Here is a 115,343-nt window from a genome sequence, read left to right as displayed (position 1 = left end):
TTGAAGTGCTGATTGATGTATTGGAGCACATTGGTATGCTTCATCATAGCTGTTTCCTCTTCCCGCAATAACAGACATTGGCTTTCCCCCATTATAATGACTCCTCGTCACTCTTGCAGCCAGCAAAATTATTAAAATGGATAAAATTTTTAGATGTTTAGATAGTGGGGGATTTAGAGGGTTGTGGGGATGTTAAAAAATCTTCACCGGTTTGGTGAAGATTTTTTAATGTTTTGTTAACCACTTTATAAGAAGATTAATATAAGCCTGGATAATTTCAATTCCAAAGTTGCGATAGGACACTAGGTAAGTATTCTTGTGGATGCAAAATCATCGCCAATAACACGCTTAATGATATGACTACAAGCCAAATTAAACTTTTGAATACAATCGATTTAAATTTTTGCGTGATACGTAGAGAAATTAACAAAATAGTAATATTAATAAATAATGTTGCTGGAATACTTACCACTCTTCCAAGACCTGTATATGGAAAGAATTCAATTAATAGAAACATGGTCGCTATACTGGGAATCATTGTTAAAAAGGAAACTAGTATTAACTTTTTCAAATGGTTCTCTCCCTGCCTACGCCCCCATCCGATAGTTGTATGCGTCTTCGGCAACCGTCCGCAGTAGCTTGTAGAACGGATTATCCATGGCAATTTTCCACTGATGCATATAGATCAGCATCTGATTGATGACGGTATCGAATTCAATGACGGTATTGTCCATTCCTTTATTAACCAAAGATTCGGCCTTCTGCTTCTCCTGAGCCGTAATTTTTTTGCTCTGAAAAAAGTTTGTAATATACCGCTGTACGCCGCCAGGGCCTCCTTTGCGAGGATATTCCAGCTTCATGTTGAGCAGAGATAGCTGTTCTTGCGAGAATCCTCCTGAAGCGAGAGTACTAATCAGCTTGTCCAGATGCTGGTGGCGCTTATTTACAAGCTGCATCACCTCGTCCTCGCTCGTGCTCGGATCAAAGGCGAAGAACAACGGCGTGTTGTCGAACTTCTCTGAGATAGATACATGCGTAAATTCGTGAGTAAGCGACCCTAATCGCTCTGCCGAGCCGCCCGGCGCATTGAGACCGTGATTGACCACATACTTCTCCTGCACCCCTTGCTGCTTCTCCTTATCATTCGTAAACCGCGCTCCCGGGTTCAGTGCATTCATCTTGATTTCACCCATATTGCCCAAGACCTCGGCCAACACCTGTTTCGTAATATCAGGCGTATCTGGATCGTCGGCTATAGCCTTCAATTGGTCGGCCTCGTGCTGCAGTACCTCTTCGATGGCTCCTGGAGTCGCTCTTAACTCCACGATAATTTTATCAAACATCGGACCGAATACGATGCCACCTAGACCAGGCACATCGCCTTTCACAAGCAGCCATTTATCTTGAGCTTCAACCATAGTGTAAAACTTTTGCGTCCCCGATTTACCTTCAGCTTGCGCGATCAACTCGATGACGCTCTTTTCTACAATCGCCTGTCGCTTCAGTTCATTCACCCCAGGAACCAAATCCTTTTTTGGTTTATTATCGACATATGTATTGCATTCCGTTATGATTTTCTCCAGCTGCGTGCTTCGTTTGGCGTAATCATTCTCAGCCAGCTTATGATAATCGACTAGTGCGCTATCCACATTTTTAATTTTGTTCATCGGTCTTAACATGACCGGTGTACTCTTCTTGAAGCTGTCGCTGTCCTCCAAACGCTGAACTACGGGACCTATTGCAGCCCCCTGTCCGGGATGTTCCTTTATCTTGGGATGGCTCTGCTCCACCATTCGCTGTACTGCCCGATTGCCTATCGTTCGATGCGCAGTTTGAAGCATCTGAATAGGTGCGCTTATCCCGTTGGCAATCGATTTCAAACGGTCAGAGCCGAATGCCTCCTGAGTCGCTGGTACTTTACGCCCCCGCGTCATATCTGTTTTCATCTATCCGCCCCTCCTGTTACTCCATCGTGTCCCGTTCATTATACCAAGTTTATAGGTAAATTTCCGATTCTTCATACACGTCAATCTGTCGCTAGGTTGCGAAAGCAATCACTATTCGGCGGATTGCTTGTACATGAGGATAAACACCTGTTTAATAAATTCCCTCTCTTCCATGGATAGTGTGTAAATCTGCGGCTTCTTATCGCTGAGAAGCGCGTTAAAGCTATGCCAGGCCTGTTCCATTCCTTTAAGGATATCTGGGTCTCCCTGCGATCGACGAGCATTTAGTTCCGTTAAGGACCGTGCCAGATTCTGGGCTTCCAAGCTTCCCGGATCGGCATCTGCTGCCACAAGCCTTTTGAGCTCTGCTCGGAACAGGGTATATTGGAGGTGCGATTCTTCGATGAATTCTTGGTCTGCAAGTTGATCTGGCTTTAAGTGAAACCGAGATACTTCAGAGCCAGAATGTGTTTGCATCTTGAGCAGATCCTCGTTAGAGTACAAACGATATCCAGCTTGCGTATGCTTCGAAGGGGAAAGAACGCCTCTCTTATCGTAATATTGAAGAGTACGAATAGTGACAGATGTTTTTTTGGGTTGCGTCTTACTCAAGCTTTTCTTATAAATTCTGCCCTATTTAAAATGAAAAAGCCGCATTACCTGCGACTTTTCATGTAACCATGTTCCTCTTTTGCCCCACTCACACTACTGTTGCAAAGAAAAGATTTTGCGTACTTGCTCATTCCTTAACCAAAGGCCTCCCCAAACCAATACTGCCAGATAGACAGGAAACAGAATCGTGGAGAAAAGCGGGGCATCTAGACGAACCTGAGTCGCCATTACGCCTCCAAAATAGCCGGTCAACAGTATAGCACCCAGAATCGTTGTACGTGGCACCATATAAAGAACGGTTGAAAGAAGTCCGAGTATGCCCATCACATAGATATGATGCTCCTGGAAACCAAGCGAATTGACAGAATCAACAACAAATGAAGGTTTAAATAATTTCATGATACTGTCAAGCAACATAAATAAAATGGCTATTCCACTCATCACTCTCGCCGTCCATAGTCGTCCTTTAGAAATTGTTCTTGTCATTGTCCAACTCTCCTTTAAATGATTCACTAAAATTTGTCCTTCTAAGAGTACGACGAATAAACCACGGTGAAATCGACATAGGGGAAATTTTTTTTATAATATCCCCATGCACATGCAGCCATGCTCTTACACTCTATCTCACCGATACCGCGGCGGAGTAGATGTTTCTCATGGTTTTAGCGGTATAACGTCATATCCAAACTTACTGAGTATTTCTAGCCCATCATTAAAAACTGTTCTGTTTGCCACATTCCAACCATTCTCCAGACCATACTGAATAAAGTGCTTAACTATTCTTGGGTAATGTAAATTGAAATTTTCAGTATCGCTTGTCCCAATCTTCCTTAAAGTGATACCAACTAAAAGAGGGCTCCCCGTAATTGGGTCGTCCCAAGTACAAAAGTGGAATGAACAGGTCATGTTCTTCAGTTTCTTTAATGATATTGAAAGAGAAATTTCACTTACACCTTGATTGTATTGCTTGTTAATCACAAATACATATTCTTTTTCACCAACAATAATTTGTCTTATTTTTTTCTTCATGCTCTTAGCTCCTATTTGGAAATTGGAGTGTCATTAATATCTTAACACATATTGGAAGTATCCTACTCCATCTGTTTTTGGTGAGGATAAAACCGTATCCATGGAAATAAGAGGTCCGGTTCCCCACAGCTTGACCTCAGCTTCGGCCAAGCCCCCCGCCGACTTGCCAGGCTGCACCCAATGGCAAATAGCGGAACCTGAGGGCACTATTTGTTCCCTCAGGGCTGTCCCCAGCTTTTCGGGGAACTACAGGGCCTTATTTCTATGTATTTGGTGGATTATCCGCCCAATTCGTAGAAATAAGGGACCTCAGTTCCCCTTCACCACACAATAGGGCCTATTTCGCAGAAATAGCACCCTGCTGTTCCTCTCAGCCTGGCCTCAGCCTTCGGCCAAAGCTCCCCCGCCAAGTTGCCAGACTGCACGCGGCGGCAAATAGCGGAACCTGAGGGCACTATTTGTGCCCTCAGGGCTGTTCCCGACTTTTCGGGGAACTATAGGGCCTTATTTCTATATATTTGGTGGATTATCCGCCCAATTCATAGAAATAAGGGACCTCAGTTCCCCTTCCCCTCAGCCGAGCCGCAGCTTCGGCCAAGCCCCCCCGCCAACTTGCCAGTCCACATCTAATGGCAAATAAAAAAAGCCGCATCAAATGCGACTTTTCATGTCTCCTTCGCTCCGCTAAGCGATAGGCGGCATCCTATGATTTAATTTGAACAATCATCTCAATTTCAACTGGTGTGTTAAAAGGTAAATCAGACGTACCTATGGCCGATCTGGCATGTTTACCATTTTCACCAAAAACAGACTCCAGCAGTTCCGAAGCCCCATTAATGACATACGGCTGGTCCGCAAAGCCACTCGCACTGTTGACAAAGGCCAATAACTTTACAACTTTTTCCACTCGATCCAAGTCACCTAGATGCGCTTGCAATACACCTAACAGGTTAATCATCGTTTGTCTTGCTGCTAGTTGCCCCTGTTCAATCGTCAAATCCGTTCCTAGCTTCCCTTCAAAAATAAGCTTACCATTCATACGGCAATCATTGCCTGATGTATAGACCAGATTGTTAACTGTTACAGCTGGCACATACTTTGCTACAGGTACACCTGGAACTGGCAACTCAATACCTAATTCTTTTAATCTGCTCGAAATTACACTCATCGTTGTCCTCCGTTAATTTCCATATATTTGATAAACACTAACTTCTTACCGACAGAAAAGCCAAGTTGTGGAAAATGGAGCGAACCCTTTTGATTGCCGTGCTGGTACGTGTAGGGTGAACGCGATTTGTCAAAAGTACAGCAAACACATCATCTTCCGGATCCATCCATATGCTGGTTCCCGTGAAACCGGTATGTCCATAGGAAGACATGGAGAACAAGTCACCCGCAGGAGAATCATGCCTGTCCTTTGCCTGCCATCCAAGCCCTCTGGCCAGTTTTAAAGATGATGTCTGATTGTTAGTCATCACGCGAACTGTCTCTGGCTGTAAGAAACGGCCTTCTGCAGTTTCTCCTAACCGGAGCATCGCTTGGCAAAGCTTGCTCATATCCCCGGCGGTGCTGAACAAACCCGCATGACCTGCAATGCCTCCCATCACGACTGCATTCTCGTCATGTACTTCTCCGATCACGGTCGTGCTACGCCATTCACAATATTCGGTTGCGGCAATACGCGGGTGCAAATGTGCGCCGGGATTAAACAGGGTCTGACTCATCCCAATCGGCTCCAATACAAGCTGTTTAAGCACGGCATCCAGACTGTCACCAGCAATCGCTTCTATGATTTCCCCCAAGATCATGAAACCTTGTGAGGAGTATTCAACATCGGTGTCAGGCGCATAGCGCAGCGGAAGATTTCTCACAGCAGCCAATAGTTCCTTTTTCGTAGGCGATGTCTGATATAAAGGCTGCTGTCCGGGTATCCCGCTTGTATGCAAGAGCAGTTGACGGAGCGTCAGGTTGGCCTTATCCGTATCTTTGTAGTCGGGCAAAAAATGAGCGATCCCATTATCCAAATAACATTCACCGCGCTCTAGCATCACCATTAATGGTAATATTGCGATGGGTTTGGTCACAGATGCCAGATCCCATATACTATCCAGTTGCACCGATGGCCCGTCCCAAATGAGCGTTCCAACCGTCCCCTGCTCCTTAATTCCGTCTGAATTTCCAATGGCATAAGCCGCACCGGAAAATGTTTTCTCATCACGGGCCTTCTGCAAAAACTCAGTTATTCTGCTCATTCAATCACCTGCCTATAAATTGTCGGGCAATTCGTTCATAAATGTGCACTGCCTGTTCAACCTGAGAAATCTCAACAAATTCATTAGGGGCATGCGCCTGATCCAAACTGCCTGGTCCCAGTATGATCGTTGGAATCCCGGCCATTGTCACCAGCTTACTCATATCACAGCCCGCCCTGAAACCATACGGAGTTTGCGATTTCCTCATGACATATTCAACCGCTTCAAGGGCCGTACTAACGATTCTCTCTGTTGCCAATGTTTCGGAAGGAATGGTAGCTACCACTACTTCAATTGGGTCTAGCGTTAGCTCAGGTATCGATATTTTCAATGCATTCAAAATATCTTGAAGCTCGGAATCCGCATCCGCGTGCGTCTCACCAGGAATCAACCTGCGGTCAATGATGATTTCCGATTGATTAGGAATCGTATTTTGCCGAGTTCCTCCCTGAATCATCGTTACTACCGCACTGGCCGGACCAAGCAGCGCATGAGGAGTAAGAGACAATTTAGCATTCAGTTTCTCATACTCCACAATAAATTTTGATGAATGGATGATCGCATTAATGCCAAGCTCCGGCCGCCCTGAATGTGCAGCACGTCCAAGGAAACGCAGCCGTCGCATATAGGTGCCTTTATGTGCAATTGCAACGTCCAACCCAGTAGGCTCACCTACAACCGCACCATCCGCCTGAATTCCCTGCTGGACCAAATGCAGCGTACCGAGCCCCCCGGCTTCTTCCCCCATCACGGCAGTAAGAACCAGCTTACCGCTTAGGCTTCTCGGATCGTTTGCGATGTTTTCCAAAGCTGCCATCATACTAACCAAGCTGCCTTTGGCATCACATGCACCCACGCCATAGAGCTTTCCCTCATCCAGACTTAACCTTGGCTCAAAAGGCGGAGTTGACCACACTTGTCCCTTGGGAGAATTAACATCCATATGAGTATTGAAAACGAGACATGGACCGGGACCGTAATCCAGCGTAATAATGACATTGTCCTTCCCTGGTTCAACCGTTTGACGTACGACTTGTGCACCGAAGCTCCTCGCCCATTCCTCCAACCAATCCGCTACCTCAGCAACTTCACCGGGCGGATTTGGAGTTGGATGCGAGATACATGTCATTAAGGCTTTAATTACAGGGCTTGGTTGCTGCACCATATCATCTCCAACCTTGTAGTCTACTTCCATAATTCGGTCAAAAGTTTGTTTAAATCATCAAAGCTTGCATTCAATTTTAACTGGGATTCCGCTATTGCCTGTTGAATGACGGATGGCTGCTTCAAGCCGCTTCCGGTAATCACACATACGACACAATCATCTGGTTGAACAAGGCCATTGGAAACAGCTCGCTTCAGCACCGCAAGTGAGGCGGCAGAAGCAGGTTCAGCACAAATCCCTTCGTTGCCCAGCCATTGCACCGCTTCGATAATCTCCTCATTCGTCACAACGTCTGCGAATCCACCCGAATCGTAAATGGCATTCAACACTCGGCGCCCTCCTTGAATTGGAGCATCAGCCGCAATGCTTTGCGCAATTGTTTGAGTAGGATCACCATGTTTCTCCGCATGTCTTGCTCCCTGCTTGAACGCCTGGACAATCGGCCCCGTAGCGCTCGGCTGCACAGCAACCATCTTGGGGAGCGAGTCGATCCACTCCAGTTGTTTCAACTCACAGAAACCTTTCCAAGCTCCCCAGATACCTCCACCAGTACCTACGGGGTGAATCATCACATCCGGGGCCTTCCAACCCAATGCCTGACTGATTTCATAAGCATAGCTCTTCATCGCTTCATGCCTGGTTGGGTTGATGAAATTCACAAACTGATATAGACCCAGATCCCTCACGGCTTGCTCAAGCATCGCAGAAATATCCGTCATACTTTCAAAATGCAAAGTAGCCGTATGAGCTCCGTACAAGCCGATGATCGCTTTCTTGATTGGATTAGCCAAATATTCGACCAACACCGTTGCATCTAGTCCCGCCCGGCTAGCATAAGCCGCAAATGAAGCTCCCGCATTCCCTGAGCTGTAAGTCAGCCCCCGTGATAACCCCAACTCTTTGGCAAAACTAACAGCCAAGCTAAAGCCACGATCCTTAAAACTACCAGTAGGCATCAACGCATCATTTTTAAAATAGAGCTTGGAAAGCCCTAACTTCTTTCCGGCGTAAACAGATGGCAACAGCGGCGTGCCGCCCTCTCCCATTGATACAACGTTAGTACTGTCCTGCAGGGGATAAAATTCATGCCAACGCCACATCGAGGGTTCGCGAGAATCAAATAACTCCGGCTGCAGTTCAACCTTCATACGGTCCAAATCATACTGAATTTCCAGCAGGCCCCCGCAGCTTGGGCATGTATTTAAAGGCTGCATTAATTCGAATCTCTCTGTGCAATTATCACAGGAGTAATGAGTTGCATAAGACCAAGTCATTTGCTTTCTTCCTCCTAAAAACTTTCTATAAGGAAAGTGCTGCTTAACTTCTTTAGCGCCCTTTGGCTTTCGGATTCAGTTTATCTCTCCAAATATCACCCAAAATATTGATGGCTAACACAATCAGCATAATGGACAAGCCAGGAAATACGGAAATCCACCAAGCTGATTCCATATACAATTGTCCTTGGTTCAACATGTTGCCCCAGCTGGGTACACTGACAGGCACGCCAAGTCCAAGAAAACTCAGTGAAGATTCCGCAATAATAGCAGACGCCACTTGGAAAGTAGCAATGGTAATTACCGGTGAAAAAATATTCGGAAGGATATGCCTGAACAGCAAGCGAAAGTCACTAACCCCAATGGTTTGGGCTGCAACGACGAAATCACTGGAGCGTATGCTCAAAACCTCAGAGCGAATCACTCTCGCATAAGGCACCCAGCCTGTAATACCAAGCACAATAATCAAATTATTCAAACCGCCTCCAATGACAGCCACGATCGCTAGTGCTAATAAAATCGTCGGAAAAGCCAATTGGATATCTGCGATCCTCATCATGAGATGATCCAAAGCGCTGTAAAATCCAGATAATAAGCCTATGATCGTTCCGAGCACACCTGATATCACTACGGCTGCCACACCTACAAGGATGGAAACCTGACTGCCATATATAATTCGGCTTAACAAATCCCGCCCCATATTATCGGTGCCCAGCCAATAGCCTTCTTCGGAGCCATTAAGCCAAAAAGGCGGTTTAAAACGCATTAATAAATCCTGTACGTTCGGATCATGCGGTGATATTTTCGTTGCGGTCACGGCCATAATGAGAAAGCCGCCAAGTACGCATAGCGATAACCAGTTAAATAGACTGCCATATTTCCCACTCACTATTCGTTTTAACGTAGGTATCCCTCCTATTTATATTGGATACGAGGATCAACAAGCGAATAACAGATATCAACAATTAAATTAACCAGTACAAAAATAGCGGCCAAAATGATGATTGCTCCCTGAACCAACGGATAATCACGATTATAAATGGATTGCACCAGCAGTTGCCCGACACCCGGCCAAGCAAATACGGTCTCTGTTACTACAGATCCTCCCAATAAAGCTCCAATCTCCAAGCCAACGATCGTAATGATCGGCAGCAGACAATTTCGTAAAGCATGTTTTGAAATGACAACCACCGCAACCAAACCTTTGGCTCTGGCTGTACGAATATAATCGGAATCGAGAGCTTCAATTAACGATGCCCTTAACAATCTCGCAACCAGTGCCAAGAGATGAATGCCCAGCGCAAAGGCAGGTAATACGATGTGGCTGAATCCGCCAATTCCACCCGTCGGGAATATTCTCCAATGAACAGAGAACAGTAAGACGAGCACAATCCCCACCCAGAAAACTGGCATAGATTGACCAAATACAATTAATGACATGATACCCTTCTCAATCACTGTCCCCCGTTTAATGGCCGAAATAATTCCGGCAGGGATAGCAACGACAAGAGAGAATAGCAAAGCTGCTCCGGCGAGCTGAATCGTCGCCGGCATCCTTTCTATAATAAGTTGTAACGTTTGCTCACCGTAGCGCAGTGAAACTCCAAAATTTAAATGAAGTAAGTTCAACAGATAAATGCCATATTGCTCAATGACGGGTTTATCCATGCCCAGAGAATGCCGAAGCGCTTGCGCCTGTTCAGCCGTAGCATCCGGTGTCAGCATGATGGCTACCGGATCGCCAGTCAGCCTTGTAATTAGAAATACGACCGTCGCTACCCCAAATAAGACAAATATGGCATAAAAGCAGCGACGCAGTATATAAGAAAGCAATAGATATCACCTCCGCAGCAGACAAATCATTTAATGGACGCTTTGTACATGGACAAGATGCCGACCGGATTCGGTTTCCACTCAATATTGTTGCGGATTCCGTATAGGCCATTGATTTGATATAAATAGATGAAAGGTGCATCTTCTTTTAAAATCGTTTGCAGCTTTGTGAATGCAGCTTGTCGTTTTTGTGGATCTATGCTTTGTTCTTCTTCATCGACGAGTTTATCAATGTCAGGGTTAGGATATCTGTTATAACGTCTGTCACTTTTTAGATAGGACTGAAAATTACTCATTGCGTCCATGGTCCATCCTGTATTTCCGATAAAATACATAGGTGAAGTCTTTTTCGCTACCAAATTAGCCGTCAAGGTTTTGCTGTCCATCAAGTTGAGCTGAACTTTAACCCCAATCTTCTCCAGCTGTGCCGCAATGACTTGAACATTGTTTACTTCCAAATTATCCGCATCCAGTGTAATTGCGAAACCATCAGGATAACCTGCAGTCGCCAGCAGTTGCTTGGCTTTCTCGATGTTGTATTCGTATGGAGTAATGGCCGGATCATATCCGAAGTTCTCCTTAGGAACCAATGTAGACGCGCGTGCTGCATTACCGTCCAGCACGGTTTTGATCATGGTATTCACATCAATGGCATAATTAAGTGCTTGGCGAACTTCCTTCTTAGCCAAAGGTCCTGCTTTCGTATCCAATGAAATATAGAATGTTCGGATCCCTGGACTTGATACGACTTTTAGATCGGTTTGGTTCTTCAGCTGTGTAGCCACATCGGGTTTGATACCAGATGCAATATCCACTTCTCCCGCTCTAATTGCTGCAGCCATATTGGAAGGGTTCGGAATGATTTTGAAGACCAGCTTTTTGAATTTGGCGGCTCCTTGCCAGTAATCAGCATTGGCTTCCATTGTAACTTGACTATCTTTTTGCCAGGAAACAAATTTGAATGGACCCGTACCGACAGGATTTTTCGCGAAATTCTCATCGCCTTTTTCCTTAATATACTGTGGGGGAACCATGGCTCCGCCGAATAACGTCATTTTATTAGGCAAAATTGGATCAGGACCATCAGTAATAATTTTTACAGTTTTGGCATCCACTACAACTACTTCTTTAACCGTTTTCAGCTCAACAATCGGTGATTTCGTTTCAGGATTATTAAGCCGATCAATACTGAATTTCACAGCATCGGCGTTGAACGGCTCACCATCATGAAATTTCACCCCTTCTCTAAGCTTGAATTCCCAAGTCGTATCGTTCAACGCTTTCCATTCGGTAGCAAGTGATGGAGCCAATTTGTTGTTCTCATCGCGTGTAACCAAAGTATCGAACATGTTGATCAGAATTCCCATATCCGGTATTTTGCCCTGCTTTTGCGGGTCCAGTGTTCCTGCGTCGATATCCTGCGCCACCGTTAACGTGTCCTTAGCCGGTTTGGATGAGACAGTACCAGTTCCTTTGTCAGATGGAGTCGAGGAGCTGCCATTCGAGTTCGAACAAGCTGATAAAACGGATATCAAGCACATAGCTGCCAGTATAAGCTTTAATTTCACAATAATTCCTCCTAAAATGGTCTCACTGAATTGATAGCTTACATACTCACATGACTGGACTTGTTTGATGTATAAAAATTGCTGATCCTACAACGTCTTGCACGCTGTAAATTGACCTGCTTGTATAACTGCGGTTGGCTTTATGAACTGTTCAGGTGCTAATAGGTTGCCTTGTGAATCGCGATAATCACGCCCTTCTGGACGCTGCCCATCAACTTCAAATAACGTTGCTCGATCCAGAACTCCATTAAGGGAACACCAATTGTTCATCTGTAAAATCTGTGCTGGTGCAATCGTTACTGCGTCAATCACCTTCTCAAGTGGCATGCCGCATGCCAGCAGCTTGGTCATTGTTGTAGACAGGTCATAAACCGGACCTCGAATATTGCGGATATGTACATCTGTACTAATGGTATGTGGCGCATATCCGGCTGCTATTGCATTCCGGCATACCTCATTATTGAAGCTTGCCGCCCCATGTCCCACATCCAGCTTAACGCCTCGATCGATGGCTTTCTGGAGTGCCAATACCGGTCCTCCATTCTTGGACCATGGATGTCCGATTTTCCCATGAAAGCAATGGGTTATAACATCTCCTTCGTCCAAAAGATCCAAAACGCCATCAATAAGCGGAGGCGCTTCCCCGATATGTACCATAACCGGCACGCCAGCCTCGTGTGCTGCCAGCTTAGCCAGTTGAAGCGGTTGTAGTCCCATTGATCCAACAATAGCACCGCTCGAACGAACCTTGACACCACAGACGAAGTCGCGATTCTCTGCGATGGCTTGCACCGTTTTATCTACATGAATGTAATCCAAGGTCGCCACTTCACGAAGATGAACCAGCCCAATTGAGCTAATGTTTAACCACGCCTTCACTTCCGTCTGAAAAGCAGGAGCAACATACTTCCGAAGCCCTGGCAAAGTCGCTTCCCCAGCACTGCCTGCATCAACAACCAAATGGACGCCATTATAAATCCCTGCTGCATCTGCGGGTACACTGAGGTTGGCAACCCCATCGTAAACGTGTGTATGGAGATCAATCCATCCTGGGCTCAAATAAAACTCAGGCTCCTGTGAAGCATGATGCGGAAACGAACGATCTAATTGGTACCCATCGGCCGTCTTCTTCAGCAAAGCTTTGTATGTCTGTTGATTCAACGGGTCAATAACTTTTACAAGCGTCTGATCTTTCATAACGATGCACCTGCCGTTTCGTATAAATGACAAGCTGCGGAATGTCCTGGAACAATTTGCTGCAGCTGTGGTCTTACTGATTTACAAACCTCCATCACCTGTGGGCAGCGAGTATGGAACGGACAACCTTGCGGGGGATTAGCTGGACTTGGCACTTCTCCTTGCAAGATAATTTTTTCCCGTTTAACCCCTCTTTTCGCATGAGGTGAAGAAGATAACAGCGCCTTCGTATAGGGATGGAGCGGTTCTTGGTACAAGCTATCCTTATCTCCAATCTCCACCAAATGCCCTAGATACATGACACCAACACGATTGCTAATGTGCTTGACGACGGATAAATTATGCGAAATAAACATATAAGAAAGATTAAATTCTTTCTTTAATTCCGTCATTAGATTAAGAATCTGCGCCTGAATGGATACATCCAGAGCCGAAACCGCCTCATCTGCCACAATTAACTTAGGGCTTAATGACAATGCTCTTGCAATGCCTATGCGCTGCCGCTGCCCACCGGAGAACTCATGCGGATATTTCCGCAAATCTTTCTGACGCAAACCAACCAAATCTATTAATTGATTAACCTTCTCGGATGCTTCTTTTCTGTTCATGATGTCGTTGATCAGCAGTGGCTCCGCTATAATATCTGAAACCATCATCTTAGGATTCAAGGATGCGTAAGGATCCTGAAAGACCATTTGAAAGTTTCGACGTGTACGGCGAAGTGTCGTTCCATGCATCTTGGTGATGTCTTGCTGATCGAATAAAATGGTTCCTTCCGTCGGTTCAAGAACACGCATAATCATTCGGCCCAAGGTCGATTTCCCACAGCCCGACTCTCCAACAATACCAAGCGTTTCTCCATATCCGATTTGAAAGGAAACATTATCTATGGCCTTGACATGTCCGATTGTTCGACGGATAAGTCCAGCTTGGATCGGATAATATTTTTTGAGATTGGAAACTTCTAATAACTGATCACTCATGATATCTATCCTTTCTGTTAGATTAGATCACACCTAGCGAACTGGCCGGGCTTCACTTCGCGCAGCTCAGGCATTTTTTGAGTACAGGAGATCTGCGCCCACTCGCATCGTTCGGCAAATCGGCAACCGATTGGATACTTTGATGAATCCGGTACCGTACCTGGAATGGAATACAGCATTTCTTTTTCTTCATCAAGCGATGGGATGGATTTCAACAGTGCCTGGGAATAAGGATGAAGCGGATCCTCAAATAAAGAATCGGCTGATGCACTCTCAACCACTTGGCCCGCATACATAACGACTACGTGATCAGCGATTTCTGCTACTACACCCAAATCATGGGTTATCATCATCACCGAAGTATCAAATTCATCACGCATGCGCTTCATCAGCTCTAGCACTTGTGCTTGAATTGTCACATCCAGAGCTGTTGTAGGCTCATCAGCAATCAAAAGCTTAGGCTCGCATATCATCGCCATGCCGATCATCACACGCTGCCGCATACCGCCGGAGAACTGATGCGGATATTCTTTCACAATCTCCTTTGCCCTTGCTACACCAACGAATTCAAGCATTTTAACGACCTGTTCCAGCGCTTGCTGCTTCGTTATTTTACGGTGTCTGAGCAAAACTTCCGACATCTGATCGCCAATCGTCAACACCGGATTCAGCGATGTCATTGGCTCCTGGAAAATCATCGAAATATCGTTTCCTCTAATCGCTGATAGTTGATTCTCCGTTAACTCAAGTAAATCTTGACCCCCAAACCAAATCTGCCCATTCACCACGCGACCATGTGGCTTTGGAACCAACCCCATGATGGATAAAGACGTCATGCTCTTCCCGCAACCCGATTCCCCAACAATACAAACAATTTGCTTAGGATAAATAGTGAGATCAATACCATCAACAGCATGTACTTCGACATCGCCTTTGACAAAATAGGTTTTTAAATTCTCAACCGATAGTAGTGGCTGAACCATCAAGTGCCTCCTTTATCTCTGATTTTCATCACCATGAGTAATATTAAAAATTTTTATATTATATTAATTTTTTTCTTTTTATTACTATAGTCAAAAAAAAACGACCCGTCAATGCTTTTTTCTGAAGTAAGCCCTTCCAAAAAGAAATTATATGACATGGACTTGACATATGATTGACTTGGTATCCATTTTTTTGGAACAACTCTTTTTTCAGCCAAAAATATGTTAGGTTTCATACCATAATATTTTCAATTAATGCAAAAAAACCAACCAACGTAGGGAAGTTGATTGGTTTTTTTATTCATATGCTTTCGCATAATTTATTTCACGCGGACTTCATCCAGTAGGTTATAGAGAGTAAATTTAGAGATATCCAGAAACTGGCACACCTTATCTCCAGCTTTCTTAATTAGAAATGCTCCTCGTCTATCGAGAAATTGGACTGCTTTCTTCTTGTCCTCTTTCCCCATATGGGAAACGGGTATTCCTATCTCGTTATGGCATTGCTGAAGCAAATAATCCAGTAAATCACTCACATCATTAACGAATACTTCTTCCGTTTCTTGTTCCATGCTGTGCATCGTGATCGATTTAAGCGCTTTTTCAGCCATAATCAAATCAGATATATCCATATTTATGCAAATGGCTCCGATGATCTCCTCTTTATTATTTTTGAGGTAAATAGACGTAGAACGAAGGATTTTTCCATCTTTCGTTTGCGTGATATAGTTATAACGATCACCGTCTTTGTCAGAACCTCTCAAAACTTCCAGGCCCAAATTGCTCCCACAATCACCAATTCTTCTTCCAGTAATGTGGGAGTTCTCAATCCCTACAATTGTATGCTCATAATCACCAGTCAAATCATGAAGCACAACCTCGCATTTATCCCCGAATTGCGTTGCAATTCCTTTAATAATTTGCTTTAAAGCTCCAAGTTCATCGTTTATATGTTCCAATCACATCACACACCTTAAAAAAAATAATATTGCATTAAAATTTTTATTAATGCATATTCTAACCTTATTTTTGCCATTTAGCAACATCCTTACTTCAATACCTTTTGAAGACTATAAATCGTCAATAAGATTTCGCTATTTTGACATCAAAGTCTGATTACGGTACGACAAAACCGCTTATAATGAAGCCATTACCATCAGTAATGAAAGGAGCTTTTCTGATTATATGAGCATAAACAAGCATTCACCAAGGCAAGCTAGCAACAAAAATTATACGGCTGCCATTGTCACCATCTCACTTGTCGCAAATTTCGTTATATTACTCTTGTTCTTCTCACCAATTGGCTACAAGGGAGAGATAAATTTTGATCTGAACATCTTCCCAAGAATTAATGGGGTGTTGAACAGCTTCACCTTCATCTTTCTGGTTGCCGCATTGATCGCGATCCTACGGAAGAACGTAAAGCTTCACAAAGGGTTCATTCTAGCTGCCTTCTCTTCTACACTGCTGTTCCTTGTCTCCTACTTAACGTTTCATTACATGTCCTCGGAGACAGCGTTGTTCGGCGGTAAAGGAATTATCCGGCCGATCTATTTTTTCATTCTGATCTCTCACAGCATACTTGCTGCCATCATCGTGCCACTCGCCTTGTTCACTCTTGTATGGGGTTGGACTAACCAATTGCATAAACATCGTAGAATTGCCCGTTGGACAATGCCGATCTGGTTATATGTGAGCTTAACCGGGGTTGTCGTGTTCTTAATGATGAATCCGTATTATTAAGGGGAATTTGAAAGGAGCAGTTGCCGCGGCATTCTGCTCCCTGTTAGTAATATTAGCATCAACTTTACAGCCCTGTTCAGCAAAATAAAGCATATTCAAGACATCGTCATAATTAAAATTTGATTCCTTCATCGGATAACCTCCAGCCGATTTAGCAATGGAGCAGTAGAAGGATGCTTAATTTTACATCCCCTTGCCATCGGCTTTTATGAATTCATAAGTTTCACTTCATCCAAAGCTCTCTGCGCCAATCCGTTAACCACAATGTCGTCCATCGGCGGATTATGCAGTCCTGCCCGCACGTCGCGGTACATCCGCTCCAACGGTAAACTGCGTGACAAACTCGCAGCACCTACGATACGCATCGCTGTATCTACAATTGAGATAGCATGATTCGTGGCCACATGTTTTGCCAAGCCCAGCTCCGGCTTTAGCGCTTTGCGTCGTTCAGGTTCCCGGTCCCATCGATCGGCAACCGAGTAAAGCACCGTGCGCGCCGTTACAAGCGCGATTTCCATTTCTCCGATTTGACGTCGAATATTCGGTAATTCAGCTATCGGTGTGTTCAAGCTGTTCGGTCGATAGTGCTGCGCGTAGTTAATCGCAAAGCTTCTAGCCGCATGCGCTATCCCAATATAACAAGCGGGAATATGCAATAGCCACCCACCTTCGTCGGGTCTGCGCTCCTTGCGTGGTGCTCCCGAACGGTGAATAAGTTGATCATCTGGCACGAATACGTCTTCAAGCACCACATCGTGGCTACCCGTAGCGCGCATGCCAAGTGTGTTCCATGTTTCTTCTATACTTACACCAGATCCGGCACGCACGAAAAAATCCCCTGTTTCCTCCGTGCCCTCAATCGCTGCCGAAACAGTAAAACATGTGAGTATAGGACTCAAAGTACTGTAGGTTTTGCGCCCACTGATCAGCCATCCGCCCTCTGTGGCAACGGCCTTCGTTTCCGGCCTTCCCCCCCGACTTGGACTCCCTGTTGCCCGTTCCGTCGCCAAATTATTAATCAACGCACCTGTTTCCACCGATTCTCGGCAAAAACGTGCGTACAACGTTTCCGGCCAAGCATTCGTAAAGCGTAGCTGATGCATCAAACCAACGTGCCAGCCCACCGCAAGCGTTGTTGAACCATCGCCTCTCGCGAGTCGTTCCTGGGCAAGCACCAATTCGTACAGCGACGCTTCCTCTCCGCCGTAAGCTCGCGGCACTGTCAGGTGCAAATAACCTGATTCACGAAGATCCGCGAAATTGTCGAACGGAAAGCTCCCCTCTGTATCATGATGTGCCGCTCGACTCGCGAAGAGTGCTGCTAATCGATCAGAACGTTGCGCAATCTCTGCCTCTCGTTCATTACGAATATATATATCTGTTTCTATGCTCTCAGTCATTTTTCTCTCTCCTCTGTATGTAAATATATTAGAATACTCGGAATTATATCGAGTATATGCTTGCTTATAAACTGAATGTATTCAAGATCTAAACTTAAGGAAATCAGGTAAAGTAAAGGGCGGCTACATGTTATATATATTCAACTATCGTTTACCGTTAGCGTAGTTCGTTAGGTAGCGAGTATTTGGTCTATTCTTGCTCTATCGTAATTTAATATCCAATCTTGATAATCTCGGTAGATGTTTATCAACGCTTCTTTTGATGAAGCGACTACATCACATCCCCTGTCATCATATACATGGAATATGGTTTCAGCGGAAATATTGACAAAAAAACATCATGATAAATCGAAGGTCTGATTGCAACATCATTATTACATATTGCCTTTATCAAACTTCCATACTTAATGTTTTTTCCGTAACACTTTAGAATGAACCTGTGCGTTTCAAAATCTTTTACCTCATAAGCATCAGCAAAAACATCCGGAATTACTTTGTGCTGTAAGCATTTCAATACATTCTTATTGTTAATATATCTTCTATAAACCTTTGATTTGCGTTTTAATGGATTGGGCTCATCAGCAAAATGTGCATTAGATATGCCCTGCCATAAACTTGTTCCATTTATAATGCTTTATCAACCTTGAACATCGGTGGGTTTCCAAGTTCAAAACGTATGCCATAATCCCTATGACCATCTATATTCACTTTCCACATCGCTTTATAATTATCAAATAACCAACCGCCACCTGATTCTTTTCACTATATTCTTTATCTAAATTATACTACATATTGGGACTATTCTGCCCTTTAGCTTAACAAAAACAAGGAGCATCTGCCGCATGGCGTGCTGCTCCCTGCTTATTCCGCTATCGTTCTGCGTTAGCGGAATCCTTGAGTTCAAGACTAGCCTTAATTGCTATTACTATTGATCTAGCGAAACTCCGCATTAGCCCAATATTCCTCAGCTTTTTTAAGACTTTTCAATACCTTACTAGCAAATTTTTTGTATACATTTCCGAAAAAAGTTTTTTTGTCACATCTAAACCAATTGCCGTTATCTAAAAGGGGTTTCCTGTTTTGAAGATTCAAGTGATAGGCAGTAACTTTGTTTGGACTCACTTTTTCTCCCCAATCGTGAATGAAACCTTCTGGTGGACAAACAGCTATTTCTAATCTGAAGCCTCCTCCATATTTATTAAATTGAATGTTAATATATCTATTTTCTTATCTGTAATTCTTCGGAAATAATGACTGCACGACCACTTTTCCCGTTGGCTCCACTATCAATGGTTGAAAAGGACAAGAAGGTGTATTCATAAAATAAAAAAACCGCGAAATTCGCGGCTGATATTTTTATATGGTTATATCCTCATATGTTCATACAATCGAAAAACTCTCATCTTTTCCTTATTTGCTGTTCAGTTCCTCAATTGAATTGATATTCATATATGTGGGAACTACTAATCCTAGTTTAGTACCATTCAGATTCGGCCCCAGATCTTCAAATTTCCCCTTATACTTATCGTAATAATCTTGATGCGTCGTTGGAAGCCATGCAGCTACTATTGCATCCGCACTTCCATCTGAGATTCCTGCCCACATCGGTCCGGCTTCTACCTGCAGCATTTCCACTTTGTATCCTAGCTTTTCTTCCAAAACAGCTTTCACGACATTCGTACTCGCAATTTCGGAATCCCATGCGACATAGGCGAGTTTTAGCTTTTTGCTTTTTTCTTGAGCTAGATCTTTTACCCAACCATCAACCTTATCGGCATTATCCTTTACCCAAGCGGCAGCTGCTTCTTCCGGCTTTTTCCCATCGATGATTGCAGACATCACGACGGCCATCTCTTCCGGGGTCCATTCGAACCTATCCAGCATGGTATAAGCCGAAGGAGCATCCTTTTTCAAGTTATTCCTCACAATGGTATGAATCTGCTCATCCTTTCCGAACACACCTTTAGGATCATTCAAATATTTAAGCTCATATTTGGCAAACATCCAGTGAGGCGTCCAACCTGTTATAATGATTGGCTTCTTAGCTTTATAGGCTTTGTCGAGAGCGGCTGTCATTGCAGCGCTTGAGCCTTCCACCAACTTCCAATCTTTCAGATCGTAATCATTGATTGCCTGGGCAGCTTGTTTCATTAATCCCGCTCCAGGGTCGATCCCAATGATTTCATGATGCACCTGGCTTCCAATGTTTCCTTCGGACGATACTTGTTTGGAGCAACCTGTTATCACGGTTACTGCAGCTAAACTTACCAACACTAATGCTTTGATTTTATTCCTCAATTTATTCACACGCTCCTCTTTCTTTTCAGTATATACTGACTCATTCGATCAAGAAGTATGGCTAATACGACAATGGATAAGCCTGCCTCGAACCCTTGTCCTGTCTTAATCTGTGTCACTGCGCGGTAGACATCCGCCCCTATACCTTGAGCCCCGATCATAGAGGCAATAACAACCATTGATAATGAAAGCATAATCGTTTGATTAATTCCCGCCATAATCGAAGGCATTGCTAATGGGAATTGCAATTTGAACAATTTTTGTGTTCTTGTTGAGCCAAATGCATCGGCAGCTTCTACTAGATCTTCTGCAACCTGCCGAATTCCTAAATTCGTAAGCCTTATTGTTGGAGGTACTGCAAAGATCACAGAAGCAATAACACCAGGAACAACACCTAATCCAAAGAAGGTTACAGCTGGTATTAAATACACAAAAGCAGGCATCGTTTGCATAAAATCCAATAATGGCGTAATCACGTCACGAAATTTATTGCTTTGAGCGCACCAGACTCCTATTGGAATACCAATGATGATAGAAATTAACGCAGAAGTCAGAACAAGCGCTAAGGTGTCCATCGTATGGCTCCAAAACCCTAAATTATCTATTAATAAAAGACCTAGTGCTGAAAATAGCGCAAATGACCAGCGGCCCAAATAAAAGGCTAATGCACAAATAATTGCGATGAATAATAAAACCGGAACACCTTGGAAAACAAAAGATAAGGCATTCACGCATCCCTCAATGCAAACCGAGAAAAATTGAAATAGTACGGCCAAATTAATTTCCAGTTTATCCACGATAAATTCTACCCACTCATCTAGAGGAATCTTGGGAATCATCCTTATGCACCTCCTCTTTAGCAATGGGTTGTCCAGCTAGTGCTCCAAGAACGGCACCGCGAACAATGACACCGATAATACGATTGTTCTCATCAACAACGCCTACCGGATATTTTGAATTTCCACATATTTCGAATAGCTCATATAGCATTTGCTCCGGCGTCACAGTAGGCGCACTCCGAATAACGATGTCCTCGAGTGTTCTTCCTACTCTTACAGCCTCAGAGGCATCTTCAGCTGTGATTACACCAAGCAGTTTTTTCCCACGATCAACAACAAATAAGTTCGATATGCCGCTTTCTCGCATAAGTTGAAGAGCTACCCGCGGCCCCCTGTCAAGGCCAATCGTTTCTGGCCTACGCATCACCGATGAGGCTGTCAGTACTTTAGACAGGTCTACGTCCTCGACAAATCGTTCAACATATTTATTAGCCGGGTTCATCATAATCTCTTCCGGCTTCCCAATCTGAACGACACTACCATCTTTCATCAATGCGATCCGGTCACCGATACGAAGCGCCTCATCCAAATCATGCGTAATAAAAATAATTGTTTTCTTCATTTTATCTTGCAACTCTAACAGCTCATCCTGCATATCCTTACGGATTAATGGATCTAGTGCACTAAAGGCCTCATCCATCAATAAAATATCAGGATCGTTAGCCAGTGCTCTGGCAAGTCCTACCCTTTGCTGCATACCGCCGCTTAATTGCGATGGCATACTGTCCGCCCACTCTTGCAATCCTACAAGACTCAAGGCCTCCAAGGCCTTTACTCGTTTCTCCGCCTTACTTTTCCCTTGAATCTCAAGCCCGTATTCCACATTTTGAGCAACCGTTCTATGCGGAAATAAGGCAAATTTCTGAAATACCATACTGATCGTTTCTCTCCGAACATGGCGGAGCTCTTCATCACTCATCTCGACAATATTTCTGCCGTGAATGTTGATGATCCCATTCGTAGGTTCAATTAACCTGTTTAGCAGCCGGACAAGTGTTGACTTCCCGCTGCCTGACAGTCCCATAATGACAAAAATTTCACCAGGTTCTACGGAAAAGCTGACTTCGTTGACCCCCACTGTATGTTTCGTTTCCCTGTAAATCTGTTCTTTGGAGACCTTACTATTCAATAGCGGAAGAACAGACTCGGGATCAGGCCCAAATACCTTGGTTACCTGATGCACATCAATAATTGCCACACGCTCACTCCTTTCTGTATGCGTTAATGCCCTCTTGCCTTTTAAGTGTAAAGAACCAAAGCGGGTTATGTCAACCATAAATTCCGTTCAATCTGTTTATACAGTAAAAACTGTACAAAACATTTTGAATTCTACTACATACTTCAGTATCCTATTCAATGACTTTCTTTACTTTATCGAAATTGTTTCTTACAATAACGTTGTACACATAAAGGCAGGGTGAACTTGGAATGGAACAACTAAACAATATAAGCTCCGAACAAGAGCTGATTATTCAAAAAGCACGTAAACGCATCATTGAATCTATGGGCAAAAATATGGAACTTTATGGCATAACTCAATCGATCGGCCATCTATATGGATTGCTTTTTTTCCAAAACAAGCCCATGACCCTAGATGAGATGAGAGAAGCCATGGAAATGAGTAAAACCAGCATGAGCACTGGCGTGCGAACGCTGGTTGATTTGAAAATGGTCAATAAAGTTTGGGAGAAAGGGTCGCGGAAAGACCTTTATGAAGTAGAAATGGATTGGTTCCAAACTTTCTCCGATTATTTTTCATTGAAGTGGCGTAAAGCATTAGAAATCAATCTCAGCTCTTTGCGCAAGTCAAAAGTTGAGCTTAATCAACTTAGTCAGCAATATCCTGACGATACTGCGCTGCAAGGCATTCTGCAAACAGATATTAATAAAATCGACGAAGCTATTCGATATTACAAATGGCTGGATCGGCTTATTGACAGTTTTGAAACAGAAGAAATTTTTAACCTGGTACCTAAAGATCTGCCCTAGGATGATCATAATTTAGGTTCATTATGCGTCGTTTTTCCGTCAACCAGTAAAAAGAGGCATCAGTTAATCCGAACGCCTCTTTTGCGATTTTACACTCTTAACAGCAATCTATATCTATCTTAAAATAAAAAAATACCGCAACCGCGCGGTATTTCATGTTTTCCTTATTATAAGTTTCGCCTACAAGCTCTGAGGCATAGATTCCCCTTGCAACCCCATCCCTTAAGCTCCTCCGCGGCATCCAGCCCAAAAACTTCCTTATATGCGTTCATTAATTCTGATCAGTAATTTCTTTAAGATGATCTTCTCTTCGTCACTAAGGGCTTGAACGATTTCATCCTCCACTTTTTGGAAGGAGTCATTAAAGCCTTCAATCAATTCAACCGCTTTTGGTAATACATATATATTTTTTTGCCGTTCATTATTGGCCGGGATTTTGCGCTCGATGAACCCTTTTTGCTCTAGCCCTTGAAGCATGCTTGTAATGCTTGCCCCGCGTAGATGAAACCGATCTGCAAGGTCCTTTTGAATAATCTGATTTTTTTGGTTCTCATAAATGTAATCGATTACTTTTCCTTGTTGAGAACTTAATCCTAGTTCTTTTATACTCTCATCCGCTCTTTTCTTTAATTTAAGACCGATAATCTGAAACAAATCCATATAAGGCGTATCTTTTCGGGAATCCATGCTCGTCCATCGTCCCCTTCTGTAATTGTTAGGAATCTAATTGTAAGTAGCTAAAATATACAGTGATCCTATAGGATTGTCAACTAAACATTAGTACATTGACAGTTAGAATTCTAACAGTTATACTCCGAAGTGTCGAGTCACAAAAAAACACATGGGGAGGAATTAAAATGGAGAAAGTAAACCAAAATGCTGTATTAGAACAAATTACGGCGATTACAAATGTACAAATCTTTGATGGATATCAAATTATTGCTCCCAGACACATTATCATTAAAGGGGAGTCCATTATTTCCGTGGGCGGAGACATTCCAGTCGATGCAACGATTATCGATGGCGAAAATATGACACTAATACCTGGTCTGATTGATGCACATGTTCATACCTCCATCGGCGGATTACAAGATGCCTTAAAATTCGGCGTTACAACAGAACTAGAAATGAACGGCGATTTTACTAAAAGAGGACGCGATATTCAGTTAAAAAATGTGGATGGCGTCGCGGACGTCCGTTCTGCTGGTACAGCGATTACCGCTCCTGGTGGACACCCAGACGAATTACTGCCGGATGGAGATGAAATACCTGAATTCATATTGAAGGAACTAGAGAAGTTATCCGAGGAAGACAGGGAAGCAATGTTGGCCGCATACGCTCACGATCACGATGAAATCCCTCAAGTGACGACGGTTGAAGAAGCGGTCAAACATGTGCATACCCAAGTGGAGAATGGGGCCGACTATATTAAGATCATGATTGAAGAAGGAACCGTCATGGGTGCACCTGGCCTGCCTGTTCTAAGCGATGAGATTCTAAAAACAGCTGTGACTGAAGCACACAAGTTCGATAAGTTGGTCATCGCCCATGTCTTGACGGCTCTTTCATCGAAAGCAGCCATCGATTTTGGTGTCGACGGTTTGGGCCACGTGTTTATCGACAGACCCGAGAGCACGGCCGAATTAGTTAAATCCATAGCGAATTCAGGAGCTTTTGTTATACCGTGTTTGGTGTTGAATTCATCGATTATCGGAAATCCAGCTTCGGAATTGGCGAATGACCCGCGGGTTCATGCCAAATTAAATCCGGATTGGATCGATATTTTGAACTCAAGCTTCAATACGTTCCCGCAAGGCAATATGGAAAACAGCTTTAAGAATGTGATGGATCTTCACCGTGCTGGAGTTGATATTCTTGTAGGAACGGATGTCGCGCCGGTTCCGGTTCCGAACCTTGGTGGCCTTGCTCATGGGGCCAGTGTCCACCACGAAATGCAGCTTCTGGTAATGGCCGGTTTCACTCCGATCGAAGCTCTTCAGTCGGCTACAACCAAACCCGCCCGTTGCTTTGGTCTTCATGATCGCGGCCGGATTATCGAAGGTGCGCGCGCCGATCTTATTCTCATACACGGTGATCCGACCACTAATATTTCGGATACCTTATCAATCAAATCCGTGTGGTTCAAAGGTTTGCGGCAACTAGGTTAGAACCAGAGACTATGCCCTTTGCTGTCACAACCTTCAACCACTATAAAAATGCATGAATCAAAAATAACACAGCAAACGCTAGTCCACATCTTAAATGCCATTTCTTATCGAGCCTTCTGTAGCGGAATAAACCCGAAATCGGTACCGGTAACAGGACAATTAATGCAAGCAGCCCGCTAATGTTGTTGAAATCCCATTTAAAACCAAACATAAACACAGCAACCGTATGGAGTAAGATAAGTGCGATAGCGAGAATAGCAATTGTAACATGATATTTCTTGACAATACGAAGCAGCATAACCAAACCTTTTTTCAGATGAGCGAATTTCCCCAAAGTGCGTTGTTTAATGATAAAAGCTAAAATATAATTCGATACGACCACGAATAGGGCTATACGGGCATTGGAGCCATAATCTTTGAATGTACGCTCAAAAAGGCGACTGTGTATTGTTGTTGATGGTAAATGAAAAAGACTCCAAAGCTGCCATATTAGATAGATTGTGGACACTGCCATCGCACCAAAAACCCATATGCGTTCTTTCTTGGGAATCCACGTTTGTTTCACTTCTAGATGTTGCTGAGAATTCATCTTAACTCCTCCAATATCTTCGAGTCTTCATATCGTCTTTCCTTGTATCGCTGAAAGATAAGTTTTAAAGTTTCGTTTAAAATTACCGATCCGATGAAAAAGCCCAGGTAAGTTGTATCTTCAAATTCACTAATGAATTAATCCCCCTTATCAATTAAAGAAATTTAATTTTTGAACTAAACTCTACTCCAAGTCCCTCAACTTCATTTGAATATGATAACTCGAATGATATCGAAAACAAGAGGTGCTGAAATGGTGAATAGAGCTCGAACAATTGGCAGCAAATGGGTCAAAACAAAGGTGCTCTTATTAAACAAGGAACTTCGCAGATTTGTACCGGAAACAAGAGTCTACAGTCAATCGAACCTTTTTCAAATGCTAAATAAGCATAAAATGGTTTATGTCAAACCAATCAATGGTTCTTGCGGACAAGGTGTTATTCGTGTAGAGAAATATGATAAATATCGTTATCAGGCTGGCAAAACAGTTAAATCATTTGGGACGTTTCAAAGCTTATTCGCCGCTCTAAGCAAAGCCAAGTTAAACAGATCCTATCTTGTACAGCAAGGTATTCATCTCTTAACGCACCAGAAGCGAATCTTCGACACACGTATCATGGTTCAAAAGAACACTCATAAGAAGTGGGAAACAACGGGTTATATTGGCCGAGTTGCTCATCCTCGCAAGATCGTAACGAACTTTCATAATAGCGGCAAACCGCTGCCTTTAGAATTATTACTTGGTTCCCATTTAAAGAATCAGCAGAAAAGTGATTATATCCAAAGCTTAAGACATTTAGGGTATCGAATTGCAAGGCACTATCAAAAGAGTTATCCCGGATTTAAAGAAATTGGTGTTGATATTGGAATCGACAAACATTTAAAACCGTGGGTGCTGGAAGTCAACACAGCGCCTGACCCTTTTATTTTCAACCAATTAAAAGATAAAAAAATGTTCTTCAAAGTCCTGCGCTATGCGAGAGTAAACGGCCGGTTCTTACGTGTAAAACGCAAATAATCTATGGTTACATTAGCAGCCGTATAACAGCTCCAATCCTCTTAAACAGGGGGATTGGAGCTGCTTACGTTTTAAGAGGGCAATTTTTGTTGACGGACCATCATTTTAATTCCTAACAAACCCAGAGCGACTACACCAGCCGCGACAATCAGCCATATAGGATGGTGGAAATGCATAAACATGTGATCCCACGCTTTACCAAGCTTTTGACCCAGAAATACAATAACTAAAATCCAGGCCATTGCACCCAAATACGAGATACTTATAAATTTAGTGAACCGCAATTTTATTGCCCCTGCAATGAACGGAGCCGCATGTCGAAGACCGGCCACATAAAAGCCTACTAATAGTAAGATAGCTCCATGCTTCTTGAAATGCTCTGCCCAATTTTCTAATCTGCTTTCAGAAAGCTTAATCCACTTGGTTACTTTGCTAATCCGCTCGAGCCCTATACTTTTCCCCAGGAGGTAATTAACTGTCATTCCAGCACACGCTCCTAGCCAAGCGAAGCCGATAATGCCACCTACATGTAAATTCGTCTTAACGGCTATATAGCCTGCACCTAACAGGATAATCTCGATCGGTAACGGGATGCCAACAATGCCAAGGAAAAGTGCTATAGAAATACCGGCATAACCGTAATGGGTGATTAACAAGATCATTGAATGATGATTCATCTTTCTTCACCTGCCTCGAATTGATCCTATCATAGGAATGTGAAAATCACATGAGAGAATTCTTTAAACATGAAGGAATCTTATGTTTGGATTGTCAAGGTATTTCCGTTCATCCGATTCTCATGATCTTCTAATAATTGTCCTTCAAGCCTCACTGGACCTAGCATTCCCGCATGTTTGGTAATCTATAGGGAATACCGGATATGTTAAGGTTATCTCAGGTGAAAACCTAAAACACGATCCTGAAGGGGGATATCCAATCATGAACAACATGAAAAAGAACCGCCTAAGCAAATCGCTATTAGGTATTACACTTAGTGTATCCTTATTTGCATCTGCTAACCTAATGATGGCGCCGCAATCCGCGCATGCTGCAAGCAATGTTTCTACAACAGCAGCTTCAACATCAACATCGATATCTGGGAAAGCAAATAGTATCCTTACAACGGGTAAACAATATATCGGTGTCAGGTATAAATTCGGTACTCAAAAAGGCAGCACCAGCTCCTTTGATTGCTCTTCTTTCACACAATATGTTTATGGCAAAAATGGGATCAATCTTCCCCGTTCTTCTAAGCAGCAGTCACAAGTAGGAACTTTTGTTCCTAGAAATCAGCTACAACCGGGTGATCTAGTCTTTTTCTACTCGCCAATTCATCATGTTGGTATTTACATGGGGAATGGAAAGGTTTTGCACACTTACGGCAGCCCTGGTGTTACGATTTCAGATATGAACTCTGGCTGGTGGAGCAAAAATTACAAAACAGCCCGTCGTGTGATTCACTAAGCTAAGCTCAGAAGACCTCTTTCAGTTCTCCAACTGAAGGAGGCTTTTTTCTATGGCAGAACATCCCGCTTTCCAGGTACATAAGATGTAAGGCGATTACTTTCAAATACCTTGAAAAGAGAGCTGTTCATGTCACATAAATTACTTGTCATCGAAGATGAAGAGAAAATAGCAAGGCTGCTCCAACTAGAACTCACTCATGCCGGGTATATTGTGGAGCTAGCTTCAGATGGCTCAGAAGGACTACGAAAAGCATTAAATGAGAAGTGGGACCTCATTCTTCTAGATATTCTGCTTCCTGTATACAACGGTTTTGAACTGATTAAATCCTTTCGCAAGAAGAATTCAGAAACTCCTATTATTGTGGTAACTGCCTGCGACACCCCCGCGGATATTGTAAATGGACTTGATTTGGGGGGCCAGGATTATATAACGAAACCCTTTCACTTGGAAGAGCTGCTTGCTCGGATTCGCGCTTGTATACGCCGCCAAAATCAATTCCAACAACCCGATGATGAGCTGAATAAGCAAGACTCCTTGATTTATACGGTGAAAGGAACAAACGTGAATCTTCGCTCCAGAGAAGTGTTACAGAATAACATTAAGATCGACTTTACACCAAAAGAATTTGAACTTCTCGTCTATTTGATCGAACATCAAAATGAAATCCTTAGTCGGGAACAAATCATGAACCATGTATGGGGTTACGATTTCCTTGGGAATTCAAATCTGGTGGATGTATATATAAGGTATGTCCGCAAAAAGCTACTTGCGCCTTACCCGAACATTCGAACCATCCGTGGTATTGGGTACCTCTTGGAGGTCTAATTGATATGAAAATCAAAACTAAAGCTTCCCTGCTTTCATTCTTTTGGTTAATTAGCATCCTAATTCCGCTTACCTTCATTATTTACTATCTTTATGCACAGTACGAAAAAGAGGAAGAGCTCGAAACGCTTCAATTTACGGCTAACCAAATGCTCACGCATATAAGTCCTATGGAATTGCTTCAAGAAGATAACGACCGAATATTGAGAAGGTATCTACCCGATCACTCCATGATTCGCTCACTTGATCTTTCTTCTAAGGTGATAAACCAAGCAGCCAACAATGACGAACTAGCCGTTATTCCGCCAAAACACATCGATACACACGAGACTTATTCGCAAAAACTTAATGAACAGACCGTTATGATTGTTCGAACACCCATTCACCAAGGAACAGAAGTCATAGGAACCTTAGAAATCATTACGGAACCAATAGAGCTTGACCAAAGCTTATACCGATTGGTTGGTATTATTGGCATCGTAACGCTTGCTGCTATGCTGCTCTCTCTATCTGCTAGTTTTTTATTGTCCAAACTGTTATTCTTACCGCTATCCCGTATGATTCAGACGATGAAAGAGATCGAAACGAGTCTTGCGAATACCAAACTCCCTTTGAATCGAAAATCAAAGGATGAGCTCTATCAATTATCTGAGACATTTAATCATTTGATGGAACGGATTGAGATAAGTATGAAGAAACAGCGGCAGTTTATATCTGATGCCTCACATGAGTTCAAGACTTCACTTACGATTATTGAAGGCTATTCGTCTCTCATTCGCAGATGGGGTTTTGAAAACATAGACCTTCGTATGGAAGCTCTTAACGCTGTTCATACCGAGAGCAAGCGTATGAAACACATTACTTATCAATTGCTTGAATTGGCTGAACTCGACCATGAGCCTAAATTAACGCTGTCCTTATTTGATCTTGTCACACTATGTAAAGAGAACATTCAACTTCTTCAGCCACTCTCCGACAAAGAATTCATACTTATCCCCACCGAAAGCAGCATCATGATGGAAGCAGATCGGCCGCAAATAAAACAAGTCCTCTTCATTATTATGGATAATGCGATGAAATACATGAACCATCACACCCGGATCTTCCTCTCTCAAACAGATTCAAATCATTGTATACGCATTGTTGATGATGGCATAGGCATTCCCGCAGAAGAATTACCTTTCGTCTTCGAACGATTCTATCGTGTAGATCGATCCCGAAGCAGACAAACCGGCGGTTCAGGCTTAGGTCTAGCCATAGCTAAATGCATTGTCAATTTACATCATGGCACAATTCAAATAACCAGCGATCGGCATAACGGAACAGAAGTCATCGTTACCATCCCCAAATTGAAAACCTCCAACCCGTTTTAGGACTTGGAGGTTTTGGCTTGGATGTTCATCTGGATCATGCCTCCCCTAAATTGACGCTAACATGAATTGGCCATTCCAATGATGCATGATATCTTTTACGATATGAGCTGCTGCATGACTTCGGTGCAATTCCTCCATATGATCCCGAATTTCTTCATATTTCTGAGGATGATGAATGAAATATTGAATGCTTTTCGAAAGCTCTTCGATTTTATTTGAGATTGAAGCTACGCCGCGGCGTGATAAATATAGAGCATTTTCTTTCTCTTGCCCACCATTAGGCTTATAAATGAAAACCGGCACTCTTAAGGCTATGGCCTCTGTCAATGTTAATCCGCCTGCTTTCGTTACCATACAACTCGCTTGCGCCATCCAATCATGAAGATTATCAACAAACCCATGAATGGTTATCCCGCTATAAGCTGCAAACTCTACTTCCAATCTATGTTTTAACTTCTCGTTATGACCACAAACAACGACCAATTGACAATGATTTATAAGAAAAAGCGTGCGCATCATTTCCTCGATATAACTTGTTACACCGCTATCCGTGGCCATAATAAGAATGATTTTCTTCGGCTGATTTCTTGCACGAATCCTCGTATTGGCGAACTCTTGTCTGAGCGGAATTCCGCTAACCTCTATTCGGTCCTTGTTAATTCCTCTTTCAATGATTTGCTTTTTTAAGTCTTCCGTTGCCACATAATATCGATCGACTTTCGGGTGAAGCCAACTAGCATGCAAAGCGTAATCTGTAAGCACGGTATAATTCTTAATCCCCATTGAACTACAAACGATTGGAGATGCACCGAAGGGGAACGTATTGACGACTACATCCGGACGTTCTTCGTGAATAATCTCTCTCAGCTTCTTTTGCCCTAAATAGGTCATCGACTTCTGAAATAAGGCCGTTTCTTTGGTTTCCCGTGTCAAATAATAGCTCCAACCATAATAGTCAATTCCTAGCCGCGAAACTTTCATGCTTTTGCTAATCAACGTAGATGTAATCGAATGGATCCATGGATGGCCTTCCTTCATTAGATTCACAATCTTCACATTCTCCACACCTTGCTGATTGAATTGCTGTAACAATGCTTTAGAAGCCTGGAGATGTCCATTCCCATAATTAGCCGTAAGGATTAAAACACGAGGATTAAATGGTATCATATGCCTACCACCTTTCATCACATACTTTTATAACCGGAACCGATAACCTGCTCCCCATACCGTTTCAATGTATTGCGAATTGGATGGATCAACTTCAATTTTTTCTCTTAATTTACGGATATGGACCGTAACCGTCTGGGCATCTCCCATAGCATCAAATCCCCAAATCCGTTCAAATAGGTGATCTTTACTAAATACTCGATTTGGATTCGTAGCTAGAAAATAGAGCAAATCAAATTCTTTGGTTGTTATATTAATCTCCTGATCATGAACAAATACCCGACGGGAACTATTATCAATTAAAAGTCCCTGAATGCGAATCTCATCTTTATTTTCTTTGGTACCAATTAATCGTTCGTATCGTGCTAAATGTGCTTTAACCCTTGCTACTAATTCACCGGGTTTGAAAGGCTTCGTAATATAATCATCAGCCCCTAGACCTAGTCCGCGAATAACATCAATATCCTCTTTTTTGGCGGTTACCATCAAGATTGGAATCTGATATTCCTCGCGAATTTGCTTGCATACCTCAAATCCGTTTAATATAGGCAGCATGACATCAAGGATGATTAAGTCGAACTCTCCACTAAGACCCAACTTAAGGCCTTGTTCGCCGTCAGTTGCGATATCGACCTTATATCCATTTACCTCCAAATAATCACGTTCAAGTTCTGCAATGAGCTGTTCATCTTCAACAATAAGTACCCGTTTCATTCATTCCCACCGTCTTTACGCAACTTTTGCGGTAATTTTATGGTAATAGAAGTCCATTCGCCTTTCATACTGTGTGCGCTAATGGACCCGCCATGCCCCTCGATCATTTGTTTGGAAATCGCTAACCCTAACCCGCTTCCCCCATTGTTGCTGTTCCTAGACGGATCTGCCCTGTAGAAGCGATCAAAAATATATGGGAGCGCTTCAGCTTCTACACCAGCCCCATTATCCCTAATTTCTATAATGACGCTTGTCCCTGCAGTTTTTGCTTGCAAAGTGATGGACTTTTCCGTTTTGTTCATATATTTTAAGCAATTGTCTACAATGTTAGAAAAAACACGTCTTATTTTGTCTCGATCAATGGAAACCAGTGTTTGCTGGTCAACTGCGATCTCTGACTTATAATGGATGCCTTTTTTATGGAGTTCAAATTCAAGTTCGTCCGACCAATCCATTAGAAAATCGGAGAAGTTGACGACTTCAAAGTTAAACGGTACTCTTTTCAAATCCAGTTTAGAAAAAAGAAATAATTCATCGATTAAATGATCCATTTCTTCCGCTTTGGATGAAATGATTTCGATGTATTTTTGTCTTTTGTCCGTGGTATCTGCAATTCCATCACCTAGTCCATCGATATAACCTCTAATCGCCGTAAGCGGGGTCCGAATATCGTGCGAAATGTTAGAAATCAATTCTTTTCGGTTTTCTTCATATTGAACTTGCGTTTGAATAGATTCTTTCAGTTGTTTGCGCATTTGTTCGAAGGCTATACTGAGCTGCCCAATCTCATCGGTGCTTGTTATCTGAACTTGGAAATCCAGATCACCGGATTGGATCCTTTTCATTGCATTCTTTAACTTGCTTAGGGGTGAAATAATACTTTTAGAAACAAAATAAGTTAATGAGCTATGCGTCAGAACTAATATAATAAGGAGCATTATAAAAAGAGCCGGGAAAAATTTCTGTATAAAATTAACTAACGGATTAACAGTCGTAATAATAAAGACACTTCCAGACTGCTGGCCAGAAAAATAAAAATCAAAAGAACTAATCTCCAGTAATTCGTTCCCAATATGCTTGGCATCTTCGTGTTCCGGATGGCCAGGATGCTTAAATACCGGTAATTGCTGAAGTACATCCGAATTTTCCAAGGTTGGAGATATATACACAAATGTATTATCTTTTCGTACAATCATCCTTGAGTTATTGGTTTGCAGTTCTTGATCGATGTCTGCCAGATAAGTCAGGTCGGCAAGCATGGCCGGATTTTTCTCCGAGGTTCGTTTCATTTCCTTGAACGTATGCTCTAGATTCTGATTCTCGAATAGTCCGACTCCCGAGCTCACTTGTTCGCGAATACCCTGGAAGTCTCCGCGGAATACCACGATTAATAAGATGGCTGTAATCATCATCATTACGAGTGGAACTAGCAGCATGGCTGCATAGGAAAGTAATAATTTTAGACGAATTGACATGTGCAGACCCCGTTTATTTATACTTCTTTTCGATCGAATTTATAGTAACCTAGTGCCATAAACAACATACAACTTGAAATCAGGAAAAGTGAAGTCGTTACTAATTTACCATTGGAAACGGACGGACTTAACCATAACATATGCCAATCTGTATACGATGTTGGTGAAAAGGCAGCGAAATTGTGCAACAAGAATGGCGCTATTTTAGCTGCTGCAAAAAGAATGAGTGCAAAAACCATATATCCACTGGCTGATTTGAAAAACTGTGAAACAAATACAAACAAGGACGATAAGGCTACCATAGAAACAAAAGCAGCAACATAGGCTTTCAACATTCCCAATATTTCCGTGAAGCTAGATGTTGTTCCAGCAAAATAGCTACAAATAGAGGTTACGATGCCGAGTAGAATCAGGATTCCAGCCATACAGGTGACAAGAGCAGCCGCTTTTGTACCATAGACTTGAAACCGTGAATTGGGTCGTAGTAAAGCAAGTTTCATCGTTCTGGATCCTACTTCGCCAGGAAATAAATCAGCCGTGATGGTTAAAATCAAGAGCGGGATCCAAATGCTCGTATAAATCGATAGCATCTCAATCGGAAAAGACTGGCTAACTGCAAAAAGTCCAAGGAAAGGCTGTAATGCTTGAAGTGAAACAGCGAGTACGATCGGCAATAAAGCTGAAAAAATAGCAAACATCACGACTTTTTTTCGATAAAACATTAAGTAAAGTTCATTAAGGTAAGCAGCACGCCATCTATGCACTCGCGTTGTCCTCCTTTGGAAGCTGAAGCTCATCGATATAGAATTGCTCCAGGGATTGATTTTTTTGCAATAAGTCAGAGACATATCCTTCTCTTCTCAACTGCCCCCCTATAACGATCCCAACTCGATTACATAACTGTTCTAACTCGTGAATCATATGGCTCGAAATTAGAAATGAGGTTCCCATTTCCGTGGACAACTGCTTGATTAATTTCCGAAACATCACGGTTCCTTCAATATCCAATCCATTCGTAGGCTCATCTAATATGACGAGTTTCGGTTCAGGCAATATAGCCGCGGCAAGCGCTAATTTTTGTTTCATCCCTGTTGAATAGCCTTTAATTTTTTCTTTGCGTACTTTAAGTAAGCCTACACGCTCTAATACTTCTTCGATTTGTTTCGATACGACAGCTGGGTAGAACCGAGCTACTAATTCTAAATACTGATTTGCTGTAAGAAAATCATGAAAATCCGCCGATTCAACCATCGTGCCTACATGCTGCATCCCCGCTTCAAAATGTTCGGGAATTTTATGATTAAACAAAGTAATTGTTCCTTGATCCGGTCGAATTAAACCCGTTATCAATTTTAAAAATGTCGTTTTCCCTGCACCGTTTGGCCCGAGCAAACCATACACATCACCAGCATATAGCCGAAGCGTCATATCGCGAATTCCGCGTTTATTGCCATATTCTTTACATAGATTAGTTGTTTCTAAAATGATATTCATTTGCTTCCCCCATTCATGAACAGCAGACAAGCTTCAACAGGGAAGCCTGTCTGCATGAGCATCTAACTTGCGTAAACCATTATTGATTTTGCTTTCCTTGGTGATCGTGCTTCAACGTTTGCACCGTTTTTCCAGTAAGATCAACGGTTTCGGGTGTTGTTTGATTATAATCTGAAAGATTCGCTTGAAGGTGCAGCGTCACTTGATGTACGGTGCCGGCATCATCTTTGCCTGATACGGTTAGATCCGCTTCTTGATGAGAAAGATAATTATTTGAATTCACTGTTGCTTTAATCGATACATGTTCAATTTTGATGTCCTGGGTCAGTTGAGGAGCTGCATTTTTCAGAAAATCCTCTTGAAATGGTAGGGCATTCGCCTGAACAGCATCATCATTTTTTTCGCCGTCGTGTTCGGTCTTAGTAGCTTCTTTAATAGCAATTGGCGCTAATGCGTTTACTACAGTTGGAATTTGCGCATTATCCAGTTGTATCGAAATCTCTTTGGAACCATCGTCCTTCGTATCAACAGCTACATAGTCTTTCAGATTCCCGACTAGCGCATCAATGACCGTTTCAACTTGCTGAGGTATTTCCGTTGAATTCAGCTTATTCTCGGTTTTATGTTTCTTCACGTTCTCTTGTTTCACGAAATACACATCACTGGCAGCTGATTTAAGTACTGTTTGGTTGGCTTCCTTATAGAAGCTAAGTGCTTGCTGTGTGCCGCCGACTGCTACATCTGCGTTTCCGCTTGCAGTTTTCGAATCTAGACTGACTTTAAAATTTCCACTCGCACTAGCAAGCACTGCTCCATTATCCTGTAACGCCGCTTCTGCTTGTACAGCAACATTTTGAACCGTTTTGGTATTTTTAAGCGCTGATTTATAGGCTTCATACCCTGATGTACTCGCCATTGCGCTAAACCCAGTTGTCACCATAACGATGCTACTAATCCCAACAGCACTGCCTAACATGATCCACTTTTTTTTCATGATTTCCTCCTAATATAGGGAGGGATCTTTGAGTGAAGCTCAAAGTCTCTCCTTTTTGGTATTGGGCTTACAACTAAATCATAGGCAACAAAAATGAAACGCTTATGAACCATTTCTTAAAACTTTCTTAACTATCCATTTATTCAAAAAATAAAAACCCGTTCATCACTTGAACGGATTTATAGAGACTTATAGTTTTGCTGAATATTCGCTAACGATCTTCTTCTTCCAAACTTTGTTCTCCACAACTTCATACCAATGAATAACTCGGAATAGAATATTTTGCGCTTTTGGAACCCTGTTTAATAATTGATGTACAACAGCCGCGGCAGCTATGCCGAGCACTGCTCCTGCCAAAACGTCTGATGGGTAATGAACCCCTGTCCATACTCGCGATAATGCAATACAAGCCGCTAAGACAAGCCACACCATTCCTTCCTTTCTACGAAAAATCCAAATGGAAGCAGCAATGACAAAAGCGCCGGTTGCATGGTCACTTGGAAATGAAGCATTCGCAGGATGTTCAATCAATTGAAGTACCGTATGCGTTACGAAAGGACGGTCTCGATAGAAGAAATGTCCGATAATTCCGCTGCATGCAAATGCTACACAGGCAGAAACAAGCGATTGCGCAACCATTTGGCGTTGGATTCGATGCCTAGTAAACCAATAAATCACTATGCCAATGTAAAATACGTACTCAGCATAAGAAGCAAACATACGCATAACAGGATTTAGAACATCCATCGTGCGTCCTAACCCATTAACCATTTGAAACAACTGATAATCCAACTGAGCGAAACTCATTTTCATCAATCCTTTAATTATAGTAGATGCCGCAAAGACGACATGACAATAACTTTACATGAGGAAAATGAGAGGAAAATGAGAAAACATAACAATATAAATTTATAACTTTGGAAACTTCACACTTATTTTTGTTCCAACTTTCTCCTGACTGCTGACCGTTATTTCTCCCTGATAAGTATTGACGAGACGCTTAGCAATGCTTAACCCAAGTCCAGTTCCTGCTAATTCACGGCTCCTTGCCTTATCCACACGGTAGAAACGGTCGAAGACATGCGCCAGATCCTCCTTGGGAATGCCAACTCCATGATCTGCGATGGTTATTTCAACTTCATTTTTAAATGTTGTTCCTTCAATTAAAATTCTTTTATCTTCTTTCGTGTATTTGACGGCATTATCCAAAATAATTAAGAGAATCTGCTCCATATGCAGTGGGTTTATCGATATGAAAACATCTCTAATTTTCACCAAATTCATCTCAAATACAAAATCCGGATGAACTAACTCCAATCTTTTTATCGTCTCATGAATAGTAGGTTCAAGTTGGGTTGGCTCTCTATTTTCATATGAGAATTGAGACTCTGCTCTCGTTAATGTCAGTAATTCTTGAACAATACCTCGCAAACGCCTTACCTCTTGCAGAGATGCTGACAGTGATTCATCGAGCACAACAGGATCGGATTTGCCCCAGCGATCTAAGAGCGATAAATGCCCCTCCAAAATGGTTATCGGCGTTCGAAGCTCATGGGAAGCATCTTCAACAAACTGTTTCTGTTGACGAAAGGATACTTCCAGTTGATCCATCAATTCATTAAAAAGTTTCGCTAAACTGGATAATTCGTCCCCATTTTCGATCTGCACAACTCGTTCCTTAAGTCCATTCTCCTGGACGTTCTGCATAGTTGATGCCAACGTTCGAATCGGACGCATGAACTGCCGCGCAATGGCTAAACCACCGAGTCCGCTAATAAAAATAGCCAGTACCCCACCGACTGCCATTACCCACAAAATTGTCTCGCTAAAATGATCGAATGTTTCCAAATTACTTGCCAGCTCAATAGTCCCAACAAAGGCATTGGTAATCAGTGGACTCCTGTATATTAAAATGTGCTCTTCCTGATGGGTAATGTCGGTTAGCTCTTGAGAGCTAGTTGGTTTCCGTGAAACCAAGTTCTCATCAAAATGATTTGAAACAGTCAGTAATGCATTCCCTTCCTTATCAAGGATACGTATCATTTGATTTTTTCCAATAATCTTCTCTAAATAAGATCGGCTATCTGAAATTTGCAAAGTCTCTGTCCTATTCAATTTCTCGTTAAAATAGTCTTCAAGCTGAATCATATTGACTTGAATTTGGTCTTTCTCCTGTTTCAGCATCCATTGTTTAAGCACTATGTATTGAGCAAAATTATAGGTTACAAATATCAAAAAGATTAACGCGGTAGCCCCAAACATGAGCTTCCACTTGATCGGAAGGCGCCGAATCATCATGGTTAGACGTTCTATCATCTCATTACATATCCTATTCCTCTTATGGTATGAATTAAATTTGTTTCACCGTTATAACCTAGTTTGTTTCGCAAATACCTCACATAGACATCGACAACATTTGTCTCAACCAAAGAATCATACCCCCATACTTGATCCAAAAGCATATCACGTGTTAAGACAAGATTATGGTTCTTCATGAACATAACTAATAGATCGAACTCGCGTTTCGTAAGCGGAACAATTTGTTGATCCTTATAGACAATACGGGCATCCACATCGACAGTAATATTCTGAAAAGAAAGCTTTTCATGCGTGTCGTTTCTTTCTAACTCCGTGCGGCGAAAAATAGCTCTTATTCGAGCTAATAATTCTTCAATGGCAAATGGTTTTGGCATGTAATCATCAGCACCGCTATCTAAGCCAGATACACGATCCACAACGCTATCCCTGGCTGTCAACATCAGGATCGGTGTCTTCTTGGCTGCACGAATCCGTCGACACACCTCAATGCCATGAAGTCCCGGCAGCATGAGATCCAACAATATTAAGTCCCACTCTTCTTGAAGCGCTAATTCCAATCCGGTTTTCCCATCATAAGCGGCCTGCACTTCAAATAATTCATGCTCCAGCTCCAGTTGAATAAATCGGACTAAGTTTTTTTCATCTTCAATGAGCAATATTCGTTTCATCGTTATCTCCCTGATCCATAAGTTAAAGTTTACCAGTGCCTGTATCCCCAAGTAGTTTGAAGATCAAGACGTTTTTCTATACAGTATCATCCCATTGAACGACTTTAACAATAAAAAATGAGAATTTAATGAGAATTACACAGAAGCATTCGAATCCTTACCATGTACTTACAATTAATGCCGATACAGGCCGCTATTTAACCGTAAAGTGGCCATTGCGGAGCTGAAGCGAACTAGCGTCCGCTATTTCTCCGTTTTGGCAGGGAAAACGGAGATTGGCAAGTAAATAGAGCCCTGTAGTTCCGCGAACACGTGGAATCGACCGATTTTGCCAGGAATAACGGCCCCAGGTTCCCTTAACAAAGAGAAAAAACGGCCCGTGTTCGCGACTGTTGCGCGAATGGGCCGTTTTTTTCATTTTAAGAAATTACCATACAAATGCGGATGTGATGATTACCAAAAGAATAAAGAGAACCAAAATTGCTGCTGCGTTGTTACCATAACCTGCACAACTACCACCATAACCTACTGCTCCCATGTGTACTCATTCCCCTCTGGTGAAATGTCACTACGGAATAAAATATGTTGGTTACGCCATGATTGATTGGACGTATGTACCAAATCGAGTATAAATAACTTCGGGTCATCCCCTTTTTAAACCATCCCGGAAAAATAGTACAAATTCCAGCCATGTGCCCACGCATTATCTTTAAACGACAAAAAAACGGTCTGTATCGCTTCATTTCGCGATAAGACCGTTTTTTGTTTTTTACGATGTCAGGTTAGATTGCAAAAGTCATCAAGATAATAACCAAAAGAATAAAAAGAACCAGAACAGCTGCTGCATTGTTAACACCATAACCAGCACAACTTGCACCACTCATATCTAGTCATTCCCTTCAAGTAAATTTTCATTACGGTATAATCATACGCACAGTACGTCATCATTGCTTGGGCATAAGTCTATATTCTGCTTCATTTTTCAATTATTGTTCTGAGGTAGTGAAATAACAGGTTGAACTACACGTTTGCCCAAGCGGAAATTTAATTTTTGCATAATTTAATTCTACTCATCATCGTGAAGGAGACCGGTTGTTGAAAAGGGAGTGAAAGTTATGAAATCGCGCGATTCCCTAGGTGGTTATAAGGCCTACATTAGTCTAGGTTCTACATGTCAAACAGCCCATCAGCTTAGAAGACTGGGCTTACGAAAATATGCGGGACCCCTAGATTGGTTTATTTCCGATTCGACAGAGGAAGTGGTTCGTTTGATAAATCATCGATTCAAAGGATTTATGGAACTTAACCAGCTTGAACTCATTGGCACTACCTATGAATGCTTTGTTATAAGAGATAACGCAAGTGGCGTTACATCTTTCCATGACTTCCCTCTTTATCTCACTGCAGAGCGATGGCGTGATGCTTATCCCGCGTTTAAAGAAAAGCTCAATCGACGCGTAGATCGGTTTATGAAAACTATGCAAGGTCAACCCATTCTTTTTATTAGAACCAATGCTACAAAAAAGGAAGCACAAGAGCTGCATGCCGCATTAAAAAAGCTGAAACATGGAAAATTCCACCTTCTGATCGTAAATAACCACCAGAAAGACAGCAAAGATGTGATTTACGAGTCTTGGGGGTTAAATGGCATTAGCTCGGTGCTCCTACCACAAGGGGAAGACTGGAGAGGATCTAACCAAGCTTGGGATACGTGTATGAACGGTTTAAAATTGAAAGCTTCGTCCCTTCGTTGAGTTTGACCCTGCAATCCTCAATGACAAAAAGAGCAGTTGCCGCGGCGATCTGCTCCTGGTTTGTTTGACCTAACGATTCGCAAGCGGATAGCCCCAATGGAAATTATTTGATTCTCTTATGAATAGGATGATCCTCATTTAACTCAAGCAAATCCCATAGGTTCCCATATAGATCTTTAAATACGGCGACAATACCATAAGATTGTTCTTTGGGCTCTCTAACGAACTCAATTCCTTTTGCCACCATGTCATTGTAATCTCTCCAGAAGTCATCCGTGTTTAAAAACAGAAAAACTCTACCACCCGTCTGGTTTCCGATAAACCTATTTTGTTCCTTGCCTCATCATAATCTTTGACCACAAGAGCTATATGAACTATTGATTGAATCATATTTGACTCCTCCCTAATTTCTATCATAAATATGAAAAAAATAAGTGTACGGATTCTTACTGTCAGTTATCCCTTTCTCAACGGATACTTCCTTCCATTCACTGAAATCAATTTCTGGAAAATAGGTATCTCCTTCAAATTCATGATGAATTTTTGTTACATACATTTTTTTAACATATGGCATAAATAGTTTGTAAATCTGTTCTCCTCCAAAAATGAATATCTTCTCTTCATTCTGGCATAGATCAAAAACTTCTTGGATGGAATGCGCCATTTCACAACCTTCTATGCTTAACTCTGTATCTCTACTTAATATAATATTTCTACGATCGGGAAGTACCTTTCCAATGGATTCAAAATTCCTTCTCCCTAATACAATTGTATGCCCCTTTGTTATTTGGTTAACATACCGCCAGTCATTAGGAATTCTCCATGGAATGTCATTATCTTTTCCAATAACTCTGTTTTTGTCCATTGCGGCAATTAGATATATCTCCACTTACCCCATCCTTTAACATGTTTGCCTTAAGATATGGCTAATTCTACACAATAACCATCACTGCAATAATATATATCTTTTATAATAATCGATAAGCTTCTGTTCCATAGATAATTTTAATTGATCTAATTCAGCATTCAGTTGTTCAAAAGTTTCCTTATCCATTCTGTATAACGGCTCCTCTTGCTTTAAGTTGGAGATGAAGGAGACTCTGTTTGCAGTTGGAGGATGTGAAGCATCTAGCCGTGCCCCAGCTTTTACGGAAGCTCGCTTCAACCTTTCCATTTCCCGATGCGGTAAAATCCTGATTTGCTCCTGAAAATCTTCGAAGAAATGACCTATTCTCTTAGAATTGATTACTTTTAAAATCGTAAATTCGAACATGGCGTCAAGATGCAGTTTATTTAACAAGGATATCGTGGCTTTAGGACTTGCCGTCTGAGCCGCGAGTTGATCAGCTAAATATTCAGCACGCTGGGAATCTTGCCAAAATAAATGGCAAAGGACATAAAGAAGGAAATAAATGAATTGGGATAATGCTAACAGAACCAGATTCGCAAAAAACATAAAAAAAGCAAGAAGCCGATAACTGGGGTCCCAAAGCCGATCAGGTCGTATAACGGAATACCAGTAAGTCAACGTAAAAAAAGCGGACCCCACCCAGTAACTTCTATTTTGATCCCCATTGATACCATGAGCCAGCTCGTGAGCAATTAATGCCGTTAACTCTTTTTCATCAAGAATTTGAATTAATGGTAGTCCTAAGGTAATGATTTTTTTTCGGCCCAAGCCAATTTCTTTGTAGGAAGCATTAAACTTTTCGTTTATTACAACACCTTCCACAGGCTCTGACCCCATTGCTTTAGCGATATCATCCATCGTGCGATATAGAGCAGGGAATGCCTCTCTCGCCAATGTTTTCTCATTCAATTTATGAAAGCGAGGTCTAGTCGCCCATGAAAATAGCAATAGTAAACAACCAAGAATCAGAATAATCATATTTTGAAAATTGAACACGATCATAAGTATCCCACTTACAAAAAGGAATAAACTGAACAAATGAACGGCAGAAGCGGCAAGGTAAGTGAACAGGCGCATCCATGAAAACGTTGTCTGTAAACTACCTTTATGGATCAAAGTCTGTAATAATCCGGCCCCCATTTTCTCGCCAACCTGCAAATAGGTTCGTTCAAAAATATTTCTTGGTTTCCCCTTTTTATCATCGGCCTTCAAATTCCACTCACATTTATCGCACCAAGTCATAAAGCCTTTGAGAACAGGAGTTATCTCCATACAATTTGGGCATATTGTTGTTTCCAGCATTTCAATATTCGTACTCATTAGTGAAATTATCCCACCCAGTTTCTATTTATAGTCCATTATATTAAACATTGATAGATATGTAATTAAAGAAATTATTGACGTTATCATTTCAGTTGATTTGCCCCCCTTCCTAACATGGATTGTCCCCCTCACTAAAAAAAGGCAGATGATATAGTGTTTATATAAGTAAGCATTAACCACTCGGGGGTACGTGAAATGACAAACGGAAAAAGGGCTGCCTATTCCGCTCGAAAACGGCAGGTTCGATCACGGTTTAATCGGATGGGCAGCATCACCGCACTCCGTGACAAGCTCAGCATCCCTTGAACCTTCCGAAACCCCCGGACAAGGGCAGTGCTTGCACGTGAAGCACTTGTCAAATAACGACCACATGCAGCTGTCAATTACAAATTCGATTCCTGTGCATGCCAAGGAGCACTACAGTATTCAGACGACTCTTCGATTGGATCAACACTTCTCGGAAGATGGCGTAAACATCGAAGTCAGGTTCCTGGACGCTACCGGTCAGCCTCTGAATGAGGTATACACTTCGCCCTCTTTTAACCGCAAGACACCGACCAATTGGGCTGCCCTGCTGGAGACAGCTGGTGCGGATGCAAACGTCTATATGGTAACTGGAGATGCGGTGTACGCAGAGCGGGCCAAACGGAAGATGCTGTACATGCTGACGGATATGTGCCAAGGCATGGATATTTTCAAGTCGACTGGCTGGCATGATGATGATACTTACGGAGCTGTTCATATAGGACGAGGCATCGCGGTGTTATCGGTCATATACGACCAGATTGCAGACTCAGGCATCATACTTCCACAGGAGAGCGCAGACATCCATGCTAAATTCCACTATATAGCTGAAATGATGATGGACACCGCATATTACCGGTTCGATCTGGAGCAGTTTCCGGATGAAAAGGGAGGCAAGCGGAGCAACTGGAACGCAGACCGCGCCACTGGCCTCGGGATCTACGCGCTCATTTTCCCCGAAGAAAAGCTTGCTGATGACTATCTGGCCCATGCCTGTGCTGTCGTCGATTGGCAGCTGGAGCATGTCGTAGATCAGGATGGCGCATGGCCTGAAAATATTCGTTACCATGGCGCTGTGCTGCATAGGTATTTTCTATTTTTCACGCTGCTGCAGCGACTTAAAGGCTTGGACTACTGGTCACGAGACAAGGTAAAAAAGATGTACCGTTTCTTAATCGACACGGTGACTCCAAAGGATAACGTTCAGGGCAGGTCGGATTCGGAGCCTAAACTGCTGTCTCCTGCTGTTGGCGATTCAACGGTTGACGACCAGTGGTTCCGTATGCTCGCTTACGCAGCGCCCTTTTATGCCACATTGGATGCACAGCTTAGTCGGGAAATGATGTGGGCATGGCAGCATGGGGGTGGCGTGGTCCGAGATACGGGTGCTTATCCCTGTACTCTGCTCGCACTTCTCTACCCACAGCCAGAGCTTCCTCAAGATGCACCTGCGCTGACTTCCGTCCACTTTCCAGGGATGGGCTATATTATTTTCCGCCAACATGCCGGTGTGTGGGGTCGCGAGAACTATGCCATCTTCGAATCTTCACCGCTCACCTATCATGCCCATCACGATGAGGGACATTTCTCCATCTGGGCGAACGGTACCCCACTGACCTTGGACCCTGGGACGGGTGGGTATTACAATGGAGACCGCCACTGGTATGTAAACGGACATGCGCATAACGTGGTTCAATTCATGGACGAGGCAGGAATCTGTCAAAATGGCCCGCTGAAAAGCCTCTGTGAGGATGTTTTCTTTTCGAATCAACTCGATTATGTTCGGAGCAAAATTCCAGATGTCCATGCGAAAGGTTACCATCGCCACTTTGCCTATGTGAAAGCCGGCGTTGATGTTTATGTGGTTTGGGATCATATTCGCAGTCAGAACAATAGCGTCTGGAATCTGCATACGACGAGTACTTCTTCGGATATAGAAAAGAATCGGATCATGGCCCATTGCTTAAATGACATGAAATTGGAAGTCACTTTCCTTGAGCCAAGCGGCATTTCAGTATCTAAGGATCACGGAGCCGTATCCGGCGCCTATCCCCTAACCGCGCAAGAACACTTCCGAATTAGCAGCGATTTTGGCGGTGATTGTAATGTCGGCCGTGATAGCAGCTCTAATTGCAGCCATGATTATCTGACTTTGCTCTATCCAAAAAACCGCGAAGCATCCGCACTGGTCATACAGTCTTTGCCAACTGATACCGATTGCCCTGAACTACGGATGTACAAAATACTCCGGGATGAACAAACCATGTTCTACTTGTTGGTGAACGGGACAGAACAATCGTACACATTCCGTTGCCAAGCTGGAGCAGCACTTTTGAATCCCCACGACAAGGCAACCTACTCCCCCAACTACAACGGAGAGTGTCACGTTCAGGTGGAAGCCGGCAGGCTTACTATCCTTCTCACAAACGTTTAAAACAAACAAGGTCAATCGATATTACATCGACTGACCTTGAACTTGAATCGTATGGAAGATAGGAATATTTTGACGCATATCAAACACCTCTTTTGCTAGATATTTATTTTATATACATTTGTTTAAATTCTGAGGGTGTCATCCCCGTATGTTTCTTGAATAATTCACTGAAATGCCGCCTGTCTTCATATCCCAGAGCCTGAGCAATCTCTTGAACCTGCTTTCCTTCAAGCAGCATCGCTTTCGTCTGCTCCATCCGCTCCGTAGTTACGAATTGAGTGACCGTCATACCCGTTACCTTTTTGAATAAATTAGCAAAATAACTGCCGCTCAAATAAACCAGTTTGGCATAATCATTAACGGTCATGTTGGAAGAGACATTTTGCCGGATATGCGCAATGACTTGCTCGACAACTTGGTTCACATCTTCAACGTGGCGTTTCTGAATGAATTCGCAGCCGAGCCTGCACAATTCCTTAATGTTCTCTTGAAGTTCCTTCAGCTTATAGGCAGAGAGGTTTTTGATGGAATACAAATAACGTTCAATCCCTTCCATCTCATCGCGCGTTAGCTTTTCAGAAAAGACCCGATTGATTAGAAAAGCCAGCTCATCAGACATTCCTTTCACCACCTCGGGAGCAGGAGGAGTCGAGGCATGAACGGCTTCCTCAAACAGTTCATCTACAAGGCTGCACGCTTTTTGCAAATTTCCCGACCTCAAGCAGTAAAAAAGTTCCTTCTCCTTCTCGGGAGAATAGCGGGGCAATGTTTGATGGACCGGGCTCAAATCCCGATATGTGTAAACGGTATTGCCTCCCGTGTAGAAATTATAGGAGATGGCAGCGAACGCCTGGGAATACGAATACGAGATCTGATGGATCTCCTGCACTTCCTCTCCAAGTCCAATCGATATGGTATATCGGGAGTATTTATTGACATTTTCGCGGCATTTTTCCGCGATGGCGTCTGCATGATAAGCATCCGAAGGATTGAATATCGCGACAAATCGGTTCGTATGATCCCGAAAAACGAAACCTTTGGTGTGCTCCCTCAAACTTTCCTCCAAAATATTGTGAACGGTAAACCGGATGAGCTCGACCTCCTGGACAGGCAGCGTATCCGTTTGCTCGCTGAACTGATCGATTTCAGTCAACATCACAATGAAACGCTCGCGTTCAAGTCCAATATTCAGAAAATCCCAACGTTTTTGGGCCTGTTCAGGGGTCGTACGGAACTGCAGCAGCAGCTGAAAATATTCCTGCCGCAAAAATGGCAAGCTTTCCCGCAGCTTTCTTTCCATTTCGCGATACCGCTGTGTTTCATGAATTTCCTCTTCAATGGACTGCTTCGCCTTCAAAACAACATCGATAATCTTCTGCGGAGTATACGGTTTGACGATATAATCGAACGCACCTAGACGAAGCGCCTCCTGCGCGTACTCAAAATCGGTATAGCCGCTCAAAAAGACAATTTTCGTTCGTGGAAACCAAGCCAGGATCTGTCTGGTCATCTCCAGCCCATCTACTTTGGGCATTCGAATGTCCGTCAGCACGATGTGCGGCTCCGTTTGTTTGATCAGTTCAATTCCCTGCTCGCCGTTGCTCGCAGTACCCGAGATGCAAACACCGTAAGACGTCCAATCGATTTGATTGGCAATGCCCTGTACGACGGTTTTGATATCGTCGATCACACACATTCTAAGTTCAGTCGTCATTGCTTCATCACTCGCCTGTCAATGGGATAGTTAGTTGCACCGTGGTGGAGACATAAGGCTCGCTGCTCAGACGAATATCTGCTTTATTGCCGTAGTAAAGCCGCAGTCGCCCATACACATTGCGAAGCGCGTAGCTTTTCTTCAACGTCTGCTCGCTCCGCATATCCGCATCGACGGATGGGACATCCATGCCTGCACCGTTGTCCTCCACCAGCAGAATGAGATGTGACTCGGATTTGGAGATGGATATCCGAATGTTCCCCATCCTATCCATACTCTGAAAGCCATGCAAGATGGAGTTTTCAACCAAAGGTTGCAAAATAATTTTCAAAACGGGAACATCTCGTAGGGTCGGGTCCGTCAGCTCAATCACATACTCGAACAAGTCCTCGTAACATTTTTGCTGAAGTATTAGATATTGCCTTACGTGATCCATCTCTTTCGCTAAAGTGGTCATCTCATTCCCGCCGTTCAAGCCAAACTGGAACAAGAGAGACAATGACGTAATCATCTCCGTCACGTCCCGGTTTTGAGACGTTTCCGACTTCCAAATGATCGTATTCAATGTGTTATACAAAAAGTGCGGATCAATTTGCGCCTGCAGCGCTTTGACCTCCATCTTGCGTTTTTCATATTCGGCTTCCTTAACGTCCTCAATCAGCGAAGAAATTTCCTCCAGCATGCGGTTAAACTTCAGACCGACCTGCGTCACTTCATCTTCATATTTACTGGTGAAGCGCACATCGAGTTGATTTTGTTCCACTTTCTTCATTAAACCTTGCAGTTTGTGGAGCGGCTTCAGAAGAAAACTCGAGATGACATTCGATAACACGAAAGCCAATATAGCGCAGCATAACATGATCCAAAGGGTGATTGTTTTAATGCGATTCACTTGATGAAGCAAATCCGACTGCGTCTGAATGCTGACCATCGTCCAATTGTGCGCCAGTGTCAGCCTCGAATAGTTAACCAAATACTTGTTACCAGCGATGTCATGCTTGAAAAATCCACGATCCTGGTTCTTCAGCTGCTCTAAAAAAGAAGCATCCCCTTGAAAGGGAGGTGTATTGCCGCTTAGCGGAAGGACAGTTTCACCTTTGTTTGATATGAGATAATAGTTTTTTGTTTGATCCAATAAACCATCCGTAACAACTCTGCTTATTGCATCTTCCTTGACGTTAACGACGACATATACATCACGAACGTCCGCTTCCGTAACGGGCTTCATGATCAACGAAATCACCCTCGACTTTCCTGAAAAAAGCGGATCCTCGTGATCTTCCAGCCATACGACACGTTCGGTTGTGTTCAGATATTGGGAAAATAGCGTATCTTTGAAACGAATCTGTCCGTTACGAAGATCATTCGTGGCATACATTTCGCCAACAGGTGTGTAAATCAAAACGGACTGAATCGAAGGCTCTATGAGTTTCATTTGCCCTAGAGGCGTCTGCAAAGAAGATAACCGCGTATAATAGGAAGCCGAATGATTCGTAACAACATCTTCCATAGCGTTCTTGAAGGGGTCGCTGAGCATCATGGAAGAAGTCGTAACAATGATGTGTCTAAGCTTCTCATCAAACACGCGTGCTGTTTTATTGAGTGTATTTTGACTGGAAATAAAGGCTTCACTTTCTGTTGATCGAAAAGCAATCCAATACGACATCGTCCCTGTTATTGAAATGGAAACGACGGTCAACATCAGAACCAAGATCCATAACCTTCGGCGGAGCGAAAGCCGATAATACCATTTATTCAAGCCGTATCCCCCTTCTCCGCACAATAATAAGGAAGAGACGCGCTGCTTTAGGCCGCGCGCCCCTTTCCTATTGTAACCATTAAACTTTGCGCCTATTTGGCAAGACTACCCTGCAGTTTGCCCGGATCAAAATTCGGATCCGCCTTCATCTTGGTTTCTCCCGCGGCACGCGCTTTGTCCAATGCCGCATTATAGCGAGTATTCAAATCGCTCAAAAGTTTGTCCAAATCTCCGCCTTCAAGCATGTATTTAATGATGACGTTCCCTAATTTTGTTCCTTCAACTTTTGTTTCTGCTACGCTAGTTGGAGTCGTTGCATACAGAGCATCGAACTTCGTAGGCAAGAAACCTTCAATACCTGGCATTGACGGCTTTTGCGCAGTGGCGTTCACATCCGGCACAATCGAGATGCCAAGGCCTTTTTCGTGGTATGCTTTTTGGAAGTCCAGATTATAGATGTACTCCAGGAATTTCCATGCTTTATCTTTGTTCGGAGTGTCTTTGTTGATTCCAATATAATTTCCCGTATTAGCCACGGCTACAGTTCCTTGCTGTTTCCCGTCAATCGTTGGGGGCAGAGCCGCACTCCAATTAATTTGGGTTGGGAATTGGCTTTGATACACAGCAGGTTCACCCGAGTGGTTAAAATACATACCGATTTTTCCAGCTGCGAATTGGGCACGAAGCGGATCAATATCAAGCGATTCAACACCAGGAAGCATACTGCCGTCCTGCTTCATTTGGCGAAGCGCCTCAACAATAGGCTTATAAGCAGCAAAATCGTACTGACCTGTTTTGTAATTATAGCCGTCCAACACGGACGTTCCGCTGAAGGATCCGATAGGGTTGGCTATCCGTGAGAAGGCAGAGCTTGGATTCTTGAAGTTTTCCGCAAAACCGTACGCTCCGATATCTTTGCCGGCTTCCGTAATTTTCTTGGCGTCTTCCACCATTTCCTGAATCGTTTTCGGCGGTTCCGTAATGCCTGCTTTTTTGAAAAGATCAACGTTATAGATTAATCTCCAATATTGCCCTGTGTTCGGAAGCGAATAAATTTTTCCGTCGACCATATTGCTATCTTCAACAAGTAAATTATTATACCGTTTCTTCATATCCTCTGTCATCATATCGTTCAGGGGCAATAGATAACCTTTCTTCACAAAGCCGGGGAAATCGTTGGTCCGAAAGATATCAGGTGCTTGTTTACTTGCAAAAGCAATATCGACCGATTGGTTAAAGTTGTCCGCCATCACCGTCATCTCAACTTCAATGTTGTCCTTGTTGGTTTCATTGAACTTTTTGATAACTTCCTTCATATAGTCAGCATCATGACGGTCAATCGTCCAGTAGGCAAGCTTCGTCTTCTGCCCGCTTGCTGCAGGTGCACTGCTTGCGCTGCCACTATTATTCGTAGGTTGATTGGTTTGTCCACCGCATGCTGCAAGTGAAGCTACCAGTGTAACGCCAAGCATTGCGCTCATTACTACTTTTTTACTCATGTTGTTAACCCTCCCGTTTTTCTCTTTCAAATGTCTGAACCATGCCTCATGTAACTGTTTTCATAATAACGCTATATCCATTTTGACCGTGAAGGACAAATCAACTTTCCAGGTGGGGGAAAATAACTCTTTTGTATGTTCCTGTAACAATTATCCTTTTACACTGCCTGCCGTCACCTGAATAAATGACTTATTCGCCAATATATAGACGACTAGTATGGGCAGGAAGGATAAACATGCTCCAGCCATCATCAGATGTGCCTCGGCCGCGGCGCCAATGCCGTAGCGCAAATTAGCCAGCCCAACCGTCAATGTTTGCAATTTCGGGTTCGTCATAGTGAAGACCAGCGGCAAGATATATTCATTCCAAGCGCCGCGGAACGTGAACAGTCCAGTGACGCCTAATGCAGGGCTCAAGAGCGGAAGAATAATTCGCCAATACACCGTAAAGAAATTACAGCCGTCGATGTAAGCCGCTTCATCCAAATCCTTCGGAATAGCCTTAAAGAAACCGATTAACATAAAGTAAATGACCGCATGGGAACTAATCAGAATGAGAATGACGCCCCAAAGGGATTTGTTTAAACCAAGTTTAACCATAAGATTGAACTGCGGCATCAATACGACGGCGCCAATGGAGATAAACATCGTGCTCGCTTGCAGAGCTACATACAATTTTTTACCCGGGAACCTCGTTCTGTCCACCGCATAAGCCGACATGGTTGCAACGAGCAGCGTGCCAATCGTCACGATTACGCTGATAAAAAGGCTATTCCACGTAAACTGTGCGAAATTAGCCTGCTTCCAGGCTGTTGCATAGTTGGAAAACTTCCAGACAGTCGGCAATAGGGTAGCACCGGTTGTCAATTCAGCATTCGTTTTTACAGAGCCCAGCATCGCCATAATAATAGGGAATATCGTGAAAAAGGCGACTGCGATCAAAAAAATCCATTTGATGCTGTGCCCGATAATGCGGCCGCCGAGATGACCGCCTGATTTCTTGCTAGTAGTCATTGTATACCCTCCTCTGTTAATCCTGATTCAATCGTTTGGACATCGCGAAATAAACAATGGTAATCAACCCAACGATCAGGGCTGTTACGAAACCGGCGGCGCTGCCGTAGCCAATTTGTTGGACGGTCGGAGAAACAGCCGAGACTGGGAAGAATAGCTTGTACACATATAGATACATGACATCGGTTTTGCCGAAAGGTCCTCCCTCAGTCATGACCATAATACTTTCATACCCTTTCAGGGAGTTGATAATGGCCAGCATAACAATCATCTGCAAAACAGGTCCGAGCATCGGAATCGTAATGTACCAAAACTTTTGGACCACATTCGCTCCATCAATGGAAGCACTCTCATATAAATCATCTGGAATCCCTTGCAATCCGGCAATGAACAGGAGCATATAGTTACCGATCGCGCCCCATATAGCCATAATAATAACCGTTAACATGGCGTAATCCGGCCCCAGCCAATCAATCGCTTTGGAGATTAAGCCGTATTTTAGCAAAAATTGATTGAGCAGTCCGTTATACGAATTAAAAATGGTGAAAAATACGATCGCCATGACGGAAGTACTTATGATCGTCGGCATAAAGTACACGGCGCGCAGCAATACCTTCCCTTTGATCCCCCGGTTCAAAATAACGGCAAGGATCAGCGAAAGCGGCAGCACGATAATCAGCTTGCCACCCGCATAGATCATAGTGTTATACACCGAATGCCAATATTCCGTATCGCGCAGCAATCTTGCAAAATTGTCGATTCCGATAAATTTCTCTTCGCCATATCCCTGATAATCGTAAAACATATAGCGAAACGCCCATATAAGCGGATAGATGCCTAACGCCAAAGTTAAAAACAGACTTGGAAAAATAAAAACATAGGAATTGAAAAGGGAGTTCCTTTTGCGCATATGTGATCTACTCCTTAGACTTAATTAGTAGATTAAGCATATTACAACCGCGCTGACAGGCGGGAGTGGTAATCCAACTATGTCCGTGTGACAAATCAACTGTCTTCCTCCCAGGGGAAGGACATCGCGAAATGCTCAGCACATGCACGGCAGATTCATGGCAAAAGCAAATAGACCGCGAAAAAATCGCGGCCTCATTTGCCTACATGCTAATTAAAATGGATCATAAATGTCTTGATCTCATATGGCTTCATCTGAACGCTTATTCGAGCGTCATGCTGCTGCTTGCCTTCCAGGCGCTCGAGCAGATCACATTCCTGCCAAGACGCAATCCGGACATCGCTCGTAATGTCCACTTGTCCGCTTATACCTGCGAATTCGTGTACGCGTAGAATGACCGCGTTTTGTTCCTCAGCTTGTTTAACTGCATCAATCATGACATGATCGCAGGAAAGCTGGAACAAGCTGAACGATGCTTGATCAGGCGCGCCAGACGCAGATGTCAATGGATTGTTAAGCGACCATGCGGATTGCATCGTTTGACCATCGTACCAATCGCCGGCATGCGGTAGCAGGGAATACGTGAAGTGATGCTCACCAAGGTCAGCCGTAGGGTCAGGAACCTTCGCGGACTTGATCAGCGTGAGTCTCATCACATGATCTTTGATATCATAGCCGTATTTGCAATCATTCAAGAGGCTGACGCCATACCCCCGTTCGGACAAATCGGCCCACTGATGGCCAACCGTCTCGAAACGTGCGTAATCCCAACTCGTATTCCAATGCGTAGGCCGCTTTACATTGCCGAATTGAATATCGTAGGTCGCTTCCGTCGCCCGGATGCGCACAGGAAATGCTACCTTCAACAGTTTCCGCTGCTCATTCCAATTAACATGCGTTTTGAAATCTATTCTGCGGCTATGCGCGTAGAGCACCATATCTTGTACAACGTTTGAATCCATGTAGGACCATTCGAATCGGACGATAGCAGCCAAAGCTCCGGTGTCCGTCACTTCCATCCGAATCACACAAGTCATTTCCTGTTTTTTCTCGGTATAAAAAATGTCAATATCCCACGCCTCGTGCCGACCTTTCGGCTTGTCTTCAAACACTTCAAATCGGTTGCCTCGCTCGCCCTCAGCGATGATTTCCCGCTTCTCTATGCGATCATAGAGTCGTTCGATCTGACCATGAACATCCCATTTAATTTCGTAAAAAGGAGTGATTAACCCCTGATCCAGCTTTTGGAACGAATTCTCCTTAACCTTTTGCATATACGTGTCCGCTTGATCGGCCTGACGAATCACCGTGTAACCCATCGATGGGACGTTCTCAACCTTCACCCACATCTTCCCATCCACCCGCTGCACTTCAAGCGGACGTTGATGAGCATCCAACCAGTCTTCTGCTGATGCTCCTTGCGGCAAGCATACAATATCTGTTTGCTCCCAAGGCGAACTGTTGAACACCACCACTTCACGCCCATGCTTGCCGTCTGTTAGATAGGAAACGGATTGATCCCACACCTTCTCACCAATGGCACGCGCTTCAGCGTATTCAACCCTGCTGTCCTCGTAGACCTCTCGAATCGAAGAACCAGGGATGATGTCATGGAACTGATTGCGTAAAATAATCTTCCAACCTTCATACAAAAGGAGCGAAGCTTCTCCATTACCTGCATGTGCGTCGGCATTCAACAAGCTGCTCATAGCTTGCATCCATTCGGTTTCTCTATACAAGAGCTCCAACTTTCGATTCATCAGCTTGTTATAAGCTTGACTGGTGTAGGTGCCGCGATGCAGCTCCAGATACAATTCGCCATCCCATGTGTGTACATAGGAATTTGAGTTAGACACCTGTTGCTGCAGCTCGTTAAAATACGTATCGGCGCGTCCCGTTTTCACCGCGGGAATACCGGGTATTTGATCCAGTCTGCGCCTCATCTCCAGCATTTCCCGGTTTACGCCACCCCCGCCATCGCCGTATCCATAGGCCAGCAGCAAAGACGAGTTGAGTGACTTATCACGATAGGCGTCCCAAATCCCTTGGACCGAAGATGGCGTCACTTTTCCGTTGTACGTATAGTAGAAGGCTCCTTCGCTGGAGCCAGGATCCGGCGTAGTAATGAAATGAGTCAAAATTTCGGTACCGTCAATCCCCCTCCACATAAAAGTGTCATGAGGCATCCGGTTGTATTGATTCCAACTGATTTTCGTCGTCATGAAAGTTTCAATACCGGCCTTTCGCAAAATCTGCGGCAGCGCCCAGCTGTATCCAAATACATCAGGCAACCACAAATAATTGCAGGCAACACCAAATTCATCACGGAAAAATTGGGTGCCATACAGAAGCTGCCGTACAAGCGATTCCCCGGAAGCCAAGTTGCAATCCGCCTCCAGCCACATCGCACCGCCTGCTTCCCAGCGTCCTTCCTGAACACGTTCCTTGATGCGTTCATAAATTTCCGGATAATCCGATTTGATGTATTCATACAGTTGCGGCTGTGTTTGCAGGAAAATGTACTCCGGGTACTGCTCCATTAATCGCAGCACCGTTGAAAAAGATCTTGCGGCTTTTTCCCGCGTATGCTTCAAACGCCAGAGCCATGCGACATCGATATGCGTGTGCCCGATGCATTGAACCACAACCGAGTGCAGCTTGGGCACCGCTGACAACGCATTTTGAAGCTGCTCCTGCGCGCTGGCAACTGAATTGTAAAAGGCATCGCTGCCCGGCCTTGACCAATCGAGCAGCAGAAAAGCTTGATCCAGCATAGTCAGCAGCTGGTGCCGTTCCGGACGATTCTCATCCAGAATGCGAATGGTTTCCAACAAAGCTTTGGCTGTGTAGAACAGATCGTCGCATGCTTCATCCAGCCAGCACAAAGCTGCCATCTCCAGCCGGCTTTCCATTTCAAGGTGGCTTTGATAGCCGCCTAGCCCAGACCATAAGCGGAAGCGAAGCTGAATCGTGGAACCAATTAATTCTTCTGAGAAAAATACTTCTTCATGATTCGAGTCCACGCCCTGATACGGCTCCCCGTTCAGAAAAAGCAGCGATTCAAACCCGCTGTTCGTCCCTCCGCCCGTTTGGCCTAAGTTAAATCGGCCAATGACCTTCTTTCCTTTCCACTCGGCCGGGATAACAGGGTCCGCAGCTAACCAATAGTAGACATCGCGCCCTTTCCAGCGATCTCCAATTTGAATAGTCCCCCACTCGCCGTCTTCGGTTGGATAAGCTCCAATCGCTCCTTCGGCATCGTGTTTCATTCGAAAAGTATCGATAACCCTCGCATCACGGTAGCGAAATGGTTCCAGTTCATGGATTCGCGCATGCAATTTCTCAACAGTCCAAAACATTGACATACTCCCTTCAAACCTGTGATCGTGTTTTATATAAGTCTATATCCCTGAGGGACGGATATGTCTATTTTAACCCTTTTGAAGACGATTGGGTGATAGGTAATCTCATGATTCGTAGGGGGTAAAATCATTTTCTATCAGTAGAGTCGCAGGAATCCGACTAAGATGCTTCCTTAGGGGAACTGGCGTCCTCTATTTTGAGGAAAACGTGCTATTTTCTTGTTATACGGAACTACAGGGCCTTATTTAGCCTCCATGGTGCGTTTTTCAGATGAAATCGGCAAAATAGGAGACCGTAGTTCCCTTGCAACTGAAAATTGTTTATTTCAAGCAAAATAACGGATCGTAGTTCCTCAAAAGTGAAGGAAACCGGCACCCCATCGGAGCACCGGTCCATTTCTCTCATTATGTCGCAACCTCATGCTGCATACCTTCATTAGCTTCTAAAAAGTCCGACAGCTCCACTTGATACAAATCATAGATCTGTTCATTAGGATTGATAGATGCATAGACATGCGGGTTTAAATCATTCGCTAACTTAGCATACGGCAGTTTTTCAACGGCTTTTTTTGAGCGAATATTCTGTTTCCTGACTTTCAAAAATACCGTTTCGATCCTATGTTCAAGGAAAAGCTCCGTAAAAAAGGATTCCTTCGCCCGTTGATTATAGCCTTGGCCGAAATAAGGAGCTCCAATCCATGTCGCCAGGAAACCCGCTTTATTCTCAATGTTGTATAAATCAATCGTACCAATGGGATGTCCGATCTCGTTAAGAATCGTTCTGGAAATACACGTCATCTGCTCTTCTTCCACCATTAACTGCTTGGTAACGAATAAATATTCTTCATACGACTGACATTTATAACGGACATAAGGAAAAACCTCAGGATCATTGATTAAATTATACAGAGAATGGCATTCTTGCAGGTTACGTTTTCTGATCATTTTGTTCTACCACCTAGTCCCTATATTCAAGCAATTTAAGTATATAAAAGGAGTTCGGTGATTATATAAATTCTGCATTTACTTTATGTAAATTTCAAAAGGCCATACAGTTGCAGCACAAAAACAACATAGCGTATTATTAATCATAGACAATCTACCCAATAGGCGGTGCATCATTTGAAAAAGTATCTCATCGGCGGTATCGCCGGATTTCTGTTGGCCACGACACTTTCTGCGCATGCAGAAGAAGTTACTAGTTTAATAGGAAAAACAATTCAGGGGGCTTTCCCCTTCCAGATTGAAGGCAAAACACTGGCAACTCCGGCTATCGTTGTGGACGGTACTTCTTATTTGCCCGTGCGCGCTCTTGGTGAAGCAACCGGATACGATGTTTCTTTCGATGCCGACCTCGGCATTTCGCTAAAGAAAAAAGTGGTACAGCCTGTCCTCCCAACGCCATCGCCAACTCCGACGCCTTCCCCGTCCGCAACACCTGAACCGCAAGTGCCTGGTGACCCTAGCAGCGGCTACCAAGCAATTAAAACGGTGATTCTCAATTTAGAGGACGAAAAGGCCAAAAAAAGCACGGGAGAATTCGGCCTCATCCAAGTGGACGGAGCGCGTTATGTCTCTCTTTCAACCTTAAGCAGCTTCTATACGATTAGTTGGGGAGATCCCATGCTGCAGCTAAGTTATAATGGCCAGCTTGTCGGCTCATTCGCCACCAACAGCCAATATTCCAAAGGAACTGGATCTTTTACCTATGACGGCACGGTCTACGTTAATCTTTCGTTGTTGAAGCTGAAGGGAACCGTTAACGGGGATACGCTTGTTTTGACGGACGATATTTAATTGTCGGCGTAAAAAAACACAAAAAAGCCGGAGAGGGTCTCCGGCTTTTTTGGTGCTTTATTTTGTTGATTGGAAGGATTTGATTGTATCCAACAATTGTTTTTGTAAGAACTCTGTTTGGATTGCCTTCGGGTAATTGATCATAAATACATAATGGCTATCACCTTTTTGGAAAAGGCAAAATGTCGAGACAATGTCCTTATACTCCCATTCGCGCCATATCGCTTGAGCGCCGTCTATGTTTTCTGTTCGACTAACTGTCTCTTTTAAATTCGAAGCGCCAAGCTCAGACTGAAATTTCCCCTTGATCTGATCGAGAATTTCTTGACTGCTTAAGCCAGATAGCTCCGTATCATTGGCGACAAACAGGAAATTTCCCATCCCGAACGAATACGTCAGATTACCGTTTTTGCTTTGGGCTGCATTAAGCTTCCAATAATCAGGAATTGAAATTGTGTAGTTATAATTTTTATTCTTCACTACACTCGTTTTCGAACGATCCAAGCTCTCCGAGCTATCTTTAATCGTCCCGATCGAACTGGAAGGTTTACCGATTTTAATCGATTGCAACGTGGATTGAATAAAGCTATCGGAAAGATCATCCTTATTGCTAAAATCAATCGCAATAAAGTATTTATAATTTCCTTTGATGAGATACACGTTCTCCGTCGAATCCCAAATACGGTTGTCAAATGTGTTCGACGATCGGCTCAGAAGCGCCTGATTTCCATCAACGACGATACTCCGTGCAGCTTCCGATTTGCTATATGCTGGAGCGTATAGCTGCGTATAATTTTGACTAGCGCGATCGGACCATTTTTGCAGCGTATCGCTATCCGACTTGGAAGTCACTTTGTAACCGATACTTCTTTTTTTCTTCGGATCAATGAATTGAATCATTTCACTGTTGCTACCGGATTTCGACCAGTCAGCTGGGATCTTGATGGAAATCCCATACGTTTCATCCGTATACATGCGCAAGCCATCTTTCACTGACGAAAGGTCCTTCAAGGTTTTAGCATTTGTATCGAATGACATTTGAAAACTGTTTAATAAATCCTGATAAGCATTATGTTTGGTTAAAACTTTATCCGTTTCTTCCTTTATAATCGTGAAAATAAGGATATATACTTTGTCGCCGCTTTGATAAGCGCGATATTCAAAAAGTTCACCATCATCCTTGGATTTAATGAGCGCGTATGGATGTGCACTGCTTGAAACATACTTTTTCTCTAGCAGCGGTTCACCATCTGTTTCATCCGCCAGCAAGTCCAGCAGAGCATCCTCCGACATATTCTCGGTCATATCGGACTTCACCGAAATGGTAATGTGGTACTCACCATTTGCATCGTTGAATGAAACATAATCTTCCTTAAAGCTCTGATAACTCTTCACCAAACCCGTCGGGTATTTCATCGACCAGCCATAGTAGCTGTTGCCGATATGCGTCTTTCCTAGATCTGAATCAATGCCTCCCGCATCCGTGCCAGCAGCACGCGTGCTCGAGATCGCAATCGTTGAAGTTGCTTCATCAAACTTCACGCTGGCTCCGAACTTTTCCGAAATGAATCGGAGAGGTACCATGGTCGTCCCATTTTTCAACTCTGGCGCAACTTCGATTTGTTCTTCTTTCCCGTTGACTGTCGCTGTTGTGCTGCCGATTTGTAACGAAATGGATGTGCCATTATAGGTGAGTCCTACCGTCTGTGTTTCAGATGCCCAGCTTAACGCTGCGCCGAACGCCGATGTGATGACGCGCAGAGGTACAAGCGTCACGCCATTGTTCGCATAAGGAGTTTCAACGGAAATGGATTGATCGTTAATCGTAATATGATCTTCACCAAGCTTCAATTGAATCTGTACGGATTGATCCTTCGTTTCTGTATCAGCGGCAAAAGCGCTGAGCGGTTGAATCATGATGAGTATAAATGCTAGTAAAATCAGGTATGTAGAGCGTAATTTAATCATTTGTCACCTTCCGAGTTTATTGGGTTTGGGTCGCATCCAGCAAGATTATATCCTTTTGGATAATGTCTCCGTTAGACTGCAGGGTCAAAGTAACCTTGTCTCCGGGTAAATATTGTTTCAATAACTCATTTAAATCAACCAGTGTCTTCACATTGGAATTATTGACAGAGTACAGGACATCGCCTTCTTTGATTCCGGCATCGGCAGCGGACGTATGCGGATCTACGCGCGAAACCTTAAGCGGCTCATCTGTAGGAAGCCCAACAACAGCCGCCCAACTCTCCTCTACTTCCAGACCAAGCGCAGGACGTTTGACTTTCCCGTATTTGATAAACTGATTCAAAATATATTGGACGGTGTCTGAAGGAATAGCGAATCCAAGTCCATCGATACCTGCGGCAGATAACTTCAACGAGTTGATACCGATAACCTCACCTTGCAGATTAACTAATGCGCCGCCGCTATTTCCTGGATTAATAGCCGCATCGGTTTGAAGCAAGCGATACGTTGAATGCAGCGAGCGGTCAGTCCCACTAATCACACCGTAGGTAACGGAGTTGCGAAGCGCAAAAGTAATCGGCGTGCCGATCGCAACAACGAGTTCGCCGACCTCTACATTACTGCTTTTGGCGAAGGTGGCTGCCGGCAGATCTTTGGCGTCAATTTGAACGACCGCCAAATCGCTTTCTTCATCCAAATGAATCGTTTTCCCCGCATATTGCTTCCCGTCTGAGGTTACAACGATAATCTGCTTCATGTCTTCAACTACATGCGCATTGGTAACAATGAGCCCATCGGATTGAACAATAATTCCAGTGCCATGTGCTAAATTAAAACGGTTGTCCGACGAAGCTTGGCTCCCACTCATCGGCTTGCCAATAATTCCGACTATGGATGGAGATACCTTTTTGACTACCTCCGTTATACGAGATGCAGAAGTATAGCTAAAATCATTCGCTTCAGCCCGGTAATCTCCACTTCCCCCAAGCGTTTTGACAACGTCGGATGCCTTCACATAGACCTCACCGTCCAGCTCCTTCGTTTGCCAATGCGAAACACTGGTGGCTTGAGCTGCGAATACTTGGCCATTTCCTCCCAAAAGCATGAGTGCTAGTAAAGTGGATATTACATAGCGAGTGTGCACTTTCAAATAAATCTCTCCCTAACTAGTTTATGGAAAATAGCTCCCTTTCTATTATACATAAATATGGAAAGTAGGATAGGTGGAAAATCTTTCTATATATCTTTCTAGTGTAAAACGAAAAATACAGCCGGATCACTAGAGTATGATTTACTCTTCGTGTTCCAACTGTATCTTTTCTGATCTTCCTATTTAGCTATCTGGATAGAATTACTTGCCTTGCAGAACGTTTCCGACACGCTCGACGACGACGACCGCTTGCGCTCTTGTTGTTGCCTCATTCGGCGCCAAACTTCCATCGCTTAAACCTTGTATAATTCCTTTGCTCACAGCTTCGCTCATCACAAAGCTCGGATCAATGACGGTATTTGCTTTTTGCAAATCCGGGGTTATGACACGGAGAGCAACGGTTGCAATCTCCTGACGGGTAATCGGAAGATCCCAGCCTTGCTGCAGGTCCCCCGCTTGCAGGATGCCCGCCTTTTGTACAGCGTCAACGTAGGGTTGATACCAGGCTCCGCCTGTGCTTTCTGAAACGGTAGGCAGATGCATAGCTGTAACGGCAAGCTTCAAAAATTCGCCTCTTGTAATGGCACGATCAGGTAGAAAGCTGCCGTCGCTATAGCCATTTACAATGCCTTGTTCCGCTGCTTGAAGGATATTCTCCTTCGCCCAGTGCCCTTCCAAATCATTGAAAGAAGCATTTACCCCAGTAACAACCTCCGGCAGATTGCGATTTGCTAAGGAATTGCTCCCCAGTTGGCCTGTGTAATTGCCGCCCCACGTCCAAATGGTGCCGTCCGTTCCTTTCACTACGCTATGTGTCCCGCCTGCCGCTGCGTCCTCTGCTTTGGCAATCCCCTTGATTTGTACCGGTTTATTCTGATTGGCCTTCGTACCATCACCGATTTGTCCAAAAAGGTTTTGGCCCCAAGCCCAAACACTCCCATCATTCGCAATCGCTAGACTGTGATAAGAACCTGCATGAATGGACTTCATGGAAGGCAATGTCGTCACTTGAACCGGCTTGGTTTGATTTACGGTTGTTCCGTTGCCTAACTGTCCGAAGGCATTGTAGCCCCAAGCCCAGACGGTGCCGTCATCCTTGAGAGCAAGCGCAAAGTTCTTGCCGGCCGAAATCGCGATAACACCAGCTAGATCATAAATCTGTGCAGGCTGCTGCTTACTGGCAAGCGTACCATCTCCCAGCTGTCCATTCGTGTTATCTCCCCACGCCCATATTTTCCCCGTATTTTCCAGGGCTAAGTTAAAATTGGCGCCTGAAGCGATAGCCACTATGTTGGATAGTTGGATAATTTGGTTCGAAGCTGCCGTTGTGTCATGGCCTAATTGTCCATAGGTATTGTCGCCAAAGCTCCAAACAGAACCATTATTAAGCAGGGCCAAAGTATGATTGCTTCCAGCTGACGCGGATACCACACCATTCAAGCCTTTTACTTGAACGGGTGTCGTGCTTGGCGTCGTTGTTCCATCGCCCAATTGACCAAAGAAGTTTTGCCCCCATGTCCATAGGGTCTCATCCTTCTTAACGACAACCATATGCGTATCACCGCCATCGATGGCAGCAATCCCGTCCAAACTTATGGCTTTCGGAGAAATGGCGGACGTATGCGTTCCGTCTCCCAATTGGCCGAACGTGTTACTGCCCCAACCGTACAGCTGATTATTTTTGATCATAAATGTATTGCTTTCGCTCGCCATAAGAGGCTGATCTTTAGGCGCTTTTATGATAACTGTTCCTTCGCCGGGCTTAAGCACGGTAGGATTCAACCATTCGTTCACTTTCGTTTGAACCGGAGCAGGTTGGTTGTTCAGGGTGTTGTCGCCGAGTTGGCTGTAACTGTTGTTCCCCCATGCCCAAAGCTTACCCTCTTTATCGATCGCAAAAGTGTCGTTGGAACCTGTCCCTAAGCTGGCGATTTCGGGCAGATCATTAATGCGGTTGGGAAACGTCTGACTCCATGTTTTCCCATCAAATCCGGTCCCTACGCCTAATTGACCAGAGGTGTTGTTCCCCCATGCATACACGCTGCCATCATCTTTTAATGCCACTGCATGCGAACTTCCAGCCATGATTTGAGTCACATGATCCAATCCGGTAATAAGTACGGGGAACTTATGAGCATCCTGCGTATTCGTCGTAATAGCACTATACATCGTGCTTGGGTCTGAATCGATCAATCCCCAAGTTAACACGGTACCGTCATCTTTAAGGGCTAATGAGTAGTCGAATCCGGCAGCGATCTGCGTAATATGCCAGTTGGCGCTTGTAGCCATAATCGGCGTACTCAAACGGTTTTGATCAAAGCCATAACCAAGCTCTCCAAAGAAATTGTCCCCCCAAGCCCATACAACCCCGTCTTGATCAAGCGCCAAAGTATGGTAAGCACCGCTCGCTATCGCTTTAACAGATTTGATGTTGCCGATAACTTGAACGGGTTTATTCTGAGTCGTATTCGTACCATCTCCGAGTTGGCCGTACGTATTATCTCCCCAGCTCCAAGCTGTTCCATCGTCCTTGATGGCAACCGAGTGGAAATTACCTGCGGAAATTGCCGTCACATGTGTGAGATTAGCCACCTGGACAGGTGTCGACCGATCTATCGTGGATCCGTCGCCCAGCTGGCCAAATGTGTTCTCCCCCCAAGACCACACAGTGCCGTCCGACTTGAGTGCCAAGGAGTGAGCCGAACCAACCGCAATGGCCGTAATACCCGACAATCCGCTGATAGGTGTCGCTTGATTACGATTGCTCAGTCCTCCCCCCAGCTTACCGCGAAGGTTATTTCCCCATGTCCAAACGGTACCGTCTTTCTTCAAAACAACCGTAAAGCCTTTCCCGCCCCGAATTTCCTGAATCGAGGCAGTGTTCATGTCTGATGTCGTGGTAGTAGGGCTGTTAGTTTCCCCAAAAACTTTCCCGGGAAATACCGAGAAAGCTGTAAAGGAACTAAAAAGCAGAAAACCTAGCAGCCAGAAAGTAACGTTACGTTTCACTGTTTTCATGTTCCTTCTCCTTAAAGCTTTCCATCAAGAAAGCTATCTTCGTAGATCTCTATCACTAAACGATCGTCCCTGGCTCCTGGGAAATAGTTGGTTTGCGTTTAAATCTTTTTGTAATGCCATTTTTCCAACCTTCCAGCAATGTGTAAACAACAGGAACCAATACAAGTGTAACTAAAGTGGATAAAGTCAAACCAAAAGCTACAACCGTTGCCATGGAGGCCTGTGTCTCCGCACCTTCCCCAAAGCCGATAACAAGGGGCAGCATCGCTAGAACAGTGGTCGCCGTAGTCATCAGAATAGGACGCAGCCGCACTTTACCCGCTTCAATTAAAGCATCGAACAGCGGCATCCCTTTGGCACGCAATTGGTTTGTATAATCGATTAATACAATGGCATTATTAACGACAATCCCTATTAGCATGATCATTCCAATGATAGAGTTCATATTAATCGTTCGATGTGTGACGAGAAGTCCCAGTATGCCGCCAATAAACGTTGGCGGTAGGGAGAACATGATGATAAATGGACCATATAACGATTCAAATTGGCTAGCCATAACCATGTACACCAAAGCAACGGATAAAATAAGAACTAAGTATAAGCTTTTAAAAGAATCATTCTGACTAGTCTGTTGGCCGCCCATTTTAACTTGGTAACCGTCCGGTGGTTGAATCGCATCAATTTTCTCTTTGACGAGAGCGGATACCTCACCAACGGAAGCGCCAAATACGGAAGCTTGCACCGACGCCACACGGTTCTGATCTTGTCTGCGAATTTGTGCAGGTCCCGTACCTGGTTCAACTTTGGCAATGAGACTAACAGGGACAATCGTACCGCTTGCGGTATTGATCGTCACATTGTTGAAATTCTCCAACTTATTCGTGAATTCTTTCGGATACTTCACTAGGACGGAAATTTGCGAGCTAGCGGTTTTAAACTGTGTAGCCACACTTCCTTGATAAGCTGTACGCAAAGCGGTCATTACATCTCTTAACGAAACGCCGTAATGCGCCGCTGCATCACGATCAATCGTTAAATTAAACTGTGGAATCGAACGGTCTAACGTATTTTGCACGTTACGTGTGCCATCTACAGAAGTGATTTCCTGTGCGACGAGATCACCCAGCTTTTGCAGAACGGCTAAATCCGGTCCAGATAAATCAACTTGAATGTCACCGCCACCAAAGTTACCGCCACCGCCAAGCCCTGGCAGGCGTACCCCGGATGGAACACTTACACCGATTTGCGCACCTGCAAAGCCCGTTGTGAGCGTGCGGATTTGTTCGGCTACTTGATCGGTACTTTTCTTTCTTTCACTGAGCGGTTTTAATCGGATCTGAATGCTTCCTGTATTCGTTGACGCTGATTGAAAAGCTCCGCCACCGGCAGATCCGACAGAAGTAAAGACAGTATCAATTTCCGGCACGTCTTTTAATCTCGTCTCCAACGTAGAAGCAACTTGATTCGTTACGGCGAAATCTGTCCCTTGCGGCAGATTGATATTTAAGTTGACTTGCCCTTGATCTGTTTTTGGCGTTAACTCACTACCAACAAAACGAACCGAATACACGCTGGCAGCGAATAACAAAACTGTAATCGAGATAATCACCCAACGATGAAGCATTGACCACCGCAGCAGCCTTCCGTACACCTTCGTGAGAAACTCCATGCCTCTGCCGAACCAAACGAAAGGATTAAGGCTTCTGCCGGTTGGCAGCTCTTCATCGACTTTGCGGCGCAAAATTTTCGCAGCTAGCATTGGCACCAGCGTTACAGCGGCAAACCATGCGGCTATATGAGAGAAACAAACAACCAATGCCATCGGCCAGAAGAACTGTTTAACTAACCCGCTAATGAAAGCCGTCGGCGCAAAAACCGCAATTTGGGCCAATGCTGAAGCCATAACCGCAGTACCTACCTCGGCTGTTCCCACTTTGGCAGCTTCCTCAGGAGACAAGCCTTCATGGCGTTTACGGAAAATACTTTCCAAGACAACGACCGCGAAGTCTACGAGTGAACCAAGACCAAGCGCCAAGCCCCCGAGCGTGATGGTGTTAATCGTCTGATGACCGAAATACATCATACTAAATGTGCTGATGATTGAAATCGGGATCACGACACCGATAATGAGCGTCGCCCTTACACTTCGCAAGAAGAAGAACAAGATGATGACCGAGAATACGCCTCCAAGCAACGTATGCTCAACAACGGTACGTAAGGAATCGCGAATAAATTTAGCCGAATCATTCAATACCGCGATATGCATGCCTTCCGGAAGCTTGGATTGAATTTCTTGAAGCGAGTTCTGAATGTTGGTGGACACGGAAACCGTGTTCCCATCCGATTGCTTAAGAACAGAGAGGGAAACGCTGACTTCTCCGTCTTTGCGCGCTTCAAGCGTAACATCTTGATAAGTATCAATAATAGTACCGAGTTCGCTTAACGCGATCGTTTGTCCACGTCCCAGCTGAACCTGTACTTTTCCGATATCAGCCGTTGATTTAAATTCTCCATCAATATGCAAAGGCACCAGCTGGCTGCCTTTATTCACAAGACCGGCGTCAGTGGATGAATTATCATTACCGAGAGCTGAAACCAACGTACTGAAAGAGATATTGTATTGCTGCAATCGGCTTGGTTCGACAAGAATTTGGATTTGTCTGACACGTCCGCCGGTAACCCCAACCGATGCGACGCCATCGGATCGCTGAACATCAGGACTCACAATATTGTCAGCGATGTCGCGCAGTGTGACCAGATCTGTTTTACCATACAAGGCTAACGTCATGATTGGTGTACTGTTCGGATCAACACGTGAAACGACGGGGGCATCCGCATCCGTAGGAAGCTGCCTTCGGACACGATCCAATTTATCACGCATGGTCAGGGTGGCCTGATCAATATTCGTTCCGTAATTAAATTGCAGGGTAACGTTACTTGAACCCGTACGGGAGCTGGAGGATATACTCGTGACTCCTGTGACGGTAGCCATCGCATTCTCAATCGGTTTCGTAATTTGTTGTTCAATCTGTCCCGGCGATGCGCCGCTCCATGAAACCGATACCGTTGCCGATGGAATTTCCAGGTTCGGGTACAGATCCACGGGGAGAAGCGGAATTGCAATTGAGCCTACGATCACGAGTGAAATCATGATCATCAAGATGGTGACAGGACGATGAACGGAGAAATTAGCTAATTTCACTGTCCAGCCCCCGCTTTCGGAGCTGCTGCATCAGCGCCGTTGCCGGTTGGCTTAGCCCCTGATGGGTCAGCTCCCTTACCTGGGGTGCCTTGTCCGTTTTGCCCTTGACCGCCGCTACGGCCTTGACCTTGACCAGCCTGACCGCCACCCTGGGCGCCTTGACCACCTTGGCCGCCAGTTTTATTTTGGCCCTGCCCTTGGCCTTGACCACCTTGTCCTTGCCCTTGCCCTTGGCCTCCGCCCTTGCCTTTGCCTGCTCCATTTTCTTGTCCTGGTTGATTAATCTGAACCGGAACGTTATCGGAAAGCAGCTCTTGTCCTTTAACGACAAGCTCATCTCCAACTTTCAAGCCGCTGGTAATTTCGAAGGATGAACTGGTCATTACGCCTACTTTTACAAGCACCTTCGACGCTTTCCCGTCTTTTACAATGTATACCGCATTACCGCTTGGTTGGCTGAGCACGGCGTCTGCAGGTACAACGATGGATTGTTTACCTTCACTTTTGAGTGATGATTCCGCAAACATCCCAGGCAATACTTCATGGTTATCATCTTTAATTTTGATGTCGACCAGGAAAGATTTGGAAGTAGCGTCCATGGTTGGATGAATCGTATACACGGTTCCATCAAACGATTTATTCAATGTAGGAATCTTAACCGACATCGGTGAACCGGATTTGATTTTGCCAATGGATGCTTCAGATACGTTAACGGTTGCCAATAATGGATCTACCGTAGAAATCGACATGACGGCAGATTGCCCTGCATTCTGTCCGACTGGAACCAGAATCGCGCTTACGATCCCTGCAACGGGGCTCGTCAACACACCATCTTGAAGCTGTTCGCTTAAAATGCTCAACCTAGTTTGAGCTTGCTGCAGCTGAGCAGCACTTACCTCCAAGGAATCCGTAGACTGGGCAGATTTCAACTGCTGCTTGGATTGTTCGAGCGCAGCCTCCGCACTATTTTTGGAAATATCCTGGGAAGATTGTGACTGCGCAAGCTGAGTACGGCTGAGATCAAGCTGAGCTGCCGCGGTCGCCTGTGTATTAGCAAGTGTTAACAATGCTGAATTTAAGGATTCCTGTGCAACTTGCACCGCTTGCGAGCTTTGTGCCGTCAACAGTGCATTTTGCAAGCTCGTCAACGATTGCTGCGCCGACTGTGTATCTTTATACTGCGCCTGCTGCGCTTGCTGCAGGGCAAGCTGTGTCGTTTGCAGCTTAGCGAATGCACTGTCTACGTCTTTACCAGACTGAAGAGCGGCATTGTAAGCAGCAACGGCTTGCTGCACGCTTAATTGAGAAGTATCTATATTATTATTCTGTGTTGTTAATAAGCTGTCTAACTGTGAATTCAAGTTCGTCTGGGCGACAGTCACGGCGGTAGCGGCATCAGCTTGTGCTTTACTGAAGCCTACCTGTGCAGTGGAAACCCCTTGTTTTGCGGTTTCAATCGAATTTTGCTGAGTCGTAATCGCATTATTTAATTGCGTTTGCGCCAGAGCTACAGCATTCTTCTGATCGTTGATGGTTTTCTCGTAAGCGGCTTGCTGAACGGCCAGCGTTTTCTGAGCTAGCGCCAGACTGTTCGCCTGATCATTCACCACTTTGTTGTACTGTACTTGACTTAAAGCGTAGTCGATTTTGCTCTGCTCGACTGATTGCTGAAGCGTAGTGGTATCAATGTGCGCTAAAGCCTGTCCGACCGTCACTCTATCCCCGATATTCACATCAAGAGAAGTAATGCGGCCATTCACTTTGGAAGAAAGATTCGTAGTGAAAGCCGGTGTGATCGAGCCTGTAAAGACCTGCCCGCCACCGATGTCCGACAATTTAACAACTTGTGTTTCTACGGTCATCTGACGTGTTCCCGTTCGTCCGTTTGCCCCTGGTTTAGCGGTGCTGGCTGGCGCGCTGCAACCCGCTATGGTGACGGTTATCGCGGTAACGACTGCGATGATTGTGGTACTCTTGAGTGAACTGTACTTCCTCATGGGATGGAAACCTCCGTCTGCTTCATTTCATTTGGGCAAATACTCTCTTTCACCATATTTGACATTGATGATAGAAGTGTGATTAAAATGTGAAGAATATGTAAAAACAAGGAAAAACACGCGATTCCCGTAGGATAATAGGCCTGAATAAACGAAAAAACCACCCAATATGGGCGGTTTTCCAAAAACCATTCGACTTCTTTCGACTAATTTCGCAATACCCTTCTGCATCATTCTTGTCATTCCGTTATCCTTTTACAGCACCGTCCGTAATCCCTTGAATAATCCAACGCTGGAACAGGGCGAATATGACGACAATCGGAATGGATGACAAAATCAGAGAGGCCAGAATGAGCGACCATTCACGGCTGTATTTGCCGAAGAACATATTGATAGTCAAAACTAACGTATATTGGCGGAAATCAGTAAGCATGAGCACCGGCAAGAGGAAATCGTTCCACAACCACAATAAATTGAGAATACCAATCGTAAAGGTAATCGGCAGCAGCAGCGGTAAAATGATCATGAAAAAAGTTTTTATTTCGCTGCATCCATCCATTTTCGCCGACTCATCGAGCTCTCGTGGAATGCCTTTCACAAAGCCGTGGTACAGAAACACGGCCATACTGACGCCCAATCCGGCACAAACAATGCCCAAACCAAATGGCGAACCCTGAAGTCCGAGCGATTTTGCCATCTTCGTTAAAGTAACCATAATCGTCTGAAAAGGAATCAGCATCGAGGATACGAACAGCATGAAAATCACGTTGCTCAACTTCCCAGGCGTCCGGGAAAGCTTGTAGCCCGCCAAAGAACTGCATAACACGATGACCACAATACCTGTTACGGTTACAACAATCGTATTCCAGCCGCTCCTCAGCATGTTCGCTTTGCTAAAGGCCTGCACATAGTTCTCAATGTGGAGCTTGACCGGTAAGCCTAGAACGGAGCTGTACATCTCTCCTTGTGTTTTGAAAGAATTCAAAATAGCCATGTAAATCGGAAAAAGGAAAAAAATAGCCAAGATGCTTAGTAGCAAGAGAGACAGCCCCGAATACTGCCGTTTGTTCATGCCTCTACCTCCCGCTTCTTCATCACCGACACTTGAATTAGCGTAATGACAAGTATGATCAGGAAGAGAATAATCGCTTTCGCGCTCGCATATCCGTATCGGAAATTGCGCTGATAAGCCTCTTCCAGAATATTCATAGAGATAACTTGCGTTGCCCGGGCAGGTCCTCCGCCTGTCAAAGCATAGATAAGGTCATACACTTTAAACGAGTTGTTCAAGGTTAAAAAGATGCAGATCGTGAGCGCATGCGCAATCAACGGCAGCGTAATGTAGCGCAGCATATGATAAGGCTTGGCACCGTCAATAATAGCCGCTTCTTTGAGATGCATGGGAATGCCCTGAATGGCCGACATGTAAATAATCATTAAAGTTCCAATACCGCCCCAAACGGAAACGAGCATGATGGTGAAAAACGAAACGTTAGGGTCGCCCAACCACGAAATATCAAGAAATTTCAAAACGGCATACTTGGACAAGGCAGGCATAACCTTTGTAAACACGAATACCCACATGAACGTACTAATGATAATACTTAACATGCTTGGCATGAAAAAGATCGTTCTAAGCCACCCTTTTCCTTTGCTCTGAGATTCAATCATGAGGGCAAGCAGCAGCGCGATGGCGTTCTGAAATACGACAGCAAACAAGACATATTTGGCCGTGAATACAATCGAGGATCGAAAATTCGCATCATCGCGAATAGCTTCAATAAAGTTCTCTATCCCAATGAAACTGTAATGTTTGTTCAAGCCATCCCAATTTGTAAAGCTGTAATACGAGCCTTGGAGCATCGGAATAACCAGAAATATCACATACAGGATAAAAGCGGGCAGCACGAACAAAATCAATGATGTATGGTCTTTGGCAAGGCGTTTCAGCACGTGGGCTCACTCCTTAGGAAAATCTCGTGCTCTGCCTTGATCTTACGAGGACCAGGGCAGAGCACAACATGGCTTCCAATCTTTATTTTTTGTTGGCTATCGCATTCGCATCTTTCCAGGTTTTATCCAGATCCTTAATGACATCATCTGCGGACATTTTCTTGTTAAAATAGGCTTGAAGCGCTTTGCCCGACTCATCTTTCACGGCAGCTGGAATCTGCGGATCTTTATACGATTGCCCTTTGTTTACAAAAACGGAAGCGTCCTCGACCCAAGGGTATGGTTTGAACGTGTGGTTTTTGGACACTGGATTGAACTTCAAACCTTGGTACAGATCGTTCGACGCTTGATCATCCAAAATGAAGTTCAGCAGATCCGCCGAAACTTCTTTATTTTTCCCTTGGGAAGCCATCGCTAAGGAAGTTGAAACGGATACGTTGATTAGCGTTGCCGCAGGATCATCATTGATCGGAAGAGGAGCAACTCCGAACTCGAACTTATCATTAGCTTTCAATAGGCTGTCTGCATCCCATGGTCCCTGCACCCACATAGCGGCTTTGCCGGCAGCGAAATCAGCAGCCCCGTCATCGTTGCCTACTTCAAATACGCGATCGGTACCGTTGCTGTTCACAAGATCGATGATTCCGAACATCTCTTTCACTTCTGCGAAGCTTCCCTGGTTTTTGTTCATTTTATCAACAAAATCCTTGTGGCTGGAGTTGCCTAATCCGCCAATGGCCAGAGGCAAGAACAACTGAGGAATCCAGCTTTCTTTGTAACTGAGCATAAACGGCTTAATTTTATTGTCATTCAGCTTTTGAACTACAGCCTTCATTTCTGTCAAAGTGGACGGCGGCTTAATTCCTAAATCTTTGAAGATTTTCTTGTTGTACAGATACCCCCATGCCAAGCTTTCCATAGGTACTGCAACGACTTTATTATCAATTGTCACCAGTGACTTAATGCCATCAATCAGCTTAGGGGAAAGCGGTTGTTTCGTTAAATCGTCCAAATAACCGGCTTTGTAATAGTCAGGAATGTCGTTCACGGCATGCAAACTGAAAATATCCGGTACATCGCCAGTGGCTAGACGCGTTTTCAAAATTTGAGTGGAATTATCGGAACCCGGATACTCGGTATTGATCGTAACCTCGATATTTTTCTCTTTCTTTTCTTTTTTAGCAAATTCAGCGAAGTACTTCTCAAATTGATCGCGAAAACGGTCCAAGCCGCCAAGGAATACTTTTAATTCGACCTTTTTAGCCGCACCCTCGCTTTTGGCATTGCTGCTTCCTCCAGCGCTTGGCGTGCTTTGACCCGAAGAACAAGCTACCGTGCTTCCTAGCAGAGCCATAGCAACTATCATTACAAATGCTTTCTTCATTTTTTCGCCCCCTTTGTTATGGTAACGCTTACGAACCTAGTATACTTAAGAAAGCGCCACCATTCATTGGACAGAAAAAGCATCTCGGATTGGATAATATTGATATCACTCGACTGGCCTAAGCTCATTCATCATCCTGTCTCATCTGAGATGGCGTCATTCCTGTCATTTTTTTGAATATGCGGTGAAAATAAGTGAGATCGGAATAACCGACTGCTTCTGCGGCACTCTTGATGGATACGGAGGCGTCCTGAAGAAGCTCCAGCGCTTTCTCCATCCTCTTGGCAATCAAGTAATCCATGACGGTAACACCGACTTCTTGTTTGAACATGCGGGAGAGATGCTCTTTGCTGACAAAAAATGTGCTGGCAATAGTTCCAAGACTCACCTGCTCGGCATAGGAAAGATCAAGATACTTCCGAATTTCGTCGATATTAATGCGATTCTTATTTTTCCTTTGGTGAATGAGAGCTTCCAAGATCCCTACATAAGTGGTAGTCAGCACCTCGACCCACTCTGCTACCTTCGTATCATCCGTAACGAAAAAATGGCTGGCGCTTGCTTGAGCATCAGGCGTTAATTCACTTCCTGAAAGGGCGCATTGCTCCTCCAATAGCAGCATGAATTGCTTGTAGAGTGAATTATTCAGTCCAGGCTGCAGGCTTTCTTGATCGCTCAACACTTGCTCCAGCTGCTTAAAGCTTTTTTTGATCGCCTCTGTGTTCATCTCTTGAAAATGCCTGGCGACCGTGTGCTTCATCTCGGTAATGACCTTCAATAACTGCTTGTCCAGCGGCTTAGCTGCATGAATCCCCCGTGTTACGCCCAGCTCTCGCACCGCTTTCTCCAAAGCTCTATTCAGCTCTTCCGGATTAATCGGTTTGATCAGATATTCATCCACCTTGGATAAAATCGCCTGTTTGGTATAGGTAAAATCATCAAATCCGCTAATGACAATTTTACGTATAAACGGGTAGTCTTCACTTATTTTTTGCAGTAGCTGAGCTCCGTCCATGCCTCGCATTTTCATATCCGTTATGACGATTTCAGGATGAATCTGCGCTATAATATTTAGGCCGCTAAGCCCATCTTCGGCTTCCTCGACCTGAGAGATGCCTAGTCGCTCCCAATCAGCCAAATGCCTTATACTGTTGCGGACCCAGAATTCATCATCAATAATGACAGCTTTCATTGTAGAGGCTCCTCTCCTTTAACAATGGCGGGGATAACGACTTTGACCGTCGTTCCGGCACCTTTCGAGCTTGTAACAAACATCCCGTACTCTTGTCCGAAAATAAGCTTTATCCGTGAATTCACGTTATTCATGCCCATGCTTTCCCCAATCACTTGATCCTCCCCTGGGCGGCTCAATTGTCGCCGAATGTCCTCCAAACGCACCTCATCTATGCCTAGTCCGTTATCTTCAATACTAATTTCAATGTCATCCATCATTTTCTCGACCCTGATCGCGATGATCCATTGGCCCATCTTTCCTTCCAAACCATGGACGAAACAATTTTCTACGATAGGTTGAAGAATGAATTTGGGAAGCTCGTAATGTCCGCAGTCCTCTTCGATGTCCATTTGGATATGAATCATGTCTTGAAAACGTAATTTCTGAATTTGCAAATAGTTCGTTACATGTTCGATTTCATCAGCCACGGTGACCAGATCCGATTTCATTTTGATCGTATAACGAAATAACTCGCTGAGCGCTCTGACATACTCATAAATTTCCGGTGCATGCCGGGAGAGGGCAACCCCGCCTATGGATTGCAGCGCATTATACAGAAAATGAGGATTAATTTGAGCCTGCATCGCTTTCAGCTGTGCGGTCCTCTTCTCAATTTTGCTTTTATACTCAATTTGAACCAACTCTTTAATTTTCAGCAGCATGGAATTAAATCGTCTCTCCAGCGTACCAATCTCATCGCTTCGCACTTTGTCTACACCTACGTTGAAATTCAAGTGCTCCAAGGCTTTCATCGACCTCGTTAATCGAATAATCGGCTTCGTCGTGAAATAAGCAATTAATACGGAAAGAATAATCGCCAGTAGGGTAGAGACCATAGCTGTATAAAAACTAAAACTCAATGTCGTGGAAGCGCCTTCATTTACATAACTAATCGGGATAAATTTCACGATCCATAAGTTCGCCGACACAACAGGCTGATAAAACAAAATGCCTTGCTTGGATTCAATAAAGCCTGGTTCCATTGGACCGTGTAGCGCCTTTTCCAGCATCTCCTGATCCATCATCGTTTGTACGGGGTAAGGGTTGTACATCAGGTTTCCCTGCGCATCCAATACAAGCACTTCGCTATTGGGCTCCGAATGGATCATGTTGATGACATTATCCATCATATTCCATCTGGCTTCAATAAACACGCCGCCGAGAATTTCGTGATCTTCAAACCGATTCATACTGCGTATCAATTTGAAATTATTGTGTGTAGATTTCACAATCTTATTGACGGTCTGATGGTTGTTGGCTGATTCTCCCCCTTCCAAAGCGGGATTCACTTTCTGATCTGTTGATCGAACGGCATCTTTATCCACGATATAGAGACGCTGTTTGGCATTTAAATAAAGAGAGATTGAAGCAATATTCGTATTGTTGGCCACATAAAGAGATCTGAGCTTCTCGTCTATATACGGTTTTCCTGTTTCCGGACCGTTACTTGCGCTAATCGTTTCACCATTGGTATTCGGAAATAAATTATTATCCATAAGAAGGGAATACGCCACTGAATGCAATTGGCCGAATTTTTCATCGAAATATTTCGCTGCCCAATCCATTCTTGACTCGTTGGAACGTATGATTTCCAGACTTAGCGAGTGTTTGGTTGTTTTTGCGGCGAAAATCGTCACTAAGGTTAACGGCAGAACAGCGATAATGACCATTAGAATCATAAGCTTGTATCTCATACTCATTTGAAAAGGAAACTGAAGACGCCGAGTCATATTTCTAATTTCCATAGTCGATCCCCTTTTTATTGATAGTTAAAAGTCTTCGTCAAATCACCTTATATTTTCCTCCTGTTTTGTTATTGCATAGCAAGCAAAATTCATGCTACTGTGAGAGTGAACACTCCACTATACGATCACGAGAAGGTACATTTTATAATGAACGAACTTTTCATGGACTTCTTAACGATTTTGCTCCCTAGTTTTTTCTTTTTCTACATGGCTGTAACCTTACTACATCGAAATATAAAAAGCATGTTGAACCGAATTGCCGCTCTGCTTATGCTGGCTTTTCAGTTTTATTTCTTAGGAGAATACATTAAAACATCTTTGCTTCCTCAATATCAAATGCAAATTGTTCTTTACGGGAATAGCCCGATGCTTCTGTTGGTCATCTGCTGTTTGGTCCATCTCAGCGTACTCATCGGAAACCCTGCGACTTCGGCTTTCAAACGATTTTTGCCTTTCATTTACGCAGCCCCGTATACATTGTGGCTTGGGTTTTTAATCACCAAAGATCATCGCGTATTATATAACGCTGAAGTGACGGATGGACGGAGTCCGCTTGATCCACAATTTTTACTTATTACCGTTCTCTTTATAGCAGGATATATCCTGCTTTCGGTGATCATCCTCGCCGTTTCCTGGTTCCGTGTGAAGGAAATCAAACATCGGCAGGTTCTGCGTTCCCTGCTTCTCAGCTTATTTTTGCTGTTTGCCTGGTTTGTCCTTGTTACATTCCTTCTACAATCGAAAGTACTAACGTCACGGAATGCCATGATCCTATTTTTTATCGGCTATTTGCTATGGGCTGTTACCCTCCGCCATTTGGTTGGTAAGTATGACATTATGCCGGATTACCGCAAGCTCTTCCATATTCTTTTCAAGTCTGCGCCGACCGCCATTCTGCTTCTGGACCAAAAGGGAGACGTTAAAGAAATGAATCCCCGGGCCAAACAATGGCTGGAAGGAATTCCTGTTCATCATATCATGAGCTATTTCCAGTTTGAGAATAACATGCCCGTAGTCGACATGTTGGCTCTGGTTCAGCAAGAAAATGAAGTCCAGTGGGAGGCTCAACTGCATAATCCGAAGAAAGGCGACTTGGATTTGATTATGGGCCTTGAATTGATCGAAGAAACCGACGAGAAGCTATATGTGATGCATCTGACAGATGTTACGTCTCTTAAGGTTGCGGAACGTAAACTATTAAAATCCGAGCAAAATTACAAATATTTAGCGCACCATGATTCACTTACGGATTTATATAACCGGGCTGCCCTCCATGAGCTGCTGTTAGAAAAGATCGAACGACGTGAAAGTTTTGCTCTTATCTTAATTGACCTGGATAACTTTAAACCAATTAACGATCGATACGGGCATTTTGTTGGCGACCTTTATCTCAAACATATTGCACTTATGTTGGAAAACTGCTCCCAACCTGATGATAAGATTGGACGGATCGGTGGAGACGAATTCGTTTGGATTATTTCCTCCATGGATGACAATAGCGAATTAGACCGTATAGTCGACCATCGGTTGTCTCTCTTACAGAAGACCCCTTTTACGTATAAAGGGATTGAAATTCCGATTTCGTTTAGCGCCGGAGTCAGCCAATTTCCTCGAGATGCCACGGACATCACAACATTAATGAAGAATGCGGATGAGGCTATGTATACGATGAAACGGGCAAGGAAAACTGGCATATCCTCCTTAGCAGATTGAATGGCCTGGGACAACAAACGGCGGCAGCCTTGGACTGAACATTTAGTCCTTGGCTGCCGCTGTTTATTTTTTTCTACCCATAAATACGAACGATAAGCTGCTCCCGCCAAACAAGATAACGGTTGTCACGATAAACGATAGATGCATGCCGTCAATAAAAGATGTGCGGCTGCTCAGAATCGAACCAAGAATGGCAACCCCTAACGTGGCGCCGAGCTGACGGCTTGCGTTAAGAGCGCCGGATACCGCACCGGTCTGTTCCTTCGGGACAGATGAAATGACAGCCGCCATCAGCGAGGGAATTGTAAAAGATACTCCGAAACCGATAAACAGCAAACCAATCATCGTAATCGCATAGTTGGTGTTCACTTCCGTCCACACCTGAAGCAGTGTACCCAAAGCACTAAGGCTAAAACCGACAGTCATCGGTATCCGAGCTCCGATTCTGCCAACGATGCGTCCAGTCAGAATTGGGTTAAAAGCAAGCGGAATCATCATGGGAAGAAGCAAGAGTCCTGTGATGTGGGCCGACAATCCGCGCACTTGTTGAAAAAATACCGGCACGATAAATAAAATGCCCGACAGGCCGATGTTAATCGCCAGCCCCGCTATCATGCCCGCCGATACTGTCGCATGTTTAAATAACGACAAAGGAAGTAATGGGGATTCATCTTTCGCTTCGAATATGAGAAAAAGGATGGCGCTTAACAGGGCCACGCCAAATGTCATTAAAATAGTCGGAGAAAACCATCCATAGCTGCTCCCCTCCATCAGTCCGAATGACAAAGCAGCAATGGCGACTATGGCCGTTATTTGGCCCCCTATGTCAAAGCTTCTCTGCGCTCTACGGTCTGTTTCCTTAACTAGCAGAAACGTCAAGATTAGGCTCATGACTGCAAGCGGTACATTAAGCAAAAAAATGCTTCGCCAACCAAACGAATCTACCAAGAGCCCGCCGATCACAGGTCCCGCCGCCATCGCTGCCCCGGTAACTGCTGCCCATATACCAAGCGCCCGGGCGCGTTCGGCCTTCTCTGGGTAGGCATGGACCAATAGGCTCAGCGACGCTGGCATCAGAGCTGCACCTCCAATGCCGAGTATCGCACGTAAGCCGATCAGCATCCCCAGTGACGAAACAAATGCGGCTAGGACTGAAGCCCCGAGAAAAAGGGCCAAACCTCCAGCATAAACCCGTTTGGCACCAAGTTTATCCGCTAACGAACCCATGGATAGCAGTAAACCGGCAAACACAATTGTGTATGCGTTGACCACCCATTGAAGTCCGGATAATCCTCCGCCTAATTCGGAGCGAATCGCAGGCAGCGCAACGCTCACCACCGTCATGTCCAGGAGTACCATAAAGTATCCAAGCGAAAGTCCAAGAAGAAGCAGCATTTTGGCTAGCTTTCCTGTAAGGTTGGACTGTAATTGCAATGCTTTTTCCAAAGTAAGTCCCCTTCCATTGCGATATGAAATTCATCTCAATAGAAAGTGTATAATGGATTGTATAATAGAATAAGATGATGGTTTATCCTAGGAGATGAGCTCCTACGATAGGAACCAGATTAGAGGAGAGGAGTAGACGCCGCTATATGGAACATTCAAACCATACGCGCCTTGAAGAATTGGCGCAGTTTCTTAAAACTCGTCGCGCACGACTCTCACCCGAGCAAGTGGGTTTGCCGCATGGAGGCCGAAGGCGCACACCCGGTCTTAGACGCGGGGAAGTGGCGCAACTCTCCGGCGTAAGCGTGGATTGGTATACATGGTTGGAACAAGCGCGAAATATTCAGGTATCGGCTCAAGTGCTGGACAATATTGCACGGGCTCTCCAGCTGGATTCGAGTGAGCGCAAGCATTTATTTCTGCTGGCTTTACAGCAGCTGCCTGCTGATCTAACGCCAGTTGAAACTACGATTAGTCCGACGCTTCAGCTTTTCCTTGATCTACAAGGGACGAGTCCGGCTTATGTGACCGATCAGCGCCTGAATATTGTTGCTTGGAATAGTGCAGCAAATCTGATTTATGGGGATTATCGTGCCATGTCGATGCGCGAGCGCAATTCGCTCTGGCGAACGTTCACTTCGCCATACGTGCGAGAAATGCTTCAAGACAACTGGGAAAATCATGCCCGGCACCGTTTGGCTCATTTTCGAGCCAACTATGGCAAGTTTGCGGGTGATCCTTGGTGGATGAAGCTTATTGGGGATTTGAATCAGATCAGTGCGGAATTCAGGGCATGGTGGCCGCAACATGATGTTCTCAATGGGCCCGAAGGAAAGAAAATCAATCATCATCCGGCAGCCGGATTACTGATCTTTGATCAACTTTCCTTCCATGTAACGGATTTGCCCCACCTTACAGTGACAATCAATGTACCGACACTCGACAGTGATACGACTCGCAAGCTTAAGAAGCTTCTAGGGGAATGAGTACACTGAATTTCGTGCCAATCCCCTGTTTACTTTGAACACGAATCGTTCCACCCAAAGCTTCAATGATTCGGTAGCTGACCATAAGTCCGAGCCCCGTTCCTTTCGCCTTCGTTGAATAGAAAGGGTTACCTAATCTCTGAAGCTGTTCTTCGTTCATGCCGATGCCCGTATCCATAATTTCAATAACTGCGTACTTATTTTGGGCAAATGCATGAATCGTGATCTTCCCGTTTTTCTCTATCGCTTCAGCCGCATTTTTAATTAAATTGATCATGACTTGCGTTAATTTTTTCGATTCGCCATAAACATACAAATCCTCCAACTGGCTTTCCACGATGTGGCCCTTTGACGTAACATAGGGTTCGGTTATGCTTATAACGTTACTCAAATGGGCTTTAACATCAATCTTTTCTACCTTTTCAGCCTGAGGCTTGGCGTACATGAGGTACTCGGAAATGATAGCTTCCGCTCGATCAATCTCTTCTAATGCAAGAATAGAATATTTAAGATCCGTTTCATTCTGCGTACGGGATTTTAATAATTGAAGAAAACCTTTGGATACGGTAATTGGATTTCGAATTTCATGAGCGATGGTGGCAGCAAGCTCACCCAAAACACTAAGTTTCTCAGAACGGTAGATTTCATCCCGCATATGGATGTTGTCCCTCATCGTTTCAATGAAAAAGAAAGTAATCCATGAACAAACCGTTATAATAACGCAATAATAAACAAAAAAGATCTCATGGTGATCTATATCATTTTGCAATTGAATCGTGCTCCATACGGACACAATCAATGCTGACAATAAGGAAAACAACATCCCAAATAAAATATTTTGTTTTCCTTCTTTTCGAAGTTTCAGAAATACAAGAACAAGAATGTAGATGGGAATATACGATAAAGTGGTTACGATAAACCCGCTGCCCCCAAGATAAAGGCGATAGAGAATCAAAGTAACAGCTACGAGCCCTCCTGCGCCATACCCCCCGTAAATCAGCGCTACGAGAAATGGAATTATTCTCAAATCGTAGATGTACCCTGGAAAAACCGTAAAAGGAAACGACATACAAAATACGACGGATACACCCGAAAACACACCGATAATTATTTTGGAGTGTTTATTCTTGTATAATCCAAAAGCAAAGTATGAAAGGGCACCTACCAGAATAAATAGAAAGTTTAAGAGTATGTAATCTAACATAAGCCCTCCCATACGAAGTTATTCAATTTTGATTATGCCTGAAAAAAGCCACTTAGCAAATAGCCAAATGACATTTCTTCATGAATTCCTCGCCAGTTCTATAACCGATTGAATGAATGGTGCTTTCATAATGGTATATGTCGCTCGATCTTCTGAATATATGGATGCAAGATGCTTCTTAAGTGCGGCATATTCGCCTACTTTCTCTTGGTGGCTTCTGAGATAATCGCGGAATAAAAGGTTACTTTCCCATTCGTTACTCGTCATTTCATAAACATGAAGGTGATGCGTTCCTTTCCGCCATTCTCCTTTACGAAAAAATCGGCGAGTGGGAAACTCCACTTTGGGAACATATTCGTATCCCATTTTACACAAAGGTTCAATGAATAGGTCGGCTTCCTCAAGTTGATGAACGCCAACTGCAATGTCCACTATTGGCTTTGAGGGTAATCCGACCACTGAGGTGCTGCCGATATGTTCGATATAGACCGCCCTTTGTTGCAGAGATTGTTGTATCTTCGCCTTCTCCCTCTCAAACTCTGCTGCCCATTCAGGCGTATATTCTGCAATTACAACTTCCACGGCCATGGGAATACCTGCCTTTCACTCTGAATGATCAAATCACCAACTTGGGAATTAATAGAAAATTTTATTGTATATCGAAACTATTTCCTATTTTTCCCGTCTAACCTTATGGATATAAATGGATGAATAAAAAGAATTCCCCAACTAAAGGAGAGATGAAGACGTTGAAGTTTCATTATTGGTCAAAACGAATCACTCAAGGTGCTGCATTATTATCTGTACTATCCCTTTCAAGTATTGCTCCACTGACGGCAATAGCGGCAGATGCTTCGGCGAAGGATCAGCCAAAGATTGTTCAATTGACACAACCCAGATTTCCTATTGCGATTGACAATCAAGGTAATGGTTGGTGTCTGGCACTTCATGCCATATCCGTAAAAGATGGCTCTTTTCCTAACCTGATGGTTAAGGCACCGAGTCTTACAAATGTAAAAAGCATTAGCCAAAATGAACATGGCATGATACTTGTTTTGAAAAATGATGGTACCGTATGGACAGTAGAACGCACGGCAGAAAATGAGCAACCGGATCACAAGGAACATATCTCTGCAACTTTGGGAGAACAAATCCCTCACTTAGAAAATATCGTAAAAGTTGATACGTTTGGTTTGTTTGGTCTTGCCCTTGATAAAAATGGAAAAGTATGGATATTCGAAACAGCTCCAAGTTATGTAAAAAATGATCCTTCTATTTCATTGAAAACAGAGCCAGTTCTTGTTGAAGGTTTGGATCATATTAAGGACTTAATGATTTCTAATGACTATTATGATGTGACATTTTTAAAAGAGGACGGAACGGTTTGGAACATTGATGCATATAACCCATGGGGTTCGAAAAAACCTTTATACGACTCATTTCGCTTCAATAAGCCAGTGCAACTCGAAAATCTAAAAGACATTGTCCAACTTAAAAACAATCATTTTGCCATAAAGAAAGATGGTACCGTATGGAACTGGGGGAGAACAACAGCTTTCTCAGAAAATCAATCCTTCCAAGAAGTAGCTCTCACTCCTGCAGCACCATATCAAGTTGATGAAATTTCGGATGTCGTGGATGTTTCTAGCAACTTTGAACATGTACTTTTTGTGAAAAAAGATGGTTCGGTTTGGGGCAAGGGCTATTTTGTAGAGAAATGGGAAGCTCTTGGTATTGAACCTCAAACTGTTTGGAAGGATTTATTTAAATTAGATGGCATTGCCGATGCTGCTTCCGTTAATATTAATAATTACTATTCGCCGACAGAGTCCATTATCAAAAAAGATGGAACGGTCTGGATGTGGGGACTTGATAACTTCAGCAAATTTGTTGATAAACCACAGCAAGTAGAGTTTAGGAGTTAATTAGTATGTAGACCAATACAAGCCCATCAACGGCCTGTATTGGTCTTATTTCATTCGCGAGTATTAATAAACTATTATTCGACTTGGTTTGCCCTCAATGCCTCTTTCTCAGCACGGCGCGCAAACCATGTAGCCAGCAGAGAACCGGAAATGTTATGCCACACACTAAAGATTGCACTAGGAACGGCTGCGATCGGGCTAAAATGAGCCGAGGCTAGCGCCGCCCCAAGACCGGAGTTCTGCATGCCAGTTTCAAATAAAATGGCTTTACGCTTGCTTGAATTCATCCGGAACAGCTTAGCGAACAAGTAACCTAATACATACCCGAGGCCGTTATGCAAAATGACAACCGCAAAAATTAGCAAACCGCTTTCGATAATTTTCGTTTTGCTGCCGCCAACTACAATGGCCACAATGATGACAATTGCCAGTGTGGATACGAGCGGGAGTGCCTGTACACTCGCTTCAGCTTGTTTTCTGAACAGACTTTTTACGACAACACCTAGAATAATAGGCAAAATAACAACTGTCAAAATGTCCTTAATGAGCGCTCCACCATCAATCGGCATCCAGCGTCCCGCAAGCAAGCTGATCAAAGCTGGAGTAGCCAGCGGTGCGATGAGTGTGGAAACGGAAGCAATGGACACGCCAAGTGCAACGTCGCCTTTTGCAAGCAGTGCCATCACATTGGAGGATGTACCGCTTGGGCAGCAGCCGACGAGAATGACACCAACAGCTATCTCCGGCGGCAAGTTCAACACAATAGCCAGCACATAGGCTAGCAGCGGCATAATAATATAATGACCGACAACACCGATCAAGACTTCTAGCGGACGACGAAATACTTCACGGAAATCAGCAGACGACAGCGTAAGTCCCATCCCGAACATGACAACACCAAGAAAAATGGAAATGTAGCCCTTCAGCGGCGTAAATACCTCAGGCCAAAAAAATCCCAGACAAGCAAATAGGATAACCCATAGAGAAAAAGTTCCTCCTACGAACTGGCTTACTTTTGCAATTGTACGCATTCAACCTAACCTCACTTATGATGTAATGTAACAAGCTAGAGTTAGGTCATTGTACGTGAAAATGAATAAAAAATCCACCCTTTTTATCTATGTCCTCGTAATTAAATACGCTAATATCCTCGGCTTACGTCCACCGAATGGCGAATTCGTTCTAGCCCGTTGTCCATATCTTCCAGTACGGCGAGCAAGCCGTCCATCGCTTCATCCACCCCGGTAACGGCGGAAATATGCGGGGTAATGGTCACGTTCGGATGGGACCACAACGGCGATGCTGCGGGCAGCGGCTCCTCTTGGAACACGTCAAGAACAGCTCTGCGCACTTGGCCTAGGTCTACTGCCTCAAGCAGTGCGGTTTCATCTACGGAGGCTCCCCGGCCCACATTGATAAAGCCAGCACCTTGCATGCAGGAGAACAAATGCTTGTCGAATAATTTATCCGTCATTGGAGTCAATGGAAGTGTGTTAATAACCCAGTCGGCCTCTGCTAACAACAAGTTCGCATCCTTAAGTGAAACGACCCTATCAAAATGAGCGATCGGAGCTCCGCTGCGCGATATACCATAAACGGTTACCCCGAAAGTTTGAAGCATCTTCGCGACTTCCATTCCAATTGTTCCGGTACCGAAAATGACAATGCGAAGCTGCTGTAGGAGCAGCTGCTGTGATGGCTGCCAAAGTCTTTCTGTTTGATATTGCTGAAATTTTTGATGATGCTGCACATCGGCAAGTATGTAACTCAAGCAATATTGCCCTATCTTAGCTCCAAAGCTGCCGACCGTTCGGGTCAATAATACATCCTCTTTCCAAGCACGATTATGTAAAAAAGCATCAACGCCCGCCCCAAGCGCATGAACCCACCGCAGCTTACCGAAATGAAACGACTCCGTCGGTTTAAAAGCCACATAACCATCGGCCCAATCGAAGTGATTCGAGCTCACTTCCGTCTCTGGAAGAAACAGATACTCCCGCTTAGTGTCCAGCAAAGCTAACTTCTCCAGCTCTTTGAACATCCGTCCAGTCACCAAGATTTTTTGTATATCCACCTGCCACGCCCCCTATAGAATCCATAAAACCATACAATAGTAACTTATTATACCACGGCAGGTTCTCTTTTATATTCTGCTTCTGTGCTCGAAGGATAAACCACTTCGTCGTCCTTGAGGAACTACAGGCTGCTATTCTAGCACATTCAGCCCGATTCCGCGTTCAAGTGGAACTTGCAGGGCCTTATTTGATCGCCTACTCCCGTTTTCTTAAAGAAAACGGACAAATAGCGGCCCACAGTTCCGCTCCGCGCGGAAGAGAGCTTATTTCGATGAAATAGCGCCCTGTAGTTCTCCCATCGCTGGCCAGGAAGGAACCGCTCAAGCGATTGCAACCTTTATCTTGGGGTGGCATTCTAATAAATAAAAGCGGCAGTCCCGGGAGAAAATCAAACCCCTGACTGCCGCTGACTCTTAAATTTTGCTAACAACTTCCCTATTTTGAAGCAGAGCAACCAGGTAGGCCAAGGTCAATCCTTGCCCCCATCCTTGTACTCTTTTCTTGGAGATGACTTTGTAATCATCTACGGAGTACATCACGGCCGTACCTGCCGATACATTCCGCACGGAGCCGTCTTCATCAATGTTTGCCAAGATGCCCTCATAGGCTTTGGCCATATAATTTTGATGCAGCGGATGCGCATACGTGGTGAGTGCGGCAGCAATACCTGCGGAGGCTGAAGTTTCCTCGTAGGAGGTTTCATCCGTCAATACCGTGCGCCACAGCCCATTCTCTGACTGCAACCTGACCAGAGCGCTTAATTGATCGCCTAGAGCTCCTCCAATTTGCATCCACATTGGCATGAAAGGATTCAGCATTTTATACGCTTGCGCCATCGTATAAGCCGCCCATGCATTGGCTCTGCCCCAATATATACCGGACAAATGATCTTGCCTCACATTATCCCATGCGTGGTAGAACAAATTCGTCTTCGTATCCTGCAGGTATTCTTCATGCCAGTAAAATTGATTCAGCGCATCTTCTATGTAAGCTTTATTGTCTATTTTAAATCCAAGCCGCAGCAGGAAATACGCCGCCATAAATAACGTATCCGCCCATGCTTGCTCTGGAAAATCATTTTTGGAGGATACCGTATGCTGGAAAACACCCGATCCGAATCGGATGGCATCCTTGCGCAAATATTCGGCCTTCAAGAGCGCCAGGTCAAGGTACTTGGCATCGTCCGTAGCTTCATACAAGGTCAGCATGGTATGCCCCATCGCGCAAGCATTCACCATCATCGGCGGCAACCCGAGCTCCAGATACTCGTCCACCCATTTCACCAGAAAATCGATGTACTCCTGATTCCCGGTTACTTCCCAAGCTTTGCAAATGCCATAATAAGCTACGCCACAAGACCAGTTCCATGTGAAATCCATATTCATCGTTCTGCGGACTACCCGGTCTATGAGTTCTTTTACTTCGTTTTCGTTGCATTCAAATTTCCGCATAGAATCGATACCTCCATCTATTCTGCCTGATGAAATCTATAGCTTTAACGCACATTACCTATAAAAATAACATAATTTTCGAGGGCATTCTCCGCATTTTCAACTAAAAAATAACCAAATCTCGCATATCTTGCGTTTAGATAAAGAAACAGCAAAAAAGAGTGCACATTCAAAACTTTGTGCGCTCTTTTTTTAATGCAAACATCTATCCCCCCAGATCAAACCGATCCATGGTCCGGTCTAACCAACTTTGCAGCTCTTTTTCCAGTGAGATCAAAAGTTCCGTTTGCGGCCGCTCATACAGCACAACAGGATTGAGCTGATAAGGATCCTTCACATGATCATAGAAGAAGCGTTGCACTTCCGCTCCAGGTGCGTATCCTCTATGTACAACATAGGTGTACATGCTTGTGCGGATACCCCGCCAGCCATATCGGCGGTTATCCAAGCCAGAGGCGGCAAAAAGCTCCATCGCATCCTTTCTTCCGGGAAACCCGGAAATGAAAGCAGAGGAAATATCCGTTTCTCTCGTACCGAGGATATCACCGGACAGATCCATCCCTTCTACAGCTACTGGGACTGGAATGCCGGCAAGACCAAGCAGCGTAGGCATAATATCCACACTGTTAAAAAGCAGATTCGTGCTGCCCTGCTCAATCATGCCTTTCCAACTCATTAGACAAGGAATCGCGATGGATTCCTCATGCCAAGAATGCTTCGCCATTAAGCCATGCGAGCCCATGAGCTCACCGTGATCCGACGAGAGTACGATCAACGTGTTTTCCGCAATCCCTAGCTGCTCGACTTCCCGCCAAATCCGGCCGAATTGTTCATCCATACCGGACACCGCTGCGAAGTAATCTCGGGTGTAGCGGTCCAGCGCCTCATCCCCGCTTTCAAAGGGCTCACCCGTGTGCGCAGCAAGACACTCCGAACTTACGTTCGGTCGCAAACTCAACTCCCGTCCGCTATAGATTTCCTTGTAGCGTTCCGGTACAAGTTCAAAGGGGCTATGAGGCGGATTCCAAGAGACAAATAGAGCAAACGGCCCATTGTCCTTCTCTGTTTCTTGTCTTTTTGTCCGAATAAAGTCTAACGCAACATCCGTTTCATGCTCCAACGACCATTGGTCCACTTGAATCATTTCCGGTGTGTCTTTCCAATAATGCGGCTTCAGATGCTGGTCGTACGCACCGTAGGAATACCAGAAATCAAAGCCGTGCCGTTTGGGCCCCGGCGGTGTGTACGCATCCCATTCACGCGCTCCGGATTCCGGTTCCGGGCAACGATTTTGCTCAGGTAGATCCAGATGCCATTTGCCAATATAACCCGTTTGATACCCAGCCGCCTTCAGTGCATCTCCCACACAAACTTCGTCCGGGCTTAGCATAATATCTGCACCTATCTTACAGTTCGTATAGACACCGGTCGATTGCGGATATCTGCCTGTCATGAGCGCAGCCCGGTGCGGAGAACAAAGCGGCGTACAAGAGAGCGCATGGTTAAACACCAAGCTTTCCTCCGCAAATCGGTCGATATTGGGCGTGATGACAGGATCTTCCCCCATAAAACCTGCAGCCTGCTTCCGCCATTGATCAGCAAAAATATAAATGATGTTTGGCTTCATGATCGACTCACCCTTTAACCGCGCCTGCGGAAATCCCTTCGACGAAGTGGTCTTGTGCCATAAAGTAAATGATGATCGTCGGAATAATGGCACAAACCGCTGCGGCCATTAAAGGGCCGTATTCCGTAGCATGCTCGGATTGGAAATGCTGCATGCCGAGCTGGAGCGTAAATAAGTTATCCGAATTCAGGTAGATCAAAGGACCGAGGAAATCATTCCATGCGTGCATGAAGGTAAAGATCGTCAAGCTGGCAATCGCCGGCCGAATGAGTGGCAGGATGACCCGTGCATAGATGCCAAACTCGCTCAAGCCATCAATTCTGGCAGCTTCTGAAAGTTCCTCTGGAATAGACATAAAAAACTGTCTGAACAGGAACACGCCAAATGGACTAAAAGCCCCCAACAAAATCAATGCCCAATGCGAATCGATTAACCCAATTTTCTTGATTAGCATAAACTGCGGAATCATCATGACTTGGTAAGGCACCATCATCGTTGCCACATACATGAAAAACAGCTTATCCCGTTCCGGAAATTTCACTTTGGCGAACGCATAAGCAGCCGTAGAGCATGTAATAATTTGCAGCAGCGTAGTTAGCACAGCGATTTTGATCGTATTCAAGTAATAGGTGAAAAAAGGAAGCTGCGTCCATACCTTGCTGTAATTTGACCAGTAAAAGTGACTCGGTATCCACTGAATGGGGAAGCTGAATATTTCCGCCTCCGACTTCACCGATGCGGAAAGCATCCAAAGGAAAGGAACAACCATGGAGACGGCGACAACAGTCACGACCGCATATAAAACCGCTTTTCTAATCCATGCGCCAATTGGAGTTCGCCTCGGTAACGTCACCATCGTCCGACTTGATTCTACTTGTATATTCATGTTGGCTTCTCCCTTCTCTAACCCGATAAGCTCGTTAGGAGTAGTTCACCCAACGTTTTTGCCCTCTAAATTGAATCAACGTAATAACTAAAATAATCGCGAACAGCACGTAAGCCATGGCCGAGGCATAACCATATTCAAAGCGCTGGAACGCCGTATAATAAATGTCGTAAACCAGCATATGCGTTGAACGGCCAGGTCCTCCTTTGGTCAAGACAAAAACCAGATCGAATACTTTGAAGGAATTGATAATGCCCATAATAATCGTAAAGAAAATGACCGGCGACAGCATCGGCAGTGTTATATTGCGAAACTGGGAGACTTTGCCTGCGCCATCAATTTCCGCTGCTTCATACAGATCCTTTGGAATTCCCTGCAGGCCGGCTAAATAAAGCACCATATAGTAACCGATCGAGTGCCAGATACTGACGATAATCACCGAGAGGAGCGCCCAGTGTGTCGATGCAAGCCAAGTTGGCGGATTGTCGATCCCAAGGCTTCTGAGAAAGCCGTTAATCGGACCCATGGTCGGGTTATAAAGCAGCTGCCACACGACGGCTACGGCAATGGTTGCCGTAATATGCGGCAGAAAAATCGCCGTTCGAAATATTTTAACGCCTCTCAAGCCTTTATTGAGGGCGACTGCTGCCAAAATCGCAAGAATCAGCGTCACCGGTACGGAAACGGCTGTCATAAGTAAACTATTGAGCAGGGAGATTCGGAACGTTTCATCGCTCCATAAACGCGTGTAATTCGATAATCCCGCAAATTCAATTTCACCAAACCCGTTCCACTCCGTAAAACTCATGAGGAAGGAAGCACACACCGGTAAGCAAATAAAAATCAAAAATCCAAGTATATTGGGAAGCAGAAATGTATATCCTGTCAATCGATTACGCCGTAATGCTTTGCTCGAACCCTTCATATGCTTCACCCCTATCAAAACCGTCGAGCTTCACTACATAGAGCGAAGCTCGGCTGTTTCTGTTCTGTCCCTTACTTTTTGCCTGCTTTGTAATCCTTGGCATATTTATCGGCCCATTCGGAGGCAACGCGCTGACCGATCTTTTGAATCGCTTGGTCGACGGTCTGAGCGCCAGTTAAAGCCATTTCGCCTTCTTGTTTGTAAACGCTGTTTACCAAAATGTTTTTCACGCCAGGCAGCAGCGGATATTCCGGATATTCTTTTTGTTCCACGAAGTAATGGATGTTCTTAGGCTTCAAGCTGCCGTCGCCAATATACGTCTTGCGGATTTCATCGTTGATATAACCTGTGAGAAAGCCTTTCGCTGCAAACTGCTTCGCGCCTTTCACGCCGGTCATGAACTGAAGCACTTTGAACGCTTCTTCTTTGTGCTTGGAATTCTTGTTCACCATCAAGGACACCGGAGTCGCCAAACTCGTATTGGCTGCTACGCCTTCCGGATGCGGAACGGGAACAACATCCCAATCAAAGCTGATTTTCTTCTCGGCTTCCGCTTGTCTAAGCTGTGCCACGTGCCAGTCCCCGATCAGATTCATCGCCACATTGCCCTTCTGGAAAGCGGCGTTGTAATGCGCATTTGTCGTAATTTGTTCGGCCCAACCCATCATCGAGCCGTCTTTTTCCATATCCAAACGGAATTGAAGGCCTTTCTTGAACGCCGATAAATCTTTATCGATGATCGAAGCGCCGGTTTGAACGCCTTGCATATACCACGTTTGTGCCCATGGATGCAAGAATGCCCCGTACGTTTTATTGGCGCCTTCCCCTTTGGTCATCTTCTTCGCCAGTTCACGGAATTCATCCCATGTCATATCCGCTTTCGGATAGGCCACGCCGGCTTGATCAAACAACGTTTTGTTGTAAAACAACATCCAGTTGGATTTCCGGTAAGGAAGCCCGTAAACTTTATCGTTAACTTTTAAAGAATCATACAAAGGGCCATATCCGGAAACATCCACATTCGCCTTTTTGACATAATCGTCTAAAGGCTCCAAAATGCCCGTGTCCAGAAACACATCCATGTTGCCGCCGAACAAATCGATATTATCCCCGGAAGACAGCTGCATGCGAAGCTTTTCGTAGTACTGCGCCTGTGGAATTGTTTCAAATTGCACTTGGATCGTCGGATTCTCTTTGCTAAATTCTTCGTAAGCGGTTTTAAACGTTTCCAAATCATCCTGAAGTACCGTCGCTTTCAAGCTCACTTGAGCCGCTTTGGCATCCGGAGACGCCGTGCTTTTATCTCCTGCCGTTTGGCCGGCGGACCCGCATCCAGCCAGTAATCCCAACAGCAAAGAGCCTGTCACAGCAAGCTTTAAACTTTTTTTCATTTGACACCCACCCTTTTTTTGATATGATTTGTGTGCGCTTTCTTATTTTGAATTATACGTAGACACCAGGCAGGCCGACAGATGAATGTTTTATTCCCCCCTTTTGCCTGAAGAGAAGGAAGTGATTATATGCTGTTCGTTACTCTTGTACTGCTTATTTTTACCATATTATTCACTTACAAAAAGCTAAATCATGCGTCAACCCGCTTCATGTACGGCATCATCATCGGTTGGGTGCTTTCTTTTGTAGCCTTTACGTTGTACCTGAGTAAATTTAATTACTATTTCAATGTCATTCACACTTTCTTTGATTTCAGTCCCGGCACCTGGAATTATCTGGTCTTGACTAAATTTAATCCTGATTGGCTTATTCGCATGCTGAATATCGGCGTTGGGTTGTTCTACTGCTCGCTGCTTGGCTTCGCCATTGCCTTCACCCGCAGCTTAAGCCCATGGCACCAAAGGATCGGCTACGGAGGTATCTTACTCTTTTTTATCATCGAGACCACCTACTTTGACCCTTCTTTTCATATCGCCCTAAGCAATCAGATTGATAGCTTGACATTCTTTCGTGGGATGGAAATGGTTATAAAGAGCCTTCGCTACCTGATACTTTTTGTTGCTTTTGGCCTACTGATCAACTATTATTTGAATTATCCGAAAATTAAGTTTATCAAAAATTTAACGTTGTATCATGTCTTGCTCTTTATTCCGCTCGTCGTCATCCATCTGTTTATTTTTTCCTGGGCGCCAAAAGTATTGGTTAAAGAAACGTATTTGAAAGGTTATTTCAACTATCTGCAGCCTCCTCTTGGTTATCAGTCGATCCTTTTGCCTGTGTTTCCATTTGCCATCTATTTAATTTTGTTTTTGATGATTTACCTGGTGTATAAGTTTAATTCCATCGAGATTTACCGTAAAAACCGCGATATTCAAATTAATAAAAGCATCGACACGGCAACGCTCGGAACGCGCGCATTTACACATGCCCTCAAAAATCATTTGATCGGCATCCAGTCCGAGGCCGCATATCTGAAAGAACGCCATCAGGCGGACAGCGAATCCCAGTATAGTCTGGACCTCATCTTACGATCATCGCAGTCGGCGCTCGCCAGCATTAACGATGCCGCTGATAAATTAAAAAATATAAGCCTGAATCTCCAACCGATGTCTATCGATCTTCCGGTTCAGCAGGCGATTGCCCGCTTAAACGAACAGGCCAGCCGCTGCCAAGTCGATTATTCGCTAGATTCGCTGCCTGCTAATTGTTATATCGACTTCAATCATTTGACTGAAGCCATCTACAACCTGCTCCTCAATGCCAGTGAATCGCTCCTGTTTCGGGATGACGGCCGTATTGTGGTCGAACGGAGCCAGCAAAACGGATGGGCGCTCATCCGAATTACCGATAACGGACCCGGCGTCGCCGAGGAGCATTTGGAGGCCATTTTCGATCCTTTTTTTACCACCAAAGCATCGGTTAATAATTGGGGCATCGGCTTGTCCTATTGCCATAAAATCATCATAGGCCACGACGGGAAAATCGTCGTCGAGAGCAAGAAAGACGTGGGAACGACCTTTACGGTCTACTTGCCGATTATCTAAAAGCTGACGAAAGGAGATCCTGTATAATGACACATCAACCTATCCGTATTCTCATCGCTGATGACATGGAAGCTCACCTTCGAAGGCTGGAAAGGACATTCGCCGGACATGCTGATTTTGCCTGTGTGGCGCGTGTTTCCTCGGGGCACGACGCCGTTATTCAAGCAGCGCTGCATCAACCGGATGTGATTCTCATGGATATTGAGATGGAATCCCAATTCGCGGGTATTCAAGCAGCGAAAATCATTCACGACAAATATCCCCAGATGAAAATTATCGTGCTCACCGTCCACAAGGATGAAAACTTCATCTTTGCCGCCTTTCAGACGGGTATCACGGACTACTTATTAAAAACCACTACTGACGTCGAAATTATGGAAGCCATACGCGCCGCCTACATGAACGCATCCCCGATCCGCCCGATGATTGCCGAGAAAATCCGTGAAGAGTTTGCGCGCGTGAAGCGAGCGGAAAACAGCCTGCTGAATATTATTCAGATCATTTCAGAGCTTACGCCAAGCGAACTGCAGGTCCTCCGTTTACTTTGCGAAGGCAAGAAAAGGAAGCAAATTGCCGAAGAGCGATTTGTCGAATATGAAACCATTAAGAAACAAATCAATTCGATTCTCAAGAAATTTCAAATGCCTGATTCGGCAATGGTTATCCAAACCATCAATGATCTGCGAATTTTCGAGGTGCTGAAAAAGCTCTAAGAAGCTCTGCTTTGTAAGTCAGGTGAAAATAAAAATTGCAGTGCCATTGTTTATGAACCCCAAAGTTTGGAAGCACCCTAGGGATTCCCTGCTGCAGAACCCGCAGATGGCCAAATTGCCAGTACCGGTGGCAAATTCCCTGAGCTTGACCAACAATCGGCTACTCGAGGGGCACTTTCGTTACCTACAATGGCCACACATACAAATGTCTGCAGTCCCATAAGTCCATCTCTACTTGGACACCAACGGTCACTCCAGCTTTATGGGAATTGCAAAAATAACCAAGTAAATGAAGAAGACTACCGATAGTAATGAATCGGTAGTCCTCTTTTTGCCCTTTTCACTTTGTGATATCCCACATTCTATGTTAAAATCATGGCAGCGTTTACTTACATATCGCCTTGCAGCTTATAATTAAACATGTTGGAGGGACAACTATGGAAGAAAACGCCAAAAATGAACACGTTAATTACCATCATCCCTTGCTGCGTTACAAAATATGGGACAGTACTTTAGAGCCACTGCCTTCGTTACCTTGGAACATGTGGCATTATCATAAAGAAGTAGAAATCATTCTCTTATTTGAAGGTTCCATGCAAGTTGAAACGGTTGACACGATTTATCAATTACAAGATCAGGATCTGTTAATTATCGGATCCTCTCGGTTGCACCGTACCCGAAGACAGAAATTAGTCAAACAAATTGTGCTGCAATTGGACATCCTGGCACAATTAGATCAATATACCAAGGACTTCTCGCCTATTTTACTGGAATTATCGGAACCGCTGGATCGTATCAATGAGGTGCTTGCCAACAACCCATCTGTCAAAGAAACGATGTTTCAGCTGTTAGTCCAAGTGTACCAAGAAGCAAGCCGTATGGAGGCTGGCTACGAATTGGCGATAAGTGGCGCCTTCAAGCAGCTGCTCTCCCTGCTCATTCGTCATGCTCCCGCTTCGCCTCCCCTTTCACCTGCAGATTGGCAGCGTCTCAAGCCCGTATTGGATTATATTGAAATCAATTATCGAAATCCGATTCGAATTCAGGATGTACTCCATCTCGTACATTTGGAGTATCACTATTTCATTAAATATTTCCAGCAGTGTATCGGTATGTCCTTTGTCGATTATCTTCATTTGAGACGCATAAAAACAGCTGAGCATCTGCTGCTTACCGAAGCGTTAAGTATTGCCGATGTTGGCGTTCAATCGGGGTTCCCGAATGTCAACATGTTCATCCGTATTTTCAAGCGCTATAACGAGTATACGCCTTCCGAGTTTCGAAAAAAACGAATACAAAAACCTGTATCGCTCGTTTAATGCAAGAAAGTGAAAAAGTGCCCTTCCGCAGTCGGAAGAGCACTTTTTCACTTTTGTTATTCGCTTGCCTGCAAAAGCGCTCGTTTTTGAATGAGCTCATTCGTTGCCCTGCGAGCGATCCGGGTTGCAATCAGCCCGTCCAGTCCAGTCGGCATATCTCCCGTTTGACCGGTCTCAAGCGATAAAGCAAAGGCTTCGTACATGCCGTTGAAATTCTTTTCTGATGCATATGGAAACCGGGTCGTGCCAGATGAATTCCGCATTTCAAATAGTTTGGCTTCGCGATCATAACGAATAACTCCGTCAGTCCCAATCAGTTCATAAATAAAATGTGACACCGGTTCTTTGGCCGTAAAACAGTAAGAATAACTGATTTCGAGCATCGTATGTACCTTATTAGCATGCTTCATATGGAGGTACATATGGTCTGGAGCTTCATACTCGTCCACCCAGGCTCCTTCCGAATGCTGAAGCTGCACATCCGAATTCAACCACCATCTTGCAAGGTCAATCTGGTGCACACCGCAGTCAACCATAGGTCCGCCTTCAAGCATTCGGTTTGCACGTCTCAGGTTTAACGGTGAAGGAACTTGCTCATCATTGACATATTTTCCATGATTATTCCATATATAACTTAGCCTCAGTGAGCGAACGTCACCGATGCTTTTATTTTCAACGATCGTTTTGATCATCTGGGAAACGGGGCTAAACCGGTAGTCAAAGGCTGTAAACAACATTAATCCCGCTTTTTCCATCACAGCGATCATCTCTGCAGCCTCTTCGTCATCCATAGCCAATGGTTTTTCACATAAGACATGCTTTCCATAACGTGCCGCGTCCCGAACATTTTGATAATGAGAAGGCGCTGGTGATGTAATGACCACGGCATCAATTCCGGATTGGAAGAACAGCTCTACGTCACTAAAAACTTCAACCTGATGTTTCTTCTGCAGCTCTTCTTTTCGAGCGACATCAGGTTCATAAATAGCCGTTAATTCAAATTTAGACGAATTCATTATTGACGGAATATGCCCGTAATTTGCAACAACTCCACAACCCATTAAACCTAACTTAAACATAAATTTCCCTCCTATAGATCCTGCCAACCTGATCTTTTCTGTTTTTTCTATTCACAAAATATTTCCAAGTGCTGGCATGGGTTAACCCCTAGATTCATCATCCTTTTAAAGATAACGCTTTCACACCCCTCAACCATCGCTTCTACAAATCCAATTGTAAGTGATAGTCCGCATAGATTCTAGGAACAGAACTGGTGTAAAATCACACAAAACTGTCATTTCAATAGCAACCGTGAAAAAAGCACAAAACTGTCTTAGACACCACGCAAACGGATTGGGCATAAGCTGATATATGTCATTTTGAGAGGATGTTTGTACATGTATTACCGATTTGTTCCCCACTGGCCATACTATTCCCCCTATGCGGAAAGCGAGTGGCTCTCGTGGCGCAGCGCCGCCCTATCCGACGGAATCAGTCGCCTGCCTGAACAGCGGCTATCCTTTGTGCTTGTGCATGGATCCTGGGCCGACGCTCATTTCTGGGATGGCGTTGCTGCCGTGCTGCGCAGTCAGGGGCATACCGTTCACGCGCCGGAATACGCGGGTCACGGCACAGATCCGAACAAAAATGTCACGCATGCGATGATCACGAAGTCTGTCGTCGATTATATCATGAAGATGAACTTGCGCGATTTCGTTCTCGTAGGACACAGTTTCGGTGGCACCGTCATCCAGAAGGTTGCTGAACAAATACCAGACCGCATCAAACGCCTCGTCTTCTGGGACGCATTTGTTCTGAAAGACGGCGGATCGCTAGCCGACGAGTTGCCGCCCCCGACGAGGGAGGGTTTCGAGCAGCTCAGAGCCGGATCGAAGGACGATACCATCCTCCTTCCATTTCCGCTGTTTCGTGATTTGTTCGTCAATTTGGCAACTTTGGAGGAAGCCAAACGATTTTATACAGGAGTCAAGCCTGAACCGGCGAAACCACTTTTCGAGAAATTAGATCTCAAAGTGTTCTATACATTGCCTACACCCAAAAGTTACGTCTATTTCTACCAAGACAACGTATTGCCACAAGGAGAAGGCTTCGGCTGGAATCCGCATATGTCCTCACGGCTCGGTGTGTTCCGATTGATCGTCGGCGACGGAGACCATTTTACCTATACACGCACAAAACCTGCCGTTGTAGCACAGAAGCTGTACGAGGCGGGTCGTGACTGATTAGAAGTGCAAATGCAAGCTCAGGCGTATCCCGCTTGGGCTTTATTTGTTATTGGAGCTCTAGAAGACAACGGATATTTATACCAGCATATGGTATTATGAGAGTTGGATGAGCCAGTAACATGAGTGGAAGGGACGTGGATATTCTGAGCAAATGGAATGAAATGACGGACGATTCCCAGTCAAGATGGGACGAGATTGCGGCGTTTTGGGATGATTACATGGGTGAACACAGCAATCGGTTCCATCGTGAAATTATCAGACCAAAGACGGAAGAACTTCTTGAAGTAAAAGAAGGTCAGATCCTTCTGGATATTGCATGTGGCAATGGAAACTTCTCACGCAGGTTGGCTGATTTAGGCGCTGAGGTTGTTGCTTTGGACTATAGTCCTAACATGATCGAGCGAGCAAAATTAAGGTCAACTAACTATTTAAATCGCATAGACTATCGAGTAGTTGATGCAACTAACTATCAGTCATTACTAACCCTTGGAACAGAAAAGTATGATGGTGCTGTAGCTAATATGGCTTTAATGGATATTGCGGATATAACCTTTTTGACTAAGGCACTTTCACAGTTATTAAAAAAGAGCGGGATCTTCGTATTCTCCATCCCGCATCCTTGTTTCCAAACGCCAACTACAAGAAAAATACATGAATCCGAAGACCGTAACGGGGAGATTGTCACAAGAAACAGTGTCCAAATCTCAACCTATTTAACTCCAGAGCCTAGCCAAACAATAGGTATAAAAGGTCAGCCTGTTCCTCATCTCTTATTTCATAGACCTTTAGCCTATTATATGAACTTATTTTTCAGCTCTGGTTTTGTTCTGGATGGTTTGCATGAGCCAAGCTTTGAGAAGGATGAACAGGCAAATCATAAATTTGATTGGTATGATATTCCGCCTGCGGTTATATTTCGTTTTAGAAAGATGTAGGGATATGTAAATTCTGTAATGAGGCCATCTGAAGGTTCTATCATTTGGATAAGTTCTCTTGGATTATCACATCATTCTTAGGGTTTACCCACCGCTCACCTTGCGGGAGACTGATTTTATACCAAGTAATAACATTAGCAGGCAATGGGGCATGTTGCCATTTTGCAATAGCGTGTACAGTTCCTGCTTCCAATACTTCCCCCTCACCTTCCTGTTCGTAGGGTACGGAATATGTCGTTTCTGTTCCCATTAACTTAAGTTGATAATCTACCGGTTCGGCATGGACATCCTCCATAAGGGCCGGTTTGATAATCCATTTAGGTCCAAGCCATGTATCAATTTGATACCACGTTCCTGATTGCCCGGTGGCACTCATCGCGTTTATAACGTACTTAGGTCCATACTGTATTTTGGCAGTAGAACTAATCTTCTGAGGTGCAAGCTTCTGAGTTGTTTCCGTGTTAATGTTTGGCTCGTTAAATAAACTTGCGGTGTTCAAGAGCTTTAATGTACTCTTCCGTTCTTCATACGTGCCATATAAAACATTGTCATCATCCTGTATCCAGCGATCTCCCAGCCAAGTCTGCACCTTTAGCCATTCCTCGGGATTTCTTTTGTCGTAAAAACTAAATGGTGCACCCGGGGCAAGCTGTACATTCTGATAAGGTGCTATGGCACCTAGAGGACGGCTGCTTTGATCGTCTTTCGCATACAAGTTTGTTTCCTGGATAATAACAAAATTAATGAGGGGTGCTTCGGCGTGAACAGGATATGCTGCACCCAAGAACATCAAGCATGAAGTCAAGGCTAGACTTAGACAGGTTTTTCTCATTTTATTCTCCTCCCAGCATATTCTATGCGAGGGGGAATTATTCCATAATTTTCCACCTGTAGGAATAGACGCGGAATCATACTTAAAGTTTCGAAATAACTTGGCTAACTTGGAGGAACTACCGTCCGCTATTTCGGCGAATAGCGGGGGTTGGATTGGCTGAGGGGAACTACAGGGCCTTATTTCTCCGTATTTGGTTGAATCACAGCCAAATACGAGGAAATAGTGGCCCCTAGTTCCCCTTCGGCGAGGAAAAGGGCGCTTTCCGAAGAAATAGCGCCCTACAGTTCCCTCCGCCGAAACCGAAGGTCAAACCAATCCAATCTGCCCGTAATCCGGGCAGACGGACCTTAACTGCTTCGCGTCCAGCACAAGGCCGAAGCCCGGTGAATCGCTGCGCAGGTTGACCTCGCTGTCAGCCGTCCTTGATGTAACCTGAGCAATGACGCAGGTTTCGAAGGCGTCCGACTCGCCCGGCTTCTCCAGCGCCTCGACCCAATCGGCCGACAGGCCGATCGCGAGCTGCTGCCAGACCGTGCAAGCCGGGCCGACCAAGCTGTCGTCACCAATCATGAGTCTGGCGCCAAAACTTTGGATCTTGCGGGCCAGCTCTACCGCATGAATGAGAGAACCCGCACAGCCCGGGTGGATGTTGTAGATGCCGCCCATCCCCGCCGTAACCGTACGCGCAGCCTCAACCGCCGGGCGGAGAGGCACGTCTGGCAGCAGCTGCAGCGTAGCAACTTGACGCTGCAGCTCAATCCACTGCGGCATGGTCAAGCTCGCCGGGTCTTCGCAGGCATTCAGGCCAGCCTCTTCCAGGATGCGCAGTGAAGCAACGATGCCGTCAAGGTCATCTTCACTCTTCTTCGGCCGATAGCCATAGTTCACATCACCGACGATGAACGTCTCCGGCCCCATGATGTCACGGGCTGCTTCGACGATCTTTTTATCCAGAGCGATGTCCCCGAACAGCTTGACCTTAAGGTGGGTGCGGTACCCTTGATCCCAGGACTCTTGCGCCCTCACGCGTACCTTCTCCGGGTCGTTTTCCAGGATACAGAATAACCCCGGGACAGGCTCCTTGCCATCCAGCCCCAACAGATCAAGAGCGGACTGACCGAGCAGATGCCCCGCAAGATCAAGCAGCGCTGTCTCCACCATCTCGGCACGCTTGGAGCACAGCTCCGTAAGCCGGCTCGTCACTGTGCGAACCGCTTCCCCAATAGACATCCCGATCAATTCTTGCAACGGGCTGAGCCATTCGTTTAAATCCAGCTCCTCGCGGTTGACAGCCATAATATTTTCTCCCCAGCCACTCTGATTCCCCGCTGAAATGCGGATAAATCCGTGGATACGGTTGGTCCATGCCCCATGACTGAATGTCCGCTGCACGTTCACGTCATACCGGTAAAGCTCGATGGAGCGTATAGGCTCCGTTACCTGACTCAGTCGTTCCATTATCATGTTGACTTCTACTCCCTTCATATCTCAAGGTCTACAGTTTATTGTGTTCGCGAAAATCCTTAGGGGTCATGCCCTCCATCTTTTTAAAAATCCGGTTAAAATACGTCGGTTGATAACCGACTTTTACGGCAATCTCCTGCATTTTCAGCTCGGAGCCGACAAGTAGTTCTTTCGCCTGATCCAGTCTCGTCTTGGTCAAGTAGTCAACGAAATACATGCCGGTCACTTGCAGGAAAAGCTTGCTCAGACCCGACGAGGAGATGCCGAGGCGGTCTGCGCACAAGTCTAACGAAATATCCGTTTGATATTCCGAACGAATCATCCCCACTGTCCGCTCAACCAAGTCGCGAGCTCTGTCGTTCTGATGATGCATAAGCTCCACCATCAACGGTTCCACGATTCGAGCTGCATACCAAACCTGCATCTCGTCACTGTCCTTAAGTGCCAACAGCTCCGCATAGAGCTGGCCCCAATCGAACAGGGAACCGCCCTGCATCACGTCCGATTGCATCAAAGCCCCCTGCACAGCTCCCAAAAGCTTAAGACTGCCCTGCTGCAAAAGCAGTTCCCGCTTCGCATGCGCCTTCAACTCTTGGAAAAATAAGCCTAACAACCGATGGCTTTCCTCACCAAGGCCACTCACCATCGAATGAACCAGGTCCTGCTCCAACGCGAAAGGATATCTTGAATCTGCGTGCTCGTTCATCGGTTCGTTCAAGTCGATAATCTGGTTCGGTACATCCAGCTTTCTGTGCCGCAGTGCCTGCAGCACCTCTTCCCAAGCGATCGGAACGCGGCTGATGGCGGACACAGGCTGGCCTAGACCGATGACCGTATCCATTTTCAAAATGCGGTGCAAACTGTGGCCAATCTCCGAAGCCATCCGCTTCAGCCGTTCAGCAACCTCGGCAGGAGATACCTCCTGGGGAAACATCGTGAACAAGCCAACGGATAAGTCATGCAAGTTCATGACGGATACATTGTCGTTGCCTGTCAGCTCTTCAATCATATTTACCGCTGCGAACGTCACGAGCGGCTGTTCATCCTCGCGGAAGGAGCCCTGCAGCCGGTGGAAACCCAATAATTGTACGACCATCACGACAAATTGCTGGCCTTCCGGTTCCCAGCCGTACTGCTCCATGCGCTGCGTAATCTCCTGTTCCTGCAACAGTTGCAGATGGCCTTGCACCAATTGCAGCAAGAACCCCGTCCGCAGCGAGGAGTGCTGCCCTTCCAGCCGGGACTGCAGCAGATGACTTTCTCTGCTCAAATTCCGCCATTGTTCCTCGATGTACTGGATCTCGTCTTTTGGAACGAGCAGCGGCTCCGGCCCTGCCGGGGAAATCAGCGTACGGAGAAGCCGATGAAGCGGTTGGACCAACCGGACGGATGCGTACCACGAGCTGAGCAGGACAAACAACAAACTAATTAGCCCCACCGCCATAATGAGCCGGGAAACGAGCACGATCGGTTTCAGAAATTCAGACATCGGCACGGCCGAAACCAGCTCCCAACCGGTAATTGGTATCGTCGCCGTCGATACAACGTACAGCTCATTTCCCCAACTCCAACGGAAGGAGGAGGATTTTTCCTGCTTCCCGCTTAGCTCCTTAACGAGTGCCTCGTTCATCTCTTTAACGGCAGGCGAAAACAAATCTCGTGACAGCAGCGTTCCTTCTCGGTTAAGAATGAAAACAGTACCGCCCAATCCTGCATCGAAGCCCGCCAAATTTAAAAGCTGCTTCTCGTTAATACGCGCCATGATTACGCCAAAGGGCTCGCCGATAACCGGCAGTTTGTGAACGACGAACAGCCCATCGAGCGCTGGTGCTTGGAGCATGCGCCAAAACAAGCGCTCCTTGACGGCAAGCAGTTCGTGGTAGGGCTTGGCTCCACTTTCTTCCAACCTGTGGATACCTTGGCTATCCGAGATAAGGCGTGGTGGGTTCTCAAGGTACACTAAGGACTGATCAATTAACGCACTGCTGTTATTCAAAACAGTCAGAGATTCAAAAAATTCCTTGCTAAACGCATAATTATCTTTAAAATCAATGCCTCTTAGCTTATCGCTCATCGGATTCAACGTCCACTGGTTCATACCTACTTGCAGATGCCCAAGTGCATCGCTCACTTGCTTGACCGTGTAATCCAGCTGCAGTTTATGCGTCCGTTCAACCTCGCGCTCTATGTAGCTGACACCGATATAATAACTGCTGACTGCAATCAGCAAGGTGGGAATGGTCGTGACAATCAGAATGAGCAGCAAGCTCCGCCGGAATGCGTGTCCCCGATATAATAGCAATCCTTTTCCTAGCCGCTTCTTCATGCCCATCCATCCCATCTTTTATGCTCATACAGGAAGCGCGCTCTTGAGCAAATGCCCAAAAAGCCGCTTCCTGTTAATTTTAAAGTCTTTTATTTACCTGTTGTCCGCTTCTGATACGAATCGTTGACTTCCTTGATAATAGCCTGGAAGTTCTGGTCCTTGGACAGATTGTTAACGAAATCATCCCACGCGCTGATCGGTTCCTTGCCCATGATGACTTTGACCCGCAGATCATCTACCTTCTTATCGATCTCCGCTCCGTATTTGCTCGCCGTTTCCGAATATAATCCGTTGCCAATATCGCCGACCAGATACGGTTCCCGTGCGTCTACGATTTTCTTGTTACGCTCAAAGACATCGGCAGGCATCCCCGTCCGGTAAGCCCAGAGGTACTTTTCGTCGCGACTGAATATTTTACCCAGTGCACTTTGAGAAACAATATCCTTTTTAGCCTGTTCCGTGGCCAGCTTTATGCCATCCTTCTCTGTATAGTGAACATCCTTGAAGCCATACCAAGCCAGATCCGTGCCTTCCGTCGATGAACCATAGTCCATTAGTTGTAAAATTGTTTTCAGCTTCGCCTCGGATACCTTCTTCGGAATCAGGAAGATACCATTGAAGCCACGCCATTGATACGCCATCTTTTTGCCTTCGGGACTAACCAAATAGGTCATTGGCAAGAAATCCGCATTCGGATTCGTTTTCCGCAGTTCTTCTGTCAGACGCCAGGAGGCCTCAACCGTATCAACCCACATGCCCGCTTTATTAGACTTGGCCATATCCTCGAACTGGCTCAGTTTGAGCACCGCAAAGTCTTCGGGAATGACTTTCTCGTCGTATAGTTTCTTTTGATACAAAATGGCATCACGGGTTTGCGGCTCCAGATAAATATGCGCCAGTTTGCCATCTTTCAGCTTCCACTTTCCTTGCGTTGAGTTAAAAAGCGGCTCAAATAGGAAGGAACCTTGATTACCAGCCAGTCCAAATGTGTCCTGCTTGCCATTGCCGTCTGGATCTTTATATGTAAAAGCCTTCATCGTTTCGAATAATTCATCCATCGTCTCCGGCATTTTCATACCAAGCTTATCCAACCAGTCTTTACGAATATTGATAAAAGACCACCCGCCCATTGGGCGAACCGCAGGAATACCATAGTTTTTGCCATCCTGCATCTTGGAGCTTTGCCAAACAGCTGACGGGTAAGCTGCCAAATTCGGGTAAGCCTTCACCAGTTCAGGCGTAAGCTCCCAGAATGCGCCTTCCTTTGCCATCTGCATGACAAGCGGGTCGAATGGATCCAGAACGAACATCAGATCCGGGATATCGCCGGAAGCCAGCGTCACCTTCGTTTTTTCCGCATAGTTATTGGACGAAACCCATTGAATATTTAACTTCGTATTCGTACGCTTGCCGATTTCCTGGACGATCACATTGTCGGCGCCCGGCGGTTCCGGCGTGCTAAAGTTCGTCATGATAGAGATTTCGGTTACTTTCTGGGAAGATTTTGCAGCATCGCCACCACCGCAGCCCGTTAAGGCTAGAGCGACCGCCGTCAAAATCGTTGCACTTTTTACTATACCATGTTTACGTTGTAACAAATGAAAAACCCCCTGATCCATAGTCGGATATTTGCCTCATTACCCTTTGATTGAACCTACCATGACACCCTTGGCGAAATGTTTCTGCAAAAACGGATAAACAAATAAAATCGGGACTGTCGCAATGACGACAGCAGCCATCTTCAAAGTCTCCGGAGGAATGGACTGCTCGTTCATCAGCTCCTGTGCAGCGCCTCCTCCTGCCGCCGTAGACGAATCGATCAACATGTTCTGGAGCAGAACTTGCAGCGGCCATTTCGAAGCATCGGTCATGTATAATACAGCTGAGAAAAAAGTGTTCCAGTAGCTGACCGCATAGAAAAGCCCAAACGCCGCTAACGATGGCAGCGATAATGGTAAAATAATTCGGAACCAGATCCCGATATCATTGCAGCCATCCATCTGAGCCGCTTCCTCAAGGCTATCCGGAATGCTGTCGAAAAAACCCTTCATCAGAATGACATACCAGCCGCTCGTCAGCACCGGGATGATCAATGCCCAGATGCTGTTGATCAAGTGCAAATCGCGTATGAGCAAATACGGTGGAATCATCCCCGGGTTGAAGAGTGTCGTCAGCAGAATTAACAACAGCATTGCCCGACGTGCCGGCATTCTTCTTCGTGAAAGTGCATACGAAAGCGCCGCCGTAATGACCAAGCTGCAGAAGGTGCCGACAATCGCCAAGAAACCGCTGATCATCGAGGCGTTCAGGAAAGACTTTGTCGACAGCAAATATTTGTAGGAAGCCAGCGACCACGTAGAGGGAAACAGCCGGAGCCCTCCCTTCAAGTATTCCGATGGATCCATAAATGACACGACGACCACATAATAAAGCGGGAACAACGTCACTAGCCCAATAAGAGCCAACACCGTGTAGTTAACAATCGGAAAGAGGTCCTTCGTGCTCTTTCTCATTCTTCATTCTCCTTCCTTAATACACGCCTTCTTCGCCAAACCGTTTGGCCAGCTTGTTGGCGATAACGACCAGCACCAGCCCCACGACTGACTTAAAAAGCCCAACAGCCGTACTGAAGCTGAACTGACCTTGTTGAATACCGAGCCGGTACACGTACGTATCGAAAACCTCGCCTACGGTCGATACCGCCCCGTTCCCCATAAGGAATACTTGTTCAAAACCAACATCCATAATATTTCCTATTCGTAAAATGAGTAAGATGAGAATCACACTGCGGATTCCTGGTAGCGTAATGTGCCAAATCTGTCGCAATCGCTTAGCACCATCGATTTTGGCTGCTTCGTATAACTGTGTATCCAACCCCGCAATAGCCGCCAGGAAAATGATCGTGCCCCAGCCCGCTTCCTTCCAGATCGATTGCACCGTAAGCAAGATCCAGAACAATTTCGGGTTGGTCAAAAAATCAATTTTGGAAAAACCGAAATACACCAGCAGGTTGTTGATCGATCCATCTGTGCGCGTCAACATCAGAATCGTAATTCCTACAATGATGACCCAGGACAAAAAGTGCGGCAAATAAACGATGGATTGGATCACCTTCTTGAAGGGCTTGCTCATGACCTCATTCAACAGCAAAGCGATGATGATCGGCAGCGGAAAATAAAAAACCAAATTCATCAAATTAATCGCCATCGTGTTGCGAAACAACATCATAAAATCAGGGTTGGAAAAAAAACGGATAAAGTGCTCCAGCCCGACCCAATCACTTCCTAGCACACCTCTGTAAGGTGAATAATTTTGAAATGCAATAATGATGCCCCACATCGGTACATACTTGAACAAGATCATAAACAGAATGCCCGGCAGTGCCAACATATACAGAAATTTATCGCGCTTCATAATAGCCCAAATCCGGGATCGCTGCTTGGTTGCAGGTGACCCAAGTTCCGACGGTAAGTGTTGACTGAGTTCACTGTTCATTCTTGTATTGTACACCTCCTCTCGCGTCTCTTGGTGTTCGAATTGATACTCACAGCCTACGAGAATAGCGTTCTTGCCGCAATTAGACTTTTTTTCTCAGGGAAATTCCGCGTCATTACTGACTTTTCGCTCGCTACAATGAAAAAGAAGAACAAGTCGCTGATCTGAAAGATCGCAGCCTGTTCTTCTTTTCTTTGATTACGGTTTAAATACCATTAACAAAATGACGATGAATGCAGCAAGATTTGCAATTAAATCCAACCTGGCAGATCGCCTGCGACTTTGCCGGTACGCATCAGGAAGATCATCACCAGGCGTCTGCTGGAGCAGTGTACGCTGCTGTTTAATGCCCGCTGGAATGAGTCCGGCAAAAATGACGAGAATGACAAGGAAGATGGCAATCGAGAGCACATACCACAGCTCTTTGAACAAAGAAACTTCCAGAAAGCCAAGGGCTAGACCTGTAAGCAGCAGCAGTGTGCCACCTAACTTCGGGAGGATCGCCGCCTTCTCCAACAGTGCGAGCGCGAACTTGGCTTGACTGGTTGTTTTGGCGCTGCTCATAATCAAGGGGTAGCAGATGACAGCAGCCATGGCTATTACGGCGGCAAGGATATGGACGAACAACAGGTAAATATACATGTAAGCCCCCTCCTACTTTAGATTTGAGCTTCTAATGAGGAAATTGTTTTGGGCGTTGCGGCTTTTGTGCTTATCGTTGTTTCCGTATTCGCGATCCGGGCACCCTGCTCTTCTCGATACAACATCCAACCTACGACAAGTCCGTATACGGCGGTAACAATATGGATCCAAGAAGGCGTTTTGTCTACAGCATTTGTTATCACCAATATGGCATCGATGACAGGCATTATGATCGAAGTTAGCATCACAACGAGCATTGCTTTTCTCATCCGAAGTACCATCAAGGCTAACAGGAAAATACCAATAAACAAATCACGATCTGCTTTAATATGAACAAGATATTTATCCGTAACGTCATGCAGAGGCAGGCCAAAATCCCGAATCGCCGCTTCCGGTGTGATAAAACCTTTCACTCCTAAAAACAACATCAACAGCGTAACAACCCCCACTAACCAAAACGATACTGACTTTAATCCCCAATTCGATGTGCTCATTTTTTTGTCTCCTTTTTCCAATTTATTTGATTGACTTTATTGTATAGCGGGACTATCATTCTGTTAAGAACGCACTTTAAAGTACGCCACATACTTAAAAGTAAGGGTGTGTTTTATCAATGATTCATCAGCGCGAATGTCCCATCGAGACGGTCATTCATGTGTTAGGAGGAAAGTGGAAACCGACGATTTTATGGAATTTGGTGGAATCCACCAAGCGATATAGCGATCTGGAAAAGCTAATCCCTGATGTCTCGCAAAAAATGCTCACACAACATCTTCGTGATTTAGAACATGAAGGCGTGATCCAAAGAACGGTATACCCTACCGTCCCTCCAAAAGTAGAATATTCACTTAGTGAATATGGCCGAACATTGGTCCCTGTAGCAGAAATGATGTGTGCTTGGGGAGAAAAACATAATGAACGCAAACAAAAAGAACCAGCGTCTTAAAGCTGGTTCTTTTTGTTTGCGTTTAAGTCATCTTCCTGAACCCAAGCCCACATAGCTGCAAAAATAGGCTGCAGTTTCCACCCGCGCTCCGTTAGCTCATATTCTACATGTAGGGGAACACCGGGATATAACGTGCGCGTAATAATGCCTTTTTCCTCTAGTACCCTCAGTCGATCTGTTAATGTCTTCGGGCTTATCGGGTGCAGCCTTCGCCGCAACTCTCCGAATCGCCTGGTGCCGACGAACAACTCCAACAAAAGAGGAAGTGTCCATTTACCATCCAAGATTTCGAGCAGAGGATCAATGGCTTCGATACAAGAACGATCCAACATGCACATTTCCTCCATAGTTCATTTTGTGAAACTATTGCACCTTATTGTAACTACTTTTCAAATGTACCACAGTACTGTAGTCTTATTGAAGAGCAGGAAAATAAGATTCCACTTCGTATCGATATTAACCCCTGCGTGGTGCGCGCAACCAGGGCGATTAAGCGATAGGATCAGGGCTTCATCCCTTTTTAAAAATCTGAATATTCAGCCATTTTATCTTTACAATTTAAAATTTTCCCGAAAGGCTGATTGGAGGCACATATGCAAAGACCATTTGATGTAGATCCATCGGAGTATCCGTTCAAGGACAACTGGATGCCGTATCGCGATGGCATGATTCATTACGTTGACGAGGGGCAAGGCCCCGTCATTCTTCTTCTACACGGCAATCCCACCTGGTCGTATCTTTACCGGAATGTCATCAAAGAGTTGAGTGGTGAATGTCGGCTTATTGCACTGGATTACCCAGGACTCGGGATGTCACAGGCTCCTTCCGGCTATGGCTACACACCTCAGGAGCATTCGGAGGCGGTCACCGAATTCATCCGGCGCTTAGATCTCAGAGACTTCGTCCTAGTCGTGCAAGATTGGGGAGGTCCGATAGGTTTCAATTACGCCGTCAAGCACCATAAGAATTTGCGCGGCATTGTTGTTATGAATACATGGGCATGGCCGGCAACACTCCCCGCGATGAAGCTATTCTCGTTAGCGATGGGGGGATGGCCAATCGGCTATTGGCTGCAAACAAGGCATAACTTTTTTGCTAAGAAAATTGTTCCACATGGGATCCATCATACCGAGAAAGTTACGAATACCTTGAGAAAGGCCTATACCGATCCATTCCCAACGCCAACATCACGGAAACCTACCTGGGTATTCCCGAGGCAGATCCGAAAGGCACGATCTTGGCTTGAGGAGATCGAGAAGAAACTTCCGGTTCTAGCCAATTTGCCATCTCAAATTCTGTGGGGAATGAAGGATAGCGCCGGCTTTCCACCCGAAGAGATGTCAAAATGGCAGAGTTATTTGAAATTGAATGAAACCGAGTCGTTAGTCGATGCCTCCCACTACGTACAGGAAGATCGACCAGACCGGGTGACTGCATCTATCCGCAGAGTCCTTGAACGGACAACGCAACAACCTAAGGAGGTTATATGATGAAGACAATTTTATGGGCAACCTTAACAGGAAATGGAAACTACGCACAATCGGGTCCGAATAACCCGCCGAAGCAGGAAGCGCTCACCGATTTTGCAGCACATGCCAGAGAAGCAGGAAATTTCATTGTCGGAAGACGTACATTTGAAGGGATGCAGGCAAACGGCAGTGGCGGCTATTTTTCCGAAATGGATATCGTCGTTGTATCGGGGAGCGTAAAAGAAATTCCCGGTGTGAAGGTCGTAAGCTCGCCAAGCGACGCCTTAAGCTACCTGCGGGATAAAGGATATCCAACTGCCCTCATTTCGGGAGGTGCGGACCTTCACAATGCTTTCCTGAGTCAAGGTCTTGTCGATGAACTCATATTCAATATCGCGCCGGTACTCGAAGGAAAAGGGCTTAATCTATTAATCGATACGGAGAAATACCAATACAAAGAGGTGGAATTGTTGAACCTCAAGTCGCTCGGCAGCGGCGTCGTTCAAGTGCACTATGCGATTGATCATACAATGTAAGATGCATCGTTCGTATTGCCTTCCCAGTAGGAGGAACACGAAAACCGCGCCTTTTAGGACGCGGTTTTCGTGTGTTAATCAACTACACTTTCACAGCTTTTATAGATAGCCATTGAGGAATAGCAGCTAGAGGATTTTAACGCCAGTTGCAGTAGTCTTCAAACTCTTGTTCTGATGGTCGCCACTGGAAGGAACCAAAACCCGCTTGCCACTCATATCTGCAAGAGCTTAATCCCAATAAAAGGAAAGTAAATAGATTGTTTAAACTAATCTTAACTTAATCGACGACGATCCGGTCGCCCTTGCTTATTGGTTGCGAAATGACTAAAAATTCAACGTCCTCATTTGATTTATTAAACATTTGATGAGAGACTAATGGAGGAACTTCGACTCCTTCTTGTGGATAGAGGACAATCTCTTTTCCCTCCATTTCCATAGTTCCAATGCCCGACAGAACGAAGAAAAATTGACGGGATTGCTGATGATAATGTTTGACCTCTGATGTATTCGCTGGCATCCTCTCATGAATGACGCTTAACTCATTTTTTTTAACTAAATGCCAACCGTCACATTGATCTCCCCAGATATAATGTTCCGCATTTTGCTTGCTTATTTTCATCTCGATATGCTCCTTCTCCGTTGTTTTCATAGAGAATTATTATACATAAAAATGAATAAAAATTCAAAATAATAGTCCTTCTCCGAGATAGCTTCGGCATCGGGTTTTGTCTTAAAACTTTTGAGCTAACTCACGGGCGTATTGGATGGATTTCTCTTTAATGGCCGGTGCTTGATCAGCCTTTGCAGCAACGCCCTCTATAAAGATGCCTTCAAACGAAGGGACCGCAAAAAATTCCATAATCATTTTTAAGTGGCGATGACCGATTTCAAACTCTGCAAATGGCCCCCCTTGTGCATAAAAATTGCCGCTTGCCTGAATATGCATAGCCTTTTTATCGCTCAGCAACCCAACAGGACCATTGCTCGTATATTTAAAAGTTTTTCCAGCAACACAAATCGAATCAATGTAGGCTTTCATAACGGGTGGGAATGAAAAATTCCACATAGGATTGACGAACACATATTTATCCGCATCAACAAATTGATCCACCAATTCGCCCATCCGATTCAATTTGTTTTGTTCTTCTTGTTTCAATTGATTAAAAGGGGTGCCAGAACTTAATTTTCCCCAGCCGTTGCAGACATCCGAATCAATTTGTGGATGATCAGGATGAGCTGTAATATACAATACCTTCGCCATTTTACTTGATCTCCATATAACGTCAAAAAGCGTAATGGGCACGGTACGTCCCTTACGCTTTTTATAATATCACTTTAATTCAGCGGCAAATTCATTCTTCTTTCTTTATATCAAGTCTAGAAAGCCTAGATTCTATTGAAGCAAGAAGCTTTTTAATCTCCAACAACTCGCCATTAAACTGTTCTAACGTATTTAAATCATCTTCCTCCATACGATGCAGATGTTTTTGAATATCATCAATTTCCTGCTCTGCTTTATAATTAATGGCGAAATCGATAACCGACTCGTGTTTATCTCTGGCACTTTGTCGATTCTGGCTCATCATAATAATAGGCGCTTGAAAAGCTGCAAGAAATGATAAACACAGATTCAACAGGATAAATGGAGGCTCGTCAAAATGAAGAGGTTTGATGAAAGGAAGCGTATTCCAAATCATCCATACGACCAGCACTGCACCAAAGCAACCGATGAAAGTCCAGCTTCCACCAAACTTGGCAATGCTGTCGGCAAGCCGGTCGGAGATCGTTGTATTTTCCGAATACTCTTCATCCACCCGATTTAGAATACTTTTTTCATATTCGTCAACCAATCTGTCTATACGTAGCGCATTCGATTCACTAAGCTCAATATCGAACCCCTGAATGACAGAAGCCTCATCAAAAAAGTCATCGTTTTGCATATTCTTTTTGTTCATTTCTCGAATTCCATCCTTGTACACGATTAGCGCATGATTCCACCAAATTTATTTTTAACCTAATCGTGGGTTGTTATTCGAGGAATTTCCGTGATCATCCTATTGTTCTTGTCATACGCTGTTAATCTTAATTCATTCATTTCAACTAAACTGTAAAATACTCTCTTCCAGTTCGTTTGAATGATCGTTCCCCCTATCACTTGATTATACTTATCTATGATTTCTATCTTACTGATTTCGGGATCATCGATGTATCCGTAAATGAAATATCTTCTAACATTATCTTTAAAGTTGATTCCTTGTGCATCTACTAGAAATTTACTTCCATCAGACATGGCGTTACTACTGTTAAGATTCCAACCTTCAGCATCACTGCGATTTCGCGACTTTCTTTTTTATGATTTTTATAAAATGCTTCTTCTACTGTCTTGCTTTTACATCCAGAAACACTCATACCGATTAGAATAAGCATTAAAATGGTTTTGAATATTTGCAATTTTCCCCTCCGTGTTAATTGGGTTATGCTACTGCAAAGCTTTTTCAACAAGTTCCTTAATAGGCGTTTGACCCCCAATCAACTGTTGCAGATCATCGGTCGTTCGCTCCATTTGTCCTTCTGCAATGGTACGATAAATAAAAGCCGTTGTTTCCGCAAAAGATTTCGGTAGCCCGGCCTGAACAAGCAAGCTCTTCTCCTCTTCATAAGACACGGATTGATGAGTCACGGTTTTACCAGATATGTCCGAAAGGATGTCAGCCAAATCATCAAAACTCCACGGAGTGTTGGACACGAGGTTATATGACTTATTTTCATGGCCTTCCTCTGTCAGAACGGTTGCTGCAGCCAAAGCCAAATCACTGCGACTAACCGAATTTACTTTGCCATTACTGGTGTTAGTGAAAATGGTACCGCTCTTTATATAGGTTTTAAGTGACGCGTTAATAAAAAATTCCGTATACCCACCGTTACGCAAAAAAGTGTAAGGAATCCGAGTCGTATGAATCGCATTCTCCGTAGCGAGATGAACACGAGCAAATGGATTATCTTCAGCAAAAGCAAAGCTTGTATACGCAATATGTTGTAATTTTTGATCTCTGGCTGCTTTCACGACATTGGCATGTTGAACGACGCGCAGCGTATCATCGGAATCTGAACTTGATATGAACAGCAGTTTCGTTCCAAGTCTAAAAGCATTTTGTAGAGATTCCGGGACATTATAGTCTGCCAAGCGAACTTCAATGCCAAGAGCTGCAAGAGCAGCCGCTTTTTCGAGATTGCGAACAACCCCGATAATATGACTTGCAGGTACTTTTTTAAGCAGATGCTGTATAACGAGATTGCCCAACTGACCTGTCGCACCTGTGACAATAATCTTCATCAACCGATCTTCCTCTCTATTCGTTCGTTGCGATCTATACTTTTAAAATAGCTTTTGACGAAACGATCCACAAGTGAGTTAATCCTTATATTTAAACTTTACTGCCACACGATGCGTCCTTTTCTCAGCTTGGCTATGTACACAATTTGCCCTGTATGATAATGAATTTCTCTTTTAGTCCATCTCACTCAGCATCTTGTCCGCCGATTTACTGAGCTGGCTGAATATAAACTTCGGCGCAATTCGATTCATGAGCTTCAAAGCATTGCTTTGCCCAGGGCGGATTTCAAAGTTATCCTGCTCCATCCCGCGTATAGCGGCCCCCACCATGCTGGAGACGTTCATCGCTTTCGATCCCGCCAGATCCGCCGGGTCGAACGAGTCTACAAGCGGAGTATCCGTCAATGGAGGCGCTAGTTCGAACACTTTTACTCTTGTGTTTTTAAGCTGTACTCTCAGCGACTGTGTAAAGGAGTGTATTCCTGCTTTTGCTGCGCAATACACCGGCGAGATCGGCAGCGGGACGAAGGCGAGGCCTGACGATACGTTCAGGATCGCAGCCGACTCTTGCATTTTCAGATGCGCAAGAAATTGCTTCACCATCCGGATCGGACCGCTCAAATTCGTCTCGATCTCACGGTTTAGATCCTCCAGATCAACATCCTGATCATGTAGATTAAGCCTGCGCATGAATCCTGCGTTATTGATTAGAACATTAAGCCCAGGAAATTGTTTCACAACCGTTTCAAATAAAGCTGCAATCGCCTCAGGATCCCCAGCATCGCTTTGTATCGTATGTACCGTCGGCAGCTTTTTCTTCGCTGCATCCAACCTCGTTTGATCCCGTCCCGTTATAATGACGGTGTTCCCTAGCTTAATCAGCTGCACAGCAAATTCGAAGCCGATGCCGGACGACCCTCCTGTGATAAGTACCGTATTGCCGCTCATTTTCATGTGTTCTCGACCTTCCTTTCATTTTTTACTATCCTATTCTGAAGAAAATTTAAATAGTCTATTTCACTCGCTCCGCGTGTAAGAGGCTGCACGCCGCAGTCTCCGGTTTGATAGTTTACTAACGTTCGTCGATTATTCATTGTGACTTCTATACTTAAAAATCTCGTCAACAGCTTGCCGGTACCCGCCTGATTGCCTGAGGGATTCCCTCGTATTTGCAACAGCAATCTTGTAAGAGGGTTCGCTTAACACATGGTCTACGGCTTCCCGCAGTTGATTCGCTGTCAAGCTTTGCATTTGCAATTGCATGCCTGCCCCGATAGAGGCGACTTGCGCGGCAACCATCGGCTGATCGGCGCTTTGTGGGATGACAATTAGCGGAACCCCGTAATAGAGACCTTCATGGGCACTATTCATTCCACCATGTGTAATAAATAATTTGGTATAGGGCAGCAACTGTGTTTGTGGAACATAATTTTTCACGATGAAATTTGGAGGGATCTCCCCAAGATCAGCCATTTGCGCTCTATTCCCAATAGACATGACAATCGTATGATCCGTGTTCCCCAATGCCTCAAAACAAAGCTTATAGAAATCTATGGCTTGGTTAAAAACAGTCCCCAGTGAAATGTAAATGGGTTCCTTCCCTACGATTGCTGCAAGGTCAAAGTTCTCTTGCGGCACCCGCGAAGCGATGGACGGACCTACAAATTTAAAGGTAGGGTCAAACGCTGCGCCATTAGGCTGAAACTCCCTAGTTGTATAAACGATTGTAAGAGGCGCAGGATTACAAAAAACTTCATAGCGTGAAGGGATCTCCACAGCATATTGTTCCTGCAATTTTGCCGTTAAGTTTTGAAACTTATCATCTATGGATTTAAGTGTTTCTGGGGGGATTCTCGTAGAAATTTGTTCCACCAATTGATCAAATGAGCCTTTCGTCTGTGCAAAAGAAGTACAAGAGTTGATGGCCGGAAGCTTCAGAATTTGCGCAAGCAAATGGCCGCAACCAAACATCGAATCATGAATGATGTAATCAAAATGCTCATTTTCAAGCTGCTCAAGAACACTAGGAATCACGATATCTGCCGTAAGCAAAAGACCGTTGATTCTCTCGAGCAAATAATCTCGCCCGCCGGAGATAAAAGCTTTGATAACTTTCTGATCGTCAAATGTTCGGACGGAAGCTCCCGTCATCTCGATGCGCTCCCGATAAGCCTCGATACAAAAATACACAACCTCTTCCCCACGAGAAATCAGTTCCTGCACCACGCCAATAGTTGGATTGATATGTCCCTCTGAGCCGCCATTAATAAATAACACACGCGCCATTTCCATCACTCCTTAACCTATATTTTACCAC

Annotated in this window: 101 protein-coding genes and 4 pseudogenes (1 of these 105 running past the window's edge); 23 read left to right on the top strand and 82 right to left on the bottom strand. The window is 44.6% G+C overall.

Annotated elements, in window-relative coordinates:
• The 17 genes and pseudogenes from PCH02S_RS20305 to PCH02S_RS20230 form a co-directional block, all read right to left on the bottom strand.
• A protein-coding gene (locus PCH02S_RS20305) for a sensor histidine kinase (RefSeq protein WP_127455764.1) crosses the window boundary here: on the bottom strand, positions 1-92 show its 5' portion. 1,795 nt of this gene lie to the left of the window's left edge; only the first 92 of its 1,887 coding nucleotides appear in the window; it begins with the start codon at positions 90-92; the stop codon falls past the left edge of the window.
• Between the two features lie 495 nt (positions 93-587).
• On the bottom strand, positions 588-1,946 hold the full coding sequence (locus tag PCH02S_RS20300) for a hypothetical protein (protein WP_127455763.1): 1,359 nt from the start codon (positions 1,944-1,946) through the stop codon (positions 588-590).
• 111 nt (positions 1,947-2,057) lie between these two features.
• Positions 2,058-2,423 (bottom strand): hypothetical protein, encoded by a 366-nt coding sequence (locus PCH02S_RS20295; RefSeq protein WP_246069179.1) that lies wholly within the window; start codon positions 2,421-2,423, stop codon positions 2,058-2,060.
• Positions 2,424-2,429: 6 nt separating this feature from the next.
• Positions 2,430-2,558: pseudogene (locus PCH02S_RS37015) on the bottom strand (MerR family DNA-binding transcriptional regulator); the annotation flags it as partial.
• A 93-nt stretch (positions 2,559-2,651) separates the two neighbouring features.
• Positions 2,652-3,044: a DoxX family protein gene (locus tag PCH02S_RS20290; RefSeq protein WP_127455761.1), complete on the bottom strand. Its 393-nt coding sequence runs from the start codon at positions 3,042-3,044 to the stop codon at positions 2,652-2,654.
• Positions 3,045-3,212: 168 nt separating this feature from the next.
• On the bottom strand, positions 3,213-3,587 hold the full coding sequence (locus PCH02S_RS20285; RefSeq protein ID WP_127455760.1) for a hypothetical protein: 375 nt from the start codon (positions 3,585-3,587) through the stop codon (positions 3,213-3,215).
• A gap of 703 nt (positions 3,588-4,290) precedes the next feature.
• Positions 4,291-4,755, bottom strand: coding sequence for a RidA family protein (locus PCH02S_RS20280; RefSeq protein WP_127455759.1), 465 nt, complete (start codon positions 4,753-4,755; stop codon positions 4,291-4,293).
• Positions 4,756-4,792: 37 nt separating this feature from the next.
• Positions 4,793-5,839 (bottom strand): serine hydrolase domain-containing protein, encoded by a 1,047-nt coding sequence (locus PCH02S_RS20275; RefSeq protein WP_127455758.1) that lies wholly within the window; start codon positions 5,837-5,839, stop codon positions 4,793-4,795.
• A gap of 4 nt (positions 5,840-5,843) precedes the next feature.
• Positions 5,844-7,004, bottom strand: a complete 1,161-nt coding sequence (locus tag PCH02S_RS20270; RefSeq protein WP_164819643.1) for a M20 family metallopeptidase — start codon at positions 7,002-7,004, stop codon at positions 5,844-5,846.
• Between the two features lie 20 nt (positions 7,005-7,024).
• Positions 7,025-8,278 carry a threonine synthase gene (locus PCH02S_RS20265; RefSeq protein WP_127455756.1) on the bottom strand — a complete coding sequence of 418 codons (1,254 nt, stop codon included), beginning with the start codon at positions 8,276-8,278 and terminating at the stop codon, positions 7,025-7,027.
• A gap of 52 nt (positions 8,279-8,330) precedes the next feature.
• Entirely contained in the window at positions 8,331-9,101 is a 771-nt protein-coding gene (locus PCH02S_RS20260) for an ABC transporter permease (protein WP_127455755.1), read from the bottom strand.
• A 92-nt stretch (positions 9,102-9,193) separates the two neighbouring features.
• Positions 9,194-10,111, bottom strand: a complete 918-nt coding sequence (locus PCH02S_RS20255; protein WP_246069178.1) for an ABC transporter permease — start codon at positions 10,109-10,111, stop codon at positions 9,194-9,196.
• Between the two features lie 26 nt (positions 10,112-10,137).
• Entirely contained in the window at positions 10,138-11,679 is a 1,542-nt protein-coding gene (locus PCH02S_RS20250) for an ABC transporter substrate-binding protein (protein ID WP_127455754.1), read from the bottom strand.
• Positions 11,680-11,766: 87 nt separating this feature from the next.
• Positions 11,767-12,876: an amidohydrolase/deacetylase family metallohydrolase gene (locus tag PCH02S_RS20245; protein ID WP_127455753.1), complete on the bottom strand. Its 1,110-nt coding sequence runs from the start codon at positions 12,874-12,876 to the stop codon at positions 11,767-11,769.
• Complete coding sequence (locus tag PCH02S_RS20240; RefSeq protein WP_127455752.1) at positions 12,873-13,859, bottom strand: ABC transporter ATP-binding protein; 987 nt, start codon at positions 13,857-13,859, stop codon at positions 12,873-12,875. The genes PCH02S_RS20245 and PCH02S_RS20240 overlap by 4 nt, the downstream gene beginning before the upstream one ends.
• Before the next feature lie 17 nt (positions 13,860-13,876).
• Positions 13,877-14,842 carry an ABC transporter ATP-binding protein gene (locus PCH02S_RS20235; RefSeq protein WP_127455751.1) on the bottom strand — a complete coding sequence of 322 codons (966 nt, stop codon included), beginning with the start codon at positions 14,840-14,842 and terminating at the stop codon, positions 13,877-13,879.
• Between the two features lie 320 nt (positions 14,843-15,162).
• Positions 15,163-15,801, bottom strand: coding sequence for a helix-turn-helix transcriptional regulator (locus PCH02S_RS20230; protein ID WP_127455750.1), 639 nt, complete (start codon positions 15,799-15,801; stop codon positions 15,163-15,165).
• Positions 15,802-16,027: 226 nt separating this feature from the next.
• On the opposite strand from PCH02S_RS20230, the gene PCH02S_RS20225 reads away from it, so the two are divergent.
• Positions 16,028-16,585: a DUF420 domain-containing protein gene (locus PCH02S_RS20225; protein ID WP_127455749.1), complete on the top strand. Its 558-nt coding sequence runs from the start codon at positions 16,028-16,030 to the stop codon at positions 16,583-16,585.
• A 206-nt stretch (positions 16,586-16,791) separates the two neighbouring features.
• Here the strand turns inward: PCH02S_RS20225 and PCH02S_RS20220 are convergent, their stop codons facing one another.
• The 5 genes and pseudogenes from PCH02S_RS20220 to PCH02S_RS20195 form a co-directional block, all read right to left on the bottom strand.
• Complete coding sequence (locus PCH02S_RS20220) at positions 16,792-17,985, bottom strand: acyl-CoA dehydrogenase family protein (protein ID WP_127455748.1); 1,194 nt, start codon at positions 17,983-17,985, stop codon at positions 16,792-16,794.
• Between the two features lie 170 nt (positions 17,986-18,155).
• Positions 18,156-18,586 (bottom strand): annotated as a pseudogene (locus PCH02S_RS37165) (DUF3885 domain-containing protein).
• Between the two features lie 809 nt (positions 18,587-19,395).
• Positions 19,396-20,292 carry a glycine betaine ABC transporter substrate-binding protein gene (locus tag PCH02S_RS20205; RefSeq protein WP_407670108.1) on the bottom strand — a complete coding sequence of 299 codons (897 nt, stop codon included), beginning with the start codon at positions 20,290-20,292 and terminating at the stop codon, positions 19,396-19,398.
• Entirely contained in the window at positions 20,289-21,122 is an 834-nt protein-coding gene (locus PCH02S_RS20200; protein ID WP_127455747.1) for an ABC transporter permease, read from the bottom strand. The genes PCH02S_RS20205 and PCH02S_RS20200 overlap by 4 nt, the downstream gene beginning before the upstream one ends.
• Positions 21,097-22,320, bottom strand: a complete 1,224-nt coding sequence (locus PCH02S_RS20195) for a quaternary amine ABC transporter ATP-binding protein (protein WP_127455746.1) — start codon at positions 22,318-22,320, stop codon at positions 21,097-21,099. The genes PCH02S_RS20200 and PCH02S_RS20195 overlap by 26 nt, the downstream gene beginning before the upstream one ends.
• A 230-nt stretch (positions 22,321-22,550) precedes the next feature.
• On the opposite strand from PCH02S_RS20195, the gene PCH02S_RS20190 reads away from it, so the two are divergent.
• Positions 22,551-23,111 (top strand): GbsR/MarR family transcriptional regulator, encoded by a 561-nt coding sequence (locus tag PCH02S_RS20190; protein ID WP_127455745.1) that lies wholly within the window; start codon positions 22,551-22,553, stop codon positions 23,109-23,111.
• A 258-nt stretch (positions 23,112-23,369) separates the two neighbouring features.
• On the opposite strand, the gene PCH02S_RS20185 is transcribed toward PCH02S_RS20190, so the two are convergent.
• A complete protein-coding gene (locus tag PCH02S_RS20185; RefSeq protein ID WP_127455744.1) occupies positions 23,370-23,798 on the bottom strand; it encodes a MarR family winged helix-turn-helix transcriptional regulator in 429 nt (142 codons plus the stop codon).
• 170 nt (positions 23,799-23,968) lie between these two features.
• On the opposite strand from PCH02S_RS20185, the gene PCH02S_RS20180 reads away from it, so the two are divergent.
• Positions 23,969-25,279 carry an amidohydrolase family protein gene (locus tag PCH02S_RS20180; protein WP_127455743.1) on the top strand — a complete coding sequence of 437 codons (1,311 nt, stop codon included), beginning with the start codon at positions 23,969-23,971 and terminating at the stop codon, positions 25,277-25,279.
• A 40-nt stretch (positions 25,280-25,319) separates the two neighbouring features.
• Here PCH02S_RS20180 and PCH02S_RS20175 read toward each other — a convergent pair whose 3' ends face one another.
• Positions 25,320-25,868: a hypothetical protein gene (locus tag PCH02S_RS20175; protein WP_127455742.1), complete on the bottom strand. Its 549-nt coding sequence runs from the start codon at positions 25,866-25,868 to the stop codon at positions 25,320-25,322.
• A gap of 252 nt (positions 25,869-26,120) precedes the next feature.
• On the opposite strand from PCH02S_RS20175, the gene PCH02S_RS20170 reads away from it, so the two are divergent.
• Positions 26,121-26,885 (top strand): YheC/YheD family protein, encoded by a 765-nt coding sequence (locus tag PCH02S_RS20170; protein WP_127455741.1) that lies wholly within the window; start codon positions 26,121-26,123, stop codon positions 26,883-26,885.
• 71 nt (positions 26,886-26,956) lie between these two features.
• On the opposite strand, the gene PCH02S_RS20165 is transcribed toward PCH02S_RS20170, so the two are convergent.
• A complete protein-coding gene (locus PCH02S_RS20165) occupies positions 26,957-27,562 on the bottom strand; it encodes a DedA family protein (protein ID WP_127455740.1) in 606 nt (201 codons plus the stop codon).
• Between the two features lie 262 nt (positions 27,563-27,824).
• On the opposite strand from PCH02S_RS20165, the gene PCH02S_RS20160 reads away from it, so the two are divergent.
• From PCH02S_RS20160 to PCH02S_RS20150, 3 genes are all read left to right on the top strand, one after another.
• A complete protein-coding gene (locus PCH02S_RS20160; protein WP_127455739.1) occupies positions 27,825-28,349 on the top strand; it encodes a C40 family peptidase in 525 nt (174 codons plus the stop codon).
• A 129-nt stretch (positions 28,350-28,478) separates the two neighbouring features.
• Positions 28,479-29,177 (top strand): response regulator transcription factor, encoded by a 699-nt coding sequence (locus tag PCH02S_RS20155; RefSeq protein ID WP_127455738.1) that lies wholly within the window; start codon positions 28,479-28,481, stop codon positions 29,175-29,177.
• Positions 29,178-29,182: 5 nt separating this feature from the next.
• Positions 29,183-30,550, top strand: coding sequence for a HAMP domain-containing sensor histidine kinase (locus PCH02S_RS20150; protein ID WP_127455737.1), 1,368 nt, complete (start codon positions 29,183-29,185; stop codon positions 30,548-30,550).
• A 45-nt stretch (positions 30,551-30,595) separates the two neighbouring features.
• On the opposite strand, the gene PCH02S_RS20145 is transcribed toward PCH02S_RS20150, so the two are convergent.
• From PCH02S_RS20145 to PCH02S_RS20100, 10 genes are all read right to left on the bottom strand, one after another.
• Positions 30,596-31,717: an MGDG synthase family glycosyltransferase gene (locus PCH02S_RS20145; protein ID WP_164819642.1), complete on the bottom strand. Its 1,122-nt coding sequence runs from the start codon at positions 31,715-31,717 to the stop codon at positions 30,596-30,598.
• Positions 31,718-31,744: 27 nt separating this feature from the next.
• Entirely contained in the window at positions 31,745-32,431 is a 687-nt protein-coding gene (locus PCH02S_RS20140; protein WP_127455735.1) for a response regulator transcription factor, read from the bottom strand.
• Positions 32,428-33,906: a sensor histidine kinase gene (locus PCH02S_RS20135; protein ID WP_127455734.1), complete on the bottom strand. Its 1,479-nt coding sequence runs from the start codon at positions 33,904-33,906 to the stop codon at positions 32,428-32,430. The genes PCH02S_RS20140 and PCH02S_RS20135 overlap by 4 nt, the downstream gene beginning before the upstream one ends.
• Before the next feature lie 17 nt (positions 33,907-33,923).
• The gene (locus tag PCH02S_RS20130) at positions 33,924-34,670 is read right to left on the bottom strand and encodes an ABC transporter permease (RefSeq protein WP_127455733.1); all 747 of its coding nucleotides are present in this window, start codon (positions 34,668-34,670) and stop codon (positions 33,924-33,926) included.
• Positions 34,663-35,400, bottom strand: coding sequence for an ABC transporter ATP-binding protein (locus PCH02S_RS20125; protein ID WP_127455732.1), 738 nt, complete (start codon positions 35,398-35,400; stop codon positions 34,663-34,665). The genes PCH02S_RS20130 and PCH02S_RS20125 overlap by 8 nt, the downstream gene beginning before the upstream one ends.
• A 79-nt stretch (positions 35,401-35,479) precedes the next feature.
• Complete coding sequence (locus tag PCH02S_RS20120) at positions 35,480-36,394, bottom strand: hypothetical protein (RefSeq protein WP_127455731.1); 915 nt, start codon at positions 36,392-36,394, stop codon at positions 35,480-35,482.
• A 189-nt stretch (positions 36,395-36,583) separates the two neighbouring features.
• On the bottom strand, positions 36,584-37,201 hold the full coding sequence (locus tag PCH02S_RS20115) for an undecaprenyl-diphosphatase (RefSeq protein WP_127455730.1): 618 nt from the start codon (positions 37,199-37,201) through the stop codon (positions 36,584-36,586).
• Between the two features lie 102 nt (positions 37,202-37,303).
• Positions 37,304-38,710, bottom strand: a complete 1,407-nt coding sequence (locus PCH02S_RS20110) for a HAMP domain-containing sensor histidine kinase (RefSeq protein WP_246069177.1) — start codon at positions 38,708-38,710, stop codon at positions 37,304-37,306.
• Positions 38,707-39,381 carry a response regulator transcription factor gene (locus PCH02S_RS20105; protein ID WP_127455729.1) on the bottom strand — a complete coding sequence of 225 codons (675 nt, stop codon included), beginning with the start codon at positions 39,379-39,381 and terminating at the stop codon, positions 38,707-38,709. Before PCH02S_RS20105 ends, PCH02S_RS20110 begins: the two co-directional genes overlap by 4 nt.
• A gap of 427 nt (positions 39,382-39,808) precedes the next feature.
• Positions 39,809-39,919, bottom strand: a complete 111-nt coding sequence (locus PCH02S_RS20100; protein ID WP_127455728.1) for a YjcZ family sporulation protein — start codon at positions 39,917-39,919, stop codon at positions 39,809-39,811.
• A gap of 577 nt (positions 39,920-40,496) precedes the next feature.
• Between PCH02S_RS20100 and PCH02S_RS20090 the strand changes: the two genes are divergently transcribed.
• Positions 40,497-41,135, top strand: a complete 639-nt coding sequence (locus PCH02S_RS20090; RefSeq protein WP_127455726.1) for a DUF1796 family putative cysteine peptidase — start codon at positions 40,497-40,499, stop codon at positions 41,133-41,135.
• A 103-nt stretch (positions 41,136-41,238) separates the two neighbouring features.
• Here the strand turns inward: PCH02S_RS20090 and PCH02S_RS20085 are convergent.
• The 3 genes and pseudogenes from PCH02S_RS20085 to PCH02S_RS20075 form a co-directional block, all read right to left on the bottom strand.
• Positions 41,239-41,525: pseudogene (locus PCH02S_RS20085) on the bottom strand (VOC family protein).
• A gap of 13 nt (positions 41,526-41,538) precedes the next feature.
• Positions 41,539-42,024 (bottom strand): dihydrofolate reductase, encoded by a 486-nt coding sequence (locus PCH02S_RS20080; protein ID WP_127455725.1) that lies wholly within the window; start codon positions 42,022-42,024, stop codon positions 41,539-41,541.
• A 57-nt stretch (positions 42,025-42,081) separates the two neighbouring features.
• Entirely contained in the window at positions 42,082-43,365 is a 1,284-nt protein-coding gene (locus PCH02S_RS20075; RefSeq protein WP_127455724.1) for a M48 family metalloprotease, read from the bottom strand.
• A gap of 346 nt (positions 43,366-43,711) precedes the next feature.
• On the opposite strand from PCH02S_RS20075, the gene PCH02S_RS20070 reads away from it, so the two are divergent.
• Positions 43,712-45,826 carry a heparinase II/III domain-containing protein gene (locus PCH02S_RS20070; RefSeq protein WP_127455723.1) on the top strand — a complete coding sequence of 705 codons (2,115 nt, stop codon included), beginning with the start codon at positions 43,712-43,714 and terminating at the stop codon, positions 45,824-45,826.
• A gap of 103 nt (positions 45,827-45,929) precedes the next feature.
• On the opposite strand, the gene PCH02S_RS20065 is transcribed toward PCH02S_RS20070, so the two are convergent.
• From PCH02S_RS20065 to PCH02S_RS20035, 7 genes are all read right to left on the bottom strand, one after another.
• Positions 45,930-47,540 carry a response regulator gene (locus PCH02S_RS20065; RefSeq protein WP_127455722.1) on the bottom strand — a complete coding sequence of 537 codons (1,611 nt, stop codon included), beginning with the start codon at positions 47,538-47,540 and terminating at the stop codon, positions 45,930-45,932.
• A 7-nt stretch (positions 47,541-47,547) separates the two neighbouring features.
• Positions 47,548-49,299, bottom strand: coding sequence for a sensor histidine kinase (locus PCH02S_RS20060; RefSeq protein WP_127455721.1), 1,752 nt, complete (start codon positions 49,297-49,299; stop codon positions 47,548-47,550).
• A 92-nt stretch (positions 49,300-49,391) separates the two neighbouring features.
• Entirely contained in the window at positions 49,392-50,798 is a 1,407-nt protein-coding gene (locus PCH02S_RS20055) for an ABC transporter substrate-binding protein (protein ID WP_127455720.1), read from the bottom strand.
• Positions 50,799-50,948: 150 nt separating this feature from the next.
• Positions 50,949-51,812: a carbohydrate ABC transporter permease gene (locus PCH02S_RS20050; protein ID WP_127455719.1), complete on the bottom strand. Its 864-nt coding sequence runs from the start codon at positions 51,810-51,812 to the stop codon at positions 50,949-50,951.
• Positions 51,813-51,828: 16 nt separating this feature from the next.
• Complete coding sequence (locus tag PCH02S_RS20045; RefSeq protein ID WP_127455718.1) at positions 51,829-52,722, bottom strand: carbohydrate ABC transporter permease; 894 nt, start codon at positions 52,720-52,722, stop codon at positions 51,829-51,831.
• Between the two features lie 209 nt (positions 52,723-52,931).
• Positions 52,932-56,081, bottom strand: coding sequence for an alpha-mannosidase (locus tag PCH02S_RS20040; RefSeq protein ID WP_127455717.1), 3,150 nt, complete (start codon positions 56,079-56,081; stop codon positions 52,932-52,934).
• Positions 56,082-56,489: 408 nt separating this feature from the next.
• Complete coding sequence (locus tag PCH02S_RS20035; RefSeq protein WP_127455716.1) at positions 56,490-57,029, bottom strand: GNAT family N-acetyltransferase; 540 nt, start codon at positions 57,027-57,029, stop codon at positions 56,490-56,492.
• 177 nt (positions 57,030-57,206) lie between these two features.
• Here PCH02S_RS20035 and PCH02S_RS20030 point away from each other — a divergent pair, with 177 nt between their 5' ends.
• The gene (locus PCH02S_RS20030) at positions 57,207-57,881 is read left to right on the top strand and encodes a hypothetical protein (protein WP_127455715.1); all 675 of its coding nucleotides are present in this window, start codon (positions 57,207-57,209) and stop codon (positions 57,879-57,881) included.
• Positions 57,882-57,938: 57 nt separating this feature from the next.
• Here the strand turns inward: PCH02S_RS20030 and PCH02S_RS20025 are convergent, their stop codons facing one another.
• The 10 genes from PCH02S_RS20025 to PCH02S_RS19980 form a co-directional block, all read right to left on the bottom strand.
• Entirely contained in the window at positions 57,939-59,849 is a 1,911-nt protein-coding gene (locus PCH02S_RS20025; protein WP_127455714.1) for a stalk domain-containing protein, read from the bottom strand.
• Positions 59,850-59,865: 16 nt separating this feature from the next.
• A complete protein-coding gene (locus PCH02S_RS20020) occupies positions 59,866-60,999 on the bottom strand; it encodes a S1C family serine protease (RefSeq protein ID WP_276562985.1) in 1,134 nt (377 codons plus the stop codon).
• Positions 61,000-61,200: 201 nt separating this feature from the next.
• Positions 61,201-64,017, bottom strand: coding sequence for an RCC1 domain-containing protein (locus PCH02S_RS20015; protein ID WP_127455713.1), 2,817 nt, complete (start codon positions 64,015-64,017; stop codon positions 61,201-61,203).
• A 55-nt stretch (positions 64,018-64,072) separates the two neighbouring features.
• Positions 64,073-67,219 (bottom strand): efflux RND transporter permease subunit, encoded by a 3,147-nt coding sequence (locus PCH02S_RS20010; RefSeq protein WP_127455712.1) that lies wholly within the window; start codon positions 67,217-67,219, stop codon positions 64,073-64,075.
• Positions 67,216-69,216 (bottom strand): efflux RND transporter periplasmic adaptor subunit, encoded by a 2,001-nt coding sequence (locus PCH02S_RS20005; RefSeq protein ID WP_127455711.1) that lies wholly within the window; start codon positions 69,214-69,216, stop codon positions 67,216-67,218. Before PCH02S_RS20005 ends, PCH02S_RS20010 begins: the two co-directional genes overlap by 4 nt.
• Positions 69,217-69,463: 247 nt before the next feature.
• Positions 69,464-70,288 (bottom strand): carbohydrate ABC transporter permease, encoded by an 825-nt coding sequence (locus PCH02S_RS20000; RefSeq protein ID WP_127455710.1) that lies wholly within the window; start codon positions 70,286-70,288, stop codon positions 69,464-69,466.
• Positions 70,285-71,169: a carbohydrate ABC transporter permease gene (locus tag PCH02S_RS19995; protein ID WP_246069176.1), complete on the bottom strand. Its 885-nt coding sequence runs from the start codon at positions 71,167-71,169 to the stop codon at positions 70,285-70,287. The genes PCH02S_RS20000 and PCH02S_RS19995 overlap by 4 nt, the downstream gene beginning before the upstream one ends.
• An 82-nt stretch (positions 71,170-71,251) precedes the next feature.
• Complete coding sequence (locus PCH02S_RS19990) at positions 71,252-72,553, bottom strand: ABC transporter substrate-binding protein (RefSeq protein WP_127455709.1); 1,302 nt, start codon at positions 72,551-72,553, stop codon at positions 71,252-71,254.
• A 124-nt stretch (positions 72,554-72,677) separates the two neighbouring features.
• Positions 72,678-73,745: a response regulator transcription factor gene (locus PCH02S_RS19985; RefSeq protein WP_127455708.1), complete on the bottom strand. Its 1,068-nt coding sequence runs from the start codon at positions 73,743-73,745 to the stop codon at positions 72,678-72,680.
• A complete protein-coding gene (locus PCH02S_RS19980; protein WP_127455707.1) occupies positions 73,742-75,532 on the bottom strand; it encodes a sensor histidine kinase in 1,791 nt (596 codons plus the stop codon). The genes PCH02S_RS19985 and PCH02S_RS19980 overlap by 4 nt, the downstream gene beginning before the upstream one ends.
• A gap of 147 nt (positions 75,533-75,679) precedes the next feature.
• Between PCH02S_RS19980 and PCH02S_RS19975 the strand changes: the two genes are divergently transcribed.
• Positions 75,680-77,245, top strand: a complete 1,566-nt coding sequence (locus tag PCH02S_RS19975) for a GGDEF domain-containing protein (protein WP_127455706.1) — start codon at positions 75,680-75,682, stop codon at positions 77,243-77,245.
• Positions 77,246-77,308: 63 nt separating this feature from the next.
• Here the strand turns inward: PCH02S_RS19975 and PCH02S_RS19970 are convergent, their stop codons facing one another.
• Complete coding sequence (locus PCH02S_RS19970; protein ID WP_246069175.1) at positions 77,309-78,691, bottom strand: MFS transporter; 1,383 nt, start codon at positions 78,689-78,691, stop codon at positions 77,309-77,311.
• A 146-nt stretch (positions 78,692-78,837) separates the two neighbouring features.
• Here PCH02S_RS19970 and PCH02S_RS19965 point away from each other — a divergent pair, with 146 nt between their 5' ends.
• The gene (locus PCH02S_RS19965; protein WP_127455705.1) at positions 78,838-79,677 is read left to right on the top strand and encodes a helix-turn-helix transcriptional regulator; all 840 of its coding nucleotides are present in this window, start codon (positions 78,838-78,840) and stop codon (positions 79,675-79,677) included.
• On the opposite strand, the gene PCH02S_RS19960 is transcribed toward PCH02S_RS19965, so the two are convergent.
• Positions 79,655-80,881, bottom strand: coding sequence for an ATP-binding protein (locus tag PCH02S_RS19960; protein WP_164819641.1), 1,227 nt, complete (start codon positions 80,879-80,881; stop codon positions 79,655-79,657). The genes PCH02S_RS19965 and PCH02S_RS19960 overlap by 23 nt on opposite strands.
• Before the next feature lie 78 nt (positions 80,882-80,959).
• The gene (locus tag PCH02S_RS19955) at positions 80,960-81,469 is read right to left on the bottom strand and encodes a GrpB family protein (RefSeq protein WP_127455703.1); all 510 of its coding nucleotides are present in this window, start codon (positions 81,467-81,469) and stop codon (positions 80,960-80,962) included.
• Between the two features lie 119 nt (positions 81,470-81,588).
• Here PCH02S_RS19955 and PCH02S_RS19950 point away from each other — a divergent pair, with 119 nt between their 5' ends.
• On the top strand, positions 81,589-82,806 hold the full coding sequence (locus PCH02S_RS19950; RefSeq protein ID WP_127455702.1) for an RCC1 domain-containing protein: 1,218 nt from the start codon (positions 81,589-81,591) through the stop codon (positions 82,804-82,806).
• Positions 82,807-82,880: 74 nt separating this feature from the next.
• On the opposite strand, the gene PCH02S_RS19945 is transcribed toward PCH02S_RS19950, so the two are convergent.
• The 7 genes from PCH02S_RS19945 to PCH02S_RS19915 all read right to left on the bottom strand — a co-directional run bounded on the left by PCH02S_RS19945 (position 82,881) and on the right by PCH02S_RS19915 (position 91,161).
• Positions 82,881-83,837 (bottom strand): bile acid:sodium symporter family protein, encoded by a 957-nt coding sequence (locus PCH02S_RS19945; protein ID WP_127455701.1) that lies wholly within the window; start codon positions 83,835-83,837, stop codon positions 82,881-82,883.
• 110 nt (positions 83,838-83,947) lie between these two features.
• Positions 83,948-84,880 (bottom strand): D-2-hydroxyacid dehydrogenase, encoded by a 933-nt coding sequence (locus PCH02S_RS19940; RefSeq protein ID WP_127455700.1) that lies wholly within the window; start codon positions 84,878-84,880, stop codon positions 83,948-83,950.
• Positions 84,881-85,294: 414 nt separating this feature from the next.
• Positions 85,295-86,332, bottom strand: a complete 1,038-nt coding sequence (locus PCH02S_RS19935; RefSeq protein WP_127455699.1) for a glycoside hydrolase family 88/105 protein — start codon at positions 86,330-86,332, stop codon at positions 85,295-85,297.
• 205 nt (positions 86,333-86,537) lie between these two features.
• Positions 86,538-87,959 (bottom strand): sulfatase family protein, encoded by a 1,422-nt coding sequence (locus PCH02S_RS19930; protein ID WP_127455698.1) that lies wholly within the window; start codon positions 87,957-87,959, stop codon positions 86,538-86,540.
• A 7-nt stretch (positions 87,960-87,966) separates the two neighbouring features.
• A complete protein-coding gene (locus tag PCH02S_RS19925) occupies positions 87,967-88,845 on the bottom strand; it encodes a carbohydrate ABC transporter permease (protein WP_218033167.1) in 879 nt (292 codons plus the stop codon).
• A 34-nt stretch (positions 88,846-88,879) separates the two neighbouring features.
• A complete protein-coding gene (locus PCH02S_RS19920; RefSeq protein ID WP_127455697.1) occupies positions 88,880-89,770 on the bottom strand; it encodes a carbohydrate ABC transporter permease in 891 nt (296 codons plus the stop codon).
• A gap of 71 nt (positions 89,771-89,841) precedes the next feature.
• A complete protein-coding gene (locus PCH02S_RS19915; protein WP_246069174.1) occupies positions 89,842-91,161 on the bottom strand; it encodes an ABC transporter substrate-binding protein in 1,320 nt (439 codons plus the stop codon).
• 129 nt (positions 91,162-91,290) lie between these two features.
• On the opposite strand from PCH02S_RS19915, the gene PCH02S_RS19910 reads away from it, so the two are divergent.
• The 5 genes and pseudogenes from PCH02S_RS19910 (at position 91,291) to PCH02S_RS19890 (ending at position 94,798) form a co-directional block, all read left to right on the top strand.
• Positions 91,291-92,766, top strand: a complete 1,476-nt coding sequence (locus PCH02S_RS19910; protein WP_127455696.1) for a sensor histidine kinase — start codon at positions 91,291-91,293, stop codon at positions 92,764-92,766.
• Positions 92,767-92,792: 26 nt separating this feature from the next.
• On the top strand, positions 92,793-93,479 hold the full coding sequence (locus PCH02S_RS19905; RefSeq protein WP_127455695.1) for a response regulator transcription factor: 687 nt from the start codon (positions 92,793-92,795) through the stop codon (positions 93,477-93,479).
• Between the two features lie 3 nt (positions 93,480-93,482).
• Positions 93,483-93,647, top strand: a pseudogene (locus PCH02S_RS36465) (lytic polysaccharide monooxygenase); the annotation flags it as partial.
• A complete protein-coding gene (locus tag PCH02S_RS37005; protein ID WP_127455789.1) occupies positions 93,635-93,760 on the top strand; it encodes a carbohydrate-binding protein in 126 nt (41 codons plus the stop codon). The pseudogene PCH02S_RS36465 and the gene PCH02S_RS37005, both read left to right, overlap by 13 nt.
• A gap of 156 nt (positions 93,761-93,916) precedes the next feature.
• Positions 93,917-94,798: an AraC family transcriptional regulator gene (locus PCH02S_RS19890; RefSeq protein WP_127455694.1), complete on the top strand. Its 882-nt coding sequence runs from the start codon at positions 93,917-93,919 to the stop codon at positions 94,796-94,798.
• 56 nt (positions 94,799-94,854) lie between these two features.
• On the opposite strand, the gene PCH02S_RS19885 is transcribed toward PCH02S_RS19890, so the two are convergent.
• Entirely contained in the window at positions 94,855-95,877 is a 1,023-nt protein-coding gene (locus PCH02S_RS19885; protein ID WP_127455693.1) for a Gfo/Idh/MocA family protein, read from the bottom strand.
• A gap of 318 nt (positions 95,878-96,195) precedes the next feature.
• Between PCH02S_RS19885 and PCH02S_RS19880 the strand changes: the two genes are divergently transcribed.
• Complete coding sequence (locus PCH02S_RS19880; protein WP_127455692.1) at positions 96,196-97,041, top strand: alpha/beta hydrolase; 846 nt, start codon at positions 96,196-96,198, stop codon at positions 97,039-97,041.
• A 137-nt stretch (positions 97,042-97,178) separates the two neighbouring features.
• On the top strand, positions 97,179-97,979 hold the full coding sequence (locus PCH02S_RS19875) for a class I SAM-dependent methyltransferase (RefSeq protein ID WP_218033166.1): 801 nt from the start codon (positions 97,179-97,181) through the stop codon (positions 97,977-97,979).
• A 40-nt stretch (positions 97,980-98,019) separates the two neighbouring features.
• On the opposite strand, the gene PCH02S_RS19870 is transcribed toward PCH02S_RS19875, so the two are convergent.
• The 8 genes from PCH02S_RS19870 to PCH02S_RS19835 all read right to left on the bottom strand — a co-directional run bounded on the left by PCH02S_RS19870 (position 98,020) and on the right by PCH02S_RS19835 (position 107,235).
• Positions 98,020-98,811 carry a hypothetical protein gene (locus PCH02S_RS19870; protein WP_127455691.1) on the bottom strand — a complete coding sequence of 264 codons (792 nt, stop codon included), beginning with the start codon at positions 98,809-98,811 and terminating at the stop codon, positions 98,020-98,022.
• A 309-nt stretch (positions 98,812-99,120) separates the two neighbouring features.
• Positions 99,121-100,278 carry an enolase C-terminal domain-like protein gene (locus PCH02S_RS19865; RefSeq protein WP_127455690.1) on the bottom strand — a complete coding sequence of 386 codons (1,158 nt, stop codon included), beginning with the start codon at positions 100,276-100,278 and terminating at the stop codon, positions 99,121-99,123.
• A 31-nt stretch (positions 100,279-100,309) separates the two neighbouring features.
• Positions 100,310-102,604 carry a helix-turn-helix domain-containing protein gene (locus PCH02S_RS19860; RefSeq protein WP_164819640.1) on the bottom strand — a complete coding sequence of 765 codons (2,295 nt, stop codon included), beginning with the start codon at positions 102,602-102,604 and terminating at the stop codon, positions 100,310-100,312.
• An 89-nt stretch (positions 102,605-102,693) separates the two neighbouring features.
• Positions 102,694-104,202, bottom strand: coding sequence for an extracellular solute-binding protein (locus PCH02S_RS19855; protein WP_246069173.1), 1,509 nt, complete (start codon positions 104,200-104,202; stop codon positions 102,694-102,696).
• A 39-nt stretch (positions 104,203-104,241) separates the two neighbouring features.
• A complete protein-coding gene (locus tag PCH02S_RS19850; RefSeq protein WP_127455687.1) occupies positions 104,242-105,117 on the bottom strand; it encodes a carbohydrate ABC transporter permease in 876 nt (291 codons plus the stop codon).
• A 16-nt stretch (positions 105,118-105,133) separates the two neighbouring features.
• A complete protein-coding gene (locus tag PCH02S_RS19845; protein ID WP_246069172.1) occupies positions 105,134-106,099 on the bottom strand; it encodes an ABC transporter permease in 966 nt (321 codons plus the stop codon).
• Positions 106,100-106,297: 198 nt separating this feature from the next.
• Positions 106,298-106,741 (bottom strand): DUF2269 family protein, encoded by a 444-nt coding sequence (locus tag PCH02S_RS19840; protein ID WP_127455686.1) that lies wholly within the window; start codon positions 106,739-106,741, stop codon positions 106,298-106,300.
• A gap of 17 nt (positions 106,742-106,758) precedes the next feature.
• Positions 106,759-107,235 (bottom strand): DUF4267 domain-containing protein, encoded by a 477-nt coding sequence (locus tag PCH02S_RS19835; RefSeq protein WP_127455685.1) that lies wholly within the window; start codon positions 107,233-107,235, stop codon positions 106,759-106,761.
• Between the two features lie 119 nt (positions 107,236-107,354).
• Between PCH02S_RS19835 and PCH02S_RS19830 the strand changes: the two genes are divergently transcribed.
• A complete protein-coding gene (locus tag PCH02S_RS19830; protein WP_127455684.1) occupies positions 107,355-107,687 on the top strand; it encodes a winged helix-turn-helix transcriptional regulator in 333 nt (110 codons plus the stop codon).
• Here PCH02S_RS19830 and PCH02S_RS19825 read toward each other — a convergent pair.
• On the bottom strand, positions 107,684-108,019 hold the full coding sequence (locus tag PCH02S_RS19825; protein ID WP_127455683.1) for a winged helix-turn-helix transcriptional regulator: 336 nt from the start codon (positions 108,017-108,019) through the stop codon (positions 107,684-107,686). The genes PCH02S_RS19830 and PCH02S_RS19825 overlap by 4 nt on opposite strands.
• Before the next feature lie 261 nt (positions 108,020-108,280).
• Between PCH02S_RS19825 and PCH02S_RS19820 the strand changes: the two genes are divergently transcribed.
• Together PCH02S_RS19820 and PCH02S_RS19815 are read left to right on the top strand one after the other, a co-directional pair.
• Positions 108,281-109,177, top strand: coding sequence for an alpha/beta fold hydrolase (locus PCH02S_RS19820; RefSeq protein WP_127455682.1), 897 nt, complete (start codon positions 108,281-108,283; stop codon positions 109,175-109,177).
• A complete protein-coding gene (locus tag PCH02S_RS19815) occupies positions 109,174-109,692 on the top strand; it encodes a dihydrofolate reductase family protein (protein ID WP_246069171.1) in 519 nt (172 codons plus the stop codon). Before PCH02S_RS19820 ends, PCH02S_RS19815 begins: the two co-directional genes overlap by 4 nt.
• A gap of 277 nt (positions 109,693-109,969) precedes the next feature.
• On the opposite strand, the gene PCH02S_RS19810 is transcribed toward PCH02S_RS19815, so the two are convergent.
• The 7 genes from PCH02S_RS19810 to PCH02S_RS19780 all read right to left on the bottom strand — a co-directional run bounded on the left by PCH02S_RS19810 (position 109,970) and on the right by PCH02S_RS19780 (position 115,312).
• Positions 109,970-110,311 carry a cupin domain-containing protein gene (locus PCH02S_RS19810; protein ID WP_127455680.1) on the bottom strand — a complete coding sequence of 114 codons (342 nt, stop codon included), beginning with the start codon at positions 110,309-110,311 and terminating at the stop codon, positions 109,970-109,972.
• Between the two features lie 111 nt (positions 110,312-110,422).
• A complete protein-coding gene (locus tag PCH02S_RS19805) occupies positions 110,423-110,953 on the bottom strand; it encodes an NAD(P)H-dependent oxidoreductase (RefSeq protein ID WP_127455679.1) in 531 nt (176 codons plus the stop codon).
• Positions 110,954-111,044: 91 nt separating this feature from the next.
• Complete coding sequence (locus tag PCH02S_RS19800) at positions 111,045-111,647, bottom strand: DUF1003 domain-containing protein (protein WP_127455678.1); 603 nt, start codon at positions 111,645-111,647, stop codon at positions 111,045-111,047.
• 310 nt (positions 111,648-111,957) lie between these two features.
• Complete coding sequence (locus tag PCH02S_RS19795; RefSeq protein ID WP_127455677.1) at positions 111,958-112,143, bottom strand: hypothetical protein; 186 nt, start codon at positions 112,141-112,143, stop codon at positions 111,958-111,960.
• Positions 112,144-112,171: 28 nt separating this feature from the next.
• Complete coding sequence (locus PCH02S_RS19790; RefSeq protein ID WP_127455676.1) at positions 112,172-113,026, bottom strand: SDR family oxidoreductase; 855 nt, start codon at positions 113,024-113,026, stop codon at positions 112,172-112,174.
• Between the two features lie 174 nt (positions 113,027-113,200).
• The gene (locus PCH02S_RS19785) at positions 113,201-113,980 is read right to left on the bottom strand and encodes an SDR family oxidoreductase (RefSeq protein ID WP_127455675.1); all 780 of its coding nucleotides are present in this window, start codon (positions 113,978-113,980) and stop codon (positions 113,201-113,203) included.
• 132 nt (positions 113,981-114,112) lie between these two features.
• The gene (locus PCH02S_RS19780; RefSeq protein ID WP_127455674.1) at positions 114,113-115,312 is read right to left on the bottom strand and encodes a macrolide family glycosyltransferase; all 1,200 of its coding nucleotides are present in this window, start codon (positions 115,310-115,312) and stop codon (positions 114,113-114,115) included.
• Between the last annotated feature and the right edge of the window lie 31 nt (positions 115,313-115,343).

The sequence above is a fragment of the Paenibacillus chondroitinus NBRC 15376 genome (genome assembly GCF_004000765.1).
Taxonomy (GTDB): Bacteria; Bacillota; Bacilli; order Paenibacillales; family NBRC-103111; genus Paenibacillus_E; species Paenibacillus_E chondroitinus.
The sequence above is the reverse complement of the archived record's forward strand: the minus strand, read 5'-3'. Positions and strand labels throughout refer to the sequence as shown.

Excerpts from the sequence above, each read along its gene's own strand:
- PCH02S_RS20300 (WP_127455763.1), bottom strand. The coding sequence starts at position 1,946 with ATGAAAACAGATATGACGCGGGGGCGTAAAGTACCAGCGACTCAGGAG.
- PCH02S_RS20295 (WP_246069179.1), bottom strand. The coding sequence starts at position 2,423 with ATGCAAACACATTCTGGCTCTGAAGTATCTCGGTTTCACTTAAAGCCA.
- PCH02S_RS20290 (WP_127455761.1), bottom strand. The coding sequence starts at position 3,044 with ATGACAAGAACAATTTCTAAAGGACGACTATGGACGGCGAGAGTGATG.
- PCH02S_RS20285 (WP_127455760.1), bottom strand. The coding sequence starts at position 3,587 with ATGAAGAAAAAAATAAGACAAATTATTGTTGGTGAAAAAGAATATGTA.
- PCH02S_RS20280 (WP_127455759.1), bottom strand. The coding sequence starts at position 4,755 with ATGAGTGTAATTTCGAGCAGATTAAAAGAATTAGGTATTGAGTTGCCA.
- PCH02S_RS20275 (WP_127455758.1), bottom strand. The coding sequence starts at position 5,839 with ATGAGCAGAATAACTGAGTTTTTGCAGAAGGCCCGTGATGAGAAAACA.
- PCH02S_RS20270 (WP_164819643.1), bottom strand. The coding sequence starts at position 7,004 with ATGGTGCAGCAACCAAGCCCTGTAATTAAAGCCTTAATGACATGTATC.
- PCH02S_RS20265 (WP_127455756.1), bottom strand. The coding sequence starts at position 8,278 with ATGACTTGGTCTTATGCAACTCATTACTCCTGTGATAATTGCACAGAG.
- PCH02S_RS20260 (WP_127455755.1), bottom strand. The coding sequence starts at position 9,101 with ATGGCCGTGACCGCAACGAAAATATCACCGCATGATCCGAACGTACAG.
- PCH02S_RS20245 (WP_127455753.1), bottom strand. The coding sequence starts at position 12,876 with ATGAAAGATCAGACGCTTGTAAAAGTTATTGACCCGTTGAATCAACAG.
- PCH02S_RS20240 (WP_127455752.1), bottom strand. The coding sequence starts at position 13,859 with ATGAGTGATCAGTTATTAGAAGTTTCCAATCTCAAAAAATATTATCCG.
- PCH02S_RS20235 (WP_127455751.1), bottom strand. The coding sequence starts at position 14,842 with ATGGTTCAGCCACTACTATCGGTTGAGAATTTAAAAACCTATTTTGTC.
- PCH02S_RS20225 (WP_127455749.1), top strand. The coding sequence starts at position 16,028 with ATGAGCATAAACAAGCATTCACCAAGGCAAGCTAGCAACAAAAATTAT.
- PCH02S_RS20220 (WP_127455748.1), bottom strand. The coding sequence starts at position 17,985 with ATGACTGAGAGCATAGAAACAGATATATATATTCGTAATGAACGAGAG.
- PCH02S_RS20200 (WP_127455747.1), bottom strand. The coding sequence starts at position 21,122 with ATGATTCCCAAGATTCCTCTAGATGAGTGGGTAGAATTTATCGTGGAT.
- PCH02S_RS20190 (WP_127455745.1), top strand. The coding sequence starts at position 22,551 with ATGGAACAACTAAACAATATAAGCTCCGAACAAGAGCTGATTATTCAA.
- PCH02S_RS20185 (WP_127455744.1), bottom strand. The coding sequence starts at position 23,798 with ATGGATTCCCGAAAAGATACGCCTTATATGGATTTGTTTCAGATTATC.
- PCH02S_RS20180 (WP_127455743.1), top strand. The coding sequence starts at position 23,969 with ATGGAGAAAGTAAACCAAAATGCTGTATTAGAACAAATTACGGCGATT.
- PCH02S_RS20175 (WP_127455742.1), bottom strand. The coding sequence starts at position 25,868 with ATGAATTCTCAGCAACATCTAGAAGTGAAACAAACGTGGATTCCCAAG.
- PCH02S_RS20170 (WP_127455741.1), top strand. The coding sequence starts at position 26,121 with ATGGTGAATAGAGCTCGAACAATTGGCAGCAAATGGGTCAAAACAAAG.
- PCH02S_RS20165 (WP_127455740.1), bottom strand. The coding sequence starts at position 27,562 with ATGAATCATCATTCAATGATCTTGTTAATCACCCATTACGGTTATGCC.
- PCH02S_RS20160 (WP_127455739.1), top strand. The coding sequence starts at position 27,825 with ATGAACAACATGAAAAAGAACCGCCTAAGCAAATCGCTATTAGGTATT.
- PCH02S_RS20155 (WP_127455738.1), top strand. The coding sequence starts at position 28,479 with ATGTCACATAAATTACTTGTCATCGAAGATGAAGAGAAAATAGCAAGG.
- PCH02S_RS20150 (WP_127455737.1), top strand. The coding sequence starts at position 29,183 with ATGAAAATCAAAACTAAAGCTTCCCTGCTTTCATTCTTTTGGTTAATT.
- PCH02S_RS20145 (WP_164819642.1), bottom strand. The coding sequence starts at position 31,717 with ATGATACCATTTAATCCTCGTGTTTTAATCCTTACGGCTAATTATGGG.
- PCH02S_RS20140 (WP_127455735.1), bottom strand. The coding sequence starts at position 32,431 with ATGAAACGGGTACTTATTGTTGAAGATGAACAGCTCATTGCAGAACTT.
- PCH02S_RS20135 (WP_127455734.1), bottom strand. The coding sequence starts at position 33,906 with ATGTCAATTCGTCTAAAATTATTACTTTCCTATGCAGCCATGCTGCTA.
- PCH02S_RS20125 (WP_127455732.1), bottom strand. The coding sequence starts at position 35,400 with ATGAATATCATTTTAGAAACAACTAATCTATGTAAAGAATATGGCAAT.
- PCH02S_RS20120 (WP_127455731.1), bottom strand. The coding sequence starts at position 36,394 with ATGAAAAAAAAGTGGATCATGTTAGGCAGTGCTGTTGGGATTAGTAGC.
- PCH02S_RS20115 (WP_127455730.1), bottom strand. The coding sequence starts at position 37,201 with ATGAGTTTCGCTCAGTTGGATTATCAGTTGTTTCAAATGGTTAATGGG.
- PCH02S_RS20110 (WP_246069177.1), bottom strand. The coding sequence starts at position 38,710 with ATGATAGAACGTCTAACCATGATGATTCGGCGCCTTCCGATCAAGTGG.
- PCH02S_RS20105 (WP_127455729.1), bottom strand. The coding sequence starts at position 39,381 with ATGAAACGAATATTGCTCATTGAAGATGAAAAAAACTTAGTCCGATTT.
- PCH02S_RS20100 (WP_127455728.1), bottom strand. The coding sequence starts at position 39,919 with ATGGGAGCAGTAGGTTATGGTGGTAGTTGTGCAGGTTATGGTAACAAC.
- PCH02S_RS20090 (WP_127455726.1), top strand. The coding sequence starts at position 40,497 with ATGAAATCGCGCGATTCCCTAGGTGGTTATAAGGCCTACATTAGTCTA.
- PCH02S_RS20075 (WP_127455724.1), bottom strand. The coding sequence starts at position 43,365 with ATGAGTACGAATATTGAAATGCTGGAAACAACAATATGCCCAAATTGT.
- PCH02S_RS20065 (WP_127455722.1), bottom strand. The coding sequence starts at position 47,540 with ATGACGACTGAACTTAGAATGTGTGTGATCGACGATATCAAAACCGTC.
- PCH02S_RS20055 (WP_127455720.1), bottom strand. The coding sequence starts at position 50,798 with ATGAGTAAAAAAGTAGTAATGAGCGCAATGCTTGGCGTTACACTGGTA.
- PCH02S_RS20050 (WP_127455719.1), bottom strand. The coding sequence starts at position 51,812 with ATGACTACTAGCAAGAAATCAGGCGGTCATCTCGGCGGCCGCATTATC.
- PCH02S_RS20045 (WP_127455718.1), bottom strand. The coding sequence starts at position 52,722 with ATGCGCAAAAGGAACTCCCTTTTCAATTCCTATGTTTTTATTTTTCCA.
- PCH02S_RS20040 (WP_127455717.1), bottom strand. The coding sequence starts at position 56,081 with ATGTTTTGGACTGTTGAGAAATTGCATGCGCGAATCCATGAACTGGAA.
- PCH02S_RS20035 (WP_127455716.1), bottom strand. The coding sequence starts at position 57,029 with ATGATCAGAAAACGTAACCTGCAAGAATGCCATTCTCTGTATAATTTA.
- PCH02S_RS20025 (WP_127455714.1), bottom strand. The coding sequence starts at position 59,849 with ATGATTAAATTACGCTCTACATACCTGATTTTACTAGCATTTATACTC.
- PCH02S_RS20015 (WP_127455713.1), bottom strand. The coding sequence starts at position 64,017 with ATGAAAACAGTGAAACGTAACGTTACTTTCTGGCTGCTAGGTTTTCTG.
- PCH02S_RS20005 (WP_127455711.1), bottom strand. The coding sequence starts at position 69,216 with ATGAGGAAGTACAGTTCACTCAAGAGTACCACAATCATCGCAGTCGTT.
- PCH02S_RS20000 (WP_127455710.1), bottom strand. The coding sequence starts at position 70,288 with ATGAACAAACGGCAGTATTCGGGGCTGTCTCTCTTGCTACTAAGCATC.
- PCH02S_RS19990 (WP_127455709.1), bottom strand. The coding sequence starts at position 72,553 with ATGAAGAAAGCATTTGTAATGATAGTTGCTATGGCTCTGCTAGGAAGC.
- PCH02S_RS19985 (WP_127455708.1), bottom strand. The coding sequence starts at position 73,745 with ATGAAAGCTGTCATTATTGATGATGAATTCTGGGTCCGCAACAGTATA.
- PCH02S_RS19980 (WP_127455707.1), bottom strand. The coding sequence starts at position 75,532 with ATGGAAATTAGAAATATGACTCGGCGTCTTCAGTTTCCTTTTCAAATG.
- PCH02S_RS19975 (WP_127455706.1), top strand. The coding sequence starts at position 75,680 with ATGAACGAACTTTTCATGGACTTCTTAACGATTTTGCTCCCTAGTTTT.
- PCH02S_RS19965 (WP_127455705.1), top strand. The coding sequence starts at position 78,838 with ATGGAACATTCAAACCATACGCGCCTTGAAGAATTGGCGCAGTTTCTT.
- PCH02S_RS19960 (WP_164819641.1), bottom strand. The coding sequence starts at position 80,881 with ATGTTAGATTACATACTCTTAAACTTTCTATTTATTCTGGTAGGTGCC.
- PCH02S_RS19955 (WP_127455703.1), bottom strand. The coding sequence starts at position 81,469 with ATGGCCGTGGAAGTTGTAATTGCAGAATATACGCCTGAATGGGCAGCA.
- PCH02S_RS19950 (WP_127455702.1), top strand. The coding sequence starts at position 81,589 with ATGAATAAAAAGAATTCCCCAACTAAAGGAGAGATGAAGACGTTGAAG.
- PCH02S_RS19945 (WP_127455701.1), bottom strand. The coding sequence starts at position 83,837 with ATGCGTACAATTGCAAAAGTAAGCCAGTTCGTAGGAGGAACTTTTTCT.
- PCH02S_RS19935 (WP_127455699.1), bottom strand. The coding sequence starts at position 86,332 with ATGCGGAAATTTGAATGCAACGAAAACGAAGTAAAAGAACTCATAGAC.
- PCH02S_RS19930 (WP_127455698.1), bottom strand. The coding sequence starts at position 87,959 with ATGAAGCCAAACATCATTTATATTTTTGCTGATCAATGGCGGAAGCAG.
- PCH02S_RS19925 (WP_218033167.1), bottom strand. The coding sequence starts at position 88,845 with ATGAATATACAAGTAGAATCAAGTCGGACGATGGTGACGTTACCGAGG.
- PCH02S_RS19920 (WP_127455697.1), bottom strand. The coding sequence starts at position 89,770 with ATGAAGGGTTCGAGCAAAGCATTACGGCGTAATCGATTGACAGGATAT.
- PCH02S_RS19915 (WP_246069174.1), bottom strand. The coding sequence starts at position 91,161 with ATGAAAAAAAGTTTAAAGCTTGCTGTGACAGGCTCTTTGCTGTTGGGA.
- PCH02S_RS19910 (WP_127455696.1), top strand. The coding sequence starts at position 91,291 with ATGCTGTTCGTTACTCTTGTACTGCTTATTTTTACCATATTATTCACT.
- PCH02S_RS19905 (WP_127455695.1), top strand. The coding sequence starts at position 92,793 with ATGACACATCAACCTATCCGTATTCTCATCGCTGATGACATGGAAGCT.
- PCH02S_RS19890 (WP_127455694.1), top strand. The coding sequence starts at position 93,917 with ATGGAAGAAAACGCCAAAAATGAACACGTTAATTACCATCATCCCTTG.
- PCH02S_RS19885 (WP_127455693.1), bottom strand. The coding sequence starts at position 95,877 with ATGTTTAAGTTAGGTTTAATGGGTTGTGGAGTTGTTGCAAATTACGGG.
- PCH02S_RS19880 (WP_127455692.1), top strand. The coding sequence starts at position 96,196 with ATGTATTACCGATTTGTTCCCCACTGGCCATACTATTCCCCCTATGCG.
- PCH02S_RS19870 (WP_127455691.1), bottom strand. The coding sequence starts at position 98,811 with ATGAGAAAAACCTGTCTAAGTCTAGCCTTGACTTCATGCTTGATGTTC.
- PCH02S_RS19865 (WP_127455690.1), bottom strand. The coding sequence starts at position 100,278 with ATGATAATGGAACGACTGAGTCAGGTAACGGAGCCTATACGCTCCATC.
- PCH02S_RS19860 (WP_164819640.1), bottom strand. The coding sequence starts at position 102,604 with ATGAAGAAGCGGCTAGGAAAAGGATTGCTATTATATCGGGGACACGCA.
- PCH02S_RS19850 (WP_127455687.1), bottom strand. The coding sequence starts at position 105,117 with ATGAGAAAGAGCACGAAGGACCTCTTTCCGATTGTTAACTACACGGTG.
- PCH02S_RS19845 (WP_246069172.1), bottom strand. The coding sequence starts at position 106,099 with ATGAACAGTGAACTCAGTCAACACTTACCGTCGGAACTTGGGTCACCT.
- PCH02S_RS19840 (WP_127455686.1), bottom strand. The coding sequence starts at position 106,741 with ATGTATATTTACCTGTTGTTCGTCCATATCCTTGCCGCCGTAATAGCC.
- PCH02S_RS19835 (WP_127455685.1), bottom strand. The coding sequence starts at position 107,235 with ATGAGCACATCGAATTGGGGATTAAAGTCAGTATCGTTTTGGTTAGTG.
- PCH02S_RS19830 (WP_127455684.1), top strand. The coding sequence starts at position 107,355 with ATGATTCATCAGCGCGAATGTCCCATCGAGACGGTCATTCATGTGTTA.
- PCH02S_RS19825 (WP_127455683.1), bottom strand. The coding sequence starts at position 108,019 with ATGTTGGATCGTTCTTGTATCGAAGCCATTGATCCTCTGCTCGAAATC.
- PCH02S_RS19820 (WP_127455682.1), top strand. The coding sequence starts at position 108,281 with ATGCAAAGACCATTTGATGTAGATCCATCGGAGTATCCGTTCAAGGAC.
- PCH02S_RS19815 (WP_246069171.1), top strand. The coding sequence starts at position 109,174 with ATGATGAAGACAATTTTATGGGCAACCTTAACAGGAAATGGAAACTAC.
- PCH02S_RS19810 (WP_127455680.1), bottom strand. The coding sequence starts at position 110,311 with ATGAAAATAAGCAAGCAAAATGCGGAACATTATATCTGGGGAGATCAA.
- PCH02S_RS19805 (WP_127455679.1), bottom strand. The coding sequence starts at position 110,953 with ATGGCGAAGGTATTGTATATTACAGCTCATCCTGATCATCCACAAATT.
- PCH02S_RS19800 (WP_127455678.1), bottom strand. The coding sequence starts at position 111,647 with ATGAACAAAAAGAATATGCAAAACGATGACTTTTTTGATGAGGCTTCT.
- PCH02S_RS19790 (WP_127455676.1), bottom strand. The coding sequence starts at position 113,026 with ATGAAGATTATTGTCACAGGTGCGACAGGTCAGTTGGGCAATCTCGTT.
- PCH02S_RS19785 (WP_127455675.1), bottom strand. The coding sequence starts at position 113,980 with ATGAAAATGAGCGGCAATACGGTACTTATCACAGGAGGGTCGTCCGGC.
- PCH02S_RS19780 (WP_127455674.1), bottom strand. The coding sequence starts at position 115,312 with ATGGCGCGTGTGTTATTTATTAATGGCGGCTCAGAGGGACATATCAAT.